Consider the following 115,343-nt stretch of genomic DNA (forward strand, 5'->3'; position numbering starts at 1 on the left):
CGGTTTTGGTGGTCAACTTTTCATGCATGTCCCAATGATGGAAGTGGGATGGTACAGCTTGTCCCTTCCGGAGGAGGGGAAAGCCGACAAACTTTAGCCAATTATGCGAGAAGCCTTTGAGATTATTATTGTTGTTAGAACACATGCATAGCTATATTTAGAGTCGTTTAATACAAATTTAGTAAATTCCTATGGGCTATTTTAATCTCTATAGAGTTTTTTAAAGCCTTACCAGAAATTTATATCTGAAAGTTGTACTTTTTCTGAATAGGAATGAAAGCTCTATAATTTTAAATATAATACGGCCTTTTTAATTTTAGCGTTAAGGAATGAAAACAGCCTTAATTTTTTTGGTTCTCTATTGTTTCAAGACAAAAAAGAACAAGGATAATAAGATGGAATTTAAGACAGCTTTAGTGAATAACTTGGGCCGCTAAAATGTCGGTGCGTTTGGCTTTATGATTTCTATTTTCTAAATTCAAGTATTTTGTATCACAAAATATTTTTTATAAGCAAGAATAGAAAATTTATGTATTCCAATTCCTTAAAAGACAAGATTTGCAATGTGCAATTTTAGTATTTTATAGATTTCTAAAAATAGCTCAATCGCGTTATTGTTTCATAACCTTAAAAATGTCCTTGCCAATTTTGAGTATATACAAACCACTTTGATATTCAGAAATGTCTAAAGAACTTCCATTTCCACTTGCAATTAGGACTCCATGGACATCACACAGGACAAAATATTCGTAGACATTCCAAGATATTAAATTGGAAGTAGGATTAGGATATATTATCAATTTTTTATTTTGCGTTTCTTCTTCTACAGCGGTAGTTTCATCCTGTATATAAATGTTAAATTTCATGGTCAACTTTGCGGATTTACCATCACTGCGTCTGTAAATAAGTGCCTGACGAATCGTAACCGAATCTCCATTTTTGCAGGTGCCCGGAAATTGACCTATCCTGACTTGCAGATCATTGATGTCAAGCTCGGAATAAATAAATGAGTTCACTTGCCACCTGGTCACTTTACCATCATTATCAAACCAGTGTCCCGGATAAAATGCAGTAGAATTACTGTCCAGACTTCCATCCGGGTTAACAGCATAGTATTTTATTTGGTTACCAAGTTTTTGATTGATTTCTGCTTCTGGCAATGCAAATGCATCTTCTATCAACACAGTATTAAGTTTAATTCTATACGCATCATAATTTGACCTTGGTTTCATGATGACGTCGTGGGTTAATTCTAAATCTTTTAAAGGACCCAAAAAATTGCCTGATAAATCTGTGTTTTCAAATTTGACTTGGTATGGCCAATGTTCATCATTTGAGTTGTCATCGTCCCAGGCGTGTCTCCAGTGCTGCTGAGGGGCTCCTGTTACAATGAGCCACAGGTGGGTACAATGCTCGGGACTTGTAAAACTTAGTGAAGATTTTGGATTGGCCCCATTTGAGTATTGGACACTTTTAGCTTCACTGTAAATGCGTTGACCATTGTTCAGAAGTGCAACAAAACCAAAATTCCACCCGGCATGTTCAATATTTTTTGACCTGTAGGCTGTGTCACCAGCCAATCCCTCAAAATTCACTTTTATTTCTGTTCCCGGTGCAGGCACTCCAAGTTTTATGCTGTGATACCCGTAATTTTCCAGGCAAATGCTACGATCTACCTGCCAAAAACTATCAACCGTAAAATTCATTTTTACCTGAGGTCTTTTATGAATATAGTCTTTACCAGAAACTTTTAAAGAAGGAATATCCCAGGTTGTCATGCGAGCTGCATGTTCGTATATTTGGTTATTAAAAGCTGCTTGATCAAGGTTGTTTAATCTTTTATAGGCTTCAACAGGATCTTCAGGTCTTCTGGACGCTCGCCAAAGTTTGCCTATAAAGTCAATGCCATTTTTATAAGTCCAGAATTCAGTAATGAAATAATTAGCGTACCTGGTATTTTCGTGAAGGATGTGCAGATGGTTGTTTTGAATGTAATTGTTATAATCTCCATCCACAAAAAGTTGTTCAGGATATACTTGATAGGCCATCCATTGTGCGCACTGCTCCCAAAACCCATTGCCACCTGTACCATTATCACCCAATCCATACCTGAATCCACCCTCAGTATCACAGCCTGTTATGTATTGAAAGCCATGGCCAATCTCATGAGCCACCACATGATCTCCATTGGCAGCGGCGGGACTTACAAATATGGTAGCCACTGAATCGTCTTGTCCTGACCCGGAAGCATGCCAATCGGTGGTGTACAATAAAAAGATCATAAGCTTATATTGATCGGTGACCGAAGAATCTTTAATGGCAAATTTTAAGGAATCCAGCATGATGCGATAAGACTTCTCAGCTACTTCAATTAAATTTTTCATATCCACTGTATATGGAGAAGGAGAAAGTGAAGGATCGGCGCCAAATCCAGCTTCCCAAAACACGACCACGTTTTCAGTCTCAACACTCCTGGCATAGCTCCATTGACTTTTATCATCATTTAGGTCCATACCCGTATTGGTAATAAATCTAGGGATGTAAACGGTCTTTTGTGCTCCGAGAGATTTAATAACAAATAAGAGAGCAAACATGATCACTTTAATTCTAAAGGCTTGCATATAAATTGAAAATTTAAGCTGTTGCAAAGTAAGTACTTTCCTAAAGAAATTATCTCATGCAATCGTATTTAGTATTGAGGAACAAGTTCCGGGAAGTCTGCTCTACATAGTCCAGTTCGCTGCCACAGCCTGCGTCCTTGTGCAGGATGTCGTCTATATTTTTTAAGGTTTGTTCAAACATAATTAATTTCTGTTGTCATCCATTCGTAAAGTTAATAATATGGTCGGGTGCAGGGGTAAATTTAGCTGTTATGATTTTGCAATGGGTTGTTTCTTAATTTTAATATATTATTCAATAAATGTCCAAAAGCGCCTTGAAACCGTCTTCTGAAATAAAGTTATTAAAATTAGAATGGTTTTAAAAAGTTCCTATTTAGCGCCTTAAATAGCGTAAAATATATGGGTAAAATTCTCTGATTTTGAAAAATTAAGCAGTCAGTTTCACCGGAATGGTGGGGTCAACATGAAAAGGATTAGGGTGGGTCACTTTGCTCCGGATTATACATAAGTACCATGAAAGATTTGTACTCTTCTATCCAATTCTTTTTAGAACACATCTTTATTCAATTTTTGGAATAAAATAATTTCCAAAAATAGTAGACATCAATTAATGATTTTCTATGGCAGAAGCTTTTCTTTCAGCAGAATGACAAGTGTTTGCTCAATTGATTGCAGCTTGACGATGTGGCGCATTATTGAAGCCTAAACTTTCGGTTAAAAACTGTCTTTTCAAGTACAAAACCAACTTTAAATTGAGCCCAAAACCCGCCATATTGCCAAATTGCAGTTAGTACACGCTTTTATCTTTTTATAAATTTCATTGTTATATTATCTTCATTGAAGATTCTTAGAAAATAAATACCATTGCTAAAATTACGAATGTCAATTTTTTCATTTTCAGAAAGTTTTCCCTTTTGAATTTCTTCTCCCCATATATTGAAAATTTTATACTCTACAATTTCAGATAAATTTGATAATTGTAAATAATCACTTGAAGGATTTGGGAAAAGCTCTAAATCTAATTTCCCATTTTCGTGTATTGATAATGGACCGGAATATTTGGATATTTTATTGCCATATACTTGAGAGAAATATAAAATGTTATTACTGCTGAATGCTAAATCACCGGATCTATTTAATCCAGTTAACAAAGTAGTGGTTAAAAGGCCACTACTAGTTATATTTTTCCGAGAGATGCTATTTCCATTTGATTCGCAGATATATAAATCGTTTCCATTAAATACTATACCATTAGGGCCACTTAAATTAATAACAACATCAACTGGCAATGGATTTGGACTAGTAACATCTATTTTTGAAATTTTGTTTGCATAATAATTAGAATAGTAAAGATCGTTTCCCTTCAATGCGAAAAATGAAGAAAAAACACCTGTTGATACAACAGTTATTAGAGGTGGATCAGCAATTGTTAAATCTATTTTAGATATTTTGCGAAGACTGCCTTGACAAACATATAGAAAATTATCCTTGATAGCCATTCCTAGGGGAGATTCTATATTTTGTTTTACAATCATTGCAATAGGATTTGCTTGAGTGATATCTAATTTTAATATTTTATCATCACCTGGATCTGAGATGTAAAGATAATTGCCTGATATTAATAAATCTACTCCATCAATTAGGCCGGTAAGCATATCTGTCGGTGTAGGATTTGTATCTGAAATATTTATTTTGCGTATTCTATCATTTCCATTCTCGATGTAATACAAGTCATTGCCATTTAATGCCATAGCTGTAGGGAGAGATTGGTCTGTTATTACATCAGTTATTTGAGCTTGCGAAGTAATGCTGCAAAAAAGTAAAATCAAAAAGAACAAGTAACCTTTTATCATAATTTATTTATTTAAATGTTTGCTAACTCCGTTATATCTGCCACATCATGGCACAAGTCTGACTATCAGTGTAGGGATTGGTGAAACAAAAGGTGTACATATCTTTTTTCAAAATTAAATAAATTTTAGCAATTTTTATTTGTGAGGTCTGTTTATTTTTAAAAGGGAAGCACATCGATGGGATAATGGAATTTTGAAAGCCCCGGGATTCAATAATCTTCTTTTGTCGGAAGCGGGATGAACGATTCCGATTGTACCTTTATATTTCAGCGAAACTTTGATACCACAATAAAATGATCAGTTTTCGGTGTTAAATGCAAAACTTACCACAAAAATCATTGAAAAGTAATTATAAAGGTGTGTTTTTAAACGAAGGGAACCGATCTTATGGTTCATCTTACTTAATTGGATCGGGTCCTTTTAAGCCCGATTCATAATTGCAGCTCCAAAATATTCATTTTAAGATATAACCAAAATTCCTAATGTATATTGATTTGAATTAATTATTTAAACATATCTTTGTATGTTTAATTTAATCATCCGCTACCATGAAGCAGTTTTTATACTCCCTGATACTCCTGGCTTGCCTCGCAGGCCCTGTGAACGCTCAGTTATTTGAACTCAAGCAAGGGCTCAGTGCCAAGAAGACTTTGATAGACTACAATACCCTGAGAGACAAGGATGCCGCCGCCCTGAAGGATATGGCTGATGGCTTCGAACTCGCATATCTCCGTAGATTTTCTAAGAATTTTGTTTTGTCCGCACCTTTGGCTCTGGGCAGATATGTGGATTCCATCGGGGATGGGGGAGGATCTCCTCTTTTGTCCGTGGGCGTTCTCGGCCAATACCACTTCTTTAAGAAGAGTTGGTGGGTCAATCCTTTTCTGACCGCTGGCTTGAACAGCTTATTTCCTATGGGCCGCTCCTTTGGGATGGAGATTCCGGTAGGACTTGGCCTGAATGTTAAATTGCATCCACAGGTATTCCTGCAGTTACAGTCCGACTTTAGACTGGGCATCATCGACTGGGAAGATCACCTCCAGCATACTTTTGGTCTGGTGTATTTCCTTGGCAACAAAAAAGCAGATAAACCAGTGATGGAAATGATGAAGACGGATTCAGATGGTGATGGTGTAGCAGATGAACTGGACCTATGTCCATCTATTGCCGGCTTGGCTAAGTTTTATGGCTGCCAGGATACGGATGGCGATGGGATAGAGGACAGTAAAGATAAATGTCCGGATACGGCCGGAGTCATGGAGTTGAATGGCTGTCCGGATGCAGACGGAGATGGGGTGTCTGATAACGACGACGAATGTCCTAATATAAAAGGTTTAGTAGAAAATAAAGGCTGTCCGGAGAAAGACGGCGATGGCGATGGCATTCCCGACAAGGAAGACCATTGTCCGGATAAGGCTGGTTTGGCGAGCCTGTATGGATGCCCTGACAGCGATGGCGATGGTATCTCTGACAAGGATGACCGTTGTCCTGATATTCCGGGTCTGAAGACCAAAGGTGGTTGCCCGGAAACCAAAAAAGATTCCGACAAAGACGGTATTGAAGACGATATGGACGAATGTCCTTTTGCAGCCGGATTGATGCAGTTCAAAGGTTGTCCGGATACGGACGGCGACGGCATCCAGGACAAAGTGGACGATTGCCCTACCATGGCCGGACCACGATCCAACAAAGGCTGCCCGCTGATCGAGAAAAAGGATCTCGAAGTGCTGGACTTTGCCATGCGAGCAATCCAGTTTGACCTGGGTCGAGCTACCTTAAAAGAAGAGTCCTTTTCCATTCTGGATAAAATCGCCAAAATCCTGAAAAAATATCCTGACTATAACCTTGCCATCGGCGGACATACCGACAACTCCGGTAGCCCGGGATTCAACCTGGAGCTTTCCGAAAAACGGGCCAAAGTGTGCTACGAGTACCTGGTTTCCAAAGGTTTGGACCAGAACCGCTTGTCTTACACGGGATACGGGATGACCAAGCCGATCGCAGACAACAAGACAGAAACCGGAAGATTCCTCAACCGCCGTACGGAATTCAATCTCGTACCAAGATAAGCTACGTTCCGGCTTCAAAACGATATAAAAAGGAGTCCAATTCGTTGGATTCCTTTTTTTTATGTACTATCGGCTTATCTTTGCGCAAAATTTATAATCTTAGCTTAATTTATGGCAACTACATCAGATATCAGAAATGGAATGTGCATGGATTACAACAACGACATTTTTGTCATTGTGGAATTCCAGCACGTCAAACCCGGAAAAGGAAATGCTTTCGTGCGGACCAGATTGAAAAGTATGACCTCAGGTAAGGTCATTGAGAATACTTTCGTCGCAGGACATACCATCAACGAAGTTAGAGTGGAAAGAAGAAAAGTTCAGTATCTTTACAAAGACGATATGGGCTATAATTTCATGAATTCAGAGACCTTTGAACAAGAGTCTTTGAGTGACAAGCTGATAGACAATGGCGAGTTCCTGAAAGAAGGAATGGAGATCGAAGTTTTGTATCATGCAGAGAAAAATACACCGCTTCTTGCTGAGCTTCCCGCGCATCTTGTGGTGGAAGTAACCTATACAGAGCCGGGTGTAAAAGGCAATACCGCCACCAACGCCATGAAGATGGCCACTATCGAGACCGGCGCGGAGATCAAAGTACCTTTGTTTATCGAACAGGGCGAAAAAATTAAAGTGGATACCCGTACGAGAGAGTATATCGAACGAGTCAAATAAAAACAAAAACAATGAACTTTAAAGAAATTCAAGAATTAATCCGCCTGGTGAGTAAATCCGATTTGGCTGAATTCAAGGTGAAGGATGGTGAGTTTGAGCTTTCTATAAAGACCCAGAAGGCTTTAAAAATGCCTGAAATGCAGGCCATCAGCTACCAACCTTCCTATACCATGCAGCCGACCCAGCATCAGGCCGCACCGGCACCTAAAGCCCTGGAAGCAACACCCACTTCGGCCGTCGCTCCAGAATCCGGTAAAAAACAAATCGAAATAAAATCTCCGATGGTGGGTACCTTCTATCGCTCCGGAGGTCCGGACAAACCACCTTTTGTTAAAGTGGGGGATAAGATCGAGTCCGGTAAGACGGTCTGCATCATTGAAGCCATGAAGCTCTTTAATGAAATTGAATCGGAGGTAAAGGGAACCATCGTTAAAGTATGTGTGGAGGACGCATCACCGGTAGAATACGATCAGGTTTTATTTATTGTAGAGCCCTAATTTTTTAATCAGCATTTAGACGCATGTTTCAAAAAATATTGATTGCCAATAGAGGCGAAATTGCCTTGAGGATTATCAGGACCTGTAAGGAAATGGGCATCAAGACGGTAGCGATTTATTCGACGGCCGATCGGGAAAGCCTTCATGTGAGATTTGCAGACGAAGCGGTCTGTATTGGACCTCCTGCTTCTTCCCAGTCTTACCTCAACATCCCCAAGATCATGGCAGCTGTGGAAATTACCAATGCGGATGCGGTGCATCCTGGTTATGGATTCCTGGCAGAGAATGCGGAATTTGCAGAGATCTGCACCCAATATGGCGTAAAATTTATCGGCCCCACACCGGATCAGATTCGTAAAATGGGGGATAAAATAACCGCCAAGGATACCATGATCAAATGTGGTGTTCCCGTTGTTCCCGGTTCTGAAGGATTGTTGAAAGACACCAAGCAGGGGAAAAAAGTGGCTGCTGAAATCGGTTATCCTGTCATTCTGAAAGCAACTGCCGGCGGTGGGGGAAAAGGTATGCGTATCGTGTGGAAGGAAGAGGAGTTTGAACATGCCTGGAATACGGCCCGTCAGGAGGCTAAAGCAGCTTTTACCAACGACGGAGTCTATATGGAAAAATACGTGGAAGAACCACGGCACATAGAGTTTCAAATCGTAGGAGATCAGTATGGCAAAGTAGTCCATCTCTCAGAAAGAGATTGCTCCATCCAGCGACGTCATCAGAAGCTGGTGGAAGAAAGTCCGTCTCCTTTTATGACCCCTGAGTTGAGGGATAAAATGGGGGAAGCCGCAATTCTTGCCGGAAAAGCCATCAACTACGAAGGAGTCGGTACTGTCGAGTTTCTCGTGGACAAATACCGCAACTTTTACTTCATGGAGATGAATACCCGAATCCAGGTGGAACATCCAGTGACAGAAGAAGTAATCGATCATGACCTGATCAAAGAACAAATCAAAGTAGCTGCCGGAATTCCAATTTCCGGAAAGAATTATATCCCGAATCTGCACGCCATTGAGGTCAGAATCAATGCGGAAGACCCGTACAATGATTTCAGACCTTGCCCGGGTAAAATCACCACCCTGCATACTTCCAAAGGCCATGGAGTCCGTGTGGATACCCACGTGTATTCCGGTTATACCGTTCCGCCATATTACGATTCCATGATTGCCAAACTCATCTGTAAGGCACAGACCCGCGAGGAATGCATTACGAAGATGGAGCGGGCATTGGATGAATTCATACTGGAAGGTATCAAGACGACCATCCCTTTTCACAAGCAGTTGATGAGGAATGAGGCTTTTAGATCAGGAGATTTTAACACCGGATTCTTAAATACATTTGTTCTCGAACCAGAAAAACCAGGCAAGTAATTCAATCAGTTTACCGCATATTTCCTTGATTCAATAGTTTGAAAGATTTTCTTAATTTCATCAGCCAGGTAGGAAAGTACAAGGGCCTGGTCATTCTGCATTTTGTTTGCTATCTGCTGACAGCGATATTTACAGTAGCATCCATACCTGCCATAATCCCTCTTTTTGAGATGTTATTCCAACAGGGTTTGGTTGTGCCGGAACCACCGGTGGACGCAGGAGGAGTAGCCGGATTGATCAGCCAACTAAAATATGATTTTGCCAAATGGTTGTCCACCAAGGATAAGTCACAGGCGGTTTTCATCGTCTGTATTTGTATCGGATCCGTTTTTTTTCTGAAAAATTTGTTTCGCTATCTGGCCATTTATTTCATGACCCCGGTCAGGGCAGCCATGGTGAAAGATACCCGCAGTCGTTTATTTGCGAAAATGATGGATCTACCAATGTCCTTTTTTTCTGAAGAAAGAAAAGGGGATTTGATCGCTCGTATGACTGCGGATGTTCATGAAGTGGAATGGACTTTATTGGCGACTTTCGAGTCCTGGGTAAAAGATCCCTTGATCATTCTGGGCAGTATAGCTTTCATGCTGTACACGAGTCCGAGTCTTACTTTATTTGTACTGATACTTTTATTAGCAACTGCCTTCATCATCGGTGGTATTTCGAGAACACTTAAGAAAAAATCGCTCAATGCACAGGAGGAATTTGGAGACTTAATTTCCTTGCAGGAGGAAAGTCTTGGTGGGCTTCGAGTGATTAAAGTATTCGCAGCTGAGTCCTACGTAAAATCCAGATTCGATGCCATCCTCGAGAAGTATAAAAACTTGCTCATCAACATCAACAGACGCAGGGAAATGGCTCCGCCTTTGTCTGAGTTTTTGGGAATTGTGATCGTTTGTTTGCTTCTGTCTTACGGTGCCTCGCTCGTTTTTTCCAATCAAATTGCCGCCTCCACTTTTTTAGCTTTTTTATATGCATTTTTCAATGTGATTGAGCCGTCCAAAATGTTGTCTGCATCTTATTTCAATGTGCAGAAAGGAGTGGCAGCCCTCAACCGAATTAATGAAATTCTGAACCTGGACATTAAAATAAAAAATGACGACCAGGCCATCACCAAAAAAAGCTTAGATTCGATCATAGAATTTGAAGATGTTTCTTTTGTATACCCGAATGATCCAAAAGAAGTCCTCTCCGGAATCAACTTAAAAATACACAAGGGGCAGACCATCGCGCTCGTAGGGGCGAGTGGTTCGGGTAAGTCCACCATGGTAGATTTACTTGCAAGGTTTCATGATGTCAGCAGCGGTAGCATTCGCATAGACGGAGTGGACATCCGCAAGATTGAGGTGGAAGATTTGCGAAGACTTATGGGCATGGTGACCCAGGAACCTATATTGTTTAACGATTCGATTAAGAACAACGTGGAATTTGGTCAGAAAGGCAATTCAGATGAACGAATCTGGGAAGTATTGAAATTGGCCAATGCCGCGGATTTTGTGGCAGAATCTTCCAAAAGCCTGGAATACAATATCGGCGATCGGGGCGTTAAACTCAGTGGAGGCCAAAGGCAAAGGCTTACCATCGCCAGAGCAGTACTCAGAAATCCGGAAATCCTTATTCTCGACGAGGCTACTTCAGCGCTGGACTCGGCTTCGGAGACGCTGATCCAGGCGGCCCTTGAAGAGTTGTTGAAAAAACGCACGGCCATTGTAATTGCGCACCGATTGTCCACCATCCGGAATGCAGACCTGATCGTTGTACTGAAGGAAGGTCGGATCGTAGAGACCGGCACCCACGAAGAATTAATTAAATTTAACGGGGAATACAGTAACTTTGTATCCTTGCAATCACTCCTCTAAACTTACCTACATGCGATTAATTTTATCCCTTGCATTATCCATTTGTCTTTTTACATCTGCTTCCGCTCAGATCACCATCACCAACAAAGTAGTCCCTGTATTAGGGGATTCTTTTGCGTATGCCTTGGATACCAGCGTGCCATTCCTAGCACTTGGATTTCCAGCGGGAGATCAGGTTTGGGACCTAAGTTTTTTGCAAAATCAAGGAAGAAGATCCGAAGTTTATCGTGATCCTGCGCTTAGCCCTGCATATAACAGTTTTCCTACTGCCAATGCCATGTTAAGGACTAATGCCAGAGAAACATTTTATCGCCTGAGCGCTAATAAAGTTGAAGAATTGGGTTTTGCCAACAGGGCAGGAGGTCCAATTCCGGGATTTAATCAACCGACCGTCTATTCAAAAGCGGTTACTGTCTTCAATACGCCCACTACTTTTGGCAGTACACTGAATTATAAAACAGATGTAACCATTCCATTTCCTGCCAGCTTTGTACCGGATAGTTTGCTGAGCCAGATTCCGGGGCCAATCAAACCGGATTCTTTTAGAATCAGATTGACTACTGATGTAGAGCGACTTTCTGATGCCTGGGGAAAAGTGAAACTCCCTCTAAAAACCTGGGATGTCATCCGTGAGAAAGTAACGACCAATACCACTTTTGCCATAGATGCGCGTCTGGGACTGCTTGGATGGCAGGACATTACAGCCTTTGCAGGGGCTTTTGTGGGAGGATTGATTCCAACCGGAAAAAATGTTTCTTATGCCTTCAGAAGCAACGAGTCCAAGGGTCTGATTGCCCTGGTTAGCACGGATACTTCCGGCAATGTAGTCAGCATTCAATATAAGCCCAACACTACTGAAGTGGCGAGCAGAGATCTTACTGCAGCTGCCGAACAATTCGAACTTAAGAATTCCATCATCCAGGACAAAATTCAAATTCTTTGTACCAATGCAGAGACAGGTAACTGGCAATTGAATGTGTTCAGCAACGATGGTAAGAATTTGTACAATCAGTCTGTTGAGGTACAGGAAGGAAAAGTTTTGGATATTGATCTCAAGAACCTGCCTCAGGGAAGTTTTCAGCTGTTGCTGGTAAAACCAGGCACCAATAATTTTTGGAGAAGCACATTTGCAAGAAGCTAGTCTCTCATGCAGTTTTCTTTGTTACCATTTTCGTCATTCCTGCACCTGGGGATTACCTAAGATTCATTTTGTAAAATTTTTCATCACGATGATATAAAATTAGACTTGCTTAGCATATCTTTACATATTATTAGATAAACCAATATGATAATATGAATAACATTGTAAGTCAACGTTTTATTCAATGTTATCAGGAGTTGATTGATACCCATCAACTTCGTTCTGCCAGACAGTTTGCCGTTGCACTCGAATCCTACCCCCAGACTTTTAATGAAATCCTGAAATTACGACGGGACGTAAGTTTGGAATTGGTGCAAAAAGCGGTAGAGGTTTATCATTTCAATCCTCATTTCCTTTTTACCGGAACAGGGCCAAAAATTCTTAAAGTGGATACCGGCCAGGATCTTTCCATTCTGACTATTGTCGCCGACCACGAGAACAAGGAACAGATTGTTCATGTGCCGATGGTGGCACAGGCCGGTTATAGTGGAAGATTTTCAGATCCGGTGTACATCCATGAATTGCCACGGTATAACTTACCGGATTTTAAATTCAAGACAGATGGTACCATGCGTTCCTTTGAAGTCAGCGGAGAAAGTATGGATCCTACACTGATGCAGGGTGATTTAATCATTTGTGCTTATGTTCATCCTTTCCATTGGGAAAAACAAATCAGGGACAATAAATTATATGTGTTCGTTAGTCATACCGATGTTGTGGTAAAGCGTCCTACCAATCTGCTCCGAACCGAACGTAAATTGTTACTCCATTCGGACAATACAAATTTTAATTCTTACGCACTCGAAGCGGATAAGATAAAAGAGGTCTGGCAGGTTAAAGCCAGAATCAGTACCCATTTAGATCCACCCTCCAACAAAAATCAGGGACTGGAACAAGTTGTGGATCAACTTAAAACCATGATTTTACAGCAAAGTCAGGTGCTGGAAGAAATTCTGGAAAAAGTAGAAGCAGAACCGGTACAATAATTCTTTTCTCGCCTTTTATTTTCATTTACGAATATCTTCGTACATTCGCCGATAAAATAATTTTATGAAAAAAATATTCAGTTTTTTCTTTTTTGTCAGCTGTCTGATGATGCTCCGTGCACAAGAAAGCAGGTTGCTGAGATTTCCAACTATTTATGGAGACAACGTTTGTTTTACTTATGCAGGTAATTTGTACACTTGCAATGCCAATGGCGGTACAGCAAGAAGATTAACCGATCATGAAGGAGTGGAAATATTCTCAAAATATTCTCCGGACGGTTCGAAAATAGCCTATACGGCACAGTATGATGGTAATTCGGAGGTATATGTGATGCCGGCCGAAGGTGGAATTCCACAAAGGGTTACGTTCACCGCCACATTGAACAGAGATGATGTCTCTGATCGTATGGGACCCAACAACATCTGTATGGGATGGAAGGACAAGGAAACCATTATCTATCGCTCCAGATGGCGAGATTTCAACGACTGGAAAGGTCAACTATATACTGCTAATATCAATGGTTCTATGCCGGAACAATTGCCATTTCCTCATGGTGGATTTTGCAGTTATTCACCGGATAAAAAGAAGATAGCTTTCAACAGAGTTTTCAGGGAATTCAGGACCTGGAAACGTTACAGAGGTGGACAGGCGGATGAAATTTGGATCTATGATTTTGCTTCCAAACAAACCACCAAAATTACAGACAATGATGCACAGGATATCATCCCGATGTGGGCTGGAAACAAAGTCTATTATGTTTCTGATCGCGATAAAAGAATGAACATTTTTGTATACGATTTTACGACCAAGCAAACCAAAAAACTTACAGAATTTAAAGAATTCGATGTGAAGTTTCCTTCGCTTGGAGACAAGGCCATTGTCTTTGAAAATGGCGGGTACATTTATAAACTTAATTTAAGTAACGACAAGGTGGAGAAAATCAGCATTCAGATCAATGAAGATTTTTCCATGGGCAGAAATAAAATCGTTTCCGTTAAGGAAAATATTTTTAGTTGGGATCTTTCTTCAGATGGCAACCGTGCTTGTTTCTCTGCCAGAGGAGATATTTATACCGTCCCCGCAAAAAATGGTGCGATCAGAAATCTTACTGCAAGCTCTAATGCACACGAAAGAGATTTGGCCTGGTCACCGGATGGTAAATACATCGGTTACATCAGTGATGTCACCGGAGAAGATGAAGTCTACATCATTCCTTCCAATGGAATAGGTGCCGCCGAACAACTGACACAAAAAGGTAAATGTTATAAGTATGGGATGGCATGGTCACCGGATGGTACCAAAATAGCCTACAGTGACCGCAATCAGAAATTGTATTACGTAGACATTAAAACAAAAAAAGAAGAGGTTGTCGCCTCTTCAGAAGTCTTTGAAATAAGAGATTACAATTGGTCACCCGACAGTAAATATTTAGCGTACACCAACCCGGTCAGAAAAGGAAATTCGGTCATCCATATTTACGCCTTGGAAGATAAATCTACCCATCCGGTAACCGAACCATGGTTTGATTCTTCAAGTCCTTGTTTCAGTTCGGATGGAAAGTATTTGTATTTTGTTTCCCAAAGAACATTCAGCCCATCGTACAATAACCTGGAGTGGAATCACGCATATTTTGATCTTTCAAAAGTGTACATGGTCACACTCAGATCCAATACAAAAAATCCTTTTGCACCAAAATCGGATGAAGTAACGGTCAGAGATTTATCTAAAAAAGAAGAAAAGAAAGAAGAGAAAAAATCCGATAAAAATTCTGACAGCACTAAGGTGTCCGGAATTGATTTCTTTGGTATAGAAAACAGGGTAATTGAGATTCCGGGGCCCGGTGGAAATTATTTTGGTTTGCAATCAGTAGAGGATAAAATCTATTATTTCAAATCGTCCATGAGAGAACCAAACAAATTGGTTATGTATGATTTGAAGGCACAGAAAGAAACAGAAATCAGCGATAAAACAAGAGCCTACACCATCAGTGCAGACACTAAAAAAATGATGATCTTATCCGGAGAGAATTATTACATTGTGGATCTTCCTTCGGCTAAAGTTACACTGGAGTCTGCACTGAATCTTTCAGATATGAAAACCATGGTAGACCGCAAGGCAGAATTCAAACAAATTTATTTTGAATGTTGGCGACAAATGAGAGATTTCTTCTATGATCCGGGAATGCATGGTGTGAATTGGGAGAAATTAAGAGACCAGTATGCTGAATTGCTACCTTATGTAAATACGCGTATTGATCTTACCTACATCATAGGCGAACTGATCGGAGAATTAAATTGTGGTCACGCTTATGTAGGTGGTGGTGATTATGTAAAAGCAGATCGCATTCCGATGGGCTTACTTGGAGGAACACTTTCAAAAGATAAATCCGGTTATTTCCGTATAGATAAAATTTTCAAAAGCCAGAATTGGGATAAGAATGTTCGTGCACCACTTACAGAAATTGGAGTAGATGCAAAAGAGGGTGATTATATCCTTGCAGTGAATGGCGTTTCTACCAAAAATGTAAGCAACATTTATTCTATGCTGATTGGTAAAGCAAATAAACAAATCACTTTGAAATTAAACTCTGCAGCTTCAGAAACTGGCGCTCGCGAGGTAACTGTAATACCAATTGCGGATGAGCAGAAATTAATTTACTACACCTGGGTACAAAACAACATCGAAAAAGTAAACAAAGCCACCGGCGGCAGAGTAGGCTACCTGCACATCCCAAATATGGGACCAGAAGGTTTGAACGAATTTGCTAAATATTTTTACGCTCAGTTGTATAAGGAGGGTTTGATTATAGATGACCGTGGCAATGGTGGAGGTAATGTTTCTCCTATGATTATTGAGAGATTAAAACGTGAACCGGTTCAAGTGACCAAGGCAAGAAATGCTGCTCCGGTCTTCGAACCGGCGGATCAGGTCATAGGCCCTAAAGTAGCTTTGATAGATGAATATTCTGCAAGTGACGGAGATATTTTTGCCTACAGATTTCAGAAATCTAAACTTGGACCTGTGATTGGTAAACGTTCATGGGGTGGTGTAGTAGGCATTAGAGGAACGCTTCCGATCGTAGACGGAGGAATTTTGAATAGGCCGGAATTCTCAAGATACGATGTGGAAGGAAAGCGTTGGGAAATCGAAGGCCATGGAGTAGATCCGGACATTGTAGTCGACAACGATCCTGCAAAGGAGTTTATGGGAGAAGACCAGCAACTCAATGAAGCCATCCGCTACATCATGGATCAAATGAAAAACAAACAATTCAAAGAACCCGCTCCGCCGCCATTTCCGGTGAAGTAAAATTGATTTTATAAAATTTTAAAAACCTCAGACAAAGTCGTTTTGTCTGAGGTTTTTTATGTTTGGTCGATATCTTTAAACTTAGACGAACCAAGTCCTTAGGTTTGCTGTTGTTCTGTATCTTAATCCAGCTCTATGTATATTTTTAAGCCTTTTTTGGTATCTGTTTTTTTCTTTTACAGTATTTTACTTTCCGCACAATTTGGCAATCCAATGGCCGCTAAAGCCATACCTGGTGTAGGTAAAATCAGTGGGGTCATTTTAGATTCAGTGACCAAACAACCTGTTGGTTATGCCAATGTGATCTTGAGAGAAGCATTAGAACACAAAGAGGTCGATGGTGTCTTGACAGAAGAAGATGGGATTTTTAAATTCAAAGAATTAAAGAATGCCAAGTATGAATTAGTTATTTCATTTTTGGGTTATCACACACGCACGATTGGCGTGTATAAAATTAATAAGGATTTGAGCGAGCACAATCTTGGTAAAATTCTATTGCAACCCAGTACAACCCAATTGGAAGAAGTGACCGTAACAGGCCAAAAGGAGTTGGTGGAAAATAAAATTGACAGATTGGTGTATAATGCAGAGCGTGACATCACGTCACGTGGAGGCAATGCAGCAGATGTACTGCGTAAAACGCCTTTGCTTACTGTAGATCTCGAAGGAAATGTATCCCTGAGAGGATCTTCCAACATTACCATCCTAATCAATGGAAAACCTTCTTCCATCATGGCTTCTTCTGTAAAGGATGCTTTGAAAATGATTCCAGCAGATGTCATTCAAAAAGTAGAAGTGATCACACAACCCGGTGCCAAATACGATGCAGAAGGCACTGCCGGTATCATCAACATAGTTACCAAATCTAAAAAAATCCAGGGTGTATCAGGAGGATTCAACGCAAGTGCAGGATCCAGAAGTAGTTTCCTTGGTTCTAATCTTTCCATCCGAACCGGGAAGATTGGTTTCAATGGAAATTTTGGCGGACACTTATGGCGAGGTAGGGGAACGACATTAAACACAAGGGAAAATATTTTTGCTGCGGATACTTTGTTTTTGAAACAAGAAGGAAATTCTTCCAACCTCGGAGGAGGATTTTTTCTGCAGGGTGGAATGGATTACGACATCAATGAAAAAAATAATCTTACGCTATCGCTTCGGGTACCCTTGAATTTATTTTCCAACAACAATGATCTCAGCACTTTTCAAGGTGCAGAAAGTGAAGTTTTGCCATTTGGTTTCCGCAGAGTCAGTGAAGTGTACAACCAGACCATCGGAAGCGACATCAATTTGGATTACAAAAAAACATTTGACAAAGATTCTGATCGCGAATTCACCGCTTCTGCCCAATATTCCATCAGCAGCAGACAAAGTGACTATGAAACGGATCAGTTCAATCAGTTTGACTTGTTAAACTTTAGAGAAGTTGGCCCAAACAACAGCGACAATAAGGAGCTGATTTTTGCAATGGATTACATTCATCCCATTACCAAGAAAATTAATTTGGAGACAGGTGTAAAGACGATTTTAAGAGATGTTACCAGCGATATTTATTACGATACTTTAAGTTTTGCCAGCAACCAACTCATCAGAGATTCCAGAAGAAACAATTACTTTGACTACACACAGGATGTAGCTGCAGGATATGGACAGGTAACATTTCCAATTACCAAAGACATTACAGGACGTGTAGGTTTGAGGTATGAACATACATTTATTGATGGTCATGAAATAGGGGAGAGTGGTTTTAACAACAATTACGCAAGTTGGATTCCATCTGGTCTGATATCCTATAATTTATCTAAATTTTCTACAGCCAAAATTTCTTATTCCCGTCGGATTCAAAGACCTGGAATGTTCTTCCTGAATCCTTATGTTAACTTTAATGACCCAACAAATATTTCTTACGGTAATCCTGAATTGTCTCCTGAGTTAACGGATTCCTACGAAGCATCCTGGGGTTATTCCAAGAATTTCAACAGCATTAACATCAATGTCTATCATAAGACAACAACAGATTTAATCGACAATTATCGTTTTGTAGATTCTTTAGGGGTCACCAATGCAACTTACAACAACCTTTCTACCGGTTATTCCAGTGGAATGAGCATCAATGGTGGGGTGATGAAACTCGGAAAAATAATTTTGAATTCAACCGTAAATATTTTTTATCAAAAAATTTCCAGTGAACGATTTGCAGATGTACGGAATGATGCAGTTAACTTCAATATGAATATTTTTGGAAATATAAACATTACACCAACCTGGGGCATTACCGTTTTTGGTTTTTACAATTCACCTAAGTTGACCACACAAGGGAAGCAAGCTACATGGTTTGTCTACAATATTGGTGCTCGAAAAGAACTTTGGAAAAAGAAGGGCGCCATCAGTTTTGGTCTGGACAATGTTTTTCATCCTTGGATGAACATCAATTCCAGCTTTCAATCTCCTGAGTTTAGCTTCTCCTCAAAAAATCGAATAGAAGGCTGGGGGGTAAGAGCTAGTGTAGAATACAGATTTGGAAAAATGGAGTTTGGAGCTCCTCAGAAAAAAAAGAAAAAAGGTGCTCTGAATGACGATCTGAAGCAAGGCGATGGCGATGGCGGCGGTATGGGTTCTTCCGGAGGGCGCTAAAGATAAATGCCCACTACGGCATGTATGGAACTCCAGTTCTTAATTTTATTTGGCTATAACCATTTATTTTGAAGCCGGACGCACAGAATTCATTTTTTCAACGCAAATTTGTACCTCCTGCTAAAATTTATGATTGATTCGTATTTATGCCCATTCTAGACAAAATCAAATCCATTTTTATTGTTCCGGACGAGAATGCCTCTGCGGCGCAATCTGAAAATTCAAATCCAGAAACTCTCGCAACTCAAACCAATGATAATCCTCCTAAATCTGAGGTTTCCGGCCAGCCAAATGAGAAATTTTTAGAGATTCTTGCTGGTGTTCTGGAGAAAAACAATTTACCGGGTTTTGATTATTTTGAGTACCGTAAGGCAGTCCAATCGATCGCAAAATTACACACCATGGATGAAGCGACGCAGTATAAAACAGCTTATGCCGCTGCACAATCCATGAATGTAAGTCACGAAAGTCTGATCAGTTCGGCAAATAAATACCTTTCGCTTCTGGAGGTTGAAGAAACCAATTTCAATCAATCTGCCAACAATTACCTCAATCAGCAGCTGGCTTCCAAAAAATCTGAAGAAACCCAACTTCAGGATCAGGTACAAAAAATCACCCAACAAATTGAAGAGTTGAAAGCGAAGTTGGAGACAGATAAAACCAGATTAACCAATTTGCAGGAAGAGCTTGGCAGCGTAAGTCGGAAAGTAGAGGCAAACAAAGCCAATTTCAAAGCTAGCTATCAAAATATTGTAGAAGAAATCAGAACGGATATTCAGAAAATGGAAAAATATCTGAAGTAAAACGGTCGCTGAAATGTCTAATTATCTTTAACAAAGTGCCAAGAAAATATGAACTTAAATACTCCAAGGAAAAATTTCTGGAACAGGCCTGAAGGCGTTACCGGTGGGTTGGTTTTGGGCGGACTTATCATAGGTGGAGGTTATCTCCTGTATCAGTTTTTGCCTTTACTCATCAGCCTTACTTCAAATTTACTTTATCTGTCCGGAATGCTTTTGGTGTTGGGCGCAATTATCTATATGGTTTTGGATCCGAAGACCAGAAATCTGACCTGGTATATGTACAAAAGTGCCATGCGCTGGATCACCAGCATTTTTGTAAAAATTGATCCGATCGGAATCCTAAAATCTTACGTTGAAGACTTAAGGGACAATTTGGGTAAAATGAATATGCAGATCACCAAGCTGCGATCCCAGATGCATATCCTCAAAGAACAAATCTACAACAACAAAAAGCAAATCAATTCAAGTCTCGATCAGGCTGCCCAGGCCCAAAAAACCAATCAGGAATCTGTCATGGTTTTGAAAACGCGTCAGGCCGGAAGACTTAAGGAGTCCAATATAAAACTGGATGATCTGTACAGAAAAATGGAAATCCTGTACAAGGTCTTAAACAGAATGTATGAGACTTCTGAAATCATGGCAGAAGACATTTCTGACCAGGTGAAATTGAAAGAACAGGAAAGAATTGCCATACATGCCAGCCATTCAGCCATGCGTTCAGCGATGAGTGTCATCACCGGAGATAAAGACCAAAGGGCCCTGTTTGATGAAGCATTAGAGGCCATGGCAGACGATGTAAGCATGAAAGTAGGCGAGATGGAGCAGTTTATGGAATTGTCTGAAAACTTTATGTCTTCCGTGGATTTGCAGAATGGGGTTTTTGAAGAAGAGGGCCTCAAAATGCTGGAGAAGTGGGAAACAGAGGGCGTTTCTAAAATTCTTGGGAAAGAAAAAGAAGTTTTGGTAAGCGGAGATAAACCACTCGTTTTGGACAGTCCGCGACCAGAACGTGAGGAACTGGAAAACAAAAATCCTTACGATGATTTTTTTAATGAAAAGTAAAGCATTTATCAATTTGGTAGTTGCACATTGCAATTTAATACTTTTCTTTTTTGTTTTGTGTGGCTTTCTTTGGTCATCAGGTCTGAATGCCCAACAAAAAATAGATGGAAGTTTTTCTTTGAATGGAGCTACCCCGCAAAAGTATTCGCTCTACCTCGCTTCTGGCTTTAAATCAGGAGGAAATGCGGTATTGGCCTTCCATCCATTGAATACTGCAAGATGGAATGGTCAATCTTGGAGGGATACATTGGTCGCATTCGCGGAAATCAATAATGTTTTGCTAATTTGCCCGGATGGTGGATCAGATGGCAGAGTAAACGATGACGAAGATACCTCCTTCACCACCGCATTACTTGATTCAGTGAGTACATGGTATACTTACCGAAAAGACTTACTGGTCGGAATGGGATTTTCCTGGGGAGGATTAACGACTTATACTTATGGTCTTAGCCATCCTGAAAAATTCAAAGGACTCATACCCATTGGAGCGGCCATCAATGGCGATGCAGAAATTAAAAACCTGGCTGTAAATGCCCATTCTAAAAATATCTATATCATTCACGGAGCCCAGGATATACCCCAAACCAGATATTATCCGGCCCTGCAGACATTTTCTAAGACCTCGGCTTGTGTGGAGGATACTTTAATGTCCGGGATCGGTCACACCATTGATTTTCCAAGGCGAAATCAGATTCTTACCGCGGCATATCAATGGATATTGAGCAATAATTGCAAGGTTACCGGTATCGACCTTCCCACCAATGCTGAGAAATCAGTTGACTTTAAGATTAGTTTCTTTCAGCAAAAACTAATGGTAGAAATATTAAACGAAAAGGAGAGTCCACTTAGCATTTTGGATATGAATGGTAAACTTTTGGCCACAAAGCTTCCAACTAAAGGCTTAAATACCTACGACATACATCTCAATAGTGGTATATACCTGGCTCAATATTCGGGGAGATCGGTGCAGTTTTTAGTGCCCTGATCAATGCACTCAGCAAACGTAAACCGCCTTATGTCTCTGTAAAATTTAGAGAATCATGTTCACCGGTTGCTCCAAAAACGCCTTAAGACTTTGAAGGAACTTTGCGCCTGTTGCACCATCTACTGCACGGTGATCACAGGAAAGACACACCTTCATCCGATGTGAAATTACGATTTGGTCATCCTTAACTGCAGGCTTTTTAGCAATAGACCCAACGGCAAGTATACAAGCATCTGGCGGATTGATTATGGCCGTGAAATCCTCTATGTCATACATCCCTAAATTGGAAATGGTAAAGGTATTCCCCTGCATTTCGTCAAGTCCTAGCTTTCGTTCTTTAGCACGGACTGCCTTGTCAGCCACTTCCGCATTAATCTGACTGAGACTTTTTTGATCAGTGTTTCTGATTACAGGAACCACAAGTCCGTCTTCTATTGCCACTGCCACACCAATGTGAATGTCGTTGTGGAAGACCATCTTATCGCCATACCAGGAAACATTCACCCCGGGATTTAATCTTATTGCAGCAGCTACAGCTTTGGTGATAAAATCATTGAAAGAAATTTTAGCAGTAGCCATTTTGTTAATTTGATTTCTGGCGACTACACATTGATCCATATCGATCTCGGTTTTGAGATAGAAATGGGGAGCGGAAAATTTGCTTTCTGCCAATCTGGTGGCAATCGTTTTACGCATTTGACTAACCAACACTTCACGATCTCCCTTTGATTCATATGCAATAGAAGTACCCACAGCCGGCTTGCTTTTTACAGGCGCTGAGATAGTGCTCTCAATATCTTTTTTAACTATTCTGCCATTTTCCCCGGTACCTTTCACCGTAGTTAAATCGACTCCGCTTTCTTTTGCAATGGATTTTGCCAAAGGAGATGCTTTAATTCTTTGGGGTTCTGCAGAACCGACCACTGCAACGGGTGGGGAAACACTGGATGGCTGAGCAGCAAAACTTTCAACAATCGGTGCAGCTGCGGTTTCTTTAGATGAACCACTGAGCAGGCTGCTAAAATCTTCACCCGGCTTTCCAATGATAGCGATGATACCATCTACATCTACATTCCCTTCCGGAACAGCAATATGCAAAATTACGCCCTCCTGAAAAGCTTCCAGATCCATGGTTGCTTTATCGGTCTCCACTTCTGCCATTACATCGCCTGGTTTGACGGAGTCACCAACTTTTTTATGCCATGTTCTTATAAACCCTGTTTGCATCGTGTCGCTCAATCTGGGCATTCTAATGATATCAGCCATATTCCTCCGTTTAAATGTTTAGTTCGATGTATAATCAGTGACAAAATTAATGGATTTTAATCATTTTAACCGCTCACGGACACTTAAGTGATAAAATGTATAGAATTGTACCTTTACATATTAAGAAAACTCTTAATTTTAGGCGTATGAAATATACATCCAAGCTAATGCAGGATGCCGTGGAGGCCTTAAGCATGCTTCCCGGAGTAGGGAAAAAGACTGCGCTCAGGTTGGCTATTTTTTTGGCCCAGCAGGATTCTGCTAAAGGCCACAGATTGGCTTCCGCCATAACCGACATGCTGGATCAGATGCAGGTGTGTAAGTTTTGCTTTTCGTATTCCGATAAAGAAATTTGTGAAATTTGTTCGAATCCTGTACGAGACCAGACCACCATTTGCGTTATAGAATCCATAAGAGATCTAATGGCCATTGAAGAAACACAACAATACAAAGGCTTGTATCATGTTTTGGGAGGATTGATCTCTCCTATTGAAGGGATTGGACCGGATAAACTGAACATCCATGACTTACTCAAAAGAATTCAGGAAAAACAGCCAAAGGAAATTATAATGGCCATACGCCCAAGTATTGAAGGTGATACAACGGTTTATTACATTACCAAACAAGTAAATACAGATCAAACCAAAATCAGTCTGATCGCCAGAGGGATTTCCTTTGGCTCTGAATTGGAGTATGCGGATGAATTTACTTTAAGCAGATCCATAGCCGCAAGAACGCCATATTTTATAAAAGACAATTCCACAGTTTGAAACTGTCCATTATAATTGTCAATTACAATGTGAGGCATTTTCTGGAACATGCTCTGAGTTCGGTTTTGGTGGCCTTGCAGAGAATTCAAGGTGAAATTATTGTGGTAGACAACTCTTCAATGGACGACTCCTGCACCATGGTGAAGAGCCTTTTTCCTCAAGTTAAATTGATCGAATCTTCAGTTAATTTGGGTTTTTCTAAAGCCAATAATTTAGCTCTTGCGGAAGCGAAAGGAGAGTACATACTTTTTCTGAATCCCGACACTGTGGTTTCAGAGGATTGCTTTCAAAAATGTTGCAAGTTTATGGATGAGCATCCGGAGGCAGGAGCACTTGGCGTAAAAATGATCGATGGAAGCGGTAAAATTCTGCCTGAATCCAAAAGAGGTTTTCCTACCACCTGGGTTTCCTTTTGTAAAGTGACGGGATTGAACCAGTTGTTCCCAAAATCAAAATTCTTCAATGGCTATTACATGGGACAATTGGATTATGCATCTGATCATCGTGTAGATATTCTAACCGGCGCTTTTTTCTTTACCCGAAAATCCATACTGAATCTAATCGGAGGATTTGACGAAGCTTTTTTTATGTATGGTGAAGACATTGATCTGTCCCATCGAATCATTCTTGCAGGTTACCAAAATTATTACCTGGCGGATACATCCATAATTCACTACAAAGGGGAAAGTACCAAAAAATCAAACCTGAATTATTACCACAGCTTCTATCAGGCCATGTTGATTTTTTCAAAAAAATATTTCAAAAGTAATGGACTGAATGGTTTTTTATTTTTTATCCGTTGTGGAATTTTATTGAAAGGTTTATTGTCGTGGCTGCGCAATTTGTTGCTTACGCTAAGTATGCCGATCTTAGATGCTTTGGTGATGTTAAGTGGGATTTTTCTCATCAAAAAAGTATGGTCGCTGGTTTATTTTAAAAATACCTATTATTTTTCTTCTCTTGCTTTCTGGGCCAATGCAGCTCTATTTACAAGTATCTGGCTGATCTCTTTTTTTCTTTCAGGAGTTTATGAAAAGCGATTTAAGTCAAAAGATCTTTTGCTTAGTGTAATATCAGGTTTTGGATTGAATTTAGTGATTTACTCCTTGTTGCCGGAAACTTTGCGCTCTTCCAGAATGATCTTATTGTTTTCTTTTGCATTCGTGTTGTTGTATGCAATACTAAGCAGAATGATTTTAAACAAGCTGGCCTTGAATTTTTGGGGAATCGGAAGTCACCAGAGAAAAAACATTGTCATAGTAGGTGAGCCAGAAGAAATGATAAAGGCTAATGATATACTGAAAGTTTCCAGGCTGGATTATTTAATTGTGAGTAGAGTGCAATCCGAACAGCTCAGCGCCAACAACGACTATTGGAAAAAATTAGTAAAGGAATTAAAAGTGAATGAATTGATTTTTTGTCCTTCCGTTTCTTCGTTAAAAAATGTAATGAACATCATGTCCGGACTTCCGGAACAAATTGAAGTGAAGATGCTGACAGAAAGTGGAAGAGGATTGATCGGAAGCCCTTCTAAAAATAATCCGGCGGAATTGTATACTTTAGATTTGCAATACCCTTTAAATCAAAAAGTGACACGCAGACAAAAAAGAGTTTTTGATATTTGCTTTTCCTTGGGTTTGCTAATGTTTGGTTGGATTTTTATTTTTTTACAATCCAATAAGCAAAAGTTTATACAAAATATTTGGGCATGTTTGATTGGTTCAAAATCATGGGTTGGATATTCATCGGAATTGGCTCAGGATTTAAAAATACCTGTGATCAAAAAAGGAATACTTGCCCCAACTGCAGTCACCCAAAGTGCAGAAACATTGGATCTGTCTCATCAAATTACCACTTACTATGCTTTATATTACTCTGTTTGGATGGATTTGGATGTTTGTCTTAAAAATATCAATAAATTAGATGCCTGAACCCATGGAAATTACATCAGATTATATAAAATCATTAGCAGAGCGTATTGGTCCTGAAATCATCAACATCAGAAGAGATCTACATAAACATCCTGAGTTGTCTTTCCAAGAACACAGAACTTCTGCTTTAATTGGTCAAATCCTTACCGACTGGGGGGTGGAATACACAACTGGTTGGGCCAAAACAGGCATTGTTGGACAAATTACCGGTGGGCTCACATCGGACAAAGTAATTGCTATCCGTGCCGATATGGATGCTTTACCCATCACAGAAAAAACGGACCTTCCGTTTTCCTCTGTACACGAAGGTATAATGCATTCCTGCGGACATGACGTACACATGAGTTGTTTGCTCGGGGCCATTTATATTTTAAATCATACCAAATCCTCATGGGGTGGGATTGTAAAATTTATTTTCCAACCAGGTGAAGAGAAATTGCCGGGAGGAGCCTCTTTTTTAATAGAAGAAGGGGTTTTGACAAATCCAAAGCCTGATCTCATCTTAGGTCAACATGTTCAACCCAATATGGAGGCCGGAACTGCCGGAATATGTCCAGGAAATTCAATGGCATCCTGCGATGAGATCTACATTACCATAACCGGAAAGGGGGGACACGCGGGTATGCCGCATTTATGTATTGATCCGATCCAGGTTGCATCCCATTTTCTTATAGCTTCCCAATCCTTAATCAGTAAGGAAAAAGCACCGTTTGCCCCAGCAGTACTCAGTTTTGGCAAGGTGAATACCCTTGGAGGCGCGACAAACATCATTCCGGATGAAATTCGCTTGGAAGGTACACTCCGTTGTATGGATGAAGAATTAAGAATACACCTTTGGGAAAGAATAAAGGTTTTATTAAAAGCACAGTGTGCTGCATTTGGTGCTGATTTTGTTTTGAACATAGAGAAAGGTTATCCGTGTTTGATTAACCAGGTAGAGGCTTCGGGCCAATGGATTAAGTACGCTGCAGATTATATTGGAAATGAGAATATTATGCATGTTCCTCCTCGACTGACTTCAGAAGATTTTGCCTATTATAGTCAGCAAATTCCGGCTTGTTTTTACCGGTTGGGAACCGGACGCTCTTCTAATGTGCATACTCCGGAATTCAAGGTGGATGAGCACGCAATTACAACCGGAGCAGGTTTAATGGCCTGGTTAAGCATACGTTTTTTACAATACACATAAAATATTTTTATAATTTGTAACAACGTATTAGTCAAATTTTTATCTTTGACCCTAGTTAAACCATTTTAAGAATATATTCAAATGGCGAGAATATTAATTGTTGATGATGAACAGAGTATCCGCAGGGTGCTCAGGGATATTTTAGAGTTAGAGAAATACCAGGTAGACGAGGCCGTTGATGGTTTGGATTGTCTGGTAAAACTCAAACAAAACGAATACGATGCCATCATTTTGGACATAAAAATGCCAAAAATGGACGGCATGGAAGCCTTGGATAAAATCCAACAATTGGCAACAGACACGCCGATTGTGATGATAAGTGGCCATGCAACCATCGATACTGCGGTAGAAGCGGTTAAAAGAGGAGCGTATGATTTTATATCCAAACCACCGGATCTTAATCGACTTTTGATTACCCTAAGAAACGCGATTGACAAATCGTCCCTGATCAGCGAAAAGAAATCTCTTCAAAAGAAGGTTTCTAAATTTAAAACACAGGAGATTGTTGGTGAATCCAAATCCATCATGAAGGTTAGGGATACCATAGAGTTGGTAGCACCGACAGATGCAAGAGTTTTGATCACAGGGCAAAATGGTACGGGTAAAGAATTGGTTGCCAGATGGATTCACGAAAAAAGTAATCGTTCAAAGGGAAATATTGTCGAAGTGAATTGTGCGGCAATTCCTTCAGAGTTAATTGAATCAGAATTGTTTGGCCACGAAAAAGGTTCTTTTACTTCAGCCATAAAGCAGCGTTTGGGAAAATTTGAATTGGCCAATGGAGGAACTTTATTCCTGGATGAAATAGGGGACATGAGTCTTTCTGCACAAGCCAAAGTACTTAGGGCCTTGCAAGAGAATAAAATTACCCGTGTTGGTGGCGACAAGGAAATTTCTGTCGATGTAAGAGTAATTGCTGCAACAAATAAGGACCTGCGAGAAGAAATTGCAAGAGGGAAATTTAGAGAGGATCTTTACCATAGATTGGCGGTAATTATCATAGAAGTACCTTCATTAAATGAACGGGTGGAAGACATTCCAATTCTTACGGAACATTTTATGGAGCACATTTGTCATGAATACGGCATGCCACCAAAAAGAATTGAAGATTCTGCCATTGAGGAATTGCAAAAATATAATTGGACAGGAAATATTCGTGAGCTGAGGAACGTGGTAGAAAGGTTAATTATCTTAAGCAAGCAAAAAATAAGCAGAAAAGAAGTACTTGATTTTGTTATTCCGGCCAGTCAAAGACACAATAAGTTTAAGGAATTATTTGAGCAATTTGATACAGTTCAGGAATTAAATGATTTTATTCGTAAGGAGTTTACTGCTTATAAATCGGAAATTTAATTTCATTCAGATAAAATACCGGCCTGTCTTTCTACAAGACAGGCTTTTCTTTGTAAATATGTTGCTATGAAATCAATGAAACAATGGAGTCAACTGAAAGCGGAAAACAGTTGGACTATGTTCAAAGTATTGGCTGAACTCGTGGATGGATTTGAAACCATGCAACGATTAGGCCCTTGTGTTTCTATTTTTGGATCAGCCAGAGTAGTTCCCGGTCATAAGCATTATGAATTGGCAAGAAGTATAGCTAATCGACTTACCGAAGAGGGTTTTGGCGTGATTACAGGCGGAGGTCCCGGCATCATGGAAGCAGCCAACAGGGGAGCTTCCGAGAAGAATGGAATATCGGTAGGCTTGAATATATCTTTACCTTTTGAACAGTTCACTAATCAATACATTGACAAGGACAAGAATTTGCACCACAGGTATTTTTTTGTAAGAAAAGTGATGTTTGTAAAATATTCTCAGGCGTTCATTGCCCTGCCGGGTGGTTTTGGAACCATGGATGAATTATTTGAAGTCCTAACCCTGACCCAGACCGGAAAGATCAATAAAGTCCCAATTATTTTGGTTGGTACAGAGTTTTGGAGACCAATGAAAGACTGGATAACTGAAGTTATGGACAAGGAGTTTGGTTACATCTCATCAGGGGATATTAATTATCTGCCTTTGGTGGATGAACCGGAACAAGTGGTAAAAATTATCAACGATTTCTATGGCGGAGACGGGTCAAAAGGATTGAGACCTACATTTGAACTATAGCCAATTTATCGCACAAAATTTCCACACCCATAGTGCTCTTTTCCATTTTTAAGCAAAGTAATTCTGCCGTTGTGTTCTACTTTCTTACTGTCTGAACATGCCGCTCTTTCTAAAAAAAATTGAGCATCAATTTTAACGCCTTGGTTATCTAATTGTCCTACAAAGAACTCTCCGGGCATGGAAGGATTTTCACTTTCCATTTTTTGCATCAGTCCGATGTATGTGTCGTTTTCATCTTCCAGTTTCAACTGAACTTCAAAAATATTATTCTGAATGTTGCCTATTTTAACACTCCATTTTGGCACTTCACCAAAACCTTGGAAATAGGGTATGGCATCACTTTCCACATCGGTAATATTTCCTTGAGGATTTGCTGGTTTTTCGTTTTGAGTTGAATTCTGTACGTTGTTTTGACTGGGATCAAATCTGTTCTTAGAGGTGCATGAGCATAGAACTACAACAAGAAATATTAAAAATTTTATATACTGCATATTTTCTGATTTTTGTAAGGATAACAAATGATCGTAATGAACGTTTAGGCTTAGTTTCTACGTTCCAATACCAGGATAACAAATTCAATTAATCTAGATTTTTGCGCCTCATTCAACGGAAGGTTTTCAATCATGTCAAAACATTTTTTTTTATAGGCCAGATACATTTCATTTACTTTTTCTTTGATGCCAAGTTGTGAAAACCGGAATTCAATAGTTTCTAGTTTGTCAGGATGGTCTTCGTGATATGCATCGAGTAAAACTTTTTTTTGATCTTCTTCCGTAGCTTCCAATGCAGCCAGTATTAAGGCGGACTTTTTTTTCTTCAGAATGTCCCCACCTTTTACTTTACCGGTAAGTTGTAGATCTCCATAAAAATCCAACCAATCATCATGAATTTGGAAACCTATGCCGAGGGTTGTCCCAAGTTCATATAGTTTTTCGGAGACTTCCTCTCTTTGATTCGCCAACTTTGCCCCCATTTGAAAAGCACATCCAAGTAAAACTGAAGTTTTTAATCGGATCATATTTAAATATTCACCCAGTCCCACCTCCTCCAATTGCTCAAAACTCATGTCTAGACTTTGCCCTTCGCAAACATCCATGGCGGTTTTTAAAAACAAATCCAATACACCGGTCACCCCCATTTTTTCTTGTGATTTTGAAACCAATCGGCACGATTCAATCAGCATTGCATCACCTGAAAGTATGGCTTGGTTGACACCAAATTTTCTATAAACTGTTTCTTTCCCTCTGCGTATCGTGGAGTCATCCATGATATCATCATGTACTAAAGTAAAGTTATGGAATAATTCAAGTCCATAAGCAGCGTTAAGTGCCACGCTTAAATCTTCTTTCCATAAATTAAATATCATCAGCAAAGCTGCAGGTCTTAATTTCTTTCCTTCCTGATGCATGATGTAACCAACGGGAGCATATAAATCAGTCGGATTCTTATCCCAATTTACCAAGCCGGAATGGTGCTCATAGATATTAACGATCTCAGGAAACGATTTTAAATTTGTACTTTCACTCATATTATGAAAAAACAACTCGGTCTATTACTATTTGCTTTATTATTTTCTTTTTGCGCATGCAAAGTAAAGGAAAATGCAGATCTCATCCTGCTAAATGGTGCAATTTATACTGCGGACAGTCTTGATCATGTTTTTTCAGCCATGGCCATAGGAAAGGATAAAGTAATGGCCATAGGTTCGGATAAGGAGATGATGATGTTGAAATCCGAAAATACAAAAACGATTGACCTGGGAGGAAAATTTGTCATGCCGGGATTAAATGAAGGCCACGCGCATTTTTTGGCACTTGGGAAAAGCATGATTAACATAGATTTACAAGAAACTCGTTCGTGGGAGGAAATTGTTCTTAAGGTTGCTGTTAAAACCAAGCAATTGCCTGTTGGGGCATGGATTGAAGGCCGTGGATGGCATCAGGACAAATGGAAGGCTTCTTCGGATTTAAAATTTAATGGCTACCCATACCATGATTTGCTTTCTGCAGCCAGTCCTGCGCATCCTGTGGTACTTTATCATGCAAGTGGTCATGCGCTTATTGCTAATGGAAAGGCAATGGAATTGTCCGGAATAAATCAAGAAACTACTTCTCCGGTTGGCGGAAGAATTGTGAAGGATAAACAAGGCAAACTCACCGGTGTTTTTGAGGAAAATGCCATGGGGTTAATAGAAAGGGCGCTGGATGAATATGAACAAAAAAGTTCGCCGCAGGAAGTGTATGAATTGGTGAAGAAACAGGTAAGAATGGCGGTTGAAAAATCCCTGGAATATGGCATTACCAGTTTTCAGGATGCCGGAAGTAGTCTGAAGCAAATCAATTTGTTACACAGTCTTTCTGAGAAGGGAGAAATTCCCATTAGATTAAATGTCATGTTTTATGAAAATCCTGAATCTGCTATTAAAAAAATGGATTCTCTGCCATTTCATAGTTACAATCAGGAAATGTTTCGCGCAGCTTCCATTAAAGCCTATGTGGATGGGGCATTAGGCTCTTATGGTGCCTGGCTTCAGGAAGACTATGCAGACAACCCCGGCGTAAAAGGGCAGACATTGGTTCCTGTTGAAATGCTTGCAAACCTTGCTGTTAAAGCAAAGTCCCTGGGCCTTCAGGTTTGTATGCACGCCATAGGGGACAAAGGCAATAATGAAGTCTTGAATATTTATGAAAAAGCAGGAATAGGTCCGGAAAACAGATGGCGGATCGAACACGCACAACATTTACACAGAGAAGATATTCCAAGGTTTAATGCGCTTGGTGTAATTGCATCCATGCAAGCCATACATTGTACAAGTGATGCGCCTTTTGTGGTCAAACGTCTTGGGCAGGAAAGAGCCAAATCCAGTTCTTATATTTGGAGGTCTCTACTGGATGCAGGCGTTCACTTTGCGAATGGCACAGATGCCCCTGTAGAAAAGATTAATCCTTTTGAGTGCATTTATGCCGCCATAACCCGTAAAAGATTGGATAACGGAATGGAATTTTTTCCAGAAGAGAAAATGACGCGCACCGAAGCTTTGAAATCTTACACCATTTGGAATGCTTATGCCTCTTTTGAGGAAAACCTAAAAGGTAACTTAGTCCCCGGAAAAAAAGCTGATTTTATAGTCTTAGACAAAAATCTACTCCAATGCCCAGATCTGGAAGTACCGCTTACAAAAGTATTGTCCGTTTATATAGATGGCAAGAAAATCCGTTAACCCAAACGCATAAAATGGATTTGGAAGGGAACCTATTTAAGGCAATTTCCAATTTATTGTGTTTTCTTTTCTGGATAATTGATATGTTTTATGAAAATTCCCTTGATAATAATGAACAATATTTAATTGATCTGGAATAATTTCTGTAAGAAAATTATTAACCACATTTATTTCCAGTGGCGTTGGAATAATTTGTTTGGATTCAAAATAAATTATAGTTGCTTCTTCTTCATTTTCAAATCCCAGATATTCCAATTCAATATTTTTTTGTTGAATGGTAATCTTAAGTTTGTTGATTAGGTATTCCTGAATGAGTTTGTCATTAAGATCCAGACTTGCTTGGTTTTTCAAATCGGGTTTTTGTTCAGAATCCTTTTTTAAGGCTTTCTCAAGATCATCCGTAAAGATCTTGCAACTGATCTCCAAATGCCTGGAAACCTCATTATGATTAATTTTGGTAACACTGACATAAAAAGGATGAATAAGGACCAAAATGGCTTGCAAAAGGGCAGACATGGGTAAAATTTTATATATACTACGAACCAATTCGTAGATTTTTGTAATTTTGACAGTCAAAGATAGTTAATGAAAAGAAATATAACCCTCCGTTGCTATTGGTCCCTTTGTTTTTCCTTATTGATTTTGTTCATTTCTTATGGCCAAAATATTCAAAATAACCCAAAATCCAATCACGGGAATAAGTTTGAACAATTGGGAATCATTTTGCCGGACGCCAACTCTTTTAGAAATGCAGCTGGAGCGCCTGGTTCCCGGTACTGGCAGATGAAGGCGGATTATTCCATCGATGCATTCCTGGATGAAGAGAATTTAGTGATGAAAGGAGAAGAGTGGATTGTTTACCATAATCAATCCCCGGATCCATTGGATTATGTTTGGTTACAACTCGATGAAAATGAAAATCGCCCGGAGGCTGAAAGTAACTATATTGATGGCGGCAAGTTTTCTCCTCCATTTACTGATCAATCTTTGAAGTCTTTACGATCTGCTGACCAGTTAGTTGGACATGGTGTACACATTTTTCAGGTAAAAGACCAATCTGGGAACCCCATGGTGTATGAGATTAACCAGACCATGATGAGGGTGAATCTCAACAAAACTCTATTGCCAGGAAAGAAATTAAAGTTCTTTGTCAGTTGGTCTTATAAAATACCGGACAGAATGAAGCTTGGAGGTAGAGGAGGGCTGGAGTATTTTGAAGAGGACGGAAATCATTTGTTTACGATTGCACAATGGTATCCCCGCATGTGTGTTTATTCTGATTTTCAGGGATGGCAGAATAAGCAATTTACCGGAAGGGCGGAGTTTGCATTGGCTTTTGGAGATTTTGATGTAAGAATTAATGTTCCATCCGACCATATAGTTGCTGCTACAGGGGAATGTCAGAATTACCAAAAAATCTTGAACGCAAATCAATTTGCAAGGTGGAAACGCGCAGAGACTTCGACGGAACCGGTAGAAATCGTTTTGTTGGATGAAGCCCGGAATGCGGAAAAAAATAAATCGCTTGAAAGAAAGATATGGCATTACAAAGCAAAGAATGTCCGGGATTTTGCATTTGGTTCTTCCAGAAAATTCATCTGGGATGCAATGAAGATTGTCGTGGCCGGCAAACCGATTATGTGCATGAGTTACTATCCCAAAGAAGCATATGGCTTATATCGCAAATTTTCTACAAAAGTGGTGGCACATACCATTCGTACATACTCAAAGTATACGGTGGATTATCCCTATCCGGTAGCCATAAGTGTGGAAGCGTCAAACGGGATGGAATATCCTATGATTTGTTTCAATGGTGGCCGAACAGAGAAAGATGGGACCTATTCTGAAGGAACAAAGTATGGGATGTTAGGCGTGGTTATTCATGAAGTCGGGCATAATTTCTTTCCCATGATCATCAACAGCGACGAACGTCAGTGGACATGGATGGATGAAGGACTCAACACTTTTGTACAATATCTTACCCAGGAAGAATTTGACAACAATTATCCTTCTGCACGGGGACCGGCACATAAAATCGTGGATTATATGAGTCTGCCGAAAGAACAATTGGAACCCATAATGACCAACAGTGAAAATCTGATACATTTTGGTTCAAATGCATATCATAAGACAGCTACGGCATTGAATATTCTGAGAGAAACAATAATGGGCAGAACCTTATTTGATTATGCCTTTAAACAATATGCACAGCGTTGGAAATTAAAACATCCGACTCCAGCCGATTTCTTCAGAACCATGGAGGATGCATCTGGCGTAGATCTGGATTGGTTTTGGCGGGCTTGGTTCTTTGGTATTGATCCTGTAGACATTTCTATAGATTCTGTAAAAGTATATGCATTCACAAATAAGGAAGTGGTATCGGACAGCAGCTTAAACAAATCCACAAGTGTAATGGATGCCAGGACACAGTCAGAATTTTTCAGTATTCCAAAAAATTTTGTGCCTATTACTAAAATACGGAATAAAGCAAGTGGAACAAATTTCCTTGTAGATATGGATACTACACTTAGGGACTTTTATTATTATTATAATGTGCCCGCTAAAGAAGAGTTTACGGGGGTGAGGCAGCCTCGCCAGGTGAAGAATCGCGGAGAATTATTGTCTGACTCTTTATTCAGTATGTATCAGGATCAGTTTGTTTATGAAATTTATTTTTCTAATATAGGTGGCACGGTAATGCCAATAATTCTTCAATGGAATTATGAAGATGGGACAAGTGAAGTGGAGAGAATTCATGCATACATTTGGCGAAAAAATGAAGATCAGGTGGTAAAGTCTTTTTTGAAAAATAAAAAAGTAAAATCCATTGAATTGGATCCTTATTTGGAAACAGCCGATATAAATTTAAGTAACAACTATTGGTTAAAGTCTGCAGAACCATCCAGATTTGAAATTTTCAAATCCGGAAGAACAGGCAATCGAAGAGGTTCAGGTGGTGGTGCTCCAAATCCAATGCAAAAGGCAAAAAGCAATAAATAATTCAGGATCAATTCAAGAAGTAAAATTTACGGTATGCTGTAAATCAATGTAAAGCAGCCCGAATTTCCAGGCTATTTATCACCTCAGCTTCTTTTTCCATCCACCATTCCAATCTGGGATACACCTTGGATTCTGGAAAATAGCATAATGCCAGCTTTACATAAATGTGCCCATGTTTTGCTTCAGAGGTCCAAAGCATTTTGTAAAATTTTTTATACTCTGGATCAGTTAAATTCTCTTCTATAAGTCTGAATCTTTCGGCTCCTCTGGTTTCCAATACAGAACCAATGAGCAAGTAATCTAAAAACCTTTCTTCTCGGCCCGAATGCATAAAGACCATAAGTTTCTTTACATATGGGTCCTCTTTTATCTGATGTGCCAATCCAACATTTCTGCTCCTCATAAGCTGGTATACCAATCTGAAATGGTCCAATTCCTCAATGGCAGTTTCAATTAAATCAGTGTGTATATCAAAACGATCGGGATATTTTGCCACCAGACTCATCGCCATAGCAGAAGCCTTACGTTCACAATCAGCATGGTCCTGAAGGAAGCTATCAAAATCAGCTAAAACAGCTTCTAACCATTCCCTGGGACTTTCCGCCTTTAATTCGAGATTTAATTTCAAGGAAGGTAATTATGAATTTGCAGATCTGTACATTAGGTACATGAGTACCATCAAAACAGCTGCAACAATAATGATTATCTTGAATATCTTTCTTTCTTCTGCTTTCTCTTCTCTTTTTGAAGGATGGTTATGATGTTTTGACATGATGGGATAATTTGCTGCAAGGTATAAACACTATCCCAAAATTCAAACCATAAAATAATGCTTTTTTTTCAGATGAACTCAACGCCATTGCCGAATAAAGTCTGCTACTCTTTCGTCCGTACGAACATCTTTCCATTGGAGCTTTTGGGTGAGATAAACACCATCAAGTGTGCGGCATCTGCTTAAGGCAACATAAGTTTGTCCATTTTCAAAAGCACCTCTTCCAAGATCAATTATTGCTTTGTCAAAAGTCTTTCCCTGACTCTTATGTATGGTGACCGCCCAGGCAAGTTTTACTGGTAACTGCGTGAAAGATCCCACAGGGTTTACCTTAATGGTCTGATCCTCATAGATGTACCGTACAATTTCCCAGGTAGCCATTGGAATTTCAACACTACTTTCCTGACTTGGAAATTTGACCCGAATGCTTTGTGGCATAAGTTCCTCAAGGATGCCAATACTGCCGTTGATAAAATTCTTTGCAGGATCATTTCTTAAAGTCATTATTTGTGCGCCCACTTTTAAAATTAAATGCTGCTCGGCAGGAAATTGTGATGGATTTATGGATCCCTCCATTATTGCTGAATAAGTTTTTGGCGAGGTGTCAAGTTTGTTAAGCTCTTTAAGATTTATTTGATTTGCCTGTACATTGGTACTTGTCAAGGTAATGGCAGGTAACCCATCTTCAGTTGGGTCTGCCTGAGCCCTTTGATTTATTTCATCCAAATCCTCTTCATCGCATTCATTAAGCCGAATCCTGTTTAACAACCGGATGAAATGTAACTCATTTTGACGAAATACTTGCTCTAGCTCAATCAATTCAAAGGAATCCAACTCTTTCATGACATTTGCAGAGAAAAAATATGGGGAAGTATAATGGTGTTCGAAATATGCTTTTTCTTCAGGCGAACTGACTACTGGGGGTAATTGATACAAGTCACCTACCCACAGCATTGGAATTCCTCCAAATGGTTTATCCTTCTTTTTGGACAACTTTAATAATTGATCCATGTGATCCAAAATATCTGCGCGCACCATACTGATCTCATCAATTACGATCAAATCAATTTTTTCTGCCATGGATTTAGAAAGGGGTTTGTAATCTTTTTGACTGATCCATCCCGGAGGAAATTTAAAAAATGAATGTATAGTCTGGCCACCTACCAAGACTGAGGCTACTCCTGTTGGTGCTAGAACAATCATATTAATTCTGAAAGTTCTTTTGATTAAATTCAATAAAGTACTTTTTCCGGTTCCCGCTTTACCCGTAAGAAAAACTACCCCTTCCAGCTTTTGGATTCTGTCGAGTGCATAATGCTGTTCTGCATGCAATTGGTATACTTCTTTTGATTCTAACACAAAATCTAAGTTATCAATAACTAGTCCAACTCATTTTATTCTTTTACCATTTTAGCAAGGTACACAACTACTGGAAAATGATCGGAATATCCAAAATTATAAACGTCCCCTGAAAAGGTTCGGCGAGGATAATTTTTATAATGACCATCCTCCTGGATCATGAAGCTTTCATGAAATATTTTATGCTTTAGAAATTTGTATTGAACATTTGATTTACCCAAACAATTTTTAGAGAGTAATATTTGGTCAAAAAGACTCCAGCTATCATCATGTGCAGTAGTCCCTTCACCTAAAAGGTAATTTTTATAAAACGGATTATAAAAACTACCTGATTTTAAGGATCGAGTCTCTTTTTCGGCACGTAAATATTTTGCAACACTTGTACTGTTTGGGTTATCATTCAAATCCCCCATAATGATGATGTTAGCATCAGGATTCAATATTTGGATTGAATCTGCAATTTCTTTGTTCTTTTTACTTGCTTGTATTCTTAAGGAGCTCGTGGCAAGCTCACCTCCTCTTTTTGATGGCCAGTGATTGACCAAAATATAAACTATTTGATTCTCTATTTTTCCTTTTGCGATCAGCAAGCCTCGGGTTTTACGAGAATTTCCGTCAGAATCTTTCAATGGAATTTCGACCATTTGAGCCTCTAATGGGGTGAAATATTTATTCTGATATAAAATAGCCAAGTCAATTCCCCTTGGATCAAAGGAGTTAAAGTGAAGGATTTGATAGTTTCGGTCTTTAAGATTAGGAGTCCTGACAAGATCTTCCAACACTTTTCTGTTTTCTACCTCGCAAACTCCCAATATGCCTACACCGTCAGGGTTTAAATCAGTTCCTAGTCTTACAATCACCTCAGAAAGTCTTAATAATTTATCTTGATATTTGTCCTCTGTCCATGCCTTAGGCCCGGTAGGGGTAAACTCCTCATCAGCAATGGATGGATCATCCTCTGTGTCAAATAGATTTTCAAGATTATAGAAGCCGACACAAGCGATCTTTGCCTTTTGACCCTGGATGTTTGAAATAAAGGTTAAGGAAAAGATTAAGGGAATAATAAGAAATGATGATTTTCTAAAAATACAACTTAGAATATGGAAATGCTGGATTAATCTGGATAAATTTGAGCTTGAATTTTGGATCATGATCGTATTTAAACGGGTTATTTTATTATTTTGTTTGATTTCCTTTGGACAATGTATTTGTGGCCAGGAACTTAGAGGCATAGTTACAGATTTTTCTACAGGTAAAGGTATAGAAGGAGTAAAAGTGTTCCTTCTGAATGAAAATATTACAACGATCACAGATGAAAAGGGCAAATTCTCCATACGCTCAGTAACTGCTTCAGATCTTCTTACATTTAGATTGGATAAACCAGGTTATAAAATTCTGGAACAAAACATCAACGTCTCGGAAAACAATGCGCAAGAGTTGGAGTTTTCTTTGGTTTTGATGAATGCGCCTAAAATTGAGATTCCAACTATTCAGTTGGATGAGGGAGATGGGGATGATGATCAGGATTCTGAAGTCTATAGTTTATTGACCAGTTCCCGAGACCCAATATTACAAGCCGCCGCCTTTCAGTTTAGTCCTTTTCGATTTAGATTAAAATCTATTGATCAGATATATAACCAAGTCGGATTTAATGGCTTTCTGTTAACTGATCTGGAGAATGGAAATAACCCATTTTACTTGTTTTCCGGACAAAATCAAATCACTCGTTATTCTGAAAACGACCTTAGCTATCCAAATCAGAATAATGATTTCGGAAGTCTTGGTATCAATCAATGGATCAATTTTGATCCGGCAACCTACAGAAAAGGATTTATTGCCAATTATTCTTTGTCTAACCGATCCTTTACCCATCGGCTTGCATTACAATATGTTAACCACCTGCCTTCAAAGGGGGTACATTATATTATTGGAGCAAATCGACGATGGGCTCAGGAGGCTAATATTCCGGGAACCTTCTATGATGCCTGGGGGTTGTATGCGGGTGTTTCCAAGAAATTTAAATCGAACGCTGGCTTCAGTTTGTTTTATGTTCAGGCTCCGGTTGTAAGAGGTAAAAATAGCCCTGGTATAAAAGAGGTATATGAATTGAGTGGAGACCCTTTGTATAATTCCTATTGGGGTTATCAGGAAGGCGAAAAAAGAAATGCAAGAATTGCCTCCACGAATATTCCCGCTCTTTTTCTAAACTTCCATTCCAATCCTAATAAAAGATTAAGCTTTACCTCCGGTCTGATGATCCTCAAAGGTAAAAGATCGGATTCAAATCTCGATTGGAATGATGCATTTGATCCGAGACCTGATTATTACCAGAAATTGCCGTCATTCATCGAATATGCACCAACAAAAGACAGTATTGCTTCTTTATGGAAGTCTGATGAATCAGTAAGACAAATTAATTGGACAAGAATGTACCAGGTAAACAGGTCTAATTTGAATACAGTCTATAACATTAATGGAGGTCTTGATTCAATTTCCGGAAGGCAATCTCAATATATTCAATTTGATCGCCATGCTGACCCAACTGATATAGAACATTTTCTTCAAATTAAATATTCTCTTGGAAAAATAAAATTGTCCTCAACTTATAGATTAGAATATGCACAAAAGGAAAATTATCTTGAATTGCTGGATCTGTTAGGTGGGGATTTTTATGTTGATAAGGAAACTTTTATTGATGATGTGACCAGAGCAGACCCTGATGTGAATTTAAAAAATAAAATAATCAGGGTAGGAGATAAATTATCCTATGATTATACATCTGTGCTTCAGCGATATTCTACATTTACACAAGCCAATTACAAAAGAAGAAAATTTGATTTTGGTGCCGGGTTTTTAGCTGCATATAAACGTGATTTCCGGGAAGGGAAATTTCAAAACGCAATTTTCGAAAACTCAAAAGGAAAATCTGAATTACTTACAGGATTTCAATGGGCTCTGAAAACAAATGCCATTTATAAAATCAATGGTCGTAATTATTTGACTTTATCGCTCGCATACGAGTCCTTGCCGCCTTTGTTTGATCAGGTTTTTATCAATGCAGGCTGGCGTGCAGATGTGCTTCCGGATATTCAAAATTCTAACAACAGATCTGGTGAGATACAATATTTCTATAAAAGTCCAGGATTTAAATTTCAAATTGGTGGATTTGCAGTTCAATCTAAAAATCAAATCCGGAACAAAGATTTTTTCCTGGATGGGGATTTGGAAACCGGCAACAATCCTGAACTCCGTGATGGAGGCTTAATTAATGGTTTTTATAAAGGACTTGATCAGGAACATCTTGGATTCGACATAAGTGCCGAATATGCATTGCCTTATGGTTTTGTTTTGGGTGGCATGTTTCAAAATAACATTGCAGTGTATACTAATAGACCAGATTTTTTAATCTATGACCAATTCAGTAAAGCTTCTTCAAAATATACTATCTATCTGAAAAATTTCTTTGTTCCGGGTACACCACAGACAGTAGGAACCGTAAATCTAAAATATAATTTCAAGCGATTTGGTTTTGTGACTTTGAATTTTTCCTATGTCAACAGGTCATACCTTGAAGTTAATCCTTTAAGAAGAACTTCAGAAGCTACTCAGGGAATTGACAGAAATTCGGATTTGTTCAGGACTTATATTGATCAGGAAAAGTTGCCGGAATATTTTGTATTAGATGCTTTTGTCTTCAAAAGTTTTAAAATTTATAACCACTATACCAGCCTTAGTTTAGGTGTAAATAACTTACTAAATAGTAAAAATTTAGTTTCCGGTGGTTTTGAACAATTTAGATTTGATTTTGAAACCAATAATCCTCAAAAGTTTCCTAACAAGTATTTTAATCTTCAGGGAATTAATTATTTCTTTAACCTTATCGTATCATTTGAATAAGCTTTAATTTATGATATTCAATAAAGTATTAAGTTGGACCACAGGCGTATTTATCACCTTATTTTTTGTAATGTCTTGTGTAGACAGGGCGTTTGATGAGCCGCCTGTATATACGCCAACCATCCCTTTCTCTGCAAACAGCTCAATTGCGCAACTTAAATCAAAGTATATCCCCGGTCAGTTTGTGGATATCACCGAAGATTTAAATATTGTTGCAACAGTCATTGCCGATGATCGGTCCGGGAATTTTTACAAGACCATTGTGGTGCAAGACAGTACAGGAGGAATAGAAGTTAAAATTAATAGTATAGGACTTTTTGCCTTATTTCCTGTCGGCACAAGAGTAGGAATAAAGTGTAAGAATCTTACCATTGGTGATTATGCAGGGCTTATCCAATTAGGTCAGGGATCCTACCTCGATAATGGAAGAGATCGATTAGCAGGGATAGAAGATGCCTTGTTGGATCAGTATGTTTTTGCCGGGGAACGTAACAAATTTGTTGTTCCAAAAACAAAGTCTATTAATGCATTAAACTCTTTGGATCTGAGTACATTAATAAAATTGGAGGATGTTGAATTTGACCGAGCTGAGTTAGGAAAAACTTATGCTGATGTGGCGACTCAAACTTCACAAAACCTAAGCATTGTAGATTGCAATAAAGCAAGCTTGTTATTGCGAACCAGTGGTTTTGCAGACTTTGCAGGTTTTGTAATTCCATCCGACAACGGTAGTTTAACGGGTGTTTTATCTAAATTTAATACGGATGTGCAAATTTACATTCGGGATACGACAGACATTTTATTCAACAAAACTCCTTGTGGAGGCACTACCGGACAGGCAGTCTTAAAATCTATTTTGGAAGTAAGAGCTCTTTATACAGGCGCTGCCAACAATATAACAGAGGATATAAAAATTTCTGGCATCGTTACATCTGATAGAGACAATTCAAATGTAAATTCACGAAATCTATTTATCCAGGATGCCAGCGGTGCTATTACCGTCCGCTTTACTGCTAACCATACCTATGGATTGGGTGATGAGCTTGAACTTAATTTGAAAGGAATTGAATTGTCTGAATTCAATGGCCTTCTCCAATTGAATAATTTCCCTGCAAATAAAGTAACTAAAATTTCAACAGGTAAATCAATTTCACCGAAACTAATTACGGTCGCGGAGTTATTGTCTTCATTTGAAAATTATGAAAGTCAACTTATTCAAATTGTAAATGCAACATTGACAAAATCCAGTGGTTCCAATTATGCAGATAATGTCGAAGTGAATGACCAGACTGGAAAAATTAACCTGTTCACAAGCCAAAGTGCAAAATTTGCAAATGATAATTTTCCTACAGCAATAGTGAAAATAACTGCAATTGTTTCTCAATTCAACAGCAAACAATTATTAATTCGTAATACCTCAGATGTGGTAATAACTGGAGGAGGAGGTCAGGCTGAGCTTAAATCGATAAAATTTATCCGAGATTTGTTTTCTGGTACGCTGACCAATGTTTCGGGAGATTTTAAAGTTAAGGGTATTGTGAGTTCAGAAAAAAATGCACTGAATGTGGTTACGCAAAATGTTTTTGTCCAAGATGCCTCAGCCGCAATTGTCATCCGTTTTTCTGGGAACCACTCTTTTAATCTAGGGGATGAAATTGAAGTCACCGTTAAGGGAGTCGAACTTTCCGAATTCAATGGCTTGTTGCAATTGAATGGAACACCCCTGGCTAATGCTAAATTGATCAGCACGGGAATTCAGATACAGCCTAGAATTGCAACGGTCGCAGAATTAATAGCTCAGGCTGAGAATTGGGAAGGGCAGTTAATCAAAATTTTAAATCCTGGTTTTTCAAAATCCTCCGGTTCGAATTTCTCCGGTACTGTGGTGATCAATGATGGTACAGGCACCATAGATTTATTTACCAGATCGCAAGCCAATTTTGCTTCAGATATCTTTCCAACTAATGCCAAAAGCATTACGGGTATTCTATCTCAATTTACAGCAAGGCAAGTGATCATGAGAACATCTGCGGATATTGAACCGTAGTCATATGATTTCGTATGGAGGTTTTTAAGTTTAAATATTTTGATCTTTTTTTAGGTGAAAATATTATGAAGCCCTCCACAGACAGTGTCATCCTCGGCGCTTGGAGCAGTAAAAGAAATTATAATAGGATACTCGATTTAGGTTGTGGTTCAGGCATTTTGGGTTTAATGTTGGCCCAAGAGAATCAATCCTGTGAGGTAGTTGGAATCGATTTAAGTAAAGATGCCGTTAATATTTCAAATTTAAATTTTACTAAATCTGAATTTAGAAATGCTTTTCACTTTGTTCAAGGGGACTTTGTTGATTTCACCTCTTTACCTGATCCGTTTTTTGATTTGATTATTAGCAACCCGCCTTATTTTATTAAAGATTTGAATGCGTCTGAACAATCAAAAAATCTTCAGAGACATTTCACCTTGAAAAAAATTTCAGACTTAGTTTTTAACGTTTCCAAATTACTTACAGATAAAGGTTTATTTATATTGGTATTACCGGTTGGTTTGGAGTCAATATGGACCACAGAACTTATCTGCAATGGATTGTATCCGCTGGATTATTTAAAAATCAAACATTCTAATAAATCAGAAACATCCTTGGTTTGTGTTGCTTATTCCAGACTTTCCAATTCAGTCGGTTTTGAAGAATTAGTTATTTTAGATGATGAGGGAAATTTTTCGACCGAGTATATAAATCTCACAAGAAATTTTATTTCTGTGTTGTAATTAATATTGCAGCTATGTTTTATGCTTTTAATAGTTGATTTGCGGATCCAAAGAGTTTTTTTGCTCCATGGATCTTAATATATACTTCCCTAATATATCAAATTCAATATTTACGAAATCTCCTGGGTTTAGCGATCTTAAATTTGTGTTTTGGTATGTGTACGGAATTATTGAAACTTCAAAAAAATCATTTTTTAAATCTGATATGGTAAGGCTTATACCATGGACACATACGGAACCTTTTAGGACCATTAAATGGGCGTACTTAGGATCAAGAGAGAATCGGAATACGTGACTACCTTCCAGTACACGTATAGAAATACATTGAACTGTGTCGTCTGCATGCCCTTGTACAAAATGTCCACTAAGCCGGTCGCCAACTTTTAAAGATCTTTCTATATTTATAAGATCTCCTTTTTTTATAAGCTTAAACGCCGTTTTCTTAATGGTTTCTTCAATCAAGGTCACCCTGTACGAATCATCATCACATTCAACCACTGTCAAACACACGCCATTATGAGAGACACTTTCATCAATTCTTACTTCTTTACTTATTTTTGAGGAAATGCGTAAGTCAAAATTTCCGTTTTTCTCTTCAATCTCAATAATCTCAGCGATATCCTCAATAATTCCTGTAAACATTATTTGCCTTTTAAAAGCTCAATAAATCCGGTAATTACCCATTCCTGAATCTTGTCCGCATTGGGGTAAGGTCTTACCTTGCACTTGTAATAATAGGTTCCATCACTTAATTGATTTCCGTTGTTATTGTTTCCATTCCAATTAATTTCCGGGTCAACGGTGGTGTATACAACTTGTCCCCACCTGTTTACAATACTTAACTCAATAGATTGAACGTATCTGTTTATCCTCGGGGTAAAAATATCATTAAATCCGTCCCCATTTGGGGTGAATGTATTAGGTAATTCATACGATGGGCAATAATTGGCGCAAATTTTTTCAAAAGGTTTGCATTCTAGTCCTAATGTATCGAATGCGCTAACCTGATAACACAATGGTTCATTTTTCGTGATCAAATGTGTGTATCTGGTAAGACCTGGATCATTTATCTCAGTCAGTAATTCAGTTCTGCCATCTGGGTAAATTACGTAAACTCTATAACCGGAAATATCTTGCGAGATGCAACTTAAGTTTGGATTATTCCAGATGATCTCATTTACATCAGTTGGTACATCTGGTCTGTTTTCACAAGGTCCTTTAACTTGAAAATCCGGACAACAAGGTGGGGTAGAATCTATTGCGGTAATACAAAACTCATTGGAATGATTAATCAATGGGCTTTCAATCCATGAAATACCATAACTCCCTTTTGATCGCAGAAGGTAGCAATACTCCTCACCATAAATGATTTCTTTATCCTGAAATGATCTAAGTGAAGTGGTGAAAATGGAATCATATTTACTTGCGGATTTATTCTTTTTAAAAATCGTGTATTCATAATTATTCCATGGAGTGGATTCATCCCAGGACAAAAACATGAAGCCATTATCATTCTTTACATTTAGGAAAATACTCTGCGCAGTGTCTGATTCTACTATGTAATTGTCATTTGAACCAATTACAATCTTGTAAAAATGTCTGTTGTCATTTGTGTTTCTTAGACTATCTATAAAAAGTGTATCTGAAAAATTAAGTAAATCATTTGTGGATTGAGTGTAACCGGCAATTTCTAAGAAATTCACAAAATCAACAGAATGAAAGGCTTTGATGGTAAAAGGTGGTGTGCGATTTAGGTAGTCATACTTAGTGGGATCTGGCTTAGTCCACTTTATTTTTATTTTTCCATCATTAGAATTGGTAGCCAATACATCTGCGTTAAGCAATAAAGGGGCATCGGTAGAAATATAATCACAAGTTTCATTGGAAGCTAGGGAAGGAGTAAAATTATATGGATAATTCCCGGGACTTAATTTAGCAAATTCGGCTTGAACTCTATAACAATATGGTATGCCTTTAAGCGACGAACTATCAAAAAAAGTGTATTTTGAATTACTCAAATCGTTGACCAGGTAGGCAATTTGCATATAATCTGATTGTTCTAGTCCCGGATTACAGGTGTCTTGTAAAAGAAATCCATTGTTTATTTTACGCCAAACTGAAAATCCCCTAAAATCAGATGAATCCATATTGCAGGCATAAGGGAAGTCCCAAAACAAACGGATTTTATCATTTTCATTAATCGATCTTAGATTGTTAGGCTTAGGGCCAATCACTTTAATTCTAAGGACTCTGGTTGCAGTTAATCCGGTAGTGTCAAAATAATTATCAACAGCTTTTATAAATATGGAGTAAGGTTCTTTTCGAACATGATTGCAAGCCGTATTCCATTTCAAATTTACAGTTACTTTCGGGGTATTGAATCCGGAGGGAAAACTAATCAAAGCTGGATTTTTTAAAAAAAGTGGCGCACCATCAACTTCAACTTTAACACTTCCTCCTCTGGATCCTTTATCCGGATCATCCACAAAAAAACTTAAATCTATCAAACTGCCTGCGACTACACAGGTGTCCAAAATGCCGCTGATCAATGGTGGGTTATTTTCTTTACAAGATTCCACTACAAGAATTTGCATGTCTCTAATGGTTGAACTTATTTTTATTCCCTTTCGGTATTCTGTAATGGCAATGGCAATATTATATTCCCCGGCTCTTTGCGGAGACCTCCAAATAAAACTTCCGGTTTTGGAATCCAAACTGACAGCATTGTTTATTCCGGGTAAAATCTGACTTGGTAAAAGATAGTTGGGTACACCTGTTTTTTCAGCCATTAATGGCGTAACCAATTCAAACGAAAGACTGTCGCCATCTTCATCATATGCAGATGGATTGTGCTCAAATACTTGATAAAGACAGGCTATATCAATAGGAGCCTTTAGTAAGATGGGGGAATGGTTAATTCCTTGGAAAGTGGTGTTAAAAAGTGTAATGGTAGATTGAATGTAAAATGGGACATTAATGGAGTTAGGAGGGTCTACGTTTAATATGTTGTCAATTCTATTAGGGTCTAACATACTGATGCTATATGTTCCTCTCCCGGGATAAGTGTGTTCAGCTATGTAAATATTCTTTTTAATGTCATTAGGTAATGGCTGTCCATTTCCATTGGATCTTTTAACATTGGTAAAACTTCCATCTCCCCAGTTGATGCTCAGTGTATCTCTGTCGGCACCTACACTGGATGTTTTGGTATAGGTAATTAAGGTTGCTCTTATGGTTAAATTGCTAAGCTGTATATAGGTAATTTCTCCGGCACGGTTATGTGTGGCAAGCAGGTTTGCACTGTACATCATTGCAATCCAAAGAAGTGATATGTTTCTACCCAGCCACATATTCAATCCTTCTCCATTTTTAATCGATTAAGACAATGATGAAGACTATCCTTCCAAAACGGGATGCTGATGCCTAATGTTGTTTTGATCTTACTACAATCTAAAACACTAAATTTTGGCCTTGACGCTGGAGCATTGAAAACCTCTGTACTGATAGGAATAACCTTTACCGGCAAATTACAATGTGTAAAAATTTCACATGCAAATTCATACCAACTCAAGGATCCTTCATTGGAATAATGAAAAACTCCTTGTATGGAATCTATTCCTTCTGTCCTGAGATGGTCAATCAAAAAGATCAGCATATTGGCAAGATCCAAAGCATAAGTAGGGGAGCCGATCTGATCATTGACCACACTTACCTGATTATTTATCTTGCCTAATTTCAGCATGGTTTTAACAAAATTATGTCCATAATAAGAATAAATCCATGAACTTCTTAAGATAATTGCTTGAGGATTTATCAAAGCGATGAGCGCTTCAGATTTAGCTTTAGAATCTGCATATATACCTTTTGGATGCAGTGGCATATCTTCCTTAATAGGATCGGGTTTCTCCGAATGAAAAACATAATCCGATGAAAAATGGATAAATTTTATGTTCTTTTCAATACATGCACTTGCCAATATTTGCACAGACACTGTATTGATCTCATAACATAATTCAGGCTCTTTTTCGGCCAGGTCCACTTTAGTATAAGCTGCGGTATTAATCAATACATTTGGCAAATAAAGAGATAAAATTTCCTCCGTCTTTTGTTGTGAACTGATATCCCATTCAGATTTATTGAAAAAGAACCAACTCAAGTTATTTGAGTTGTTTGCAAGTTCTTTCAACTCGCTGCCAACTTGTCCATCTGCACCGGTTACTAAAATGGTAAACATCTAAAAGTTATAGTGTTTAATTTCTGGCCAATTAAGGTCTTTCCCTGAAATAATTTGCTTATCTATAGGTACTAACCAGTCAATATTCAAAACATTGTCTCTTGGGTTAATGCCTAATTCTGAGCCGGCATGATAAAACTCATCACACTTATAATTAAAAATACACTTTTCACTAAGCACCGAATATCCATGTGCAAAACCTTTTGGAATTAATAGTTGCTTTTTATTTTCCATGGAAAGTAAAATAGAAAAACTCTGCCCAAATGTTTTGCTTCCTGGTCTAAGATCTACCACTACATCCAATACCTCTCCATAACTAACTCTCACAAGTTTAGATTGTTGGTGAGGTGCAGATTGAAAATGAAGACCACGAATTACTCCGTATTCGGATTGAGATTCATTGTCTTGCACAAAATAATAATCTAAATGATTTGCATCAAATAAATTTTTGTTGTAAGACTCCATGAAATACCCTCGGGAATCTACATGTACTTTGGGTTCAATAATGAGCAAATCTTTCAAAGGAGTATTAGTAAGCTTCATTCTTATTTCTCTTTGAACAACAATCTTATTGGCACACCCGTGAAATTAAAAAGACTTCTTAACTGGTTCTCAAGAAACTGTTTATAGCTACCTTTAATTTGATCCGGATAATTTGAGAAAAAGGCAAATAGTGGATATTCCTTTTCTATTTGGGTGATGTATTTGATTTTAATTAAATGATTTCTAAATGAAGGTGGAGGGATTTTTCCTATCGCTTCAAGCATTTTTTCATTCAACTCGGATGTTTTTATCTTTTGACTTCTGTGTTTGTACACTTCAAGTCCTTTTTCAATGGCTTGAAATACGCGTTGTTTTTCTTTTGCCGAAATAAATAAAATAGGCACGTCATTGAATGGCGCCATTTTATTTTTTATAGTTTGTTCATATTCTTTGGCAGTGTTTGTAATTTTTTCAACCAAGTCCCATTTATTTACTAAAATGACCAAACCTTTATTCCTTTTGATCACTAGGGAAACAAGTTCCATATCCTGTGATTCAATACCCATTGTTGCATCAATTACAAGGAAACACACATCTGCTTCTTCAATACTTTTAAATGCCCTGATCACAGAATAAAATTCAAGATCCTCATGTACTTTGGCTTTCTTTCTAATCCCTGCAGTATCGATGATGACAAATTGTTTTCCGAATTTATTGTATTCCGAATGAATAGGGTCTCTTGTTGTGCCAGCAATGTCGGTAACCATGTTGCGTTCTTCATCAAGCAAAACATTAATCAGAGATGATTTGCCTACATTGGGTTGTCCTATAATGGCAAATTTTGGCAAGTCAGGAAGTACAAGTTCCTCCGGAGGGATTAGTTCTGCAATTGCATCCAGTAACTCTCCGGTACCGCTACCGGTCATTCCGGACACACAATACATTTCATCAAATCCTAAACTCCAGAATTCCTGAGCCAAGAGTAATCGTTCGTGGTTGTCCACTTTGTTAACTACCAAGAATTTCTTTTTGTCTACTCGTCGTAGTAATTGAGCAACAAATTCATCCAAATCTGTAATTCCGGTAGTCACATCAACCATATAAATAATGGCACTGGATTCCACAATGGCAAGTTCGACTTGCCTCCTGATCTCGGATTCAAATATATCACTGGAATGTGCAACAAATCCACCTGTGTCAACAATGTAAAACTTTTTTCCATTCCACTCGGCAACATCATATATTCTGTCCCGAGTAACTCCACTGATGTCATCAACTATGGACTTTTTGTGTCCAACTAGCCTGTTGAACAATGTTGATTTTCCTACGTTAGGTCTCCCTACAATTGCTACTGTAAATCTCATCTTAGTACTCCTGATTTTTCTAAAAAATTAATATCGTTCCTCCAATCCTTTCTGAGTTTAATGCTTAACCCCAGATAAGCCTTTTGCTGAAGAAATTGTTCTATCTCTATTCTTGATTTTATTCCTAACTCTTTAATCTTAGATCCATTTTTGCCTAATAGAATTGGGATTTGACTTTGTTTATTTGTATAAATGGTAGCCTCTATACTTGCCATTGGCAATTGATCGTCGACTCCTTTACATTTGGTGATTTCGACAAAGGTACTAAAAGGGATTTCATCTTCAAACAAATAGTAGATCTGTTCTCGGATTAACTCACTTAAAAAGAACTTTATGGGTTTGTCACTGGCTACATCATCCGAGAAATATGGCTCATGAACAGGTATTAATTCCAGGATTTGCTGCCTGAGGTCCGATATGCTTTCACCGGTAAGTGCAGATACCAAGAAGCTGTAATCCAGGTCATTATAAAATTCCAGATCGTTTTTGACCTGATCTATCTTCGATACTGGGATTTTGTCTTTTTTATTAATGACCAGTATTTTTGGAATGGTTAGCTTACGACATTCTTCAGTAAGGGTAAATGAACTTTCCTTAGGTCTGGACCCATCAACAACCATGAGTAACACATCAGCATCTGCTTGTGATTCCCTGATTTTATCATTCATCATCTTCTGCATGGGATAGTTCTCCTGTTCGATCCATCCCGGTAGATCTGAATAAATGACCTGGGTTTGTGGTAAATTGCAAATTGAAAAGATGCGAGCGCGGGTAGTCTGCGGTTTTGGCGAAACTATGGATAGTTTGTGCTCGCTTAATGCATTAACCAAAGTTGACTTTCCACTATTGGGCAAACCGACGATGTTAACAAAACCTGACTTATTTATTCTTGATTCCAATAAGTGTTAAATTTTTTGATCAATATATTCAAATAAAATGGTAGGCGTCATCTTTCTCCAATTGAGATCATTAAACTTTTTACCAAAGTTGGTGTGGTATTGTAATAAGGTCCTTTTCATTTCATCTTTGACATGTTCCAAAATATTGATAAAGCAAATCCAACCACCTTCATCTGAAATATCTTCCTTCCATTCTTCGTAATAACAATCATCCGATCCATGAAAGTTTAAGACATGTTCACACAATAAAATGAAATACTTTATCTTGTGTTGGATCATCACATCAATGATGTCTCGCTTGAGAAACATGATGTCATTTTCAATACAATCATTCCACTCGCCAATTAATTCTATAATGGCAAATCCATCTGCATAATCAACAAATAGAATTTTTATATACAAATTTGCGGAACCAAAACTATCCCACTGTGGATGAACATAATAGTTGTATATTTTGTTGCTGTACGTAAACTCACTATAGGTAACTTTATAAAAAGGTGACTTTTCATCCTCAGAACTGTTATACAGGTCTCTCCAGAGATAAAATGGTTCAATATCATGCATGCCGGTAAATACTCTAATAACAAAATCGGTCTAAAAAAGATTCGCATAGTCCTGACGGGCCCTGAATCAACGGCTAAAACAAGTCTTTCAAAGGCTTTGTCAAACCATTACAAAGTTAACTTGATTCCTGAATTTAGCAGGTATTTTCTAGAGAACTCAGTTACACCTTATACTTTTGAAGAGGTGAGTCTAATGGCAAAGAATCAAGTCAATATGGCTACTTTAACGCCATCAAGGTTGCCATTTCAATTGGAAGATACGGATTTACTGACCTATTTAGTGTGGCAGAAGTACAAGTACAATTTGATTGATCCGGAACTATTGAATTTTTGGGAAGTTAATAAAGCTGATTTTTACCTGATGTGTCTACCAGATGTTAAATGGCAAAATGATCCTCTAAGGGAGCATCCTCATCAAAGAATACCTATCTCCAAATTATATATTAATTATTTGATAGACAGCCATTTGAGCTTTGGATTTGTTTCCGGAAATGGCGTAAGAAGATTTAGTAATGCAGTTTTTTTAATCGATCAGTTTCTAAAAAAAGCTACCTTTGCATCCTAGGGGTGCCGCATCAGTGATTTTCACCGGCTGAGATTATACCCATTGAACCTGTACGGGTAATTCCGGGTAGGGATCAGGCTTGATGCTTTGCACTTCTAAAAAGCCTGCGATATGTTTAAATTTTGCTTTTTTTTCTGGTTGCTATCCTTTGGATTATTTGCTCAGTCTGAATTATATGGCAAGGTGGAGGATGAAAATTCAAATCCTTACCAACATGTGGTGGTCAAAATAGAACAATTAAATCTTTTAACCCGTACGGATGATTATGGAATGTATACATTCAAAAATGTACCATTAGGTAATTATGCCGTATCTGTAGATTATGGTTATGATGTGGAATACAGACAAGTGTTTATCGACAAACCAATAATTAATTACAATTTTACTATTTCCAGAAGGATCAATTTTGAAGAAATTAGCATCAGCTCTACTAAATGGGGGTCAGAAGCTTTGGTGTCCACTAAAAAAATAAATGGGGATGAAATTCTAAATAATAGAAATGACAAGGACCTTCCATACATCCTAAATACATTACCATCCATTCAAGTGCAATCGGATGCAGGAAATGGGATAGGGTATACTGGTTTTAGAATAAGAGGAATTGATCCGAATCAAATTCAGGTTAATTTAAATGGAATTCCTTTGAATGATGCGGAGTCATCCAGAACTTATTTCGTGAATACTCCTGACTTATTGGGGAGTGTAGATCGTCTTGAAGTCCTGTCTGGTTTTGTGCCAGGAAGAAGCGGTCCAGGTGGATTTGGCGCAGCATTAGATCTTAATCTGAATAAATTATTTTTTAAACCCTTTGCAAGAATATCTACCCAATTCGGTTCATTCAATTCTTCCTTGATTTCCGTAATGGCAAACACAGGATTATTTGAAGATGCTTATAATTTAGAAATACGATACAGCAGACAGAATTCAAATGGTTTTATTGAAAGATCTGACAGTAGGTTGAGATCACTGTTCATTTCTGGCGCCTTGATCAAAAAAAAATATAGCCTTAGAGTAAATTTTATTCAGGGTTCTGAAATAACCGGTCAGGCTTGGAATGGACTGCCTTACCAGTATTTTGGTCAGGATAGCCTGTTCAAATGGAATCTTGCCGGACGGGAAAAAATGCCCGAACCTTATAAAAATGAAGTGGATAATTACAAGCAGACTCACTCGCAAGCTTTTTACAATAGAGCAATTAATCACAATACCAATGTGGTGTTCAACTTTAACTTCACAAAAGGAAGAGGTTTCTATGAAAATTACCTTGCGAACAAGGTGTTGGCAGATTTTGGGATCAGCGATCCGGATACCTTACAGGCAGATATTATAAGACGTAAATGGTTGGATAATGACTTTTTATATTCCTATTTGGGATTGGAGAAAGTTTGGAGTAGTAAGTTTTCATCCAGTGTTGGTTTAGCGTTTTCCTACTACAAAGGCAGGCATTTTGGACAAATTATTAAAACTTCATTGTTTGAAGTGAACGGTGTAGGTCAAAACTATTATTTCAATACCGGTAAAAAGAATGAAATATGCAGTTTTTTAAAAACAGCTTATGATTTTAGTCCAAAATTAAAAGCAGTATTTGATTTTCATTTAAGATCCGTAATTTACAATGTGAATGGAACTGATGACATTTATGGACCAATAAATTTGAATCAAAATATAAGTCTGATCAGTCCCAAACTGGCAGTTATATTTCAACCTTTTAATATATTGCAAACCAGTTTTTCCATAGCCTATTATGAGAGAGAACCCTATAGGGAAGAACTGCTTAGCAACATATCTGTGGATAAAGAACGATTACTTTGTTTGGATGCTGGCCTGCAATGGAAAAGTAACAGAGTTATGGCATCTGCAAATTTTTATCACATGGATTATCGCGATTATCTCGCACCAAATGGAGATTTGAACGACACCGGTGATCCTGTAAGAGTAAATGTTCCTAATGCCCGGCGTAGTGGTGTAGAATATAATTTTGAATATGCTCCATTTAAATTTTTATCGGTTTCTTACCAAGGAAATATTTCAAAAAATTTAGCTAAAAATTTCAATGAAAAAATACCTGTATTTGATGAAAATTACATTAAGATAGATGAGATAGTTCGATTCTCTTCAAGCACGCCACTAGCTTTTTCTCCATCTCAAATCCATGGTTTTACTTTAAAAGTAAATTTTATCAATAAACCAAAATTTGCAGAATTGCTTCAGATCATATTAAACTCTAAATATGTTGGCGCTCAGTTTTTGGATCTTTCTGGAAAGGAAGAAGCTAAAATCGAATCTTATCATGTAGAAATGCTTAAACTTCAATATTCCAGATCCATAAGAAAGTCAAATTTGATTGCCTATATCCAACTGAATAACCTAAGTAATCAAAAATACTCAACCCATGGTTGGTTTAGCAGGTTTGGGAGTTCGGTAAGTATGGATCCGGAGACAAATCCGTATTTGGGAGTAGAAAATAAAAATGTATATTATTACAAAGGTTTGTTTCCTCAGGCCTTAAGACACTTTAGTGCCGGCGTAAATATCACATTTTAGAACCTGTAAGTAAGACCAATTCTAAATTGAATGGGCAGATCTACAGATTCTTTTGGTGCCAGAAAATCATACATTAGATACAATTCATAAGAAAATATTCCACCGGCATTATATCCCAGACCTGCATAAAAATGTTCATTCCAAAGTCGTCGGGTTTCCAACTTGTTGTCAGGACTAAGACCGACAATTTCAGATTGACTGATTTGTGAATATTCAATATGTGAAAATAAATATTTCAAAAATTTTAATCGATTAAAAGCCCCCAAACCAAAATTGAATGCATTGTATTTCCACACATCCGGAGCTGCATCAAATCTTCCTCCGGCATACGAGAACTCAAGTCTCGGTCCAACAGAGATCCAACTGTTTAATTTATAACCAACCAATGGCGATAAGCCTAATTCAAAAACATTGCCAACAACTCCATTGCCAATGGAAGCCTGATAAAACTGTAAATTAAATCCACCACCAAACCAAAGATGATCAATTAAATGATATTCTTCCTGATCTTTCTTTTTTGATTTGGAGGATTTCGAAGATTTCGAAGATTTCGAATTTTGTCCAAGACATGGATTCATCATGACCAAACAAAAACTCAAAATGAATAAGGAAATTGCTGATTTTATTATTTTTAACATTATGTGTAAATTATTGAATATTAATTAATTATAAATTCAATAGTAAAATATTTGAACGATCGTCAGAACTTGTGGCCTGCAAAAATGAGATTTTTTTTAATTTGTGGCGTTTTAAATGCAAACAAAAAAATATGAAATCTGGAATTTTAACTTTTTTTATTTTGTTGGCCTGCTTTTTTGGCCTAAATGCTCAAACGATTACTGGAAATCAGGTTCAATCTTCTTCAAAACCAACCCTTGACAAAATATTCAAACACTACGAGGTGGTGACTTTGAATATTAAAGAAATTCAATCCACCTTGAACACCAGATCTACTGTAAAAAAGCTTCAGTTAGATCTTGGATCAAAATCTTGGCCTTTGGATCTCTTTGAATATGATTTGTACGGTAAAGATTTTTATCTCTCTGTATCCGGCGATAATGGAGTAACCCGAAGACCGAGGAATAAAGATATAAAAACATTTAAATCTATTTTAAGAACGCCAAGAGGTGGATGGGGCTGTCTTACCTTGACAAACGATTTTTTTACTGGTCATGTTGTAGATGCAGGTCAAAGTATATATTTTGAAATGGTTTCCTCTCTAGATCCAGCTGCACCCAAAGATGAAATTGTCATCTATTCTGAATCCGATGTTATACGTAATTCAGGTATAACTTGCGGATTTGAGGAGTATGAGAAAGCTATGCAGTTAAATCAAAAAGAATCCCATAACAACGATATTAATTCAAGAGGAGTTTGTAGAAGTGTGGATATTGCATTGTCCTGTGACAAAACTTTACATGATGCAAAAGGAGGTGTCGCCCAGGCAGACGCCTTTATGACTTCTGTTTTGAATAATGTACAAACTAATTATGATAATGAATTCAATGATGCAGTGGAGTTTACGATCAGCACTGTTTTTGTTGCTTCAACAGTCGGCGGAGATCCATGGAATGGATCAACAACCATCAATGCTCAATTAGATCAGCACCGAGCTTGGGGAAACAGTGGAGGTTATGGTGGAGCTAGTTATGCAGTAGCAACAAACTGGACTCGAAAATTTACTTCTGGAGCAATAGGACTGGCTTGGTTATCTGCTCTTTGCAGCAGCTTTAGATACAATGTTTGCAGTGATTATGGTGGTAGTGTTGGTGGAGGACTTAGAGTTCTTCAAGCACATGAGCTAGGCCATAATTTTAGTTGCCAGCATGACGCTGCCGGATCGAATACTATCATGGCGCCTGCAGTTAACGGATCGAATACCTGGTCTTCAAATTCTATTTCGTCTGTAAATAATTATCTTCCAGGACTTGGTTGCTTGGGTACTTGTTCCGCAGGAGATCCTCCTGTTGCTAATTTCAAAGGAAACCCAACCTTCGTTTGTGCAACTGGGAAAGTACAATTTACGGATTTATCCACCGGCTCACCTTCTTCTTGGTTGTGGACATTCCCGGGTGGTTCACCTTCTACTTCAACGCAACAAAATCCGTTAGTCACCTATACCACGAAAGGGGTTTATGATGTGACTCTTAAAGTTACTAACCAGTTTGGGTCAAATGAAGAAACATTCAGTCAGTATATTGATGTGGAAGCCAAAGCAGTACCTATTTTTACCACAAGTGTTATAGACAGAGATCTTACAACTACCAACAATTCGTTAAATGGAGATTCTTATTTATGGTCTTTTGGTGATGGGAATAAATCTACTGAAGAAGAACCTTATCATACCTATGCAGAAGACGGAGTCTATACTGTTGAACTTGCAGTGACCAATCGTTGCGGGACTGTCAAGAAAAATGTTAAAGTCAATGTGGTAACACCAAACGAAGCTAATTTTAGTTCTGATGTTCAGGATGGTTGCTCAGTACTTAAAGTAAAATATAAAAATCTATCTTCTAAAAATTCAAATACTTTTGAATGGGAGTTTCCAGGTGGAAACCCATCCAAATCTACTTTAAAGGAACCGATTGTTACATATACAGAAAAAGGACAGTTTGATGTAAAACTAACTGCCTTTAACTCAAGGTACCGCCACACAAAATATGAAGTTAAATACATTAAAGTGGACAGTACCCCGATTGCTAATTTTGAAGCTGCTGCACCTTTAGGAAACTTAATCAAGTTCATAAACAAATCTATTGATGCCACAACTTACGCATGGGATTTTGGAGATAATTCAAAAAGTTCTGAGGTTGAACCTGAGCACAATTTTCCCGGCCCCGGAAAATATAACGTTTGCTTAATCAGTACGGGAAAATGTGGAAAAGACACCACCTGCCAGGAGGTTGAAATCAGCACAACTTTAAATTCGAAATTCTCAATTGATAATGCTAAGGGTTGTGTGCCATTTGAAGTACAATTCAAAAATAATTCAACCGGTGCTACCAGCTATGAATGGAGCTTTCCCGGAGGAAACCCATCTTCTAGTACAGATCCAAATCCTAAAGTTACTTATGACAAAGTTGGAGTTTATGATGTGACTTTGGTCGCAATCAATGGGACAGATAAATCTACTTTAAGCCAAACCGCCTTTATAAATGTTGGTGCGGCACCAGTTGCCGAATATCAATCGACTGTTTCAGGATATGCAGTTTCTTTTAACAACACATCAAAAAACGGTGGTAGTTATTTGTGGGACTTTGGGGATAAGGAAACCAGTACTGAGGAAAATCCTACACATACCTACAAAGCTGAGGGAGAGTATGAGGTTACCATGACCATGACTAACGATTGTGGAACTTCTGAGTTAAAACAAAGAGTAATCGTTTATCTTATTCCAAAAGTCAACTTCTCCTCATCCAAAACGCGTATATGTGCAGGCGACTATGTAACCTTCCTTGATGAATCGTCTAAAGATGTAAATAACTGGGTTTGGCAATTTGAAGGAGGAGAACCGGCAACATCAACGGAAAAAAATCCTTTGATTTCTTATGCAAAGCCGGGAAATTATGCTGCCAAACTAACAGTAAAAAATACAAATGGTGAAAACTTCATTACGAAATCGAATTATATTGAAGTAATCTCTTCTGTATTATGTCCGGACAAAACCGGTAAAAAAAGGAAAGTTCAACTGGGAGAAGAATCTGACCCTGGAAAATCGCTCAACAACAGAAACCGAACGAATGCCGAATTAACTGTTCTTCCTAATCCTAATTCTGGAGTTTTCAACATATTATTGGGCCAAGTTTCTCCTAAATCAGGTATTTCGGTTGTTCTTTCGGACATTATGGGCCGTAAGTTATATGTTAATAATTCTCCTGAAATTCAGGGAGGAATGATCAATTTAAACTTAAATTATTTAGAATCAGGGACTTATATACTTCAGTGTAAGCTGGATGACATTCTTTTGTCCAAAAAATTGATCATTAATAAATAAAATTTTTTAAAATTAATTAAGAGCCTTACCTGTCCGGTGAGGCTTTTTTTTTATGATAAAACAACATTTGGCCTCCTTTTGGAGTCTTTAGTCATATATGTTTTAATTTTTGATCCTTTCCATTAATCGGTTATAAAAAATAAATAAAATGAGCTATATTGGTAGGATTTAATTTAAAAACCATTATCCAGACAAATTCTTATTTGATATTAATATTTTTGGTAATATATTTAATTTTGGATTTGTTTTCGTTTCTTTAGTTTGAATAGATTTATTGCTATAGTTGGTATTTGTTTTGTTTGGTCAGGCGGCTTGCTTGGACAATGGTGTTGTATTGACACGAACTTACTAATAAAAGATAATTTTACCCAGACCTTAAGACTCCAGATTTCAGGTGCAATTGACAACGATTTAGCATCTGTTTCACAAGGTGTTTGTGGAGTTCGAATCAAATTTGACCATAAATTTATTGGAGACCTGACCATCAATTTATCCTCTCCATCCGGTCAGACAATAGGACTTATAGGTCCTGTGGGAGATTCGGGTTTCACTTTCTTCTCCAAATGGAATGTCACCTTTGTCCCATGTGGCCAAAAAGCCGTTCCGGATGCGGGCTTCAAATCTAAGTGGGATAACCTCCAGTTTTGGGGGATACTCGGTCAGTTTTTTAACGGTACTTATTATCCGCATAATGGTTGTCTGGAAGACTTTAATTTGGGAAGTGTTAATGGTACATGGACTCTTACTCTTATAGACAACGACAAAGGATATGAAGGAAACATTGAGAGTTTTTGTCTTTTGTTCTGTGACAATTCCGGGATTTCATGTAACTCATGTAGCCCAAACGGAGGTTATTTTGATCAAACTTCCTTAAGCTATTGTGAGAAAAGTCAAGAATTGAATCTGCAGATAAGACCCATCCAAGCTAGTTTCATTCCAGATTCTTCAATTTATGCTTATGAGTATCTTATAAGTAATGGAGATATTATTATAGACCGAACTGTTTCTCTTGATTTTAGAAATTATCTTCCTGGTAACTATGAAATTTGTGCTATTTCTTACCTTAAATCGGACAGCCTCAAAATACCAAAACTTGGTCAGGGCGTGAAGTTATCTGAATTGAAAAATGATTTGGCCGCCAACCGAAGCGGGATATGTGCCGAATTGTCAAAAAATTGTCTCGATCTCAAGATCAACAAGGTTCCGGATCCTTTGGATTATAATGTTTTTATTTGTCGAGGGGACAGTTTTAGGTTAGACAGCACATTTTATTATCTGGAAGGAAATTATACTGTAAAGTACACCTCCCAAGAATCCTGTGATTCTGTGATTAACTTGAATTTAAAATTTGTAGATTTAAAAGCTCAAATCAAAAATCCTCTTCCTGAAATAAATTGTTTAAATCCAATTGTCAATTTGGATGTATCTGGCTCCTCTTTCCCCCAAGGAACAGAATTTATTTGGACGACAAACGATGGACAATTTTCAGACCTAAGCGACTTGTTAAGGCCTAAAATAAATAAAGCAGGAAACTACAAACTTGTAATTAAAAAAGGTCAATGTGCAGATTCTATAGAAGTGTTGATTACAAAAACAGGAACTCCTCCTGAATTGGAGGTTAGTACGGATACGCTAAACTGTAAAAAATCTTCATTTATTGCAAAAGGCTCAAGTAATGTAAATTTTCCCACATGGATTTGGAGAGATAGTTCTGGCAATGTTTTAGGAAATTTAGATACATTAACCATAAATAAGTCTGGGAAATATTCCATTCAGGTAACAGACATGGCTGGTTGCTCAAATCTCCAGATTATTAACGTGGTAGAGGATAAATCTCCTCCAATAATTAGTGCTTTTGCGACTACCATTACTTGTCGGGAGGATTCTTCAGTACTCAGTTTTGTTAGCCAAGATAGTATTGTGACTTATTCGTGGTCTGGTCCTTCTGGTGTGTTTAACTTAGGAAGTATTCATTATGTTAAACTTCCAGGATTATATAAGGTAGAAGCTTCAGGTAAGAATGGTTGTATTGCTGAAGAATTCGTCCAGGTAAATTCAGTAAAAAATATTCCTGATTTTAAATACAGTGTGGATACTTTATCTTGCAAGGATACGGTGGTTAGAATTGTTCCGGTGATTACTTCGCCACTAGAATTAATTGAATTTTCAGGACCGGATAGTTTTTTGACAAATGAATTTGCTCCTTGGGTGAGTAAATCAGGATTGTACCAGGTTAAAATAATTGATACAGCCGGTTGTAGACTGGATACTTCTTTATTTGTACATGAAGATCTGGAGATGCCAGATTTTCGATTGTCCGGTGAGGAATTAAATTGTGGAGAAGACAGTATTCAAATTTTTCTTTTTCATAACATTAATCCTTTATTTAACTACCAATATAGTTGGAATGGTCCAGTAGGATTTATATCAGATCAGCAAAATCCATGGGTTAGACAAAATGGTTTGTATATGGTCAAAGTTACTTCTCCAAATGGTTGCTTTTCTTTAGACACGATTACAATTTTTGAAGACAAAAACCGACCAGTAATTAATCTGTCTGCTCCGGAAATAACTTGTAGGGATACAGTAATTTCAATTTTAACAATTTCTCCAACAGGCATTAATTTTGATTGGAGTGGACCAGATAATTTTGTTAGCACCAATCAAAATCCAATGGTAACCTTAGGAGGGCTTTATATGGTAACAGTTACTGCTGCCAATGGATGCACCTCCGAAAAATCAATTGAAATAATTGAAAACAAAAAGCCAGGTATAATTTTTGTAAATGGAGATACGATAAATTGTGTTAGGGATTCAGTATTGATCAATGTCCAAACAGCTGGCCAAATTGATTCATTTAATTGGTCGGGTCCATCAAATTTTAAATCTAATTATTTAGAACCAAAAGTAGCACAGGGAGGATGGTACTTTTTATATGCCAAAGCAATCAATGGATGCATTTCCATGGATTCCACATTTGTTTTCGAAGATACCACCAGGCCAGATATATATTTAATCGCCGATTCTATTACATGCAATCAGGCGTTTGCAAATATTTTTACCACAGTACAGGATTCTTTTGCAAGTTTTATTTGGGTATTGCCCACAATGGATACTTCACGAACAAAAAATTTGCAAACAAGTTTGGAAGGAATACATACATTATTCGTTACAAATTCCAATGGATGTAAAAATTCCAAAGAAATATTTATCCATGCCTCAAAAGATAAACCATTATTGAATTTGGTTTCCGATACCATCACTTGCAAGTTTAATTTTGGAGAGATTAAAAATACAACACACGAACCATCATATTCCTATCTCTGGGAAAGACCAGATAAATCAAGGGATACCAGTATAACAATCCGTACAAATTTTGTTGGTTGGCATTTTGTTACAGTGACAAACTCATTGGGTTGCATCCAAGTTGACTCTATTTTTGTAAACAGCAATATAGTTAAACCTGACATTTCATTCTCCGATACAATAGTTAACTGCAAAAATTTGGGAAATGCATGTCTTAAGGTAAGCAGTAGTTCAGTCTTGGATTCAATTGAGTGGACAAATCCAGTGGGGATTAAAAGTTCGGGAATAGAAGTTTGCAACCCGATTGGTGGTTATTATCAGGTTAAGGTTTTAGATAAATCTGGGTGCAAAAATATGGATTCGGTTTTCGTTAAATTCGATACTTCTTTATCTGTTAATCCAATACTTTTAGATACTATTAATTGTAAAAAATCCTATGCTACATTGGACTTAATTTCAACGGACTCAATTTCTAAAGTTGATTGGTTTGGACCATCAAACGTTAATTCAATATCAAATTATAAATTTGAATTTACTCAGCCGGGTAGATACCTTGCAAGAATATTTGGTTTGAATTTTTGCAACTTAGATACTTTTTTTGAAATAAAATCCGATACTTCAAAACCAATATTTAAACTTACATCAGATACTATAAATTGTTTGAAACCTAGAGCCTCCTTGAGTATCTTTTCATCAGACTCTAATCTCAACTATAATTGGTTGTTTCCGGATGGAAGTCGGTATGTTGGAAGTGCAGTTTCAGTTTTAATGGGTGGAACTTACATTGTTACAGTGACTTCTGGAAATAATTATTGTTCTGATTCTGATTCCGTCATGGTAATTGTAGATACTATTGCCCCAACATTAGTTGCGGATGACTTGTCGCTGCCTTGTAACTCTGATTCCGTTCAGTTAAAAGCATCTTCTAATTGCACAGATGCAATTTTTATTTGGACTGGACCCAATAGATTTTTTGCTACCGAACAATATCCATTTGCTAGAGATACCGGAACTTATAATGTAAATGTTATTTGTAAGAACAGATGCTCTGCACAAAAAAATATCAGATTGGGAAATATCGCAAAATATCCTGAATTTTTAGCGGAAGGTGGAATCATTAATTGCATGCAGGATTCTCTACAATTAAAACTTAAACTCCAAAGTCAGGATTCTGTTTTAGGTTGGAGTGGTCCTAGCCAATTTACCTCCAAGATAAAAGAACCATTTGTGAGCCTTCCTGGACAATATACAATTAGCGTGATTAGTTCAGAAGGTTGTCGAAAGGATAGTTCTGTTTCAGTTACTTTAGATAGCGTTAAACCCGATTTCAGAATTTTGCAATTGGATACATTTAAATGTAGCCAAAGACAAATCAGATTATTTGGACAATTATTTGATTCGTTGTCAACTTTTGAATTTTTATGGTCCAGTACCAATGGATCTATCCTAGGAGTTCCCAATGTAAATCCTGTATTAGTAGACTCTGAAGGTGATTACGAACTTTTAATAAGGAATAAACGTAATGGTTGCTATTTGAAGAAAATTTATTCCATAGAGGATGCTTCAAAAAGTCTTGACGGAATAGATTTAGAGATTGATATGCCAAGTTGCTTTGGAGTGGATGACGGAAGGATTAAAGTAAAAGATGTTTATGGTGGCAAGCCACCTTATCAGATGTCTTTGGATGGTTCTAATTTTAATTTAACTAATGAATTTAGAAACCTTGCACCTGGAAGTCAAAGGATTTTTATTAGAGATGGGTTTGGATGTACTTACGATACTTTAATAGTAATCGGGGAACACCCCGAACTTAAATTATTGGTTTTAAAAGATACTACTATTTTGCTTGGCCAGACAGCTCCATTAATTGGTGTTACTAATGTAGATACAAGTTTGGCAAAACAAATTGAATGGATGCCTTCTGAAAATGTTAACTGTCCCCAATGCCTTTTAACTTTTGCTAAACCTTTAAAAACTACCCGATATAAACTGCATATCATTGATGTAAATGGATGTGAAATTGCTGACGAACTTACTATCACTGTTATTACAGAACCAAGAATCTATATTCCAGATGCATTTACTCCAAATGGAGATAAAATAAATGATGTAGTTAGCCTAATAACCGGAGAGGATGTTTTGTTTGTAAATAAATTTGAGATTTATGATAGATGGGGGAATAGAGTTTTTGGATCTTATGCTTTTGATCCAAAAGTGACAGAAGTCGGTTGGGATGGAACTTTAAATGGTTCACCTGTGAATTCGGGGGTTTTCGTTTACCTGATAGAAGCTGTTTCTATAAGTGGCAAATTGATTTCCAAGAGTGGCGATCTCACTTTAGTACGATGATAGGTCCCTTGGCTCGCTTATAAATAGTTGATTATTAGTATGATGTACTAGTAAATCGATTATGAAAGTTGACTAAATTTTTTCTTAATATTTTTTTTACTTGTGTTGCAACGGATATCTTACTAGTGGGGTCTTATTATTAGCCAGGAAGATTGGCCTGATTATAGATAATGTGTTAATAGGGATGATGGAATACATGAGTTGTATTTTTAATCTCAATAAATTCTTGTAATTAAATTTGTAAATTGTTGTTAATCAGTGTACTTTTATTCGGCGTTTCAGAAGCTCGTATAGATATTAATTTAATGTATAAGTCAAACAAAAACAATATGAATAAAATTTTACTCTCCTTTTTCATTGGAATATTTTCCATTTGGAGTTTAGAACTTTCAGCACAATGTACCCCTCCTTCAGCGGATGAATGTGAAGACGCTAACGTTCTTTGCTCTTTGGATGAAGTAAATGGGTATACCTGCCAGAATACTACTTATTCCAATCCAACTGGATGTTCCCCTCTATGTCCTTCCGGTGGAGGTGCACATAATACTGGTTGGTGGGCATTTGTTTGTGATGGAGGTCCTGTCACAATTACTATTACTTTCAGCAACTGTTCCGTGAATGGTACAGGGGTACAGATGGGTATTTGGGGAGATTGCGATTGCAACGAATCCATTGTTTGTAACCCTAACTGTAATGGGGCTGGTTCATTTACCTTGTCCGGAAATCTTACAGCCTGTAAGACTTACTACCTTTTCGTAGATGGTTGTTCTGGTGATGTATGCGATTTTACACTAACCACTTCGGGAGGTTCTGCTCCGATGTTGCCTCCATTAGGCAATATTATGGGCCCGCGGGATGTCTGTAAAGGTGCGTGTAACATAAAGTATACTATAAACACAGGAGGAGCTTGTGGTCCGACCTATGAGTGGACCTTAGATGGAACAGAAATCGGAAGTGGATTGGGCGAAGTAACTTTGGATTTTCCTGATGAAGGTGATTTTCAGCTATGCGTTACAGCCTACATCGGAAATCCACAATCGGGTTCAATTTGTGATCAGGATGGACCAAAATGTATTACCATTCGGGTTAGACCAATTGCAGATAAAATAGGTCCTCCTTGGACACTTTGCAATGAGCGGATTCCATTTAATTGGCATGGAGAGCAAATTTCAGCTACGGGTGAATATCGACATGAATTCACTGATCGAGCCACATGCTGTAAGTTTGACTCTGTCCGGCAATTCATTGTTCTCGAGGTCCCGGAACCACCGGATGTATATCATTTAGGATGTGATAATAATGATGTCTATATAGATCCAACCACCAGACAAGTATTTAGTACCTGCCAAAATGGAAAAATTGTCAATTTGCCAAAATCGACAGATCCATGGAGATGTGATAGTACTTATAAGCTTACCGCTATATTTTTAGATTACAATGTCACATTTAGAGAGTATTGCATAGGTGGTAAATTGGAAATTCAGCCAAGAGTAATAGATCGTACGAAAACTTGTGGAGCATCTGGTCTTTCTACAGACATCAGCTATAAATGGTTTCTAAAAAATGACCCTGGTAAAAAAGCTATAGGTAATGACGAAATTCTCACTGATGTGGAGAAAAAGGATGATTATTGCGTAGAAATAAAAGTTTTGGCAAACCTTGGGGATAAAGCAATTATTTGTTTTTATGAATTTTGTGAGCAATTTGATGAAGATCAATTCAAGCCCAAAAAGGTGTGTCCTAAAGGAGATCTGCAGGTTTGTAAGGGTAAAACAGGTATATATTACATTGATACAATTTTACCTAACGATGTTTACTTCCTAAATTGGAATGTAACTGGAGGAACAATTCTTACAAAGAATGCATTCGACACTACTGTAATAGAAGTACTTTGGAATACAAATGCACCAATAGGAACTGTGTGTTTTAATTTTGAATCCAATTGTGGTCCAAGCCCTGAGTGTTGTATTGATGTCGAAATAGTTCCTTCTCCTGCTCCTGATGCTGGGCCGGTAATTTCTGTTTGTGGTCTGTCCACTAGCTTCCAAGGTAAAAAGGATGTTGGGGGCCAATGGACTAAAATTTCAGGACCTGGAAATGTAACTTACAGTGATCAGTTTGATGATAAGTCAGCAGTAACTGTTGATCAATATGGAACTTATGTTTTTGGATATACAGAAACACGATTGGGTTGTATTACAACAGATTCCACTACTATAAATTTCAATGATACACCTACTAAAAGTGCTGCAAACTATATTTGTAATTCCAATAACAAGGACTATACCTTCAATTTTCAAATATCCGGAGGTAAAAGCCCATATACAGTAATTAAAGGAAATGGAACCGTAAGCCCTCTGGGTGTATATAACTCCGGGGTTATTTTAAACCTGGCTAACGATACCGTTAGGATAAGAGATGTGAATGGTTGTGAATTTACTTTCATTCATGTTTATGAGTGTAAGTGTACCAACAATCTGGGTAATTTGGATAAAACTCAACAAATACTTTGTGAGGATGGGGTGGTAGTAATTAACTATGACCCAACCGGGCAGATTCTGGATCCAAGTCCAAATAAAGACACAATTATTTTCTTTATTTATACAGATCCTAACAATCCTTATAGTTCAAGGATTAGGGACATCAGTTCTTTATCCATACCTTATGATCCAACTTTTGTTTATGGACAAACTTATTATGTTGGTGTTATTCTTGGTAGAACCGACAATAAAGGAGGAATTGACCAGATAAAAGGTTGTTTGAGAGTCGATGGTGGCGTTCCGTTTGCATTCTACAAAATTCCTGCACCAAATGCAGGACCGGATGATGCGATATGTGGTAGAGTATATGATTTAGGTGGTTTTCAATCTATCCCTGGTTCACGCATAGAGTGGAGATTGGTTCAAGGACCTTCACCAACTTCTGGCGTATTATTCAACAATACCTTGGATCCCGCAAGTCAAGTAAGTGCTTTGGGTGATTTCGGTACATATGTATTCGAATTAGAAGAAAACAACAATGACATTTGTATACAGAAAGATTTAGTGAGCATTACTTTTAATCCTTCACCGGAGGTAAGAAACGTAGAGCCAAAATGTGTTGCATTCGGAGCTCCTGGTTCCAAGGATGGTAAATTTGTTGTCGAAGCCGACCTTATGAGTGGAAAGGCACCATATACTTTGCTGACAGCCAAAGGAACCATAACGGGAAACAAATGGGTCTCTGATACCTTAGCAAGTTTGGACACATTCAGTATTCAGATTCAGGATGCCAATGGATGTATTTCTCAATTAACAATTGATATATATAATTGTAATTGTGATCCAATTGATGCAGGAAATTTGGATAGCTTGCTAACACGAGTCTGTGAAGACGAGTGTGTGCCTATCAAAAATTTGATACCTGAAAGTATTAATGCAGCCGAGGATGTAGCTATATATATATTGCATAAGGGTTCATATAATGACCCTTCTACTGTCCTTGATACACTTTATTCAATAAATGATATCATTTGTTTTGACAAAACTAAAATGCTTTTGGGCGTCGAAACTTACTTTATTACCAGGGTAGTAGGGGAAGATCTTGCTCCAAGAGATGGCGTGGTAGACATAAAAGATCCTTGTAAACGAATTTCTAATAACCAACCTATCATTTGGGAGCCTTATCCTTTGGCTGATGCTGGATTAGATAAAGACATTTGCGGACTTACTTTTCCATTAGATGCCAATCTTACTTTAGGTAACGGAACCTGGCGTCAGATAGGTGGAAGTAATGCGGTATTTGCAGATCCTAATGCCCCGTCTACTACAGTAACCGTACCCGGGTATGGAACCTATAATTTTGAATGGGCAGTATTCAATTACAGTTGCGATGCATATGACTCTGTTACTGTAACATTCCTGGATGCTCCTGAATTTATTGACAACACATATACTGTTGAATGTGATAATACAGCTGAAAATTATCGGGTGAGAATTACTTCCCGTAATGGTAATCGACCAAGCTGGAATATACAGGGAGAGCATTCAGTTAATGATCCTTTAGTAGGTAGCTTTGAGGCCGGAGATCGATGGTTGACGGATTGGATTCCTCAGGGAAATCCATTTTTACTAACCATCAGAGATAAAAATAATTGTTTGGTGGATTCTTTCCAGGCTGTGGAGATTTGTAATTGTATTACGGATGCTGGTGTATTAACCATGACCCCTAACAATCTTTGTTTTGATGCAGCAGCTCAAGCTAACTATACTGTAGCTCCAGGTGTATTGGATGGAAACGATATCTTTAGATATGTTCTATATGATGGTACAGCAGGAAATCCAAGAGCTGGCACAATTATTAGTTTTAACGATAATGGTAGGTTTGTTTTTGATCCGGCTACAATGCAATTGGGTAAAACTTATTACATAGCCGTTTTCGTTGGAAATATTGATCCAACAACCGGTAATGTCAATTTTACTGATCGTTGCTTGGATAATACTCCTGGCGTTCCAGTAGCTTGGTTCTCTTATCCAGTAGCTGCCATCAATGGGCCGACTGAGTTGAATTGTAAAGTAACCTCAATTACTCTAAATGGCGCAATATCAACCAGTGGATCAGGTGACCAGTTGGCTTTTAATTGGACTACTTCAAACGGACAGTTTGTTAATCCTGGTCAAGTTACTGGTGCAACAGTAGACATCAACAGACCTGGAACTTACAATTTGGAAGTCGTGGATCCTAGAGCTGGTTGTAGACATCAAACAAGTTTTGTTGTCACACAGGATATAGTTAAACCTACAGTAGATATTAAAACACCTGGCATTTTAACTTGTGATGTTAAAACGCTTAATCTGGATGGAACAGGATCTTCAACCGGAGCAATTTATCAACCAACATGGTCAGGTCCGGGTAATTTAACGGGTGGGAGTACTTATACCCCAACTGTAAATGCAGTAGGTACTTATACCCTCACAGTGGAAAATTTGAAAAATGGTTGTGTGGATCTCAAGACTATAAATGTTACAGAAGATGTTGCTTTACCTGTTGCGGATATCAGTCAAAAAGGAAATCTTACATGTACTGTAAACCAAATTCAATTGGATGCTTCCGGTTCACGTGCTAACTCTGGAACAATAGGAACTTATACTTGGACAGGAAATGTGCTTTCAGGACAAGGAACCAATACGGTAACCATAGGAAAGCCTGGTGGCAGTTTTATTGTAACCGTTAAGGATAGTAAAAATGGATGTATAGATTCTGACACTATTGATGTGACCGAAATAGGTAATCCATTGGCAGATTTGTTAGTTGATCCGGTAAATCCAAAATGTTTTGGTGAGCGTAACGGTACAATCACCGTTAATCAGGTATTGGATGTTAACAACCAACCATTAGGTAATTTACAATTTTCATTTAACGGTGGACCATTTACATCAAGCAAAGCCTACAACAATTTAGGTCAAGGTTCATATAAGATTACTGTAAAAGATCCAAATGGTTGTTTATTGGAAAGAACATACAATCTTATTGAGCCAGGTAAATTGGGGATAGAAGTAATCAAGAGTATTGTTGTGGATCAAGGTTCTTTAGTTAGATTGGATTCATTATTAATTGCTTTAAGAGGAGGAACTTCTGCAAATGGAGCATATAAGGATACTACATGGTTCAATATCGACCAACAAGTGGATTGGGAAAGTAAACTGAACTATTTAGCAGATACTACAAGAGAATTTTTAATTACAGGGATAGACCAAGCCGGTTGTGAAATCAGCGACAGAGTAAGAGTTTTGGTAAGAATCATTAAAGATGTGTGGTGGCCTACTGTAGTCTCTTCTAATGGAGATAATCTCAACGATCATTTCAATGTTTATGGTAAACGAGTTAGAAATGTAAGGTTGCTGCAGATTTATGACAGATGGGGATCACAAGTTTATTCTCAGACTAATCTTCCTGATGGAAACACCAATAGATCTGTCGGATGGTCTGGTGAATTTAAAGGAAAGAAAGCTCTTCCAGGTGTTTATGTTTTCTACGCTGAAGTAGAATATGAAGGTTCTACAGGATTTGAAAAAGTAAAAGGAGAATTTACTCTCTTGCGCTAACAATTATAAATCTAAATATAAAAGGCCTCCAATTTGGGGGCCTTTTATATTTAGATTCATTCTATTTTAGAGGAAATGTATTAGAATGCATGCTAAATATCATTTTTTGAAATGACATGAATTTTCTAAAAGTTATGGATAAGCAATAGCTTTGGGTTCGATATTTTAATATCTTAGTATATGAGCATATTGATTGAATCTGATTTAAAATGTTTTCATTGTGGGGATCAGTGTGACGATTCAATTAAAATTGAGGACAAAGTGTTCTGTTGTTATGGGTGTAAAACAGTATATGATTTACTTCATAAAAATCAGCTATGCGATTACTATAACTTTGAACAAGGTGCTGGAATAAAAGTTAAATCATTCAAATCTGACCGGTTTGCATATCTTGACAGACCCGATATTATTAGTAAATTTATTATTTTCAAAGATAAAGAGTGGCTGCATTTAAAATTTGAAGTGCCACAAATGCATTGCATCTCTTGTCTTTGGTTGCTGGAAAACCTGCATAAACTCAATCCTAATGTAATTAGCTCTAAAGTTGATTTTAATCGAAAAATCGTAAAAGTCATCATTAACTCAGAATTAATTACGGTAAGGGAGCTTGTTGAATTAATGAGCTCTATAGGCTATGAGCCATATATTTCATTAGATAACATGGAGAACAAGGCTCCGAAAGCGATGGATCGTTCATTAATTTACAGAATAGGTGTCGCTGGTTTTTGTTTTGCCAACATTATGCTATTGAGTTTTCCGGAATATTTAGGCTTGGAAATGTCTAAGGATAAAGATTTGGGATTAACCTTTAGATACTTAAATCTCCTTTTGGCTTTGCCTGTATTTTTTTATGGTGCTGTTGAGTTTTTTAAGATGACATGGATTGGCTTTAAGCGCCAATATGTGAATATTGATGCACCTGTGTCTTTAGCAATTGTAGTGACTTTTGGGCGGAGCATTTATGAAATTTTTTCCGGTATTGGACCAGGATATTTAGATAGTATGTCAGGTATTGTGTTTTTTATGTTGATCGGAAGATATTTCCAGTCCAAAACAAAAGCATCCTTATCCTTTGATCATGATTACAAAACTTATTTTCCAGTAGCTGTCACAAAATTAGATCAAGGCAAAGAAATTCCTGTATTGCTCCATGAAATTAAAGAATCCGATATATTAAAGTTAAGACATGATGAAATTTGCCCTGTAGATGGAATCTTATCGAAAGGCGAAGCTAAAATGGATTATAGTTTTATTACTGGAGAAAGTGAGGAGAAGAAAATCCAGACGGGGGGGATGATTTATCAGGGTGGGAGAGTTGTGGATTCCTCAATTGAAATACTAGCACTAAAACCATTTTCGAAAAACAGCTTTGTAGATTTATGGAATAATCAAGTATTTTATCAGGAAAAAGTGGACCAATCTGTCATCCATAAACTAAGCAGTTATTTTTCAATATTTGTGTTCTTGATTGCTTTTTCTGCCGGTGCATATTGGTATTTTTCAGACCCATCAAAGGCTATGCATGCATTAAGTTCAGTTCTGATTGTTGCCTGTCCTTGTTCTCTTTTATTGACATCGAGTTTTACTAATGGGTACATTTTGCAACTCTTTTCTAAATATGGTTTGTATTTAAAAAATCATTTAGTTATCGAATCATTGGCTAATGTAGATACTATTGTATTCGATAAAACAGGAACTCTAACTGAACCTGAATCAAAAGAAATTCAATTTATAGGGTCAACATTAACTCAAGAGCAGTTGCATTTAATAATTTCTTCTATTGATAATTCAACCCATCCATTGGGTAAAAGGATAGCTGCAAATTATAAAAATTATGCAACACTAACCCCGGATGAATACAAGGAGTATAGACACCTTGGGATCGAAACCAGGATAGGCCAATGGAATATAAAAATGGGGAGCAAAATGTATATTCTTGGGGAGCACGAAAATGATATCTCTGATTCCAAGGTGTACTGTATGATTAATGATTTATATCTTGGTGCATTCGTTTTAAAACAAAAACTAAGAGATAATATGGCTAGTGCACTAGTAAAATTAGCTAATTATCCAATGAAAGTTTTAAGTGGGGACACGGATGTTAAACTAGGCAGTATTTCTTCACTTTTGCCTGCAAGTACATCATTATTAGGAAATCAAACTCCTCAAATGAAAAGAACGTACATTGAGCATTTACAAAGCTCGGGAAAAAAGGTCCTAATGATTGGTGATGGATTAAATGATGCTGGTGCTCTAAAACAAAGTGATTGCGGGATTGCGGTTGTAAATGACTCATTTTGTTTTTCCCCTGCTTCAGACGCTTTGCTTGGAGGTAATCAATTGTACAGGATTCATTCAATTTTAAAGGTGGCCCGAAAATCCCAGCTACTTATCCAAACAGTTTTTGCTTATTCTATTCTGTACAATATTATTGGATTGGGCTTTGCAGTTTCCGCACAACTGACTCCTTTTGTTGCTGCGATTTTAATGCCCATTTCCTCCATCAGCATTATTGTGTTAAGTTTTGGTTTGGTAAAAATGCTTGAAAATAAATATTTTACAGATATATAAATAATTGATAATCAAAATGATTAAAATCATTATTAATTCTGATTTGCATTATAAACAAAAACAAATTTTAAAGAGACTTTTGTAAAAATTATACAATTGAAAGTTATTATTTTGCTTTTATTATTGAGTTTGGCAGTAGCAATTTTCTTTCTGTTTGCATTTATTTGGGGTGTAAAAGATGGTCAGTTCGATGACGATTACGCCCCCCCACGCAGGATATTATTTGATTCAAAAGACATTAACCACATAGATTAAATTATGGAGCTACAGAAATTTTATTACGACAACACTAATGTCAGAAATTTTGCCTACGCAACGGTTATTTGGGGAATTGTAGGTTTTTTATTAGGGGTGGTGATTGCCTTTCAGTTGGCATTCCCTTCTTGGAATCTTGGTTTTTCATTTACGACTTTTGGTAGATTGAGACCCATCCACACCAATGCGGTGATTTTTGCCTTTGTGGGCAACGGAATTTTTACCGGGGTGTATTATTCACTTCAAAGATTATTAAAAACCAGAATGTGGAGTGATACCCTAAGCAAAATCCACTTTTGGGGCTGGCAATCCATTATTGTACTTGCAGCTGTTACTCTTGCACTTGGTTTGACAGAAGGGAAAGAGTACGCCGAACTTATTTGGCCAATTGACATCCTGATTGCACTAATCTGGGTGATTTTTGGTATTAATATGTTTGGAACAATTCTTACAAGACGTGAGCGTCATATGTATGTTGCCATCTGGTTTTATATAGGTACTTGGATTACTGTTGCCATGTTACACATAGTTAATTCCTTTGCAATTCCAACTTCGTTGACACACAGTTACAGTTTTTTTGCGGGAGTACAAGACGCTTTGGTACAATGGTGGTATGGTCATAATGCAGTAGCGTTCTTCTTAACGACGCCTTATTTGGGTATCATGTATTATTTTGTACCAAAAGCTGCAAACCGACCCGTATATTCTTATAAATGGAGTATTGTACATTTTTGGGCATTGATTTTTATTTATATATGGGCAGGTCCTCATCACTTACTTTATACTGCATTGCCTGATTGGGCCCAGTCACTCGGTACAGTATTTAGTGTGATGCTTATTCTTCCTAGTTGGGGAGGTATGTTGAATGGCCTATTTACTTTAAGAGGTGCTTGGGACAAGGTTAAAGAGGATCCCGTTTTGAAAATGTTTGTGGTTGCATTAACATGCTATGGAATGAGTACGTTTGAAGGGCCAATGATGTCTTTGAAAAATGTAAATGCTATTTCTCATTACACAGATTGGACTATAGCACATGTACACATAGGTGCTCTTGGATGGAATGGTTTCTTAACATTTGGTATGTTGTATTGGTTGGTTCCCAGGATTTATAATACAAAGTTGTATTCTACAAGACTCGCAAATACGCATTTCCTTATTGGGGTAATTGCCATACTATTATATGCGATACCAATGTATTGGAGCGCATTTTCACAGGCATTCATGTGGAAACAATTTACAGAAGCTGGTCAATTGAAATATCAGTTTTTGGAGACTGTAACTAAAATTATTCCTCTATACATTGTGCGCGGTTTGGGAGGAACAGTATTTCTTTTCGGAGCCGGCTTGATGGTTTATAATTTATACAAAACTGTTCAATCTGGTAAATTTCAAGCTGAAGAAGCTGCAGAAGGGCTGCCTTTAAAAAATCAACCACTTACTGTTATGCAAACTTATTGGCATAACATCATTGAGCGCAAGCCTTTAATGATGTTAGTTCTAAGTTTAGTGATGGTAGCAATTGGTGGATTGATTGAGTTGGTGCCAACCTTTTTAGTTAAATCTAACATTCCTACCATTGCATCAGTTAAACCTTATACACCGCTGGAATTGCAAGGTCGTGATTTGTATATACGTGAAGGCTGTTATAGTTGTCACTCACAAATGATTCGTCCATTCCGGGATGAGGTTGCCAGGTATGGAGAATTTTCTAAGGGAGGGGAGTTTGTTTATGATCATCCATTTCAATGGGGTAGTAAGCGTACAGGACCGGACCTAGCAAGAATTGGTGGAAAATATACGGACAGTTGGCATTACTTGCATATGAGGGAACCTGCTTTAATTTCCCCTGGATCGATTATGCCTGCCTATCCTTGGTTATATGATAATGACTTAGACTTGAGCACAACTGCGGCAAAAATCAGGGCTATGCAAACATTAGGTGTTCCTTATCCTGAAAAATATGACGAAAAGGCCAATGAAGATTTACAGGCTCAAGCGATAGAAGTATTCAAGAGATTGAAAGCTGAGAAAATTGAAGCAGATCCTAATAAGGAAATAATTGCTTTGATTGCATATATGCAAAGAATGGGAGTGGATGGAAAATTGAATCAAAACAAGTAATTTAATACAGATGAAATTCAAGAATTATTTGTGTTCAATTGACCATGTTAATATTTACCCACTTATTGGGTTGGTGTTATTTGTTAGTTTTTTTGTATTCGTGTTGATTTATGTTGTTTCGATGAAAAAAGAAGAATCCAATCAATACGCTAAAATTCCTTTGGAATCTTAATTTTTAAATTTATGAAATCAAAATCTTTATTTTCCATAATAGCTTTTCTTTTTGGTTTAAACCACTTTGTTTATAGTCAGGGTGGTGTTGCGACGGGGAATAATGCCGTTCAGAACGATCCATATGATGTAGTCAGATACATGTTGATATTTGTGTGCACTGTTTTATTGCTGATTATTATTGTATTGGGTAATGCTTTGTTGGCAGCATCCAAGCAATATTTAAGAACTAAAATCAATAAACATTCTTCAAATATTTTGACATTATTGATTACAATATTAACGCTCAGTTTTTGGTCTATGCCAATTCAGGCAAATGCACAAACCACCATGATGCCACGAATCGATTGGGGTTTAATTCCAATGGATGTTTGGGCAATGATTATTCTAGCGTTTCTTGAATTTGTTATCATAATCGCTATTTCAAATAAAATAAAAGGGTTTGTTACACCGGAATCTGAAATTTTAGAACCATCTAAAAAGGAATCTTGGTTAATCAATTTATGGAGAAAGGCCAATAACTTCAGACCTATCGAGCAAGAATACCAAATTGATTCCGGCCATAATTATGATGGTATTCGTGAGTTAGATAATAAGGTGCCGGGTTGGTGGAGTTTTGCCTTTTTTGGATGTATCTTATTTGGCGCGGTTTATATGTACAGATACCACGTTGCTCATTCTGCTCCTTTGCCTCATGAAGAATTGAGCATAGCTCAGGCCAAGGCTGCTAAGGCTAAGGCTGAGTATATGAAGAACCAGTCTGAGTCCGTAGATGAAAATTCAGTGGTAATGTCTGATGCTGCTGGTATTGCAGAAGGCGCGGAATTATTTAAAACCAACTGTGTGGTCTGCCATCTTGCTCAGGGACAAGGAAGTATTGGTCCGAATCTTACGGATGATTATTGGATAAATAAGGGAGGCTTGAAGGATATTTTTGCCACTATTAAGTATGGTGTACCCGCTAAAGGAATGAAGTCATGGGTAGAAGATTTCAGTCCAAGGCAGATTGCTAATTTGTCAAGTTTTGTAAAGTCTTTACGAGGTACAAATCCTCCTAATCCTAAAGAAAAACAAGGTGAGCTTTATATCGAAGAAGCAAACGGGTCAACTTTAGTGGACACATCAGATAATAAGAAACCAGTGGACACTACATCATTGGGTAAATAATGGCCATACAACCGAAGAATGATGTAGATTTCAAAGACCGGATTTCAACGGTTGATGCCAAAGGAAAGAGAAAGTGGATTTATGCATTAAAACCTGAAGGAAGTTGGTATAATTATCGGTCTTATTTAAGTTATTTTTATTTACTGGTCTTTTTTGTTCTTCCATTTCTGAGTATCAACGGGAGTCCGATAATGATGTTTAATTTTCCAAAGGCAGAATTTATATTTTTTACTGTACTTTTTACTCCGCAAGATTTTGTAATGTTCGGTCTTGCAATGCTGACTTTCATTTTTATTATCATTGTATTTACAATGATATACGGCAGGTTGTTTTGTGGATGGGTATGCCCTCAAACGGTGTTTTTAGAAATGGTGTTCAGAAAAATTGAATACCTTATTGAAGGGAATGCAAATATCCAAAAGATAAATGATGCTAAGCCAATGACTCTGGAAAGAGGTGTGCGAAAGTTTATCAAGCATTTTGTTTTTCTATTTGTATCGTTTTTGATCTCCAATACATTTTTGTTGTACATAATTGGTAAGGACGAGTGGCTTATTTTGGTTTCAGATCCATTTAAATACCACATCATTGGGCTAATTTCAATATTGGTTTTTACCTTGGTTTTTTATGGAGTCTTTGCCTTTGTTAGAGAAATTGTTTGCACAGTGGTCTGTCCATATGGTAGATTACAAGGAGTTCTGGTCGACAATAATACGCTTGCAGTAAGTTATGATTCAAGACGTGGTGAACCAAGAACCAAACACAAACTGGAAGAGCAGCAGGGAGATTGTATTGATTGTAATTTATGTGTTGCGGTATGTCCGACAGGAATAGATATAAGGAATGGTTCCTCCCAACTGGAATGTACCCAATGCACTGCATGCATCGACGCATGCAATATGATGATGGCAAAAGTTAAGAGGAAGCCAGATTTGATTAAATATGCTTCAGTGAATAATATAGTTTCCAACCGAAACTTTAATTTCACCCCTAGAATTAAGGCGTTTTCAGGTATTTTATTGGCTCTTATCGCATTGTTTGTGTATATTTTGGCCACCCGGACTCAATTGGATGCTGTAGTTTTGAAAGTTCCTGGCCAAATTCTACAAACCAATCCGGACGGGAGTGTTTCAAATTTTTATTCTCTAAAATTAACAAATAAAGGAAGAAAAACATTGCCGATTTCTTTGTCCATGGAAGATGGCATTGGATCCATTGAGTTTGTTGGACACAAAGTTGACTCTATCACAGGAAGTACAAAACTAGATTGTTTGTTTTTTGTTAGATTGGAAAAGGATCAAATAAAAGAACACAAGCGAAAATTAGAATTATTGATAAAAAGTAAAGAGAAGGTTCTCGCAAGAAAAGATTTGATATTTGTAGAGTTTTTATAACAATCTAAATGACCATGAATTTCGGACATAAAGTATTGATAGTCTATATTATAGGAGCCCTTGGAATAATTTTTATGGTGGTCTTAAGTCTTAATATTGACTTTGAAATGGCTGAAGACAACTACTATGCTAAAGAAGAAAAAATGGAGCATTATTTGGAAGGAAAACGAAACACTTCCAATCTTGAAGGCGGCATTGTTCAATTGTCCGTAGACCAAAATTTTATAGTAGTCAAAATCAACCCAACATTAGATACTTCATTATTAAAAGGCGAATTGCACTTTTATTATCCTCCTGCCAAGGCGTTAGACAAGAAAATGGAGATATTACCTCCTGCTAATTATGTTTATTCGTTTGCCAGGTCCGAAATGGGAAAGGGAAAATCCATTTTAAAAGTTTCCCTAGAAACTGCCGGAAAGTTTTATTATGATGAAATTTCAGTAGTAAATTAAATGCTTGTTTTCCTTTTATCTGCATTGACTTTGGGCCTTGGTAGTTCACTGCATTGCATGGGTATGTGTGGTCCATTGGTAATGGCAATGCCATTTCAAGATAGCAATGGGGAAGTCGCCATCTCTCGTTTGGTATTGTATCATTTGGGGAAAACCTTAAGTTATGCCAGTCTTGGGTTTATATTAGGAAGTTTTGGCATGGGATTTAAGCTAATAGGGTATCAACAAAGTTTTTCCATATTTTTTGGTGCTTTTATATTACTGATAGCCATAGCACCTTATATCTTTAAAGAGGTCATTCGCTATCAAAATGGATTTTTGCTAAGAATAAGCAGTGTGACCTCCACATTCCTCAGTCGATTGAGCCCCAATTCTATATTTTATTTAGGAGTTGCCAATGGATTGATTCCCTGCGGTATTGTATATATCGCCCTTGCAGCATCAGTATTGATGTACTCATCCTGGAAAGCATCCCTTTTTATGATGGTTTTTGGATTAGGGACGATCCCATCCTTAACTGTAATAATCTATTCTAAAAAATTGATTTCAGGAAATTGGGGTAATAAATTTAAAAAATTAACGCTCATTTTGAGCGTAACCCTTTCATTCTTGTTTATGCTGAGAGGCATGAACTTAGGAATACCATATTTAAGTCCTAAATTAGATGACAAATCAACTTTAAATTGTTGTCATAAAAAATAATTAGCCGGTTAACTATATAATATAACTCAGAAATTGAGCATATCTCGTATGGGAACCTTTAAAAGTTAACCTTGAATTAATTAGTTAATTATCAGGTGTTTATTCTTGTTCGGAGGTTCTAAGTTGAATAAGAAACCAAGAACAAATAAAACAAACGGTACAAATAGAAGCAATAATCATAAATCGTATTTTGAGTTAGTCATGCAAATATAGTATATATTATGAAAATATTTAATATATTTTTTTTGAACTTTTTTTAAAATAAATCATTTACTTCTAAGTTATTGATTTATATCATCTTAAATAAACTTCAGACTTATGAAAAAATTAATCCTGTTATTGTTTTTAAGTATTTCACTGAGCCTTTCTGCACAGATTCAAACACCAGCTCCAAGTACATTTTGTAAAATTGAACAGAAGTTTGGATTGGGCACTATTTCTATTGAGTATTCCAGACCAAGCATGAAAAACCGCAAAGTATTTGGGGAATTAGTGGATTATAATACCCTGTGGAGGACTGGAGCTAACAAGGCGACTAAAATTACTTTTACGGATGATGTTATGATAGAAGGTAAAAGTTTGCCAAAAGGAAGCTATGCTTTATATTCAATTCCAGGTGAGCTCAGCTGGGATTTGATATTTTATTCAGACTGGGATCAACCAGGTACACCTAAAAATTATGACATTTCCAAAGAAGCAATCAGAGTTCAAGCAATACCTGAGTTGTTAACCACTTCCATAGAAACATTTACCATTGATATTAACGATATTAAAAATGATGAGGCAACATTAAATATAAAATGGGAGAATACAGGTATAGCAGTAAAAATTAAGACTGATGTAGACAGTAAAGTGGTTAAAAGTATCGAAAAAGTGCTCGCAGGTCCAAGCTCTGATGACTTTTTCCTTGCAGCAAGATATTATTTTGACTCAGGTAAGGATTTGAACACTGCACTTGGATGGATTCAAAAGGCCAATACAATGGATCCCAAGTATTGGAAATTGAGAATCGAATCCCTAATCCTTGCTAAATTAGGTCGTAGAACAGAAGCAGTTGAAGTAGCACAAAGGTCAAAGGCTCTGGCTGCTGCAGATGGTAATGAGGATTATGTGAAAATGAACAATGAGTCCATTGCAGAGTGGAGTAGGAACTAAATTAGTTATACATTTGAATAAGTCCTTGTGGTGCTCACTTCAAGGACTTATTTTTTTAAATAGCCTCTTACTGCAATAGCGCCACCCGTAGTTAGAATTTCAACACCAAATTTTCCATTATTCAAAAGCACTATACTGCTGTCAGCCAGATTTATTTTAACATTTAATGGAGATGTTGGGTTCGTTCCGATGTTTTGAACTCGCTTAATTCCATTATTTTCTTCAATAGCATATGCTGCAAGGGCAGGAACAACATTACTAAAGGTAACGTCTAATTCCAGAGAATTCCCATCAAGATTACCAGAAATCTTACCACTTCCTGTGAATCCTGTTAATGGCGTGAGATCTCCAGAATATTCACTTCCATTGCTTTCTTTACCACATGAAATAACAAATAAAGAGGCAACAACTACTAAAATTGAACATTTTAATATCGACATATAATAGTATTTTAAATTTCTTTTGGGTGCTTGAGAAAATACCGAATGGTAAACAAATGTATTATAAATTCTTTTAAATTTCAAGTTTAATTTCAACATCAAAAAACCCCCATCTTTGGTCTTTGAGAAAATTGGGTAAATTTTATAGTAAGGATATGTCTGAGAATGCCAAGGATCCTACTCGAATCATCGTAGAACCTTCTTCAAGTGCCATTTTATAATCCCCGGACATGCCCATGGATATTTCCTTCAGTTTAAATTTGGGAATCGAAATTTTATTTATTTCGTCAAAATAAGTACGTAACTGTTGAAATTCTTCACGGGTGGTGATGTTATCAGATACCAGGCTTCCTATGCCCATAATGCCATCAATTGAAATATTATTTAACAAATGCCAGGGGTCAGTAAGGATGGATCTTTTGAGTTCATTTATGTCAAATCCATACTTATTTTCATCCTTAGAAATTTTAATTTGAAGTAATACTGGGATTACTCTGTTAACTTTTTGGGCTTGCTTATTGATCTCCAAAGCCAGATCGAATGAATCAACAGATTGAATACAAGAAATAAAAGGCACTATTTGTTTAACCTTATTGGTTTGTAAGTGACCAATCATATGCCATTCAATATCCAAGGGAAGTAATTCCTTTTTAAGGAGTAGTGCCTGAACTTTATTTTCTGCAAACATTCGATGTCCTTTTGAGTACAGTTTTAAGACATTTTCTGGATCTTGCAACTTGGTAACAACAATGAGTTTGGCATTGTGTTTTGTACACTCTGAATTAATCAATTCAAAATTGGTCATAATATCTTTTGAGTTTTAATTAATTCAATGGGATAAGCAATGCTTTCTTCCATTGAATTCAATGCATTAATTAATTTGAATTTATTAAATTGATCAAGATTTTGTAAGGATATTTTTCTTTTCGTAATGATTTTCTTTAAAAGTAAGTATTGTCGCATAGTGCCATTTAATAATGGTTCATCTGGAGTAAACCACTCATGTCCATCGCTGAATATTATATTGTGAATGGAAGTGTCCCTTATAATCCCGTTTTTTACAATTAGTATTTCAGCAGAATTTGAAACCTTGTTTTTAAGATGATTAATAATTAGTCTATTTGAATATTTAAATGAATAATCAAGCAATGGTTGATGGATTGGGATTACCATTTCAATAGAGTTGATTTGATAAGGAGCAATTTCAAGAATATATTCAGAATGATTATAGGAAAATTTTAATTTAGAAAAAGGATGTTTGAAGGTTATGTTGTCCAATTTAAGATTTGGAAGTTCATGGGCCTTGTACTCTGGGTAAAAATAAGCAAAGGTTTGGTTTATTCTTATTTGATGAAGATTTAGATTTCTAATCTTACCTTCAATTAAGGCCATACTTTCAAAAAATGGGAACATAAATTTTGTTCATGTATTCTTTGTATTCTAGTATGGGGTCTGAATTAAAAGTAATACCTCCACCTGATTTAAAAAAGAATTCCTGATTATCTTCCTCAATATACCTGATCAATATACCTGAATCAAGATTTCCATTGCAAAATGTTCCGAAAATTCCCGTATAAAACCCTCTGTCATAGTCTTCCGATTCATGAATGATTTCCAAAGTTTTATCTTTTGGTGCACCACTGATTGAGCCTGCAGGGAGTATTACATCCAGTAAGGTGCCATATCGATTATAATATTTTTCTTTTAATTCCCCTGAAATTTTTGAACTCATTTGTACAATAATTCCATGATTTGTCATGAGTTGATCCAAATATTTGAAATGGTTCACTTTTACCTTATTGGCTACCATGCTAAGATCATTTCTAAGAAGATCAACAATGGTTAGATGTTCCGCATTTTCTTTGGGATTACTCAATAATATTTCCGGTGATTCGTCTGCCAGTAATTTATGAGTTCCTTTCATTGGATATGTGCTGATTTGATGATCATTTATTTCAATAAAGCATTCTGGGGAAAACGATACGAATTTATCTTTTACCCAAAGTTTATATTTGGCATTACTAAAATTAAATATTTCTAATAAATCTAGAGTAGTGTTTATTTTAGTCTTAATTGTTAAATTGGTGAGATAAGTGTTTCCCAATGCAATTTGTTGTTTTACCTGATTAAATTGATTTAAATAATTTGAAAATGGAACTGGTTTAAAATTAAAGCTAAATGCTTTACTTGATTTCGATGCTAAACTTTTTTTATTAATTTCATATTTTATCCAATTGCTATCCAGTTTATTTAATGATTCACAAAATCCTAATGTTTTATCAAAATTTAAAACAAATAGAAAATCTTCTCCTTCAGCCTGAAGTTTGTCCATTTTTTGAATAGCCTCCTTGTAAGGAATGAATGAGTTCATGGTACAAAATTAAATTTCTTGACTAATTTTACGAGTAATATTATAGGATAGTGTCAAAGAAAACTAAAATTATACTTGTAGATTTAAAGGATTCCTTCACCTATAATCTTGTTCAATTGCTTGAAAATCTGGGTGCCCATGTATATGTAAGGCCTTATTCGAAGGATGTTGTGGCTGGATGTGAGGAGTACGATAAGATTTTGTTATCTCCCGGACCGGGTACCCCTGAGGATTATCCGGCATTATTTGACTTAATCCATACTTTTCAAAATAAAAAACCTATATTAGGAATATGTTTAGGCCATCAAGCCATAGGAACCTTTTATGGAGCCAAATTGGGTCAATTGGCAAAGGTTCAACATGGACAAACAGTTTTATTGTTTCCAGGGAGTGGGATAGAGGGTACCTTATTAGAAGGAATCTCCCTGCCTAAACTTGCTACATTGTACCATTCCTGGGCCTTAAAATCGAAGGATTTTCCTTTATGTTTAAAAATTAGTTGTACAACTCTGGATGGAACTATTATGGGGGTGAAACATAAAGATTATGAAGTAGAAGGATTTCAGTTTCACCCAGAATCATACATGAGTGAGATCGGCAAGGATTTATTGGACAAATGGCTTAGTTTTCCTATTTTATAATATGAAAACACTTTTATTATTCATTGTTTATTTTTCAATATTTGAAATCAGCGCCCAGGTTGTTGGGGTGGTTGCCAATGAAGAAAATGAGGTTCTTGCATTTGCCAGTGTCTATTTGGATGGAACAACAAAGGGGACAATGGCAAATTCAGAAGGAATGTTTGAATTAGTTTTAGAGCCTGGTGAATATCGGTTGGTATTTCAATATACCGGATACATAAAGCATTATGAAAACATTCATTATAAGGGAGGGAGACTGGAGTTAAAGGTTTTTTTAAAGGAATCCAAATATAATTTGAATGAAATTGTTTTTAGTGCCTCGAGAGAGGATCCCGCATACGAAATTATAAGAAAAGCAATTGCCAAAAGAAAACTTATTGAAGGCAATATAAAAAATTATTCTTGTAATGCTTATACAAAGGGATTGATGAAAATTCTCAATGCGCCACAGAAAATACTGGGAAGAGATATTGGAAACCTAAATGGTCAATTGGACACTAATCGACAGGGAATTGTTTATTTGTCTGAATCTATCTCTAAATTGAAATTTTTTAAACCCGATATTTTACAAGAGGTTATGATCAGTTCGAAAGTTTCTGGTAATGATAATGGTTTTAGTTTCAATAGAGCAACTGCACTGAATTTTAATTTATATCAGAACACTATTCCGTTTGGCAGAGAAATTATTTCTCCAATTTCGGATTATGCATTGAGTCATTATCATTACAGATTAGAAGGTTCTAATATGGATACCGATGGTCGACAAATTCATAAAATAAAACTAATTCCAATCATTAAGAATGACCCGGTTTGGTCTGGATATATTTATATTGAAGATCAAAAATTTATCATTTCTGAATTTGATGCATACATAAAAGGAAGTCAGGTCAAACAAGAAATATTTGATACCTTATTTTTAAGACAAACTCATTTTTTAACAGAAAAGGAACATCAGCAAAAAGTTCAAAGCCAGTATTTTGGATTTAATGCAGGTATTCTTGGATTCAAAATGGAAGGAAGATTTACAATAGTATATTCGGAATATCAATTTGATGGGATAGAAGATACTAAAGATAAGCGAGAGCTGCTGGAAATACTCCCAGGTGCTAACATTAAGACAATAGAATATTGGGACAAAGAAAGGCCAGTACCTTTAACAAAGGAAGAAATATTTGATTATGTCCGGAAAGATAGTATCAAATTAATTAAAGAATCTAAACCGTATTTGGATTCAATGGATCGCATTGCTAATCGTCTGAGTTTGTCGAATATATTATTAGGATATAGTTACCGAAACAGCTATGAGAGAATGTATTTCAATACCAATGGAATATTCCAGTTTTTGTCCTTTAATCCAGTTCAAGGCGGGTTGTTAGATTTTAAAATCAAGCACTCTTTTTATGTAAAAAAAATGGATTGGAATAAGAGTTTAAATTCTGATTTTTCAGTCAATTATGGTTTTTCTGAAAAAAAATTGAGAGTTCAACTAGGGGTCAATTACAGAATGGATGCTTTAAATAATAGAATTACATATTTTAAATTTGGTCAAACTGTCAACGAATTTTCTCCCTTCGGATTGGTAGACAGACTCAGTAATTCAATGACTTCACTTTTTCTTAAAGTGAATAGAATAAAAATGTATGATGAAAAATATTTCCTGGCGGGCTGGGCACAGGATATTGGTTATGATTTTAGGTTTAAATTGAATTTGAAATTGTCAGAAAGACATGTATTGGATAACCATACAAATTTTAGTTTTAGATTCGAGGAGAAACCTTTTGAATCAAACAAAAGTGCCGGAATACAAGATTCTATTCTTACAATAACTAAGCCACAATTAATTCAATTCAGTATCGGATTAAGATATCAACCAGGAACAAAAGTTTGGAAGACTCCTACAGATTTACAAAAACTTGGATCAAAATGGCCGGTATTTAATTTAAACCTTCATTCCAACTATTATGTTCTTGGGAAGACATGGGTCCCAAGAATTGACTTGAGTGTGAGATATGAAGCAGGGTTAGTCCGATGGGGTAATTTCATCGTTTCCTCCTATTTTTCCTTGATCCCTAAGAATTCAGAACCGGATATTCCTGAACGTATTTATGCAAATGGAAATCCATTTATCATTTATACTCAAACAGCTGATCCTAATTTTTTTAGAGGTCTTCAAATATACCAGATTATTGAGAAAAATCGTTTATTCTCCATGCATCTTGAACATGATTTTCAAGGACTTTTTCTTGATCGAATACCTTGGGTAAACAAATTGGGTTTGGTGGAGGTTTTTAAGGCTTCTTTGTTGAGCACTTCTGATTATAGATTATATAAAGAGATAAGTTTTGGATTAGGAAATATTGGATATAAAGCATTTAGGTTATTTCGGATCGATTGGGTAAAATCTTATTATAGTGGTGCAGCTAGTCCGTCATATATTAGAATTGGTATGGATAATTTTATAAATGTTGGAAGGTAGTTATATCATCAAGTTAAATCTGTCGGAAATTGAAACGTTTATTTAATTACTTTTTTATATTAGTTGCTTTATTTACAACTTCATGCGTTACTGGTCTTAAAACTAAGTCAAGTACGGAGGCCTATGATTCTAAACAGTATTCTTTAGCAATATCTTTGCTGGTAAAGGAATATGATGAAAAACCTTCCTTGGGACAAAGGGCAATTCTGGCATTCAAAATTGGCAACTCCTATGAGAAAATGGGATTGTATTCCAAGAGTTTGATTTGGTACAAAAGATCATATGAACATGGCTATGGTTTGACAGCCTTGGAAAAATATGCATTTATTTTAAAACAAAATGAAGATTATGAAGCAGCCATAAGTGCTTTTGGTTTGCTGAGTGAGGAATCAGGTCTGCCTCAATTATACCAAAGAGAAATATCCATTTGCAAATTATGCATTGAATGGAAAAAAAAGTCAGAATTACCCATTCATTACGAAGTTAGTTTAATGGAGGATTTAAATGATCCTTCCAATAATTTTGGAGCTATTCATACCAAAGAAGGTAATCTTCTTTTTTCTTCTGACAGATTGGGGGTCACCGGTAATGAAAAATACAAATGGTCTGGTAATTTTTATTTTGATCTGTTTAAGTACAACACTTTGGGTAAAAGTATACAGCAATTAGGGTCAAACATTAACACAAAATTTAATGAGGGAAGTTGTAGCATTGATCACAGTGGAGAAATAATATATTATACCAGATGCGCAGCCTCTGGGTGGTCTGACTATTATTGTCAGATTTATACAGCTGCAATAAATAGGGCAGAACCAGAAGAGAAATTGGATTTGGGAGGAGGTGCTTGTAATAATGCACACCCAGCAATCCATTCTTCTGATAGTATTTTGATATTTTCTTCAGACAGGATAAATGGCTTCGGTCAAATGGATTTATATATTTCCATAAAAAGAGAAGGGGAGTGGCTGCAGCCACAAAATCTAGGGGAAACCATAAATACTCAGGGAAACGAAAAGTTTCCTGTCTGGCATAGGGATACTTTATATTTCTGTTCTGATTATCTGCCAGGATTTGGTGGCTTGGATATATTCAGAACCTGGCGAATGGCCGATGGCAGATGGACTATGCCACAGCACCTTGATTATCCAATCAACAGTGGTGGTGACGATCTTGTTCTATCTCATGCCCCAGGTTTTATAGCAAATGATACATTGTTAGATAAGGGAGTTTTGACAAGTAACCGTGGGGGCAATGGAGATAAAATTTTCCAGTTTACATTATTGAAAACCTCAGTGAAGCAAAAAGAAAAAATTCAAAAGCCGACTTATAAATTTAGAGTATTTGCAAATATTAATTTTCTACGAGCAGAAGAATACACTTCTCATTCTAATAACTTTCCATTGGATTCTGTCCAAATTCAAATGAGTGATGACCCTAAGGATATAATTTTTAATGGCAGAAAAACTAATCTTGTGCTTCAGTTATTGCCAGATTCAAAATATGAAATTAGAGCATCCAGAAAGTCATACTTGAATTCTTCCTTAACTTTTACAACCCCATCTATACCAGACTTATCTTCGGATAGTACCTTGACCCTAAATTATTTAGTGACCATGATTCCTTTCGAATTAAATAAGGAATTTGTTTTGCAGGATGTATATTATGACTTTGATAAATGGGACTTACGAAAAGATGCTTTGCCCGCTATAGATAAATTATACGAAGCAATGCTCATTAACCCAAAGATTAAAATTCAGATTGGGTCTCATACAGATTGTAGAGGTGATGAGAAATACAATTTGGAACTGAGTAAAAATCGGGCAAAATCTGTTTATCAATATTTATTAAATCGAAATATTTCGCCTGAACGTCTTGAATATATTGGATTTGGAGAAACAGGATTTGCCATGCCCTGTGATTGCAATCTGTGCACCGAAGAGGAGCATCAGAAAAATAGAAGATCAACTTTTAAAATTAGTCTTCTCGAATAAATGCCTAGTGGTCTTCTTACTTAATGCGGTTAGTTTTACTAGCCTTAATATGAATTGGAAGAAAATAAATGAAGAATAGTAGTATCATGATCAATTGACCAGAAACTAGATACCATGGCCAGGGACCTAGGTAATCCAGCATAGATGCAGTTTCCGGTTTACGCATCGAATAAAAATAGTTACTGTCAAATGCAAGATTGATCATAAAGGAAAAAACTAGATATATGTTTGCCCCTATGATTGCATTTATTAGATCCTTTTTGTAGACTGACCATTTGATGACAAACAGCCCATGAAGTACTAACATAACCAAACCACAATGAACCAACCAATATTTAAAATAAATTGGATGAGGAAAGTTTTCTTTGAGTTCTGGTGTAAGGATTGCTTGAAATGTACCCACTAAAACCCAAAAATATAAAATGCCAAAAAACCATCTTGATTGATACACTAGAGTAATTGGATAAATTAATGTGAGAAAATTGCAAAGATGGAAAGGCAAATCTACTCTTGCGTCCAGGTCATTGTTATACAACTTATAAATTACCAGAAAAATATTTGTGCCAGCTAGAAGAATGGAAAAAAGTAGAGCTTGCCTAAGTTGTGCGATTTTTGTAAATTTATCTGAAGATTTTATCCAAATAACACACAATAAGGTAAAAAATAAGACAGGTAAAAGATGTTCTAATGTATATGCTTGAAATAAATTTACGTTATAAAGATTATGTTCTGACATTGTGAAATTTCAATTTAAAATCGGCTATTTTCTAATTTAAGTCTTTCTTAACAGAGTTTGAAATAACTTTGCTAGCAATTTTAGTCTAAAGTTAAAAATGATGAAATACTTTGTTTTTATTTTTGCTTTTATTTTTTTTCAGGGTAAGGTTCACTCTGACCCGGATCCAAAGGCTACAAAGTGGCTTAAAAAAGTGGAAAAAGTATATAATTCATTTTCAAGCCTTAAGATTGATCTGAGTATAGAAACAAAACCTGCGGAACAAAAAGCACATTTTCAAACAGGGACTTTTATTTATCAGGATAAAGCTTTTAGTCTGGTTTTGCCAGATCAGGAATTATATTTTGATGGGCATACACAATATACCTACTTTAAGGAAAGAAAGGAAGTTCAAATAACTTCTTCTACTGATGAAAATGCGGTATATCATCCTAAGTTTTTTGCCAGGCTTTATAAATCAGGTAAGTATGATTATAGGCTTGATTCGGAAGATTCCAAGACTTTAACTGTTGAATTTATACCAGTCGATAAAAAGGAGAGTTTCTTCAAAATAAAAATACGCATTCGTAAGGCAGATACTCAAATGATCCAAATTCAGATTTACGAAAGAAATGGCGATAAAATTATAATCAATAATAAGAAGATTATTGCCAATACGCCTATCCAAGCCAAAAATTTTTCAATGGATCCACTTAGGCTGAAAGGACTACATGTTGAAGATCTTCGTGATGAATAATTGAATTCAAAAGGCTTAAAGTGCTACTTTTGCATTTTATATGAGTATCAAATCCAGTTTAATTAAGGCAACAGCACAAGTAATTTGTGTACGGGAAGATAAGGTAGCTTCTAATGCAGTTAAAAATCAATCAATTGTACTTAATCAATTGATAATCAAAGGAAGAAAAACTTCTTTTGGGAAGGATTATAAGTTTTCAAAAATAAAAGATTTAAGGTCATTTCAGCAGCATGTACCACTAAGTGATTACGAAAAACACATTCATTACTTTGAAAGAATTAAGTCAGGGGAATCGGATGTTCTTTGGCCTGGGAAGCCCAAATATTTGGCTAAAACATCCGGAACAACGAGTGGCACTAAATATATTCCTATAACCCGAGCAAGTATACCCAATCATTTGAATAGTGCCAGAAACGCTTTGTTTTCCTATGTCCACCACAGACCTGACACTAAAATATTCGATGGAAAAATGTTGTTTTTGTCTGGTTCGCCAGAATTAGAGTTTTCGAATGGGATAGGCGTCGGGCGATTATCAGGTATTGTTAACCATGAAATTCCATCCTGGTTTTCCAAAGCTAAACTCCCAGATCATCAAACTAATATGATCCAACCATGGGAGCTAAAAGTCGAAAAGATTATTGAAGATTTGCTCCACAAAGATCTCAGAGTAGTAAGTGGAATTCCGCCTTGGATTCAGATGTTTTTTGAAAAGGTTTTGGAAAAAACCGGGAAATCATGTGTGAAAGATGTATTTCCTAATTTGGAACTCTACATTCATGGTGGGGTAAACTATGAACCTTATAGTCAAAGAATCAATTCTCTGGTAGGAGAACAACTTTCTTTAATGGAGACATACCCTGCTAGTGAAGGATTTATTGCTTATCAAGACGATCCGGATATTGAAGGCATGAGATTAGTGAGCAAATCTGGAATATTTTTCGAGTTTATTGCCTTGGATGAAGTTTTGGATCCAAACCCTAAAAGATTAACACTGGAAGAAATTGAAATTCATAAAGATTATGCAATTGTATTATCCACAAATGCTGGTTTGTGGGCTTATGTCTTGGGTGATGTGGTAAATTTTAGTTCATTTAATCCACCTCGTTTAAAAGTTACCGGAAGAGTAACTCAATATATTTCTGCTTTTGGAGAACATGTAATTGCTTCTGAGGTGGAGGGTGCCTTGAGAGAAATTCAAAACCTTTTTGATTTACAGGTGATTGAGTTTTCAGTTGCCCCACAAGTAAACCCTAAAGACAATCAATTACCATATCATGAATGGTTTATAGAGTTTAAGGATGTGCCAAAAAATTTGTTGGAAATTTCATCAAAATTGGACGAGGCGATGAAATTTAGAAATAGTTATTATAAAGATTTAGTTAATGGCAGAGTGCTAGATTCGCTTAAAATCCGACCAATTAAAAGTAATGGATTTAAAAATTATATGATTGGTATAAAAAAATATGGAGAACAATTTAAAGTTCAACGCTTGTGTAATGACCGGAGAATTGCAGAAGAATTATCTAAACAAATTATACTTACTTAGAATTCAGGGCAAATAAACCCTTCATTTGTGTAATCCCCAATAAGGGAAATACTTATTTCAAAAGAATGTGTGGGGTTGCCATATTTTAATGCATCTCGTAATCCAATATCATATTGCATCCCGATGATAAATCTTTTAACTTCAAAACCCAATAAAAATCCAAGGTCAACAGGAGTTAAAAATGAAGATGAAGATACACTTCTCAAAGAAAGTCCGGCATGCACTGCGGTTTGATTGAGCGAATAAAAAGATTGCCTGTAATTTATGCCGGCTTGTAATATTTGTAAAGGTCCTTGTGTGGCGAAATAAAACTTTGGAAAGAGTTGACGAAAGTTATCCAATTTATAGGAAAAATTAAGTATGGTGTTTGTGCGGATGAGTGCTTTGGATTCCTTGGTTCCACTATAATTGATATCCTCAAGACTTTTGTAAAAAGAAAAATTTGGCCTGAAGATATAATGCATTCCCGACCCAATCTGAATGGCCCACAATTTGGACATTCTGGTAGAATAATTAATGCCGACTTTTAGGTCCGGTGTAGCATGTATGTTTTGGGGTAATATCTCATTAGTACTTCCATTGTAGCGATCTAATCCGTCGAACTGATCTTCAAAATATATATTATCATAACTTATTGATCTTTGAAGTATCCCAAGAGTTATTCCACCACTCAAATAAGTTTTTTTAATCTTGTCCAAAAGTTTGTGGTATGCGATTGAAACCCCCATTTCATTTTTATTCCAATCTAATATTTGGCCGCGATCGGAAATGAAATAAGCCCCTAATGCTAAAAAATCACCTTTAAAATCTTTGCTGCTCTGATCAAACTTAATGTCACCTGAAATTCCGAATGTCCTGTAAGGTGCATCGGCAAACTTTACCCAGTGATCCCTATTGATGATTCTAACTTTAAAATTTCCATCAAAAGAACCTGTTAGTGCAGGATTATAATAAGAACCTAAAGAATTGAACTGTGAAAAGCTAATGTCCTGGGCAAAACTTTTTGTAAAGCCAATAGTCAGATACGTAATAAAAACAATTTTTAATAAACGCATATTCAATAAGTTAAAGCATTTTCAGCATAAAGATACAATCAAATAGTGCTCCTGGATCTGATTTTTTTATAATTTCGGGAATGCAAAATTTAATATTTAAGGATCCTGTAACATTTTTAAGAAAACTACCAGATCATAAGTCAGAAGGCGTAAGTCAAATCCTGTTTGGTGAAGAATATGTGATTCTTGAAGATAAGAACAGTTGGATTCATATAAAATGTCTCCATGATGGCTATTCTGGATGGATCCTGCCTAATGATGGTTATCAGATTGCCCAACCAAAAGAAATTTCTTTGACAATTCAGGCATTGATAAAGATCAAAAGTGAAAATGGAATATTGAGAATTCCATTTGGATCATATGTTAATGAGAAACAACTTTATTCTAATAATTCCTCTGACGAATTTATTATTAATTCACCACTAAAAATGCATGTTGCGATTGAATTAATTAATCATGTTTTTTTAGGTAGCCCATATGTCTGGGGTGGCAGGACTGTATTCGGAATAGATTGTTCAGGTTTAAGCCAAATGTTTTGTAGAATTTTAGGTATAGACATTCCAAGAGACGCTCATCAACAGGCAAATATTGGAGAAAAGATTAAATTGCTTACAGATGTACTGCCGGGAGATCTGGCATTTTTTACAACCGATACAGATAAAGTTAGTCACGTAGGTATTATTATGCCGGGAATGAAAATTTTACATGCTTCTGGGAAGGTAAGAATAGATCAAATAAATGATGAAGGAATACTTAAAGTGGAAGCAAACCGGATTACACACAATCTTCATTCCATACGAAGGATGAAATAACTTGTTATAAATAGTATGTCAAACCAATTGTATATCGCTATAAAGCCCTGATTACATCGTATTTAGTGAGTACATGGTATTGATTATTTTGATCTTTTGTAATCACTCCTGGTATTTTTTCAGTAAAGCATTTATTTAACAAACTCATAGGTAAGTCCATGGATACTTTAGGCATTGGATCAGACATAATTTGTTTTACCTCCTTGTCGGCATTATTTAACGGATTTTCAAGTATGAAGGATAAAATTGAGTTTTCAGAAACTGTTCCTATGATGTCGTCATTTTCAAGAACAGGTAACTGAGAAATATCCCTTTCCTTCATAATTTTCAATACATTTCTTATTTTTTCATTTGCCTCTACAGAATAGAAAGCTTTATCCTTCTTTGCCAAGATGAGATCTTTTACTTTGATTTCTGAATCAAGAAAGCCTCGTTCTCTCATCCAATCATCATTATAAATTTTGCCAATATATCTGCTGCCATGGTCATGAAATATCAGAACCACAACATCGTCTTTGGTAAGTTTTTCTGATAATTGATTTAGCCCGGCAAGTGCTGAGCCGGCTGAATAACCTAGCAGAATTCCTTCTTCACGTGCAAGTCTTCTTGCAGCTATCGCAGCATCTTTATCCGAAACTTTTTCAAATAAATCGATGATTGAAAAATCTACATTCTTCGGTAAAATATCTTCACCTATGCCTTCAGTAATGTATGGGTAAATTTCCTTTTCATCAAAAATGCCCGTTTCATGATATTTTTTAAAAACTGAACCGTAGGTATCAATCCCCCATATTTTGATGTTGGGATTTTTCTCTTTCAAATATCTTGCTGTCCCAGAAATGGTTCCTCCTGTTCCAACTCCTACAATCAAATGGGTAATTTTACCGTCCGTCTGATCCCAAATTTCAGGTCCTGTGCTTTCATAATGTGCCTGTGCATTACTTAGGTTATCATATTGATTACACCAAAACGAATTGTTGATCTCTTTACTCAACTTTTCAGCTACAGAATAATAGGATCGTGGATCTGTAGGCTCAACGTTAGTTGGGCAAACAATTACTTCCGCTCCAAGGGCTTTGAGTAAGTCAATCTTTTCTTTCGATTGTTTATCGCTTGTTGTAAAAATGCATTTATATCCTCTTACACAAGCAACTAAAGCTAAGCCCATACCGGTATTTCCACTGGTACATTCTATAATTGTACCACCGGCTTTAATTTTTCCCGAGGCCTCGGCATCGTCAATCATTTTAACAGCCATTCGGTCTTTGATAGAATTACCCGGATTGAAAGTTTCAACTTTTGCCAGGACAAGTGCCGGTATGTTCGAAGTTACCTTGTTTAGCTTTATTAAAGGCGTATTGCCAATGGTTTCCAGTATATTGTTGTAATACTTCATTTTTAATTTTATTTTGCAAAATTAGACTTATACGCTTAAATACCGAATTTAAGATAAACAAAGAATTTTGAGTCGACAATAAGAAGTTCTCTTGCTACTTCTCTTGAAACGACAACTTGTACCTCTTTGGGGTAATTCTTAGGAATTTTGCCTATCACTTTTGCTAAAACTGTTTTTCCCGTGATTGGATTGTGAATTTCAATAAGAGAATTCCGACGTGCTTTTGCATGTAAGGCCAATAAGTCTGAAGTCTTATGATTACTAGTTAAGCATACACCAACCCCCCTGGAAGCTTGAGTGAGCGGTACCTCTTTACCGGATCTGGCTTGTTTAATGGGTAGATTTTCAGGTAATTTAGTAGCATCTATTAAGTCAAGAGATGTGGTTTTTTCGGGTTCCTGTTTAAACATCGTGGTTTCCGGTTTTTGACACCTTATGATCCAGCCAATTTGTATAAGTTGGCCTTGTTTCAAGTTATCATCTCCAAGTTTATTGAGCTCTTTTAATTCTTTAAGCTTAAGTTTTGTTTTGTGACGGGTAATCTCAAACAGCGTTTCTTTTGGCTTAACTTGATAAAACACCTTGGAAAGACAATTAGGTAAATTAGACTCCTCATGGTAAGTCAATATCTCAGAAAGAGGTAATTTTATCCAATCATTTTCCCGAATAATGTCTTTTCTTAAATCTGGATTAATTTTGAAGACATCTGATTCTTTAATTTTGAAAGTTTTACAAATGAAATAAAGACTTGAATTCTTAACCATTTGGATTAAAATATATGGATTATTCTGGTCATCAAACTGAACTAATAATTGGGAAGGGATTTTTTCCGCGTTGTTGGATTGTGCGTAAGTGTTTGATAATGAGAATATTAATAATATAATCAAAATAATGTTTGGAGACTTCATTTTTTATATTTTTACAAAAATATTACATTTATTTGTAATATACATATAATTGATTAATAATAGTTTAATGAAAATTTTAGCGGTAATACCTGCACGATACCAATCTACAAGATTACCTGGTAAAGTGATGCTTAATATTGGGGGGAAATCATTGATCCAAAGAGTATTTGAACAGGTTTCAAAATGTCATTTTTTTGATCGGGTAGTAGTTGCTGTTGATCATGAAATCGTATTTGATCATGTAGAAGCATTTGGTGGAAATCCGATAATGACCTCAAAAAATTTACTTTCCGGAACCGATAGGTGTGCAGAAGTGGCAAAATTAAAGCTTGGTTTTACACATATCGTTAATGTTCAAGGAGATGAACCATTTATAGAAATTCTTGCATTGGATCAAATTTCAAGGATGCTCCAAGATCCTGAAGTAAAAATTGCAAGTTTGATGACTCCTGTAAAAGAAGTAATTGAGCTAGATAATCCAAATATAGTAAAGGTGGTCGTCAATAAGTTTATGGATGCCATGTATTTTAGTCGGGCGACAATACCACATGCAAGAGAAATCCCATCAGAAGAGCGACTAAATTCAATCAAATATTATAAACACTTAGGTTTGTATGGATTTCAAGTGGAAACCTTATCAGAAATTAGCAAACTTCCGATTGGGTCCATTGAAAAAATTGAAATGTTAGAGCAATTAAGGTGGTTAGAGGCAGGTTATCAAATTAGGATGGGAGAAATTGAAACGAATAGTTTCGGTATAGATACAGAATTGGATCTGCTCAGAGCACAAGCTTTGGTTTTGCATGGATTATAAATGGTGATCCAAATGGTTTGGTTGAAAAGCCAAAGGCAACAAATCTGTGCAATTACTAAAAATATGGCATAGTCTATTCGGATGACCTAAAATGAGTCTAATTGGTTTTTTGTTTCGAATTTCTTGTTCTGCCAAAACTTGTCTGCAATATCCACAGGGAGAGGGGGTATATTTTGTTTCATTTTTTACCACAACGGCCACCGTGGAAATTATATGATTTGGGTATCTTACGTTCGCCTGATGGATTGCCGTTCTTTCTGCACAAATTCCACAAGGATAGGAAGCATTTTCCTGATTTGATCCCAATATAATTTCCGAAATATTTTCTAACCTGATTGCTGCGCCGACAAAATAATTTGAGTAGGGGGCGTATGATGTTTCGGTAGCATATAAAGCGGATTCCAGCAACTGAAAATCTTCCTCATTCAACTTGGAGCCATGCGAGACAACTTCAAAATTAATTGTACAATTTTTGATAATCATTTATGATTTTTTTACGACAATTTTTTGAGTGACTGTTTCAGTAGTATGAATCATCTGTATATAGTAAAAACCACTTTTCATTTTTGTGGAAGGTAGTTGGATCAGGTTTTTACCTTGATTAACAGATATAGTAATATTTTCTATTTGGTTAAATGCAGGATCCAGTATTCTAAAGCTGGCGGTCTTAATTATTGGGTTGTTTATGGTAAACTCAACATTTAGATCTCCTGCACCAAGCGGATTCGGATAAAGACTCAATTTGTTTAATGCAGAATAAGAACTGGATAGTGAAGCAATTGGTGATTCGGATTTGAAACCATCATGATGCATACTTGTGATTCTGTAATAAACTTCATTTGGCGAACTATTGGAATCGTTAAATGAATAGTTCTTGTTGGAACTTGATTGACCACTTGCAGATACTGTTCCTATGGAATCAAATTTAATTCCATTTAAACTTTTCAGGACAATGAAGTATTTTGAATTTTTCTCAGAAACTGTAGTCCAGCTTACATTTTGTAAAGATCCTGTTTTTCTGATTTTGAGACTAGTAAATTGAGTTTCTGATTGGGTACCGGAACTTAATTTTTGAGCTCCGAAGCCAACTGCACTTAATTCAATTGTTTCGAATTCTGCACTACTTTCATTTTGTGTAATGGAAGAGAGGATATAAGTGTTTTGAGATAGACTTATGGAATTCTTAAATTCCTTGTATTCATTTTTGGATGTCAAAGCATGGTTGGATTCAGGATTTGGATTTCCAGGTGATTTAATGGTAAAAAGTTTTAATTGCTCTTTTGTATAACCAGGAATAGAGCCTTGCACTTCTTCAAAATCCAGATTATTTAGATAAACTTTAACTCTAACCGGTTGCGAAAGGATTTTGGATGAATAAACCTCCCAATATTTATGGATTGCAAAATGCTCATTTTGTTTGTCGGTATAATCAGCAGTAATTTTAGCTGCTTTTTGGGCCCCGTATTTTTCTGTAGTATGTTCTGAAATTTTTAAAGTTCCATCCAGTATAGAGCCTATATTTTGACCATTTGTTTGAATGGACATAATTAAAACATCATCATTTTCATCAATGGTATTATTATCATAATAGTAGTTTGAATATATTCCATCATTACATTCAAAATTAGCTGTAATGTGTTGATTGGCTTTTAAAACTGATCTTGTCTTAGGTGTATAGGTATTTAGGCAAGCAGATGCTGCAATTTTACTTCTTATCAGATCTCCCGGCTCTTTACCTAATCCAAGGGAAAGGTCTATTCCGGGCTGTCCTGCCAAATAGCAATAACTCATAAGTGTCCCTTTTGTTGGTTTTTGACCAGCCAGGCAAGTTCCTTCTACCTTTGCACAATTGTCAATAGGTTGATTTTTATTGGGTCCCCAGACACAAGCGTGCGTATGTCTTGAGCCTAAAACATGTCCAATTTCATGCGCTGCAGAATACACATCGAAGCTAAAATTAGGGATGCCTGAGTAGCTCCCATTGACATTTACATAGGCATAGGAATAGTTCTTCTGACATAGAGAATTAATGTAAGCTATTCCTCCTAATGCGGCTTTCCCATTTCTGGTTGCTCCGGAAAGACACAATGATATGTTGCCATTATAGGTTTTGTACTTAAGTCTCAAGTGATCCAATTCTTCTGTTGCAGTAGTATGTGGGAAGCCATCCGGTGATGTGTGTATAATGATTTCTGAAATACTGATTTGGATATCCTCTCTTCGGTAAATTGTATTTATTTGATTGAACATTCCAAGAATATAATTACTGACATCCTGTGGGTTTTTATTGAATTTTAAATATAAATCATAATCTGCCCGAATGCTTATAGCGACTCTTTTACAGCTTTCCTTTGCTCTGGAAGTAAAAAGACCTTTGTCTTCAATGAAATGCCTGATATCATCTGTATTGCATGTGGCTATTATTTCATGTTCATTTTCAAGGTTGGCTTTAGTAATATTTGTGAAAAATTTGTTTTTGTTTGAATTTCCTGGCGTGATGCAAAAACTATTGAATCCATCTACTTGAATGTGCCCTGTTATAATTCCTTTGCTAAGACTTACACTTACCATGGATTGCAGGTTGTTGTTTATTATTCCTTTTAAATGAATGCCCTTATCTAAATTTATTTCCTTTAAATTTTCTTGATCTAAAAGATAAAATTTGAAATCGGGTTCAAAAAAATCGTAAGCAGTAAAATATATTTTCTGCACGCCTAATTCTGGCAGATAAATGTCTGTTTGAACCAGTTTGTTGTTGGACTTCAACCAATTTTCATAGAAACTTACGCTGGTTTCTAAAGAGGCTTGGTTTTTATGGGCTTGGAGGGAAATTGCTTTTTTATCAAACAAAGTTTTTCGTTCAATGTCACAGGATGCTTTTAATTCAATTAAAGAGAATGGATCTAATTTATATTGTGCGTTTGCTGAAGTCGCCAGAAGTAATATTGCGTATATTGCTATTTTTCGAAGGAAAGTTAACCGTGAGGAAAAATATACTCTAAAATTCATGGGATCTGATTTTAAAAACTCGTTAATTAGTTAAATACACATTATATATTTTAATAATATGTTACTCACTGAACAAGAATTATGCCAAACATTAAAACTGCGTTTGAGTGGATTATATAATAATTGTGAATTAGGGTTATTGCAAGATTATATACTTAAATCAGAGTGGTTTAAAATATATAATTCTGGAATTTGTAAGAATGTAAGTAAGGAATTGCCTACGTTTAAACAAATTGTCGATGATCTGGCCTCTATGGTTCCAGTACAATATGCCATTCACGAATCTGATTTTATGGGATTGGTTTTATATGTTGATTCATCAGTTCTAATTCCACGTCCGGAAACCGAAGAATTAACTGCTTGGGTTTCTCAAAAAGGAGGAAATAATTCAACTTTAAAAGTTTTAGATGTAGGTTGCGGATCAGGGTGCATATCTATTTACTTAAAGAAAAAGCATGTGCATTGGAAGGTGACGGCCTTGGATGTATCCGCATTGGCTCTCCAGGTGGCTAAAGAGAATGCAACAAGAGTTGGTGTTACCATTGATTTTATACAACTTGATTTCTTAAAGGAGGGAGATTTGATTTTGGATTCATTTGATATTATTGTTTCAAACCCACCGTATATAAGTAAAGAAGAATCCAATGTAATGTCTACGAATACACTTGCCTATGAGCCTGAAATTGCTCTTTTCCCAATAGGAGATGATCCACTAATTTTTTATAAAGAAATAGCTCTTTTTGGAAAATCACACCTTAAGCCTGAAGGTGAAATTTATTGCGAATTAAATGAATTCCTTGTTTTGGAGATCCATGAAATATTTAGATTAAATGGGTATCGGTCGATTGAAATCCGAAACGATATGCAAGGAAAATCAAGGATGTTAAAAGCCAGAATGGCCTAATGTCCTGTAACGATAATTTTAATAGTCCTTTTAGATGTCGCCAGAAAATAGACCCCATTTTGGATTTGATCCCAATGGTTATAAATATTTTCTATGGAATAGTGGATCATTTGTCCATCAATAGAATACATTTTACCGGTAGTGAAATTATCTAAATATTCCTTTAATTGGTGTTTGTCAAAAATAAATTCATTTCTGCCAACTTTAGAAGAGATTGTTTTAAAGCCGGTAGGAAGGCGGAAGTCTGCATTCATTTTGAAAACTCCTCTGCCGTGGGTAAAAGCCAATATTTTATTTTCAGTATTTAAATATAGTAGATCATAAACTTGAACGACATCGAAATCTGAATCCGTATAATTTATCCAGGTTTTTCCGCCATTATCGCTGGCAAATAGACCCAGGTCACAACCGGCAAATATAATATCTGGATTTTGCATATTGTATGCAACGGTATGAAATGGAACGTCTGGTAAACCATTGCCGATTGCTTTCCAATGGATGCCAAAATCTTGACTTACATACAGATGTTCATTTCCAAATCCACCAAGACTTACAAGCATCATAGAATCACTTTTTGGATGAAATGCAATATCGGTGACAATTCTGTTTGGCAGTAAATTGGAAATTTCTTTGGAGGTTTTTCCTTCATCAACACTTAGGAATAATCTTGCAGTTTGCGATGGATCTGGCATAGTCGAAAATGCAAGTACTGATTTATTGCGACGGGATAGTTCAATTGAGTTGATGGGCGCTGAAGTAGGGTTGCTCGAAAGAGAATTCCATTCTTTCCCATTGTCAACAGACTTTATCAATTGCCTGGACCCGCCAAATATTAAATTCTCATCCAAAGGGCTCATTTTTAATGGGCTGATAAAGCAGCTTAAAGGGTCAGGTTTAAGTACTTCTATCCAGGTTTTGCCATAATCAGTAGATCTGTATAGATTTAAGTTTTGCGCCAGACAAATCATATTCTTTGGATCTGAGTGATTGATTGTGCAATAGGCGCCATCCCCAATGGAAACCAATTTCCATATACCGGATGGATCAAATAATGCACAATTATTGTCCTGAAGACCTCCAAGAATTATTTTTTCACTTTTCTGATCAACCACTCCTGAATAAAACTGAGTAGTCAATAATCCATCATTACATGCATAAAAGTTTGTGCCAAAATCATCAGACCTAAACACGCCACCATCTGTTGCAAAATATAGTTTGGATGGATCTAAGGGGTTTGATACTATGTCATGAAAATCAGCATGGACTTTAATTTTATTTAATGTATAACGGTTGAATTGATTTCCATTGCCCAAACTATCTATGAACAAATCAACACCCCCCGCAATAATTTTACTGGAGTCATTATCCTTAATTTTTAAACCACGGGCATACCAACTTTGATACGTGCCAATGTCCGGAACTGTACTGTAGAAATAATTTGAAAATCCATCTCTAGATCTAAGCCATTGGACAGTTTGAAACTGATCTGACAGTAATGCGTACTGCCTCTGAGGGTTCTTTTGGTAATTTGCCAGCATTATCCTGCCTCTCAAATGGTCAAATTGTGGTAAATTCATTTTAGACCAATTAGCGCCACCGTCAATACTTGTGAATATTCCAAAATCGTCTGCATCTATTCCGCCTACGCCAACAGTTAAATATTCAGGAGAAATTGGATTCATGATCATCTCTACAGACATTTTCTTGTCCAGTATCAACTCCCAGTTAGTCCCTTTATCCTTTGATTTTAAAATTCCTTTGGTGGTTGCAGCATAAACAATATCAGGATTTTTGGGATCTATTAAAATCCGCCAAACACCATGGTATTCTTCCTTTTTCCAGTCAAGTGATTTGTGCCAACTTAGACCCCCATTTGTGGATTTCAAAATTCCAATTCCCCAGGATCCTCTTAATGTTCTCACATACTTTCCGCCATCAGTCCCCTGATAATTATAAATTTCACCTGTTCCAATGTAAAGAATTTTTGGGTCTGTGGGATGGATCGCAATACTGGTAACGCCAAGCGCCGGAAATCCAGTTTTAACGGGAGTCCATGCTTGAGGACCTTTCCCCCCTGAGGTAGATTTCCACAATCCAGCTCCAGCTGTTCCGACCCATACCTGGTTGGTATCCACCGGATTAATAGCCAGAGTTAGGCATCTTCCCGCAATTTTATTGGGTCCGAGACTTTCCCATCTATTTTCATTGCGAAAGATTAGATCAGGTTTTGGCAAATGCTCCATGCTTTGAAAAGCATTTGAATATAAATTAGCAGGAAAAAATTGGTAGGGGAATGTCCTCTTAAGGTTTTCAAACTCCAGAGCTTTATAAACGCCTGCATGTTTTTGTGGGTTTGATATTTCCTTTTTTGTGCAAGTATTTAGAAAAATAAAGGATAAGGAAAAGAATGTAATGAATAGGATCAATCTCATGGTCATCCCCCTGTTCTCTTGGTGTTTTTAAAACCCTTTTGGATAAGTATTTCAATAATTTTTTTTACATGATCTCCCTGTATTAATATTTCACCATCTTTTACACTACCACCGACTCCACATTTTTGCTTTATAAATTTTGCAAGTTCTTCCAATTTGTCATCTGATAACAATAGACCCATAATTTTGGAAACTGCTTTTCCTCCTCTGTGTTTGGTCTCCAATTGAACCCTCACGATTTGTGTGCTTAATGAAATTTGATCTGTGGATTCTTCTGCTTTTTCTTGACTACTTGAGTCATGAGTGGAATATATCAGTCCAAGATCTGAGAGATTGTTGAATTTCTTTACCATGGTTAGATTCTTTGCCCTTTTAAGGCCTCTTGAATAGTATTGTCCATTGCCTGGTGAGCAAGAGGCGTGGTAACTTCCTTTAATTTTTCCATCTCAAGCTGAATGCTTTCTTTTGTTTGCAAACTAATTTGTTTTTTAAGATCAAAGCAAATATTTTTAATTTCCATATCTTTTATAGGAGATATCCAGGACTGATGATTTTTTAGAAATTTTTCAGTGTGCAAGATCAATATTTCAGCTTCATTAATCAAATCAACTAAGGATTTTTTTTCTATGTCTGATGCAGCATGTAAAATGGATTCAGAGAGCATCCTTGCCATTTCGTGCGGACTCAAAGAAAACTGAGATTTAATTTCAATTTCCTGCGCTTGGCCTGATCTTAATTCTTTGGCTTTAACTTTTAAAATGCCATCCACATCTACATGGAAACTTACTTCTATTTTTGGAATGCCTGTTGCCATTGGGGGTATCTTGTCCAGGATAAATTCACCGAGCAAACGATTATGTTCCACTAAATCCCTTTCACCCTGATATACTGCAATTTTAAGTTTAACCTGCCCATCTTTCGAAGTAGTATAGTTTCTCGCCTGATTTATAGGTAGTTTTGAATTTCTAGGGATGATTACGTCCATAAGTCCACCTAATGTTTCAATACCTAAAGAGAGCGGATTTACATCCAGTAAAAGTAAGTCTTTTCTGTTTCCACTGAGGATATCAGCCTGAATAGCTGCGCCAAGACATACCGCTTCATCCGGATTCAAATTGTCGTTGGGCATAATTTTAAAAAAATCACGAACTGCAGATTTGATTACTTTCATCCTTGTGGAACCGCCCACCAAAAGCACTTCATCAAGTTCTGTTAAAGCAAGTCCACTGTCTTTAAGGGCAAGTGAGCAGCAATCTAAAGTTTTTTTAACTAAGGGTTTTGTAAGTTCCTCAAACTCACTTTGAGAGATGTGAAGTTTTATTCCATTCCATTCTGTAGTGTGGGATTTGTTTTCATTTAGATACATTTTTGCCTTTTCAGCGAGAATTCTCAATTTGTTTTTATGGGCAAAATCTTTAGGCGATTCAATACTATATTTTTTTGACCAAAATTCCACAATAGCCTGATCAAAATCATCTCCACCTAAAAATGTGTCTCCTCTGGTGGATAAGACATCAAATACCCCATCCTCAATTCTGAGTATAGAAACATCAAATGTTCCACCTCCCAAATCATATACAGCTATTTTTTTGGATTCTTCCCGGTTCAGACCTATTCCAAATGCTAAACTTGCAGCAGTGGGTTCATTTACAATTCTTAGAACATCAAGTCCAGCAAGTCTTCCGGCATCTCTAGTAGCTTGTCGTTGGTTGTCGTTGAAATATGCGGGTACCGTTATTACTGCTTTCTCAATTTTAGCCCCTGTACTTTTTTCCGCTTCTTCTTTCAAATATTTTAGAATCATTGCTGAAAGCTCAATCGGAGTGTAGTATTTATCCTTGATTTTTACTCTAATCAATTCATCTGAGCTGTCTTCGCTCAGGTGATATCCAAAGTGTTGTTTTTGATTCTTAAGGTCATTCAAAGACTTGCCCATCAACCTCTTAACTGAATATATAGTGGATTCCGGGTCCAGACTTAGTTGCTTCTTTGCGCCTTGCCCAACAGTAATTTTTCCATTAGAGTTAAGGTGAATTATGGAAGGGACAAAAAGGTCGTTTTGGTCTTTGTCTTTAATTATCAATGGGTTGCCATCTTTAATCAGGGAAATAAGGCTGTTGGTAGTGCCAAGATCAATTCCAACAATGATCTCCTCATTTTTCTTTATAGCGCCTGTCTTGAAGTTAATTGCAATTTTCCCCATGATTTCTTATAAACCAAATCTTAATTAATGTGTTTAAGTGAGCATATGTTGAGCATAAGCAAGAATAAACAAACCATTTTATTTATTGTTTTGGCAGGTTTGTTCATTACAAATGCAATTTTAGCAGAGTTTATTGGAGTTAAAATCTTTTCTCTAGAAAAATCACTTGGTTTTACACCGCTAAATTTCTCATTATTGGGCATTGAAAATTTGGCTTTTAATCTAACAGCCGGAGTTCTCTTATGGCCTGTTGTTTTTATATTGACCGATATAATTAATGAATATTTTGGGCCCAGAGGGGTCAGATTCTTATCTTATCTTGCTTCCGCATTAATAGTTTATGCATTTATAGTTGTTTTTTTTGCTGTCAGACTTCAACCAGCAGATTTTTGGCCAACATCACATATTACTGGTAATAACCCATCACTTGGATCCGAAGTAGGTAATCTTAACACAGCTTATAGCCTTATTTTTGGTCAAGGTTTATGGATCATCCTAGGTTCTCTTATTGCGTTTATTTTTGGACAGATTTTAGATGTTTATGTTTTTCACAAAATAAAAGAAAAAACAGGGGAAAATGGAATTTGGCTTAGATCTACGGGGTCAACAATAATCTCCCAATTCATTGACAGTTATATTGTTTTGTTTATTGCGTTTTATTTTGGAGCAGGTTGGTCTCTCAGGCAAGTTTTAGCAATTGGGACAGTCAACTACATTTATAAATTTCTTGTTGCTGTAATTATTACGCCTCTAATATATATAATTCATCATTGGATTGAAAAATTTCTGGGAAAAGAGTTAGCATCAAAGTTAAAACTTGAAGCCATGAACAGACAAAATTCTTAATTATCTCAATTATGGCAAAGCAGATCAGTAATACCATCTTAATGGTTAGACCAACTCATTTTGGTTATAATCAGGAGACAGCTTCCAGTAACAAGTTTCAAAAAAAACAAGAGAAACAAGATGCAAAAGACATCAAGCAAAAAGCCTGTGATGAATTTGATCAAATGGTATCAGATTTAAGATCTAAAGGTGTCCAGGTATTGGTTTTTATAGATTCTGAAGATATTTTAAAACCCGATGCTGTTTTTCCGAACAATTGGATCAGCATGCATGAGGATGGAACCTTGATAACATATCCCATGTTTGCGCCGATCAGAAGAAAAGAGAGAAGTGAAAGCATAATTGAATCTTTGATCAAAGATTTTGATGTCAGAAAGCGCTTGTCCCTAGAATTATTTGAAAGTAAAGATTTGTTTTTGGAAGGGACCGGTAGCATAATATTTGACCATGAGCATAAACTTGCTTATGCTTGTCAAAGTGTTAGGACATCCATTGAAGTATTGCAAAAACTTTGTTTGATAATCAATTACAAACCCATACTGTTTAATGCTTATGACGCCTCAGGCTACCCTATATATCATACGAATGTTTTAATGGCTTTAGGTATTGATTTTGTAGTTATTTGCATGGATGCCGTGGAGGAAGGAAGCAGGCAAAGATTAGAAGAACAATTTAAAGAAACGAGAAAGGAGGTTATAGACATTTCTTTTAAGCAAATGGAGTCTTTTGCTGGAAATATGCTTCAGGTTGAAATGGAAAATCATAAACCATTGCTGGTAATGTCAAAATCAGCATATGATTCTTTAAATGTAGATCAACTCAAAAAAATTAACGCCAAAACAGAAATTTTATCAGTAGCAATTCCCACTATAGAGCAAATTGGTGGTGGAAGTGCACGCTGTATGATGGCAGAAGTATTTTTGCCACCAAAAGGCACAAATTAATTTTAAAATCTGCTTGCAATAAATAATTGAAATTTTATTTTCCTATTTTATTTTTATTTATTGCGGAATGGTCTAATTTACCTAGTAATAATATATTTTCAATCAATTATTTTTTTGGAATAATTCTAGATATTCGGTTTGAGTATTTTTAATAAAATTTCAATCGTACGATCCAATTCTTCTATAGTGTTCAATTGTGAAAATGAAAATCGAACTGTTTTTCCTTTTGCATTTGGGCGGATGTAATTAAGAACATGTGAAGACTTTTCGGTTCCTGATGAACAAGCAGATCCACCGGAAGCTGAAATTCCATTTATATCGAGATTCATTAAGAGCCATTCAATTCCTTTTTGTTCTGGAAAATTGACGCTCAATATTTTTGGATTGAATTCTATTTCGGGTGTATTAAAGGATTCCGAGATTCCATTTTTGTTCAATCCTGATTTTAAATAATTGTTTAGTAGGGTAAGGTGATTCATTTTTTGTTCAAAAGATTCGGTAGTAATTTGGAGTGCTTTTGCCATAGCAGCAATACCAATAATATTTTCAGTTCCTGACCTCATATTTCTTTCCTGACTACCACCATAAATGAATGGTTTGATAAGTGTAGGTTCCTTAATATAAACAAATCCGATGCCTTTGGGTCCATGAAATTTATGGCCTGATCCTGTTGCAAAATCAATATCTAATTCGGTTACATTTAAGGGAACACTTCCAATGGATTGAACTGTGTCTGAATGATAGTATGCGTTGTATTTCTTACAAATCTCTGATATCGATTTGATTGGTGTAATGCTTCCAAGTTCATTGTGCGTATGTATTAAACTCACAAGAGAGGGGGCTTCACTTTGTTGTAATATGAATTCTAGTTCATTGAGGTCGATTCTGCCAAATTGATCAGGACTAAGATATTTTAATTGTATTTCTCCTTGTTGAGCATATTCCTTGCATGAGTACAGGACACATGGATGCTCTATTGGCGAACTGATGATGGTTTTTACATTTAGATTTCTTACGGCGGCTTGGATTATCATATTGGACGATTCCGTGCCACATGAAGTAAAAAATACTTGAGAAGGAGAGGTTTCCAAAAAATTACTCAAAATCTTTCTGCTCTCTTCAATTAAACTTTTAGCAGCAGCACCCTCTTTGTAGATGGCGGAAGGATTTCCAAAAATATTTTTAGATGTTTGAGTAATACATTCAATTACTTCAGGAAGCAATGGGGTAGTAGCCGCATTGTCGAGGTAAATCCTTTGATTCATAAAAATTATTAATTGTATTGTTCTATTTTAATTTTGATATTGTCTACCAGGTTTTTAGCAAGCATCTCCGATTTTGCTTCGCTGTAAATTCTGATTATAGGTTCAGTGTTTGACTTTCTAAGGTGAATCCAGGAATCCTCGAAATCAATTTTTAAACCATCGACCATATTTATCCGGGCCTGATTGTACTCATCTGATAGATATTTTAGCAAAGCTTCAAAATTAATTGTAGGATCAATTTTAATTTTATCTTTATACATAAAGTACATTGGATATTGAGCTTTTAATTCAGCCAGATTCTTGTTTTTTGTAGCCATATTTGCCAAAACAATGGCTATTCCTATTAACGAGTCTCTTCCATAATGTAAATCAGGTAAAATAATGCCACCGTTTCCTTCTCCTCCAATTGTGGCGCCTACTTCTTTCATTTTATTGACCACATGGACTTCTCCAACTGCCGATGAAAAGTGTTTGCCACCTTTTTGCAAAGTCAGATCAGCAAGAGCTCGCGATGAAGATAGGTTTGAAACAGTGTTTCCAGGTTTTACATCAAGCAAATAATCTGCGCAACATATTAGCGTATATTCTTCTCCAAAATATTGACCTTGGTGATCTACCAATGCTAATCTGTCAACATCCGGATCAACCGCAATGCCTATATCTGCTTTGTTTTTTGTAGCATTTATTAATTCAGTCAAATGTTCTTCTAGAGGTTCAGGATTATGGCGAAAATTTCCATCAGGATGTGAATTTATTAATTCATAAGTACACCCAAGACTATCTAATAATACGGGTATAGCCAAAGAGCCGGTGGAGTTTATACAGTCTGCCACCACGTGATATTTTTTGGATTTGATTAGTGATATCGGTAAATATGGGATAGCCAAAATGGAGTTTATGTGGTCTTCAATGCTGGTGTTATAAAAAGTTTTTTGTCCAATGCAGTCAATGTTTGCATAAACCAAACCCTCCAGATTGCTTAATTCTATGATTTGATGACCTTCTTCAGCTGAAATAAACTCTCCTTTCTCATTTAACAGTTTTAAAGCATTCCATTCCCGCGGATTATGGCTTGCCGTAAGTATAATTCCTCCAGCCGCCCTTAAATTTATTACGGCCATTTCAATGCTTGGGGTAGTCGAAAGTCCAGCATCGATAATATCAATGCCAAGGCTTTGGAGACTTGCCTCAACTAACTTAGATACCATTTCTCCGGAGACCCTGGCATCCCTTCCTATCACCACTTTAGGTTTTAAATTTCTCTTTAAAATTAACCTGCCAAAGGCCAAAGAAAATTTCACAATATCTTCAGTACTAAGGTTTTCTCCTTTTATTCCTCCAATGGTTCCCCGAATGCCAGAGACAGAGACTATAAGACTCATCTTTAAATTGATTTAGCTGACAAAAGTATTAATTTAGCGGCTTATTCATTAGATATAATTGCAAATCAAGACGAATGAAGGAATGGTTTTCAGAGTGGTTCAATACATCATATTACCATCTACTGTATAAGCAACGTGATGAACAGGAAGCCTCGGACTTTGTCAAAAATATGATTGATCTGCTGCCTACATATGATCATGCTAAAATTTTGGATGTAGCATGCGGTACAGGCAGACATGCTTTGTCTTTGAGTGAGTACGGTTATGATGTAACCGGATTTGATTTATCTTTGTCCAGCATATTGAAAGCTAAGGAATTTGAAAGCGAAAATCTCAATTTTTATCATCATGATATGCGAAGGGTTTTTCGGATAAATTATTTTGATATTGTTTTAAATTTATTTACCAGTTTTGGATATTTTGAAACTTTACTTGAGGATGAAAAGGCTGCATACTGCTTGTCAACCAATGTGAAGAAAAATGGCTATCTTGTTTTTGATTATTTTAATTCTATTTCTGTACAACAAAATATTGTCCATGATTTTAGTTTGAAAATTGGTGATGTTAATTTTAAAATCCGCAAGAATATCGTTGGAAGAAAAATTATTAAAAGCATCAAGGTAGAAGATCATGATGCTGTTTATAATTTTGAAGAGCGAGTTAGACTATATTCGCTGGTGGAAATTAAAAGGTTATTCAATCAGTTTGGGTTGGAACTTCAATATGTTTTTGGGAATTATTTTCTTGAAGATTTTCATGAACAAAAATCAGATAGGATGATATGCATTTTTAAAAAGAACATTTGATTCATGATAGGCTATTTAAATTGGTTGGATCATAATTTATTTGAATGGGTGCAGATTCATTTAAGGATATCCGAATTAGATCTGTGGATATCCTTATGTAGAGACAAGCATTTCTGGCTACCACTTTACATATTTCTATTCTCTTTTGTGGTTTTCAATTACAAGATTAATTTAGTGAAATTTACAATTGTTATTATAGTCTTGATTGGCTTGAGTGATCAGTTGACAAGTAGTCTTATTAAGAAAAAAGTAAGAAGGGAACGTCCTTGTAAAGAGGCATATTTTAGTGACCAATTTGATACGCCTGTAGGTTGCAGTGGTGGATTTAGCTTTCCTTCCAGCCATGCATCTAACCATATGGCATTAGGCACTTTTCTGTATTTGTTTTTTAAAAATCGAAGCATATATAAAAGGCGACTTCTATTGATATGGCCTTTAATCGTTGGATTTGCACAGATTTATGTAGCGGTCCATTTTCCATTTGATGTATTGGCAGGATTTGTGATTGGCTCATTCTTGGCAATAATCTGCTATTATATTTACTTATGGTTTGAGCCTTCAATAAAAACTTCAGCGTAATAAGTTTACAATATCTCAATACTTATATCAGCAGAATGGATTAAATTGTGTAAATAATTAATACCATTTAATTTATTCGCACTACCTTTGTATCCCGTAGCAGACTAATTAAATCATGACTAAATATATTTTTGTTACGGGAGGAGTTACCTCTTCTTTAGGTAAGGGCATTATTGCTGCTTCTTTGGCCAAACTCCTACAAGGTCATGGTTTTAAAACAACCATTCAAAAGTTTGATCCCTATATTAATGTTGATCCGGGCACACTGAATCCTTATGAGCATGGGGAATGTTATGTTACCGATGATGGAGCCGAAACAGATTTGGATCTAGGGCATTATGAGCGTTTTTTGAATATCGCTACGTCACAGGCAAATAATGTGACGACCGGTAGAATCTATCAGACAGTCATTAATAAAGAAAGGGCAGGTGACTTTCTAGGTAAAACTGTTCAGGTAATCCCGCATATTACGGACGAAATTAAGCGAAGGATTACTTTACTTGGAGATACAGACTACGACATAATTATTACTGAGCTGGGAGGTACCGTAGGAGACATTGAGTCATTACCATATTTGGAAGCCCTCAGGCAACTCAGAATGGAGCTTGGCGCTAAAAATTATGCAACTGTCCATCTAACCTTAATTCCTTATTTGGCCGCTGCAAAGGAACTTAAAACAAAACCAACACAACATTCCGTAAAAGAACTTCAGGAGGCAGGCATTCAGCCAGATGTGCTGGTTTGTCGAACAGAAAAGCCTATTACAGATGAAATACGTTCCAAATTAGCCCTCTTTTGTAATCTGGATAAAGTGAATGTAATCGAAGCAATTGATGCAGACACAATTTATGATGTTCCGCTACTTATGTTAAAGGAAAAGCTGGACGTTAGAGTATTAAAAAAATTAGGTTTAAAGTCCAGGAAAAAGCCTGAGTTAAAGGCCTGGAAAGCCTTTTTGTCCAATTTAAAGAACCCCATTCATTCCATTAAAATAGGTCTGATTGGAAAGTATAATGAGTTGCCGGATGCCTATAAATCTATTTATGAGGCATTTGTGCATGCAGGTTCAGCAAATCAATGTAAGGTTGAGATCGTTGCCGTTCATTCTGAGCATTTGGAAGACAAAAAATCGGTTAGTCTCGAATTGAAGGATCTGGATGGATTATTGGTTGCACCTGGATTTGGGGAAAGAGGTATTGAAGGAAAGATAAATGCGATTAAATACGCCCGGGAAAATAAGATACCTTTTTTTGGGATTTGCTTAGGCATGCAATGCGCCGTTGTGGAATTTGCCAGAAATGTTCTTAAGCTGAAAGCTTCATCTACAGAGGTAAACCCCAAGACTGCCAATCCAGTTATTCATATGATGTCGGATCAAAAGAAGATAAAGGAAAAAGGTGGGACTATGCGATTAGGTGCCTATGAATGTGCTTTGAAAAAACCTTCAAGGGCATTTAATGCTTACCAAAAGACCATGATTGCTGAAAGACACAGACATAGATATGAATTCAATAGTAATTATCTGAAACAATTTGAAGAGCATGGGATGATAGCATCAGGAATTCACCCCGACAGGAAACTTGTAGAAATAATTGAACTAAAAGATCATCCTTGGTTTGTGGGCGTTCAGTTCCATCCGGAATTGAAAAGCACCGTTGAAAATCCTCACCCTCTTTTTGTTGCCTTCGTGAAGAGTTGTATTAAAAATCATAAATAGTTGGCAGAACTTAAATATTGGAGGCGCTTTTTTACATGGTTTTTAATGCTGCTTGGTTTTAAATCGCGTTCCGCTGCCCAGAATATATTGCAAATTGATCATCCTTCATTTCTAACCCGATATTACGGTTTTTCAAGTTCTTATGTTGCCAACCGAAATCTAGAAATTTGGCTTCCAGAATCCTATGCCACATCAGGAGACAAAAGATATCCGGTTCTGTATTGGCAGGATGGCCAGAATTTATTTGATCCGGCCGTATCTTATAACCACAACCCCTTAAGGATGGATGAATCAGTGTTGGAGCTTTCAGCTGCACATATGATTCAGGATTGTATAATAATCGGAATTTGGAATACGGATAACAGGTTTTTGGAATATATGCCTAACCGTTTCTATAATGCCCTTCCAACCAGCAAACGCAAAATTATTAAAAAGGAATATGGTGGAGAACCAATGGGAGACAATTACCTTAAGTTTTTAACTCGGGAATTAAAACCCTATATTGACAGTAATTACAGGACCCTTACAGATAAATTGAATTGTTACATTGGAGGGGCAAGTATGGGTGGATTAATTTCTTTTTATGGACTTTTGGAGTTTCCTCAGATTTTTGGTGGGGCCATTTGTATTTCCACGCATTGGCCTATAAGTGTACGCAGAAATTATAAAGAGATCCCAGAAAGCTATTTTCGAATTATTGAGGAATCAAAAAATAATTTAGTTGGATCAAAATTATATTTTGATCATGGTACCGAAAACATTGATGCCTGGTATAGCCCTTACCAATTAAGGATGGATCAAATACTCTATTCAGTTTATCAAGGTTCTTCCGAATATCTTTCCTTGAAATTTGAAGGTAAGTCTCACAGCGAATTAGATTGGCGCGAACGATTAGGCATTCCACTTGAATTCTTATTGTCTCCAAGGAGATTGTAATCTTTGTGATGCTCCAACCGGAATGTAAATAGAACTTTACTAAAAAGATTTTTTTGTTAAGACAAGATAGGAGGAAGTATGAAAGACAATCTTGTATTGATCTGAGTATATTGCTTGTGAAGGCAATATCACATAGTTAACCAATTGCTGATCGAAAAGATAGATTAAAGTTTCCTCGTCCAATTTTCGGTAGTTTGCTTTTGCAAGATCCATCAAGTTCCTGCCACTCCTTCTTGATTCAATATTGATTTTGTATATTCTATTTATGCGGTCGTACCATGGAAATAGATACGCTATTTGATGAGAAATTGCTTTGAAGTCAACCCATGAGCTTCTTTCTGACCATGTCTTGAAATGAGTAAAATCAGGAGGAAGCACAAATAGGCTTTTTATTTCTGTGTTATTCCTGGCCCAATCTGCTAACACTTGCTCCTCTTTAAAAATATCCTTTCGGTTGCATTGTTTGAATAAGGAAACACTTAATATCACTACCAATAAAACATAGTTAACGTATCTTATGAATCTGGAGGAAAATTTGTTTAATTTTTTTTCACCATACAGAACTAATGCTATAATGCTGAATAATTCGATCCAAATGGTTGTCTTAAACCATTGCATTTGTAGCATAATTTCAGATTTCAATAGGGTAGTGCCCACTATGTATATCAACATTATAGCACCTTGTAAGAGATAAATCTTAAAAATATTTCTGTTGACTTTATACCAAAGAATTATTCCTGAGAGGAATAAAAACAAAAATATTATAACATGTTGTAATAGCGTATATTGAATTAGAAAATGATGCCCTATTCTAAATTCCAACAGATCAAATAAACCCGATCCATGACTATGAAGTTTAACCCGGGCAAAAACCAACGATACTAAGTATGGGAAACTCAATATGCAGAATATTAAAATTCCTGCTAAGATTTTTCTGGATTCAATTCTTTTTGATTTAAAAATCTCAATGAAGCTTATAGTGCCTATAAGTAAAAAAATCTGGAAACCCACTAGAACCTGAAAAAATGTGGCAATAGCAAGTAGTAAAAATGCAATAATGATATTTTGTCTAAAATAAAAAACCAAACTCCAGACAGCTAATGTTTTTGCAAAACAAGAACCAACAGGCATATTGTAAAATAATTCATTAGCGCCTACTGAGGTATACGGGGCAATAAATAATACAAGGAGTATTACAAAGTTTATGGCATTATTGGTTAAACCGAGTACTTCCAGGAGTTTAGTTAAGCCCAGTATAAATGCGTAAAGACATATAAAATAGGCTATAAAAAGTAGAATGGGTTGATCTGCACCAATCAGGTACAGAAAATTATTTAGGAAAGATCTTTCATGCAGAAATAAAGACTCATTAAAACCAATATAAAAATCACTGGGATATAAATCAGGGTGGCGCATCTTTTTTAAAACAGGAACAATCTCAATCAGATCATTACCACTACCTTCATAACCCCAAAATACAATATAAAGGATGCAAAAAAGTAATACAGATCCGTAGATCTGATAGTTTGTTAATTTTGCAATCGATTTAAGCCTTTCCAATGAATTTTATTAAAACAGCTACCAAAGATCTGAAACGGATGTCCGTTTCGGAATTTAAAAACAGCCCAAAAGTACCAATAATTTTAATGGCTGATCACATCAGGTCCGGACACAATGTCGGATCCCTTTTTAGGATTGCTGATGCCTTTGGACTGGAAGAAGTTTTGCTTGTTGGATATACCGTAAAACCACCACATCCGGAAATCAATAAAACAGCACTCGGAGCTACCGACACAGTTTCTTGGAGACATTTAGATCATCCTGATGAATATCTTGCATTAAAGAAATCGGAGGGCTATAAAAT

General features: G+C 36.7%; 84 protein-coding genes and 1 riboswitch (1 of these 85 cut by a window edge). Of the genes, 51 read left to right on the plus strand and 33 right to left on the minus strand.

From position 1 onward, the window contains the following. Positions 1-611 precede the first annotated feature (611 nt). On the minus strand, positions 612-2,621 hold the full coding sequence (locus tag IPJ83_11245) for a DUF4859 domain-containing protein (protein ID MBK7881118.1): 2,010 nt from the start codon (positions 2,619-2,621) through the stop codon (positions 612-614). Positions 2,622-3,421: 800 nt separating this feature from the next. After that, the gene (locus tag IPJ83_11250) at positions 3,422-4,474 is read right to left on the minus strand and encodes a T9SS type A sorting domain-containing protein (protein ID MBK7881119.1); all 1,053 of its coding nucleotides are present in this window, start codon (positions 4,472-4,474) and stop codon (positions 3,422-3,424) included. Positions 4,475-5,022: 548 nt separating this feature from the next. Between IPJ83_11250 and IPJ83_11255 the strand changes: the two genes are divergently transcribed. The 12 genes from IPJ83_11255 to IPJ83_11310 all read left to right on the plus strand — a co-directional run bounded on the left by IPJ83_11255 (position 5,023) and on the right by IPJ83_11310 (position 21,874). Then, entirely contained in the window at positions 5,023-6,543 is a 1,521-nt protein-coding gene (locus IPJ83_11255) for an OmpA family protein (GenBank protein MBK7881120.1), read from the plus strand. Between the two features lie 111 nt (positions 6,544-6,654). Further along, positions 6,655-7,218 (plus strand): elongation factor P, encoded by a 564-nt coding sequence (efp, locus tag IPJ83_11260; GenBank protein ID MBK7881121.1) that lies wholly within the window; start codon positions 6,655-6,657, stop codon positions 7,216-7,218. An 11-nt stretch (positions 7,219-7,229) separates the two neighbouring features. Further along, on the plus strand, positions 7,230-7,715 hold the full coding sequence (gene accB / locus IPJ83_11265) for an acetyl-CoA carboxylase biotin carboxyl carrier protein (GenBank protein ID MBK7881122.1): 486 nt from the start codon (positions 7,230-7,232) through the stop codon (positions 7,713-7,715). A gap of 23 nt (positions 7,716-7,738) precedes the next feature. Further along, positions 7,739-9,094 (plus strand): acetyl-CoA carboxylase biotin carboxylase subunit, encoded by a 1,356-nt coding sequence (gene accC, locus IPJ83_11270; GenBank protein MBK7881123.1) that lies wholly within the window; start codon positions 7,739-7,741, stop codon positions 9,092-9,094. Positions 9,095-9,132: 38 nt separating this feature from the next. Continuing rightward, positions 9,133-10,953 (plus strand): ABC transporter ATP-binding protein, encoded by a 1,821-nt coding sequence (locus IPJ83_11275; protein ID MBK7881124.1) that lies wholly within the window; start codon positions 9,133-9,135, stop codon positions 10,951-10,953. A 10-nt stretch (positions 10,954-10,963) separates the two neighbouring features. Then, positions 10,964-12,094: a hypothetical protein gene (locus IPJ83_11280; protein ID MBK7881125.1), complete on the plus strand. Its 1,131-nt coding sequence runs from the start codon at positions 10,964-10,966 to the stop codon at positions 12,092-12,094. Positions 12,095-12,246: 152 nt separating this feature from the next. Continuing rightward, positions 12,247-13,080: a peptidase S24 gene (locus IPJ83_11285; protein MBK7881126.1), complete on the plus strand. Its 834-nt coding sequence runs from the start codon at positions 12,247-12,249 to the stop codon at positions 13,078-13,080. Positions 13,081-13,144: 64 nt separating this feature from the next. Next, positions 13,145-16,390 carry a PD40 domain-containing protein gene (locus IPJ83_11290; GenBank protein ID MBK7881127.1) on the plus strand — a complete coding sequence of 1,082 codons (3,246 nt, stop codon included), beginning with the start codon at positions 13,145-13,147 and terminating at the stop codon, positions 16,388-16,390. A 135-nt stretch (positions 16,391-16,525) separates the two neighbouring features. Next, entirely contained in the window at positions 16,526-19,024 is a 2,499-nt protein-coding gene (locus IPJ83_11295) for a TonB-dependent receptor (GenBank protein ID MBK7881128.1), read from the plus strand. A 146-nt stretch (positions 19,025-19,170) separates the two neighbouring features. Further along, positions 19,171-19,827, plus strand: coding sequence for a hypothetical protein (locus IPJ83_11300; GenBank protein ID MBK7881129.1), 657 nt, complete (start codon positions 19,171-19,173; stop codon positions 19,825-19,827). Between the two features lie 48 nt (positions 19,828-19,875). Next, entirely contained in the window at positions 19,876-20,889 is a 1,014-nt protein-coding gene (locus tag IPJ83_11305) for a hypothetical protein (GenBank protein MBK7881130.1), read from the plus strand. Next, positions 20,867-21,874 carry a T9SS type A sorting domain-containing protein gene (locus IPJ83_11310; GenBank protein MBK7881131.1) on the plus strand — a complete coding sequence of 336 codons (1,008 nt, stop codon included), beginning with the start codon at positions 20,867-20,869 and terminating at the stop codon, positions 21,872-21,874. The genes IPJ83_11305 and IPJ83_11310 overlap by 23 nt, the downstream gene beginning before the upstream one ends. Before the next feature lie 45 nt (positions 21,875-21,919). Here the strand turns inward: IPJ83_11310 and IPJ83_11315 are convergent, their stop codons facing one another. Then, on the minus strand, positions 21,920-23,140 hold the full coding sequence (locus tag IPJ83_11315) for a 2-oxo acid dehydrogenase subunit E2 (protein MBK7881132.1): 1,221 nt from the start codon (positions 23,138-23,140) through the stop codon (positions 21,920-21,922). 146 nt (positions 23,141-23,286) lie between these two features. Here IPJ83_11315 and recR point away from each other — a divergent pair, with 146 nt between their 5' ends. From recR to IPJ83_11340, 5 genes are all read left to right on the plus strand, one after another. Continuing rightward, positions 23,287-23,910 (plus strand): recombination protein RecR, encoded by a 624-nt coding sequence (recR, locus tag IPJ83_11320; GenBank protein ID MBK7881133.1) that lies wholly within the window; start codon positions 23,287-23,289, stop codon positions 23,908-23,910. After that, positions 23,907-25,841 (plus strand): glycosyltransferase, encoded by a 1,935-nt coding sequence (locus tag IPJ83_11325; protein MBK7881134.1) that lies wholly within the window; start codon positions 23,907-23,909, stop codon positions 25,839-25,841. Before recR ends, IPJ83_11325 begins: the two co-directional genes overlap by 4 nt. Before the next feature lie 4 nt (positions 25,842-25,845). Then, a complete protein-coding gene (locus IPJ83_11330) occupies positions 25,846-27,030 on the plus strand; it encodes an amidohydrolase (GenBank protein MBK7881135.1) in 1,185 nt (394 codons plus the stop codon). 81 nt (positions 27,031-27,111) lie between these two features. Continuing rightward, on the plus strand, positions 27,112-28,383 hold the full coding sequence (locus IPJ83_11335; GenBank protein MBK7881136.1) for a sigma-54-dependent Fis family transcriptional regulator: 1,272 nt from the start codon (positions 27,112-27,114) through the stop codon (positions 28,381-28,383). Positions 28,384-28,449: 66 nt separating this feature from the next. Further along, positions 28,450-29,145, plus strand: coding sequence for a TIGR00730 family Rossman fold protein (locus IPJ83_11340; protein ID MBK7881137.1), 696 nt, complete (start codon positions 28,450-28,452; stop codon positions 29,143-29,145). A 5-nt stretch (positions 29,146-29,150) separates the two neighbouring features. On the opposite strand, the gene IPJ83_11345 is transcribed toward IPJ83_11340, so the two are convergent. Together IPJ83_11345 and IPJ83_11350 are read right to left on the minus strand one after the other, a co-directional pair. Continuing rightward, positions 29,151-29,636, minus strand: a complete 486-nt coding sequence (locus tag IPJ83_11345) for a hypothetical protein (GenBank protein ID MBK7881138.1) — start codon at positions 29,634-29,636, stop codon at positions 29,151-29,153. Positions 29,637-29,686: 50 nt separating this feature from the next. Then, on the minus strand, positions 29,687-30,673 hold the full coding sequence (locus tag IPJ83_11350) for a polyprenyl synthetase family protein (protein MBK7881139.1): 987 nt from the start codon (positions 30,671-30,673) through the stop codon (positions 29,687-29,689). 3 nt (positions 30,674-30,676) lie between these two features. Here IPJ83_11350 and IPJ83_11355 point away from each other — a divergent pair, with 3 nt between their 5' ends. Next, entirely contained in the window at positions 30,677-32,365 is a 1,689-nt protein-coding gene (locus IPJ83_11355) for an amidohydrolase (GenBank protein MBK7881140.1), read from the plus strand. A 36-nt stretch (positions 32,366-32,401) separates the two neighbouring features. Here the strand turns inward: IPJ83_11355 and IPJ83_11360 are convergent, their stop codons facing one another. Further along, positions 32,402-32,881, minus strand: a complete 480-nt coding sequence (locus tag IPJ83_11360; protein MBK7881141.1) for a hypothetical protein — start codon at positions 32,879-32,881, stop codon at positions 32,402-32,404. A 69-nt stretch (positions 32,882-32,950) separates the two neighbouring features. Here IPJ83_11360 and IPJ83_11365 point away from each other — a divergent pair, with 69 nt between their 5' ends. Then, on the plus strand, positions 32,951-35,365 hold the full coding sequence (locus IPJ83_11365; GenBank protein ID MBK7881142.1) for a M1 family metallopeptidase: 2,415 nt from the start codon (positions 32,951-32,953) through the stop codon (positions 35,363-35,365). Positions 35,366-35,408: 43 nt separating this feature from the next. On the opposite strand, the gene IPJ83_11370 is transcribed toward IPJ83_11365, so the two are convergent. The 3 genes from IPJ83_11370 to IPJ83_11380 all read right to left on the minus strand — a co-directional run bounded on the left by IPJ83_11370 (position 35,409) and on the right by IPJ83_11380 (position 38,647). Further along, positions 35,409-35,993 (minus strand): tRNA-(ms[2]io[6]A)-hydroxylase, encoded by a 585-nt coding sequence (locus IPJ83_11370; protein MBK7881143.1) that lies wholly within the window; start codon positions 35,991-35,993, stop codon positions 35,409-35,411. A 222-nt stretch (positions 35,994-36,215) separates the two neighbouring features. Beyond that, on the minus strand, positions 36,216-37,496 hold the full coding sequence (locus IPJ83_11375) for an AAA family ATPase (protein MBK7881144.1): 1,281 nt from the start codon (positions 37,494-37,496) through the stop codon (positions 36,216-36,218). A gap of 35 nt (positions 37,497-37,531) precedes the next feature. Then, entirely contained in the window at positions 37,532-38,647 is a 1,116-nt protein-coding gene (locus IPJ83_11380; GenBank protein ID MBK7881145.1) for an endonuclease/exonuclease/phosphatase family protein, read from the minus strand. On the opposite strand from IPJ83_11380, the gene IPJ83_11385 reads away from it, so the two are divergent. Genes IPJ83_11385 through IPJ83_11395 form a run of 3 tightly spaced genes read left to right on the plus strand, consistent with a single transcriptional unit; the run spans position 38,646 to position 44,162 of the window. Beyond that, on the plus strand, positions 38,646-41,393 hold the full coding sequence (locus IPJ83_11385) for a TonB-dependent receptor (protein MBK7881146.1): 2,748 nt from the start codon (positions 38,646-38,648) through the stop codon (positions 41,391-41,393). The genes IPJ83_11380 and IPJ83_11385 overlap by 2 nt on opposite strands. Before the next feature lie 10 nt (positions 41,394-41,403). Next, the gene (locus IPJ83_11390) at positions 41,404-43,440 is read left to right on the plus strand and encodes a hypothetical protein (GenBank protein MBK7881147.1); all 2,037 of its coding nucleotides are present in this window, start codon (positions 41,404-41,406) and stop codon (positions 43,438-43,440) included. Between the two features lie 14 nt (positions 43,441-43,454). Then, a complete protein-coding gene (locus IPJ83_11395; GenBank protein MBK7881148.1) occupies positions 43,455-44,162 on the plus strand; it encodes a methyltransferase domain-containing protein in 708 nt (235 codons plus the stop codon). Positions 44,163-44,189: 27 nt separating this feature from the next. On the opposite strand, the gene IPJ83_11400 is transcribed toward IPJ83_11395, so the two are convergent. Genes IPJ83_11400 through IPJ83_11430 form a run of 7 tightly spaced genes read right to left on the minus strand, consistent with a single transcriptional unit; the run spans position 44,190 to position 51,706 of the window. After that, the gene (locus tag IPJ83_11400) at positions 44,190-44,804 is read right to left on the minus strand and encodes a riboflavin synthase (protein MBK7881149.1); all 615 of its coding nucleotides are present in this window, start codon (positions 44,802-44,804) and stop codon (positions 44,190-44,192) included. Further along, positions 44,804-47,512, minus strand: a complete 2,709-nt coding sequence (locus IPJ83_11405) for a gliding motility-associated C-terminal domain-containing protein (GenBank protein ID MBK7881150.1) — start codon at positions 47,510-47,512, stop codon at positions 44,804-44,806. Before IPJ83_11405 ends, IPJ83_11400 begins: the two co-directional genes overlap by 1 nt. Positions 47,513-47,514: 2 nt before the next feature. Next, positions 47,515-48,396 carry a dTDP-4-dehydrorhamnose reductase gene (rfbD, locus tag IPJ83_11410; GenBank protein ID MBK7881151.1) on the minus strand — a complete coding sequence of 294 codons (882 nt, stop codon included), beginning with the start codon at positions 48,394-48,396 and terminating at the stop codon, positions 47,515-47,517. Continuing rightward, positions 48,397-48,939 (minus strand): dTDP-4-dehydrorhamnose 3,5-epimerase, encoded by a 543-nt coding sequence (gene rfbC, locus IPJ83_11415; protein MBK7881152.1) that lies wholly within the window; start codon positions 48,937-48,939, stop codon positions 48,397-48,399. 2 nt (positions 48,940-48,941) lie between these two features. Further along, entirely contained in the window at positions 48,942-50,243 is a 1,302-nt protein-coding gene (gene der / locus IPJ83_11420; protein MBK7881153.1) for a ribosome biogenesis GTPase Der, read from the minus strand. After that, positions 50,240-51,142, minus strand: a complete 903-nt coding sequence (gene era / locus IPJ83_11425; GenBank protein MBK7881154.1) for a GTPase Era — start codon at positions 51,140-51,142, stop codon at positions 50,240-50,242. Before era ends, der begins: the two co-directional genes overlap by 4 nt. 6 nt (positions 51,143-51,148) lie before the next feature. Beyond that, positions 51,149-51,706 (minus strand): hypothetical protein, encoded by a 558-nt coding sequence (locus IPJ83_11430; protein ID MBK7881155.1) that lies wholly within the window; start codon positions 51,704-51,706, stop codon positions 51,149-51,151. Between IPJ83_11430 and IPJ83_11435 the strand changes: the two genes are divergently transcribed. Beyond that, positions 51,701-52,270 carry an ATP-binding protein gene (locus tag IPJ83_11435; GenBank protein ID MBK7881156.1) on the plus strand — a complete coding sequence of 190 codons (570 nt, stop codon included), beginning with the start codon at positions 51,701-51,703 and terminating at the stop codon, positions 52,268-52,270. The genes IPJ83_11430 and IPJ83_11435 overlap by 6 nt on opposite strands. Continuing rightward, positions 52,259-52,362, plus strand: a riboswitch (TPP riboswitch). (Overlaps the previous gene by 12 nt.) Before the next feature lie 19 nt (positions 52,363-52,381). Continuing rightward, the gene (locus IPJ83_11440; GenBank protein MBK7881157.1) at positions 52,382-54,814 is read left to right on the plus strand and encodes a TonB-dependent receptor; all 2,433 of its coding nucleotides are present in this window, start codon (positions 52,382-52,384) and stop codon (positions 54,812-54,814) included. Here the strand turns inward: IPJ83_11440 and IPJ83_11445 are convergent. Then, positions 54,811-55,452, minus strand: a complete 642-nt coding sequence (locus tag IPJ83_11445) for a hypothetical protein (protein MBK7881158.1) — start codon at positions 55,450-55,452, stop codon at positions 54,811-54,813. The genes IPJ83_11440 and IPJ83_11445 overlap by 4 nt on opposite strands. A gap of 131 nt (positions 55,453-55,583) precedes the next feature. Between IPJ83_11445 and IPJ83_11450 the strand changes: the two genes are divergently transcribed. The 12 genes from IPJ83_11450 to IPJ83_11505 all read left to right on the plus strand — a co-directional run bounded on the left by IPJ83_11450 (position 55,584) and on the right by IPJ83_11505 (position 80,534). After that, complete coding sequence (locus tag IPJ83_11450) at positions 55,584-58,808, plus strand: PKD domain-containing protein (protein ID MBK7881159.1); 3,225 nt, start codon at positions 55,584-55,586, stop codon at positions 58,806-58,808. Positions 58,809-59,069: 261 nt separating this feature from the next. Next, complete coding sequence (locus IPJ83_11455) at positions 59,070-64,463, plus strand: gliding motility-associated C-terminal domain-containing protein (protein ID MBK7881160.1); 5,394 nt, start codon at positions 59,070-59,072, stop codon at positions 64,461-64,463. A gap of 329 nt (positions 64,464-64,792) precedes the next feature. Further along, complete coding sequence (locus IPJ83_11460; protein MBK7881161.1) at positions 64,793-70,546, plus strand: gliding motility-associated C-terminal domain-containing protein; 5,754 nt, start codon at positions 64,793-64,795, stop codon at positions 70,544-70,546. 180 nt (positions 70,547-70,726) lie between these two features. Then, the gene (locus IPJ83_11465; GenBank protein MBK7881162.1) at positions 70,727-73,117 is read left to right on the plus strand and encodes a heavy metal translocating P-type ATPase metal-binding domain-containing protein; all 2,391 of its coding nucleotides are present in this window, start codon (positions 70,727-70,729) and stop codon (positions 73,115-73,117) included. 96 nt (positions 73,118-73,213) lie between these two features. Next, complete coding sequence (ccoS, locus tag IPJ83_11470) at positions 73,214-73,372, plus strand: cbb3-type cytochrome oxidase assembly protein CcoS (GenBank protein MBK7881163.1); 159 nt, start codon at positions 73,214-73,216, stop codon at positions 73,370-73,372. 3 nt (positions 73,373-73,375) lie between these two features. Further along, on the plus strand, positions 73,376-75,493 hold the full coding sequence (gene ccoN / locus IPJ83_11475; protein ID MBK7881164.1) for a cytochrome-c oxidase, cbb3-type subunit I: 2,118 nt from the start codon (positions 73,376-73,378) through the stop codon (positions 75,491-75,493). Positions 75,494-75,503: 10 nt separating this feature from the next. After that, entirely contained in the window at positions 75,504-75,665 is a 162-nt protein-coding gene (locus IPJ83_11480) for a CcoQ/FixQ family Cbb3-type cytochrome c oxidase assembly chaperone (protein ID MBK7881165.1), read from the plus strand. A gap of 11 nt (positions 75,666-75,676) precedes the next feature. Next, entirely contained in the window at positions 75,677-76,831 is a 1,155-nt protein-coding gene (locus IPJ83_11485; protein MBK7881166.1) for a c-type cytochrome, read from the plus strand. Further along, positions 76,831-78,225 carry a cytochrome c oxidase accessory protein CcoG gene (gene ccoG / locus IPJ83_11490; GenBank protein ID MBK7881167.1) on the plus strand — a complete coding sequence of 465 codons (1,395 nt, stop codon included), beginning with the start codon at positions 76,831-76,833 and terminating at the stop codon, positions 78,223-78,225. The genes IPJ83_11485 and ccoG overlap by 1 nt, the downstream gene beginning before the upstream one ends. Before the next feature lie 8 nt (positions 78,226-78,233). Then, on the plus strand, positions 78,234-78,677 hold the full coding sequence (locus tag IPJ83_11495; GenBank protein MBK7881168.1) for a FixH family protein: 444 nt from the start codon (positions 78,234-78,236) through the stop codon (positions 78,675-78,677). Beyond that, on the plus strand, positions 78,678-79,379 hold the full coding sequence (locus IPJ83_11500; protein MBK7881169.1) for a sulfite exporter TauE/SafE family protein: 702 nt from the start codon (positions 78,678-78,680) through the stop codon (positions 79,377-79,379). It begins immediately after the preceding gene. A gap of 318 nt (positions 79,380-79,697) precedes the next feature. Beyond that, on the plus strand, positions 79,698-80,534 hold the full coding sequence (locus IPJ83_11505) for a DUF2911 domain-containing protein (protein ID MBK7881170.1): 837 nt from the start codon (positions 79,698-79,700) through the stop codon (positions 80,532-80,534). Between the two features lie 47 nt (positions 80,535-80,581). Here IPJ83_11505 and IPJ83_11510 read toward each other — a convergent pair whose 3' ends face one another. The 4 genes from IPJ83_11510 to IPJ83_11525 all read right to left on the minus strand — a co-directional run bounded on the left by IPJ83_11510 (position 80,582) and on the right by IPJ83_11525 (position 83,345). Beyond that, positions 80,582-80,974: a hypothetical protein gene (locus IPJ83_11510; protein MBK7881171.1), complete on the minus strand. Its 393-nt coding sequence runs from the start codon at positions 80,972-80,974 to the stop codon at positions 80,582-80,584. Positions 80,975-81,116: 142 nt separating this feature from the next. Next, a complete protein-coding gene (locus IPJ83_11515) occupies positions 81,117-81,779 on the minus strand; it encodes a YggS family pyridoxal phosphate-dependent enzyme (GenBank protein ID MBK7881172.1) in 663 nt (220 codons plus the stop codon). Beyond that, the gene (locus tag IPJ83_11520) at positions 81,776-82,387 is read right to left on the minus strand and encodes an aminotransferase class IV (GenBank protein ID MBK7881173.1); all 612 of its coding nucleotides are present in this window, start codon (positions 82,385-82,387) and stop codon (positions 81,776-81,778) included. Before IPJ83_11520 ends, IPJ83_11515 begins: the two co-directional genes overlap by 4 nt. Beyond that, on the minus strand, positions 82,371-83,345 hold the full coding sequence (locus IPJ83_11525) for an aminodeoxychorismate synthase component I (protein MBK7881174.1): 975 nt from the start codon (positions 83,343-83,345) through the stop codon (positions 82,371-82,373). Before IPJ83_11525 ends, IPJ83_11520 begins: the two co-directional genes overlap by 17 nt. 50 nt (positions 83,346-83,395) lie before the next feature. On the opposite strand from IPJ83_11525, the gene IPJ83_11530 reads away from it, so the two are divergent. The 3 genes from IPJ83_11530 to IPJ83_11540 are packed head-to-tail and all read left to right on the plus strand — an operon-like array spanning position 83,396 to position 88,453. Continuing rightward, complete coding sequence (locus IPJ83_11530) at positions 83,396-83,986, plus strand: aminodeoxychorismate/anthranilate synthase component II (protein ID MBK7881175.1); 591 nt, start codon at positions 83,396-83,398, stop codon at positions 83,984-83,986. Position 83,987: 1 nt separating this feature from the next. Continuing rightward, a complete protein-coding gene (locus IPJ83_11535; protein MBK7881176.1) occupies positions 83,988-86,462 on the plus strand; it encodes a carboxypeptidase-like regulatory domain-containing protein in 2,475 nt (824 codons plus the stop codon). A 29-nt stretch (positions 86,463-86,491) separates the two neighbouring features. Next, positions 86,492-88,453 carry an OmpA family protein gene (locus IPJ83_11540; protein MBK7881177.1) on the plus strand — a complete coding sequence of 654 codons (1,962 nt, stop codon included), beginning with the start codon at positions 86,492-86,494 and terminating at the stop codon, positions 88,451-88,453. Positions 88,454-88,469: 16 nt separating this feature from the next. Here IPJ83_11540 and IPJ83_11545 read toward each other — a convergent pair whose 3' ends face one another. Further along, positions 88,470-89,189 (minus strand): TIGR02206 family membrane protein, encoded by a 720-nt coding sequence (locus IPJ83_11545; GenBank protein ID MBK7881178.1) that lies wholly within the window; start codon positions 89,187-89,189, stop codon positions 88,470-88,472. A 97-nt stretch (positions 89,190-89,286) separates the two neighbouring features. On the opposite strand from IPJ83_11545, the gene IPJ83_11550 reads away from it, so the two are divergent. Together IPJ83_11550 and IPJ83_11555 are read left to right on the plus strand one after the other, a co-directional pair. Then, complete coding sequence (locus IPJ83_11550) at positions 89,287-89,925, plus strand: outer membrane lipoprotein carrier protein LolA (GenBank protein MBK7881179.1); 639 nt, start codon at positions 89,287-89,289, stop codon at positions 89,923-89,925. 40 nt (positions 89,926-89,965) lie between these two features. After that, positions 89,966-91,471 (plus strand): GH3 auxin-responsive promoter family protein, encoded by a 1,506-nt coding sequence (locus IPJ83_11555; GenBank protein MBK7881180.1) that lies wholly within the window; start codon positions 89,966-89,968, stop codon positions 91,469-91,471. Here IPJ83_11555 and IPJ83_11560 read toward each other — a convergent pair. Continuing rightward, the gene (locus tag IPJ83_11560) at positions 91,468-92,526 is read right to left on the minus strand and encodes a PorP/SprF family type IX secretion system membrane protein (GenBank protein ID MBK7881181.1); all 1,059 of its coding nucleotides are present in this window, start codon (positions 92,524-92,526) and stop codon (positions 91,468-91,470) included. The genes IPJ83_11555 and IPJ83_11560 overlap by 4 nt on opposite strands. A gap of 80 nt (positions 92,527-92,606) precedes the next feature. On the opposite strand from IPJ83_11560, the gene IPJ83_11565 reads away from it, so the two are divergent. After that, positions 92,607-93,338 carry a C40 family peptidase gene (locus IPJ83_11565; protein MBK7881182.1) on the plus strand — a complete coding sequence of 244 codons (732 nt, stop codon included), beginning with the start codon at positions 92,607-92,609 and terminating at the stop codon, positions 93,336-93,338. A 37-nt stretch (positions 93,339-93,375) separates the two neighbouring features. Here the strand turns inward: IPJ83_11565 and IPJ83_11570 are convergent, their stop codons facing one another. Together IPJ83_11570 and IPJ83_11575 are read right to left on the minus strand one after the other, a co-directional pair. Then, positions 93,376-94,734 (minus strand): pyridoxal-phosphate dependent enzyme, encoded by a 1,359-nt coding sequence (locus tag IPJ83_11570; GenBank protein MBK7881183.1) that lies wholly within the window; start codon positions 94,732-94,734, stop codon positions 93,376-93,378. Between the two features lie 35 nt (positions 94,735-94,769). Next, positions 94,770-95,642 (minus strand): LysM peptidoglycan-binding domain-containing protein, encoded by an 873-nt coding sequence (locus tag IPJ83_11575; GenBank protein MBK7881184.1) that lies wholly within the window; start codon positions 95,640-95,642, stop codon positions 94,770-94,772. Between the two features lie 67 nt (positions 95,643-95,709). On the opposite strand from IPJ83_11575, the gene kdsB reads away from it, so the two are divergent. Then, positions 95,710-96,456: a 3-deoxy-manno-octulosonate cytidylyltransferase gene (kdsB, locus tag IPJ83_11580; protein MBK7881185.1), complete on the plus strand. Its 747-nt coding sequence runs from the start codon at positions 95,710-95,712 to the stop codon at positions 96,454-96,456. On the opposite strand, the gene IPJ83_11585 is transcribed toward kdsB, so the two are convergent. Next, positions 96,451-96,939: a cytidine deaminase gene (locus IPJ83_11585; protein MBK7881186.1), complete on the minus strand. Its 489-nt coding sequence runs from the start codon at positions 96,937-96,939 to the stop codon at positions 96,451-96,453. The genes kdsB and IPJ83_11585 overlap by 6 nt on opposite strands. Beyond that, positions 96,940-99,465 carry a T9SS type A sorting domain-containing protein gene (locus IPJ83_11590; protein ID MBK7881187.1) on the minus strand — a complete coding sequence of 842 codons (2,526 nt, stop codon included), beginning with the start codon at positions 99,463-99,465 and terminating at the stop codon, positions 96,940-96,942. 103 nt (positions 99,466-99,568) lie between these two features. On the opposite strand from IPJ83_11590, the gene prmC reads away from it, so the two are divergent. Continuing rightward, complete coding sequence (gene prmC, locus IPJ83_11595) at positions 99,569-100,369, plus strand: peptide chain release factor N(5)-glutamine methyltransferase (protein MBK7881188.1); 801 nt, start codon at positions 99,569-99,571, stop codon at positions 100,367-100,369. Here prmC and IPJ83_11600 read toward each other — a convergent pair. The 3 genes from IPJ83_11600 to hscA form a co-directional block, all read right to left on the minus strand. Next, positions 100,366-102,612 carry a hypothetical protein gene (locus tag IPJ83_11600; GenBank protein MBK7881189.1) on the minus strand — a complete coding sequence of 749 codons (2,247 nt, stop codon included), beginning with the start codon at positions 102,610-102,612 and terminating at the stop codon, positions 100,366-100,368. The two genes, prmC and IPJ83_11600, sit on opposite strands and share 4 nt — an antisense overlap. Before the next feature lie 191 nt (positions 102,613-102,803). Beyond that, complete coding sequence (locus IPJ83_11605) at positions 102,804-103,154, minus strand: translation initiation factor (GenBank protein ID MBK7881190.1); 351 nt, start codon at positions 103,152-103,154, stop codon at positions 102,804-102,806. 2 nt (positions 103,155-103,156) lie between these two features. Continuing rightward, entirely contained in the window at positions 103,157-105,004 is a 1,848-nt protein-coding gene (hscA, locus tag IPJ83_11610) for a Fe-S protein assembly chaperone HscA (GenBank protein ID MBK7881191.1), read from the minus strand. Positions 105,005-105,049: 45 nt separating this feature from the next. Here hscA and IPJ83_11615 point away from each other — a divergent pair, with 45 nt between their 5' ends. Both IPJ83_11615 and IPJ83_11620 read left to right on the plus strand, forming a co-directional pair. Further along, positions 105,050-105,850 carry a queuosine precursor transporter gene (locus IPJ83_11615; protein ID MBK7881192.1) on the plus strand — a complete coding sequence of 267 codons (801 nt, stop codon included), beginning with the start codon at positions 105,050-105,052 and terminating at the stop codon, positions 105,848-105,850. Further along, a complete protein-coding gene (locus IPJ83_11620; GenBank protein ID MBK7881193.1) occupies positions 105,850-106,794 on the plus strand; it encodes an amidinotransferase in 945 nt (314 codons plus the stop codon). Before IPJ83_11615 ends, IPJ83_11620 begins: the two co-directional genes overlap by 1 nt. A 125-nt stretch (positions 106,795-106,919) precedes the next feature. Here the strand turns inward: IPJ83_11620 and IPJ83_11625 are convergent, their stop codons facing one another. Continuing rightward, the gene (locus IPJ83_11625; GenBank protein ID MBK7881194.1) at positions 106,920-108,059 is read right to left on the minus strand and encodes a cysteine desulfurase; all 1,140 of its coding nucleotides are present in this window, start codon (positions 108,057-108,059) and stop codon (positions 106,920-106,922) included. Positions 108,060-108,067: 8 nt separating this feature from the next. Continuing rightward, complete coding sequence (gene glmM, locus IPJ83_11630; protein MBK7881195.1) at positions 108,068-109,441, minus strand: phosphoglucosamine mutase; 1,374 nt, start codon at positions 109,439-109,441, stop codon at positions 108,068-108,070. A gap of 74 nt (positions 109,442-109,515) precedes the next feature. Between glmM and IPJ83_11635 the strand changes: the two genes are divergently transcribed. The 4 genes from IPJ83_11635 (at position 109,516) to IPJ83_11650 (ending at position 113,479) form a co-directional block, all read left to right on the plus strand. After that, complete coding sequence (locus IPJ83_11635) at positions 109,516-110,247, plus strand: class I SAM-dependent methyltransferase (protein MBK7881196.1); 732 nt, start codon at positions 109,516-109,518, stop codon at positions 110,245-110,247. Positions 110,248-110,421: 174 nt separating this feature from the next. Next, the gene (locus IPJ83_11640) at positions 110,422-110,826 is read left to right on the plus strand and encodes a phosphatase PAP2 family protein (protein MBK7881197.1); all 405 of its coding nucleotides are present in this window, start codon (positions 110,422-110,424) and stop codon (positions 110,824-110,826) included. A 115-nt stretch (positions 110,827-110,941) separates the two neighbouring features. Further along, positions 110,942-112,543, plus strand: a complete 1,602-nt coding sequence (locus IPJ83_11645) for a CTP synthase (GenBank protein ID MBK7881198.1) — start codon at positions 110,942-110,944, stop codon at positions 112,541-112,543. A gap of 45 nt (positions 112,544-112,588) precedes the next feature. Further along, positions 112,589-113,479 (plus strand): esterase, encoded by an 891-nt coding sequence (locus tag IPJ83_11650; protein ID MBK7881199.1) that lies wholly within the window; start codon positions 112,589-112,591, stop codon positions 113,477-113,479. Between the two features lie 39 nt (positions 113,480-113,518). Here the strand turns inward: IPJ83_11650 and IPJ83_11655 are convergent, their stop codons facing one another. Continuing rightward, entirely contained in the window at positions 113,519-115,039 is a 1,521-nt protein-coding gene (locus tag IPJ83_11655; GenBank protein MBK7881200.1) for a hypothetical protein, read from the minus strand. Between IPJ83_11655 and IPJ83_11660 the strand changes: the two genes are divergently transcribed. After that, a protein-coding gene (locus IPJ83_11660) for a TrmH family RNA methyltransferase (GenBank protein ID MBK7881201.1) crosses the window boundary here: on the plus strand, positions 115,039-115,343 show its 5' portion. 229 nt of this gene lie beyond the right edge of the window; 305 of the gene's 534 nt are visible here — the first part of the coding sequence; its start codon is at positions 115,039-115,041; its stop codon lies beyond the right edge, outside the window. The genes IPJ83_11655 and IPJ83_11660 overlap by 1 nt on opposite strands.

The sequence above is a fragment of the Candidatus Vicinibacter proximus genome (genome assembly GCA_016713905.1).
Taxonomy (GTDB): Bacteria; Bacteroidota; Bacteroidia; order Chitinophagales; family Saprospiraceae; genus Vicinibacter; species Vicinibacter proximus.

Bases quoted from the DNA above. Each gene is read 5' to 3' on its own strand.
- IPJ83_11245 (MBK7881118.1), bottom strand. From the start codon at position 2,621: ATGCAAGCCTTTAGAATTAAAGTGATCATGTTTGCTCTCTTATTTGTT.
- IPJ83_11250 (MBK7881119.1), bottom strand. From the start codon at position 4,474: ATGATAAAAGGTTACTTGTTCTTTTTGATTTTACTTTTTTGCAGCATT.
- IPJ83_11255 (MBK7881120.1), top strand. From the start codon at position 5,023: ATGAAGCAGTTTTTATACTCCCTGATACTCCTGGCTTGCCTCGCAGGC.
- efp (MBK7881121.1), top strand. From the start codon at position 6,655: ATGGCAACTACATCAGATATCAGAAATGGAATGTGCATGGATTACAAC.
- accB (MBK7881122.1), top strand. From the start codon at position 7,230: ATGAACTTTAAAGAAATTCAAGAATTAATCCGCCTGGTGAGTAAATCC.
- accC (MBK7881123.1), top strand. From the start codon at position 7,739: ATGTTTCAAAAAATATTGATTGCCAATAGAGGCGAAATTGCCTTGAGG.
- IPJ83_11280 (MBK7881125.1), top strand. From the start codon at position 10,964: ATGCGATTAATTTTATCCCTTGCATTATCCATTTGTCTTTTTACATCT.
- IPJ83_11285 (MBK7881126.1), top strand. From the start codon at position 12,247: ATGAATAACATTGTAAGTCAACGTTTTATTCAATGTTATCAGGAGTTG.
- IPJ83_11290 (MBK7881127.1), top strand. From the start codon at position 13,145: ATGAAAAAAATATTCAGTTTTTTCTTTTTTGTCAGCTGTCTGATGATG.
- IPJ83_11295 (MBK7881128.1), top strand. From the start codon at position 16,526: ATGTATATTTTTAAGCCTTTTTTGGTATCTGTTTTTTTCTTTTACAGT.
- IPJ83_11300 (MBK7881129.1), top strand. From the start codon at position 19,171: ATGCCCATTCTAGACAAAATCAAATCCATTTTTATTGTTCCGGACGAG.
- IPJ83_11305 (MBK7881130.1), top strand. From the start codon at position 19,876: ATGAACTTAAATACTCCAAGGAAAAATTTCTGGAACAGGCCTGAAGGC.
- IPJ83_11310 (MBK7881131.1), top strand. From the start codon at position 20,867: ATGATTTTTTTAATGAAAAGTAAAGCATTTATCAATTTGGTAGTTGCA.
- IPJ83_11315 (MBK7881132.1), bottom strand. From the start codon at position 23,140: ATGGCTGATATCATTAGAATGCCCAGATTGAGCGACACGATGCAAACA.
- recR (MBK7881133.1), top strand. From the start codon at position 23,287: ATGAAATATACATCCAAGCTAATGCAGGATGCCGTGGAGGCCTTAAGC.
- IPJ83_11330 (MBK7881135.1), top strand. From the start codon at position 25,846: ATGGAAATTACATCAGATTATATAAAATCATTAGCAGAGCGTATTGGT.
- IPJ83_11335 (MBK7881136.1), top strand. From the start codon at position 27,112: ATGGCGAGAATATTAATTGTTGATGATGAACAGAGTATCCGCAGGGTG.
- IPJ83_11340 (MBK7881137.1), top strand. From the start codon at position 28,450: ATGAAATCAATGAAACAATGGAGTCAACTGAAAGCGGAAAACAGTTGG.
- IPJ83_11345 (MBK7881138.1), bottom strand. From the start codon at position 29,636: ATGCAGTATATAAAATTTTTAATATTTCTTGTTGTAGTTCTATGCTCA.
- IPJ83_11350 (MBK7881139.1), bottom strand. From the start codon at position 30,673: ATGAGTGAAAGTACAAATTTAAAATCGTTTCCTGAGATCGTTAATATC.
- IPJ83_11355 (MBK7881140.1), top strand. From the start codon at position 30,677: ATGAAAAAACAACTCGGTCTATTACTATTTGCTTTATTATTTTCTTTT.
- IPJ83_11360 (MBK7881141.1), bottom strand. From the start codon at position 32,881: ATGTCTGCCCTTTTGCAAGCCATTTTGGTCCTTATTCATCCTTTTTAT.
- IPJ83_11365 (MBK7881142.1), top strand. From the start codon at position 32,951: ATGAAAAGAAATATAACCCTCCGTTGCTATTGGTCCCTTTGTTTTTCC.
- IPJ83_11385 (MBK7881146.1), top strand. From the start codon at position 38,646: ATGATCGTATTTAAACGGGTTATTTTATTATTTTGTTTGATTTCCTTT.
- IPJ83_11380 (MBK7881145.1), bottom strand. From the start codon at position 38,647: ATGATCCAAAATTCAAGCTCAAATTTATCCAGATTAATCCAGCATTTC.
- IPJ83_11390 (MBK7881147.1), top strand. From the start codon at position 41,404: ATGATATTCAATAAAGTATTAAGTTGGACCACAGGCGTATTTATCACC.
- IPJ83_11395 (MBK7881148.1), top strand. From the start codon at position 43,455: ATGGAGGTTTTTAAGTTTAAATATTTTGATCTTTTTTTAGGTGAAAAT.
- IPJ83_11400 (MBK7881149.1), bottom strand. From the start codon at position 44,804: ATGTTTACAGGAATTATTGAGGATATCGCTGAGATTATTGAGATTGAA.
- IPJ83_11405 (MBK7881150.1), bottom strand. From the start codon at position 47,512: ATGTGGCTGGGTAGAAACATATCACTTCTTTGGATTGCAATGATGTAC.
- rfbD (MBK7881151.1), bottom strand. From the start codon at position 48,396: ATGTTTACCATTTTAGTAACCGGTGCAGATGGACAAGTTGGCAGCGAG.
- rfbC (MBK7881152.1), bottom strand. From the start codon at position 48,939: ATGAAGCTTACTAATACTCCTTTGAAAGATTTGCTCATTATTGAACCC.
- der (MBK7881153.1), bottom strand. From the start codon at position 50,243: ATGAGATTTACAGTAGCAATTGTAGGGAGACCTAACGTAGGAAAATCA.
- IPJ83_11435 (MBK7881156.1), top strand. From the start codon at position 51,701: ATGCATGCCGGTAAATACTCTAATAACAAAATCGGTCTAAAAAAGATT.
- IPJ83_11430 (MBK7881155.1), bottom strand. From the start codon at position 51,706: ATGCATGATATTGAACCATTTTATCTCTGGAGAGACCTGTATAACAGT.
- IPJ83_11440 (MBK7881157.1), top strand. From the start codon at position 52,382: ATGTTTAAATTTTGCTTTTTTTTCTGGTTGCTATCCTTTGGATTATTT.
- IPJ83_11445 (MBK7881158.1), bottom strand. From the start codon at position 55,452: ATGTTAAAAATAATAAAATCAGCAATTTCCTTATTCATTTTGAGTTTT.
- IPJ83_11450 (MBK7881159.1), top strand. From the start codon at position 55,584: ATGAAATCTGGAATTTTAACTTTTTTTATTTTGTTGGCCTGCTTTTTT.
- IPJ83_11460 (MBK7881161.1), top strand. From the start codon at position 64,793: ATGAATAAAATTTTACTCTCCTTTTTCATTGGAATATTTTCCATTTGG.
- IPJ83_11465 (MBK7881162.1), top strand. From the start codon at position 70,727: ATGAGCATATTGATTGAATCTGATTTAAAATGTTTTCATTGTGGGGAT.
- ccoN (MBK7881164.1), top strand. From the start codon at position 73,376: ATGGAGCTACAGAAATTTTATTACGACAACACTAATGTCAGAAATTTT.
- IPJ83_11480 (MBK7881165.1), top strand. From the start codon at position 75,504: ATGAAATTCAAGAATTATTTGTGTTCAATTGACCATGTTAATATTTAC.
- IPJ83_11485 (MBK7881166.1), top strand. From the start codon at position 75,677: ATGAAATCAAAATCTTTATTTTCCATAATAGCTTTTCTTTTTGGTTTA.
- ccoG (MBK7881167.1), top strand. From the start codon at position 76,831: ATGGCCATACAACCGAAGAATGATGTAGATTTCAAAGACCGGATTTCA.
- IPJ83_11495 (MBK7881168.1), top strand. From the start codon at position 78,234: ATGACCATGAATTTCGGACATAAAGTATTGATAGTCTATATTATAGGA.
- IPJ83_11500 (MBK7881169.1), top strand. From the start codon at position 78,678: ATGCTTGTTTTCCTTTTATCTGCATTGACTTTGGGCCTTGGTAGTTCA.
- IPJ83_11505 (MBK7881170.1), top strand. From the start codon at position 79,698: ATGAAAAAATTAATCCTGTTATTGTTTTTAAGTATTTCACTGAGCCTT.
- IPJ83_11510 (MBK7881171.1), bottom strand. From the start codon at position 80,974: ATGTCGATATTAAAATGTTCAATTTTAGTAGTTGTTGCCTCTTTATTT.
- IPJ83_11515 (MBK7881172.1), bottom strand. From the start codon at position 81,779: ATGACCAATTTTGAATTGATTAATTCAGAGTGTACAAAACACAATGCC.
- IPJ83_11520 (MBK7881173.1), bottom strand. From the start codon at position 82,387: ATGTTCCCATTTTTTGAAAGTATGGCCTTAATTGAAGGTAAGATTAGA.
- IPJ83_11525 (MBK7881174.1), bottom strand. From the start codon at position 83,345: ATGAACTCATTCATTCCTTACAAGGAGGCTATTCAAAAAATGGACAAA.
- IPJ83_11535 (MBK7881176.1), top strand. From the start codon at position 83,988: ATGAAAACACTTTTATTATTCATTGTTTATTTTTCAATATTTGAAATC.
- IPJ83_11545 (MBK7881178.1), bottom strand. From the start codon at position 89,189: ATGTCAGAACATAATCTTTATAACGTAAATTTATTTCAAGCATATACA.
- IPJ83_11550 (MBK7881179.1), top strand. From the start codon at position 89,287: ATGATGAAATACTTTGTTTTTATTTTTGCTTTTATTTTTTTTCAGGGT.
- IPJ83_11555 (MBK7881180.1), top strand. From the start codon at position 89,966: ATGAGTATCAAATCCAGTTTAATTAAGGCAACAGCACAAGTAATTTGT.
- IPJ83_11560 (MBK7881181.1), bottom strand. From the start codon at position 92,526: ATGCGTTTATTAAAAATTGTTTTTATTACGTATCTGACTATTGGCTTT.
- IPJ83_11565 (MBK7881182.1), top strand. From the start codon at position 92,607: ATGCAAAATTTAATATTTAAGGATCCTGTAACATTTTTAAGAAAACTA.
- IPJ83_11570 (MBK7881183.1), bottom strand. From the start codon at position 94,734: ATGAAGTATTACAACAATATACTGGAAACCATTGGCAATACGCCTTTA.
- IPJ83_11575 (MBK7881184.1), bottom strand. From the start codon at position 95,642: ATGAAGTCTCCAAACATTATTTTGATTATATTATTAATATTCTCATTA.
- kdsB (MBK7881185.1), top strand. From the start codon at position 95,710: ATGAAAATTTTAGCGGTAATACCTGCACGATACCAATCTACAAGATTA.
- IPJ83_11585 (MBK7881186.1), bottom strand. From the start codon at position 96,939: ATGATTATCAAAAATTGTACAATTAATTTTGAAGTTGTCTCGCATGGC.
- IPJ83_11590 (MBK7881187.1), bottom strand. From the start codon at position 99,465: ATGAATTTTAGAGTATATTTTTCCTCACGGTTAACTTTCCTTCGAAAA.
- IPJ83_11600 (MBK7881189.1), bottom strand. From the start codon at position 102,612: ATGGAGCATTTGCCAAAACCTGATCTAATCTTTCGCAATGAAAATAGA.
- IPJ83_11605 (MBK7881190.1), bottom strand. From the start codon at position 103,154: ATGGTAAAGAAATTCAACAATCTCTCAGATCTTGGACTGATATATTCC.
- hscA (MBK7881191.1), bottom strand. From the start codon at position 105,004: ATGGGGAAAATTGCAATTAACTTCAAGACAGGCGCTATAAAGAAAAAT.
- IPJ83_11615 (MBK7881192.1), top strand. From the start codon at position 105,050: ATGTTGAGCATAAGCAAGAATAAACAAACCATTTTATTTATTGTTTTG.
- IPJ83_11625 (MBK7881194.1), bottom strand. From the start codon at position 108,059: ATGAATCAAAGGATTTACCTCGACAATGCGGCTACTACCCCATTGCTT.
- glmM (MBK7881195.1), bottom strand. From the start codon at position 109,441: ATGAGTCTTATAGTCTCTGTCTCTGGCATTCGGGGAACCATTGGAGGA.
- IPJ83_11635 (MBK7881196.1), top strand. From the start codon at position 109,516: ATGAAGGAATGGTTTTCAGAGTGGTTCAATACATCATATTACCATCTA.
- IPJ83_11645 (MBK7881198.1), top strand. From the start codon at position 110,942: ATGACTAAATATATTTTTGTTACGGGAGGAGTTACCTCTTCTTTAGGT.
- IPJ83_11650 (MBK7881199.1), top strand. From the start codon at position 112,589: ATGCTGCTTGGTTTTAAATCGCGTTCCGCTGCCCAGAATATATTGCAA.